Raw genomic sequence first — 113,593 nt, forward strand, 5'->3', positions numbered from 1 at the left:
GCTGCTTGCCTCCAATGAATAGGGTGGTTGCCCAGCCGGGTATCAGTTCGTGCAGCCGTTGCCGACCAGGCTGTATTCAAGAGTGTGGGTTTCACCTTGGGAGTCGCGATAGGTCAGAACGGACGCAGGGGCAGGAACTTGCCGTCCAGTGTGATCACCGCACGCGAGCCGCCTTCAGGGTCTTCGACTTTCTTGATGTCGAGCTTGAAGTTGATCGCGCTGATGATGCCGTCGCCGAACTGCTCATGAACCAGGGCCTTGAGGGTGGTGCCGTAGATCTGGATCATTTCGTAGAAGCGATAGATCGTCGGATCGGTCGGCACGCCAGCGAGGCTGCCGCGCAGGGGAATGATCTGCAGGCGGGCGACCGAGTCAGCGGTCAGGTCGAGCTTCTCGCCAATCACCTTCGCCGCGTGTTCCGGCAATGGATGCTGGCCGAGCAGGGCGGCGGTGACGTAGGCAAGGCTCAGGCCGGTGCCATCGGCCAAGTCTTGCCAGGACAGGTGCTTGCGTGCCTTGGCATCCAGCACTTCGGTGGTCAGGGCCAGGCTGATGTCGTTGTAGGCGTGGGACTGTTGCATGGCGTAGCTCCTATCGGTTTGGATCGGGTTGATGTCGCTTGGTTGAAGCCATCATCTGCCGCTTTAGCTATAGCGTCCAAGACCGATATGCAATGCAATGTATTGGTGTTGCCTATGGATTGGAGCCCACGTTGTCGAGGTGTAAATCCTGTAATTGTTGGCCTGTACTTGAAGGCCGACCTACCGATCGTACAAGCGATGTTCGCCGCTTCCGATCACCTGAGTGGCAGAAAGAGCTCGGTAATGGCTTGGTTCTCCGCAACGTCCGGAAAGAACGTAATACGCTGGCAGTAGAGGGGGAAATCTCCTGGCTCCTCACCGCTGGCCGGCAACCAGTCCCTGTACAGGTACAGCGCGGCGGTCTCGAGGTTGTCGGCGCCCCCTTCGACCCGCAGCACTGCACAACGTCCGGCGGGAATACTGCCAGCCTTGATCGTTTCTCCGTTCGGCACGACAGGTCGGCCCGTCCCCGCGCATAAATCCAGGCGATAGTCTTGCGGCGGCGTCGTGCGCGGGTCGGAGTGAAATACATTGAACGTCGGGCTGATCGAGGGGATCAGGCCGACACTTCGCCGCCATGCAATGAAGCGCCGGAGGGTCGTCCCGATCGTCGAGGGATCGCCTCGGTGTTCCATGATGGCGACGGGGGTTGCAGGAACCGTACGGATCCGTACGTCACTGGGCTGATAGGGCGTGGGCATGAGGCGGTTCCTCGCAGTGTGCAATGGCGTGAAAAGGGTGTTCCAGCGCTGCCAGTCGGGAGACTTGCGGAAATTCGAAGGCGGTTGTCCCACCCGTTGTCGAAACACGCGGGCAAAGGCGTCAGGCGCTGCGTAACCGGCGTCCATGGCGATCTGCGTAATCGTTTCATGTTCGCGAAACGCCAGTTTGTAGGAGGCGCGTTTCAGGCGAGCGAGTTGGACGTAGCGATTCAAAGGCAAGCTGAACGTCGCCATGAACTGCCGGTGAAAATGGTATTTCGAAAAAGCCGCAACGCCACTCAACGTATCCAGATCCAGGCAGTCATCAAGGTGCAGGTCGATGTAATCGAGCACCTTGCGCATGCGGGATTGGTAATGCTTTTTTGTGTCGGTCATGGTCTTTCCCAATAAAGGCCACCAGCATGAAGCCGGCGAGCACAATGCGCTCGACCGATCTTGCTATCTTGAACTTGCAGCCTGCCGGGCTTCGGTGCCGACGACCAGCCAGATGCCGATCCCGGACACCGCCATCCCCACCACCATCTGCCAGGAAAGCGGTTCGTTGAACATGGCCCAGGCCCAGAGCATCGTAATGGGCGGGCTGAGGTACAGGACACTGGCGACGCGGGTGGCGGTCGCGCGGCGCAGGCACAACCAATAGAGGCCGTAGCCGCCCATGGTCGACAGGCCCGCGGTCCACAATACGCTCAGTGCGAAGCCTGTGCTGGGCAGCGGGGCCAGGCTGCCATGGGCGCCCTCGACCAGGGCGAAGGCCAGGCCCGACACGCAACATTGCAGCCAGAGGTTGGGCAGCAGGCCCAGCGATTGTTCGGCGGGTAAGTATTTCTGCCACAGGGTCGCGACGGCGAGCGAGAACATGCCAAGCAGCGGCAGGCCATAGGCCCACAAGGGCGCATTGCCCCACGCCAGTGCGCCCTGGGTCACCAGCATGACGCCGAGCAGGCCGATCAGCAGCCCTGTCCAGACCTGCCAGGCCAGTCGTTGCCGGAGTACGCCTGCGGCCAGCAGCGCCAGGCCCATCGGCAGCAGGTCGGCGACCAGCGCGGCCAGGCCCGCCGGCACACCCAGGGCAATGCCTTGGGTGATACCGCCCAGGTAGCCTGCCATCGCCAGCAGTCCGATGCCGGCATTCTTCAACAGTGCGACGGGCGAGGTCCGGCGTAGCGACCTGGCGACGAAGGGAAACAGGACGAGCGTGACCACGACACACCGCCAGAAGACCACCAGCAGGGCCGGCGCATAATCGATGGAAAAGCGCGCACCGACGAAACCTGAGCTCCACGACACCAGCAATGCCGCTTCGAGTAACGGCAATGGAATCAGCCAGTACCAGGCGGGCCGGGGCAGGGAAGTGCAGGTCAGCGATTTATTCGGGTTCATGACCACAGGCTACGAAACCCGGCTAATCTAATAAATCAAAATGTAATGCATCAGTTGTTCACGAAGATTGAATCATGACGGCCATACTCGATATCGACTTGATACGTACTTTTCATGCGGTGGCGCGGATCGGGAAATTCAGTGCGGCGGCGGACCAACTGCACAAAAGCCCGGCGGCGGTCAGCGTGCATATCCAGCGTTTGGAAGCGGTCGCTGGCGGGCGGTTGCTCAACCGGGACAACCAATCGGTATCCCTCACCGCGTTGGGCCAGCGTTTGCTCGTGGCGACGACGGAGCTGTTGAGCACCCATGATCGGGTGCTGGCCGACCTGCACGGAACCCGTTTGGCAGGGCGTATCACCTTGGGGGTGCCGGATGAGTACGCAGACCATGTGATCCGCGACATCCTCCCGACCTTCGCCGCCGCGTGGCCCAACGTGGTGCTGGAGCTCAAGACCGCGCCAAGCTATGCGCTACGCGACCTGGTGCAGCGCGGCAAGCTCCAGGCGGCAGTTATTGCCCAGCCGAAGGGGCAGGCGAATGCAGAGGTGCAAGTGCTGGTGTCCACCACGCCGGTCTGGGTCGGGCCGGCCCACACGATAGCGGCTTCGATGGAGCCGCTGCCGCTGGCGGTGCATGCGGCGCAATGCCCTTATCGGCAAGCGATGATGGAGTCCCTCAGGCAAAGCGGGCGCAAGACCCGCATCGTCCTGGAAAGCCCCTCCAACCAGGCCGTCAAGGCCTGCGTGGAGGCCGGGTTGGCGATCAGCCTGATCGACCGTGGACGGGTGACGGCTGCCATGCGGATCCTCGAAGGCCTGCCGGTGATCGCGGAGCATGAGGTGGTGTTCATGCGAGCCCAGGCGTCACGCGGCGATGAAGCCGTGAGCCTGCTGGCCCGTGCCATGCAGCAGTATTTCCGGCTGTAGGCATGGAATCGGGGCCGCTGCGCAGCCCAGCGGGAGCAAGCTCCCTCGCCACGGTTGCATGTTCGGCTGGGCGAGGGTGTGATCATTCAAACGCCACCCTCGCCAAAATAGCCCTCAGGTAATGCACCTGTGCGCTTTTGTGGCGCAGCAGCCCCAAGAACCGGCTCAAGCCGACAATGGCGGTGTCCGCGGCGGGACCCGGCGCTTGGAGCCTATCGACTCGAACGCCGATGCCAGTTGCAACAGCCTCGAATCGTCATAGGCACGCCCGGCGAATGTCAGCCCGACGGGCATGCCGATGTCCGCCATGACGCCCATGGGCACGGTGACCGTGGGTACGCCCAGGTGGCGGATGGCGAGGTTGCCGTTGGCGACCCAGACCCCGTTGCTCCAGGCGATATCGGCAGATTCCGGATTGATATCCGCATCCGCCGGCCCGACGTCGGCGACGGTCGGGAAGATCACCGCGTCCAGGCCCAGCCGTTCCATCCAGTCTTCCAGGTCGATCCGGCGTGTCGCTTCAAGCCCCCGCAACCCGTCGGGCAGCGTCGGGATCTGGTCCCAGGGCGTAATGCCGCGTTGGGCCATCTTCACATACTCGTCCATGCCGGCGGCCAGATCGTCCTCCCGGTTGGGCAGGGTGCCCGGGTCGTGGGGGAAAATCTTCGGTCCGTCGACATCGGCCAGGCGATTCAATGTCGGATCACCGTTGGCCCGCAGGAAGTCATCGAATGCCCAGGCCGACAGGTCCCACAACTCATGGTGCAGGAACTCCTTGGAAACCAGGCCGCGGGTGAACACCGTCGGTGCGCCGGGACGGTCGCCCTCGCAGTTGGACACCAGCGGGAAATCCACCTCGACCACTTCGGCGCCACAAGCTTCCAGGGCCTTGCGGGCTTGCTCCCAAAGGTCGATCACCGAGGCGCGGGTGACGATTCGCTGCCCGGTCGGGCCGCCGATGCCAGGGGCCTCGGCCGTGCCGGCTTCAGGGTCCGCGTTGATGTACATCCGTGGCACGCCGAGCCGAATGCCGGCCAGCGCCCCCGGGTTGCTGGCAAGGCCCGGATACGAGGCGGGACGAACCGACTCGACGCTCGGAATCGGCACCCAGGGTTGCAGCCGCCACAGGTCGCCACGGGTGTCCGGGTCTTCGGCGACCACCACGTCCAGCACTTCGAGCAGGTCGGCCATGGTCCTGGCGAAGGGCACGACGACGTCCATCGTTGGCGTCAAAGGCCAATTGCCCCGCACCGAAATCACCCCACGCGACGGCGTGTAGGCGCACAGGCCGTTGTTCGACGCCGGGCCGCGTCCACTCGACCAGGTTTCTTCGGCAAGGCCGAACGCGGCGAAACTGGCGGCGGTTGCCGTGCCCGCACCGTTCGAGGAGCCGGAGGCAAAGGGCGCGGTGAGGTAGTCGCCGTTGTACGGACTTTCCGCCCGGCCATACACCCCGCGCTGCATCCCGCCATTGGCCATGGGCGGCATGTTGGTCTTGCCCAGGCAGATGGCCCCGGCGGCGCGCAGTCGTTCGATGGTGAACGCATCGCGATAGGCCACCAGGTCCTTGAACGCCGGGCTTCCGGAGGCGGCGGTGAGCCCTTTGACCAGATAACTGTCCTTGGCCGTATAGGGAATGCCGTCGAGTGGGCCGAGGGTCTGGCCACTGGCCCGACGGGCATCGGAAGCCTGCGCTTCCTTCAGCGCATCCGGGTTGCGCACCACCACCGCGTTGAGGGCCGTGGGGGTGTCGGGGCCGTCGTAGGCATCGATCCTGGCGAGGTAGGCCTGGACAAGCGCTACCGCTGTGGTCTGGCCCGATTCCAGCGCGGCGCGCAGTTGGGCAATGGAGACTTCGGTGATGTCGATCATGCAATTACCGCCGCGGTAGAAGGATGACGGGGGTGCGGGTCCATTGACGTCGGGCCTGGCACTTCAGGTCATCTAAAGGTGGATATTTATCGGGTTTTGCCTACTGTACTACGGAAAAACAAACAAAGGCAGCCCGTGTTTGATCGGACTATTTCTCAAGCGTACGCAAACTTCCCATCTTCAGACTTCGTTAAGAAACGGCCTCGATACTTCTCCCCAATAGCCCGAGGGAGAATGTTGCGCCATGCCCGATTTTGACTGGAACATCCACTTGCCGCTGGCCTTCGGTGATGCCGGCCCGCCGGTTCGGCACTTGCACCGGGCGTTGCCGGGACAAGCCCGGCGAGCTGAGTTCGAGGCGTTCATCCAGCAGCGTTTTCGCCAGGTCCACGGTGCCGATATTCGTCACTTCATGCCGGAGCTGTTCGGGCTCGACGATGTCCACGGCACGCTCTGCGCAGCGGCTGGCGTGCGCCGGGCCGCCCAGGGGCCGCTGTTCCTCGAACATTATCTGGACAGCCCCATCGAGCCTTTGATCAGCGCCGCCGCCGACCGTCCGGTGGATCGCGCCGGTATCGTCGAAGTCGGCAATCTGGCCGCCAGTGACACGGGCAGCGCCCGGCTGAGCATCATCGCGATCACTTATCTGTTGGCCATGGGCGGCCTGGAATGGGTTGCGTTCACTGGCAATATCGGCCTGGTCAACAGCTTCCATCGCCTGGGTCTCAAGCCCGTGACCCTGTGCCCGGCCGATCCGCAGCGCCTTGGCGAGGAGCGTCACCTCTGGGGGCGTTACTACGAAAGCCAGCCGTGGGTTCATGTCGGAAACATCCGCGCCGGTTTCGTTCACCTGCGTAATACCGGCCTGTTCACGCGACTGGGACTGTCGACGGATCTCGGGGAGACCAGCCATGTCGCCTGAGATGGAACGGTTCAAACGCACCCTGCGTGGGCATGCCGAGCGCAGGGGGCACGCTATTGCGCTGTGGGGCGACGGTTCGCAGCTCGACTACGCAACGCTTTATTCCGAAGTGGTGTACCGCCAGCAACGCCTGCGCGATGAACACATCAGCGTTGTTGCCCTGGCCCTGGACAACGGCATCGAAGCGATGCTCTGGGACCTTGCCGCGCTGTTCGAAGGGCTGGCCTGCGTCATCCTGCCCGGTTTTTTCAGCCAGGCTCAACGTCGCCACTGCCTGGAGCAGAGCCAGGCCGAGCGGGTGATTGCCGAGCCCGCGTTCGAAGCGGAACTGCAAGCTGCCGGATACCAGCACAGTGGCGAGTTCTGGCGACGGCACTTCGACGGGCCGAGTCGTCTGCCGGCAGGCACCGCCAAGCTGACCTTCACCTCTGGCACCACCGGCACGCCCAAAGGCGTCTGCCTGAGCGCTGACAGCCTGTTGCGGGTGGCCCGTGAACTGGAACAGGCCAGCCAACCGGTCGAGGCCCGGCATCACTTGGCGTTGCTGCCCCTGGCGATTCTGCTGGAAAACCTTGGCTGCTACGCGGCGTTGTATGCCGGCGCCATGCTGAGCCTGCCCAGCCAGAGGACGCTTGGCATCCAGGGCGCCAGTGGGGTCGACCCGACGCGGCTGCTGGGATGCCTGGCCGAGCGTCGGGCGCAGAGCCTGATCCTGGTTCCGCAACTGCTGTTGATGTTGGTCACGGCCGCCGAACAGAAGCTGTTCAACCCGCACATCGTGCGATTCGCCGCCGTCGGCGGGGCACGGGTGTCCCACGATTTGTTGCAGCGGGCCCAGCGTGTTGGCCTGCCGGTGTTTGAAGGCTATGGGCTGTCGGAATGCGCTTCGGTGGTGTGCCTCAATCGGCCACAGGCTCATCGTGCCGGCAGTGTCGGCCAGCCACTGCCCCATGTGGAGATCCGCTTGGCCGATGACGGCGAAGTTCTGATCAAGGGCTCGACGCTGCTCGGTTACCTGGGGGAGCCTGCGCACGCCAGCGAGTGGTGGCCCAGTGGCGACCTGGGGGCGTTCGACGAGGACGGTTTTCTTTACCTGCGCGGTCGCAAGAAACACCAATTCGTCACCAGTTTCGGTCGCAACGTGAACCCCGAATGGGTTGAAGCCGAACTCACCCAGGGCGGTGACGTTGCCCAGGCCTTTGTCTATGGCGAAGCCATGCCGCACAACCATGCACTGCTCTGGCCCGCCCGGGCCGACTGCACGGATCAAACGCTGGAGCTGGCCGTGGCCAAGGCCAACGACACGCTGCCCGACTACGCGCGGGTCCATCACTGGACGCGCCTGGACCAACCCTTCAGCGCTGCCAACGGCATGCTCACCGCCAATGGCCGGCCACGCCGGGAGGCCATCGTCGAGCATTACCGCGCGCAGCTCACTTCATCTGTCTTGTCCGAGGAATCCCCATCATGAGTTTTTTTGACACGTTGCAAGAAGCCACCCAGCAAGAGCGCCAGACCCTGTTCAATCTGCCGATCATTCGTGACGCCCTCGACGGCCAGGTCAGCTTGGCCAGTTACCGGGGCTTCCTGATCCAGGCGTATTACCACGTGCGCCATACGGTGCCGTTGATGATGGCGTGCGGGGCGCGCCTGCCAACGCACCTGGAATGGCTGCGCAAGGCCGTGTGCGAATACATCGACGAAGAGTACGGCCATGAGCAATGGGTGCTGGATGACATTGCCGTGTGCGGTGGCGATAAGGAAGCGGTGCGCAACGGCCAGCCTTCGTTACCCATCGAGCTGATGGTCAGTTACCTCTATGACTTGATCGCCCGAGGCAACCCGGTTGGCCTGTTCGGCATGGTCAATGTGCTGGAGGGCACCAGTATCGCCCTGGCGACCCATGCCGCCGACAGTATCCGCCAGCGCCTGGAATTGCCGCCCACGGCGTTCAGTTACCTCAGCTCCCATGGATCGCTCGACATCGAGCATATGCAGACCTATCGCGGGCTGATGAACCGCCTGGACGATCCGGCGGACCAGGCTGCGGTGATCCATGCCTCCAAGGTGGTGTACCGGTTGTACACCGACATGTTCCGGGGCCTGCCGCGTGACGGGGAGCCTGAACATGCGCCTGTGTGATGCGCGTGTCGTGCTGACGGGCGCCAGCGGTGGAATCGGCCAGGCCATCGCCGCTGCCCTGTGCGCCAGTGGCGCGCGGGTGCTGGCCGTCGCCAGGCATCGCGAAGCCTTGCAGCCGTTGCTGGAGCGTTATCCGCAGCACTTGAGCTGGGTCGAAGCCGACCTGACCTTCCTCGCCGACCGACGCAAAGTGCTGGTCGCCGCCGAGGCCCAGGGCGGCATCAACCTGCTGATCAATGCCGCGGGCGTGAACCACTTCGCCATGCTCGAACAACTCGACGACAGCGAGATCAACGCCATGCTGGCGCTGAACATCAGCGCGCCGATCTGCCTGACCAAAATACTGTTGCCGCTGCTCAAGCAGGCCGACAGCGCGATGGTGGTGAACGTCGGTTCGACCTACGGATCAATCGGCTACCCGGGCTACGCCAGTTACTGCGCCAGCAAGTTTGCCTTGCGCGGTTTTTCCGAAGCCTTGCGCCGGGAGTTGGCCGACACCCGTATCGGAGTGCTCTACGTGGCGCCCCGGGCCACCCGAACCTCGATGAACAGCCCGGCAGCCGACGCGCTCAACCAGGCCCTCAAGGCCAACGTCGACGACCCGCAAACCGTGGCGGCGGCGGTGATCCACGCGATTATCGGCGACCGGCGCGAGCTGTATCTGGGCTGGCCTGAACGCTTTTTCGTCGGCCTCAACAGCCTGCTTCCCAACTTGGTGGATCGGGGTCTGCGCAAGCAATTGCCACTGGTCCGTCGCCTCAGTCGCAAACCTGAAAACGAGCACCTCAAGCCATGAAAAAAATCCTTGCTTGCCTATTGATCGGCACCCTGAGCCAAAGCGTCTGGGCATTGGAGGCGGCCGACCAGCAACGTCTCAGCGACATCCAGCAGCGCTGGGCCCACATTCAATATGAATTGCCAGAAGGCCAACGCGCCGACGCGTTCGAAAAACTCGCGACCCAGGCCTCGGCATTCAAGCAGGAGCGCCAATCGGTGGCCGAAGCATGGATCTGGTCCGGTATCGTCAACAGCAGTTGGGCCGGTGCCAAGGGTGGGCTCGGTGCGCTGGGCAAGGTCAAGGACGCCAAGGGCGACCTGGAAAAAGCCCTGACCCTGGACCCCAAGGCCCTGCAAGGCTCGGCCTACACCAGCCTCGGCGCACTCTACGACCGGGTGCCGGGCTGGCCCCTGGGGTTCGGCGACTCGGACAAGGCCGAGCAATTGCTCCAGCAGGCGTTGCAACTCAACCCGAACGGCATCGACAGCCTGTACTTTTGGGGCGATCACCTCTACCGTCAGAAACGCTACAGCGAAGCCAAGGCAGCGCTGCAAAAAGCCTTGCAGGCAGCGCCGCGGCCGGGTCGGGAAACGGCCGATGCCGGGCGCCGCAAGGAGATCGACGCGTTGCTGGTGGATGTGAACAAGCAACTGAACTGACAGGAGCGCGTGTGCGTTTATTACTGATCGAAGATGACGTGGCCTTGGGGGAGGGCGTCCATCAGGCCTTGAGTCGCGAAGGCTATACCGTCGACTGGTTGCAGGACGGCAGCAGCGCCTTGCATTCGCTGCTCAGTGAGACTTTCGACCTGGCGGTGCTTGACCTTGGCTTGCCACGCATGGACGGCCTGCAGGTGTTGCGGCGCTTGCGTGACAGTGGTTCCAACCTGCCGGTGCTGATCCTCACCGCCCGCGATGCCACCGAGGATCGCATCGCCGGGTTGGACGCCGGGGCTGACGACTATCTGGTCAAACCCTTCGACCTGGCGGAACTCAAGGCCCGGCTACGGGCCTTGTTGCGTCGCAGCGCCGGCCGCGCCCAGGCGTTGATCGAACATGCCGGCATCAGCCTGAACCCTGGCACCCAGCAAGTCAGTTACCAGGGCAAGCCGGTGGCCCTGACGCCCAAGGAGTATCAGTTGCTCCATGAACTGCTCTCGCCGCCGGGCCGCGTCATGACGCGCGATCATTTGATGCAGTTGCTCTACGGTTGGAGCGAGGAGGCCGAGAGCAACACGCTGGAAGTGCACATCCATCACCTGCGCAAGAAGTTCTCCACCGACCTGATCCGTACCATTCGTGGTGTCGGTTACCTGGTGGAGGAGCGCCGATGAGTTCGATCCGGCGGCGTACCCTCACGTTGATCCTCGGCCTGCTGTTCCTTGGCCTGTTGATCATCACGGTATTCAACCTGCATGACAGCAACCACGAAATCGCCGAGGTCTACGATGCCCAATTGGCGCAGAATGCCCGGCTGCTGCAGGGTGTGATGCGCATGCCGATGGCGAGCAAGGAACACGCCGAGTTGTATCAGGCGTTCAATTCGGCGCTGGGGCAGGCGGTGCCCAAAGTCGACGGTCATCCCTATGAAAGCAAGATCGCTTTCCAGGTCTGGAACTCACAAGGTTCGGTGCTGGTTCATACCACCAGCGCACCGTCGTTCACCTCACCCCCGGTTGCGCCCGGTTTCAGCGAGATCGTGGACCAGAAGAACCGTAAGTGGCGGGCGTTCGTCCTGGACGACGCGCAATACGGGTTGAAGATCTGGGTGGGCGAGCGCGACGACGTGCGTGCCGACCTGGTCGACCGCATTGTTCGTCACACCGTCGTGCCCAACCTGATCGGCAGCGTGGTGCTTGCCGCCGTGATCTGGCTGGCCATCGGCTGGGGGCTCAAGCCCCTGGTCGATATGGCGGCAAAGCTGCGCGCCAGGCATCCCGGTTCCCTGGAGCCCTTGCAAATGATGCCGCTTCCTACCGAGCTTGAGCCCATGCAGGCGGCACTCAACCGTGTCTTGGCGCAGATCCAGGAGGTGATGGGCCGTGAGCGGCGTTTCATCGCCGACGCCGCCCATGAAATGCGTACGCCCTTGGCCGTACTGCGGGTGCATGCACAGAATCTGATGGAGGCGGGGAGCGAGCAAAGCCGTCGCGAGTCCCTGGAACACCTGATTGCCGGGGTCGACCGCACCACGCGCCTGGTCAACCAATTGCTCACCATGGCACGGCTTGAACCGCAGGCAGGCGTTCCGACGCCGGCGGTCATCGACCTGGCCGCCACGGTTCGGGCGAGCCTGGTGCAAATGACGCCCTGGTTGTTGAGCAAGGGGCTCGAGCCGGTGCTGGATGTCAGCGATGACATCGGTCCGGTTCGAATCGACCCGGTGGCCATCGATATCGCCTTGAACAACCTGGTGACCAACGCGGCCAATTTTTCTCCGGCCAACGGCACGATCACCGTACGCCTGGCCAGGAAGGGCGATCACTACGAGCTGTCTGTCGAAGACCAGGGGCCGGGTATCGACGAGGCCGAGCGTGAGCGGCTCTTCGAGCGGTTCTACAGCCGCGGCAATGACCAAGGGGCGGGGTTGGGGCTGACGATCGTACGCACCATCGCGGATCGTCTGGGAGGGCACATACGCCTGGAGAATCGCACCGAGGGTGGGCTGTGCGCGACCTTGGAAATAGGGCGCTTCTAAGCGATTTTCCGCTGCCATGACAGGTGGCCGATCCCGTGCGGTGCTTCAAGCAGGCGCATCGGCCATGGATTGCCGGGCGAGAAAGTCGACTATCTCGCCAACCGTGCTGCGTGCCGTGCGTGTAACGCCAATCAGGGTGGCGGACGCCGACCCCGTCCACTCGCCGTAGCCGACCAGCCACAGCCTGGGCTCTTGTATCGAGCGGGTGCCCTCGACCTCCACAGGGCCGTCGTTGTTGAGCACCCCCAGCGCATCCAGATGCTGTAGGGCGGGCCTGAATCCGGTGCACCAGATCACCACGTCCACGGCTGATTCGCGGCCGTCGGCCCAGATCACGCCGTTGCGGGTAAAGCGCTCGAAAGGCCTGACGGCCTGAAGGACGTTGCGTTCACGGGCCTCGACCACCGGCGGCACCATGACGATGTCACCCAACCCTCCCACGGGTTGATCAATGACGCGACCTTCCTGCTGGGCCTTCCAGCGCTCGGTGGCGCGCTCGAACAACACGCGCCCATCGACCTCGTCAGGAAGGAACGGTGGTTCGATGGGGGTGACCCAAGTGGTCTCGGCGATTTTCGACACCTCGGCCAGAATCTGCGCGCCTGAATTGCCACCGCCTACAACCAGGACCTTCTTGCCAGCGAACGGGGATGCCTCGACATAGTCCGCCGAATGCAATTGCTGCCCAGCGAACAAGGCTGCATCAGGGTAACGAGGGATGTAGGGGTTGCTCCAGGTGCCCGTTGCGCTGACCACGACCCGGGCGTCCCAGTGCTTCTCGGGGGTGTGTACCCGCAAACCCGTTGCTGTGCGTTCCACACGCGTGACCTGTACCGGTCGCACCACGGGAAATCGATAGCGCTGTTCGTACTGCGTGAGGTAGTCGATCACGTGGTCTCGCGACGGATAGCCATTCTGTGTGGGGGGCATCATCCAGCCGGGGATCGAACTCCATGTAGCCGGGGAAAAGAGTCGCAGCGAGTTCCAGCCATGCCGCCAGGCACCACCGGGTTCTTCCTGGGCGTCGAGGATGACGAACGAGAGAGGCGTACGCCGCAGGAAATAGGCCACCGCCAAGGCCGCTTGGCCGCCACCGATGATGATTACGTCAAATGTCTCGGGCTGTGAGCAGGGCATGGCGGCGAATCCTTCGGTTGAGGGAGCCCGTTGCAAGGCTCCAAGAGGGGCTTGCAACGTCAATGGCCGCTCCAGGAGAAAGGCCGTTGTGCGCTTCAGCAACGTTTGCAGGTCTTGATGCCCAATAACGAATAGAGCGGACAGAAGCGAAAGATACCCGTGGCCAGTGGCACCAGGCCAATCCAGCCCCAGGCGCCGATCGAGCCCGTCAGGGCCGGAATTATAAGGACAAGCCCCACGGCAATGCGTGCGCCCCGGTCAATGGTTCCAATGTTGGCTTTCATGGCAATCTCCTGATCAATGGACACGCCGGGTTTCCAGCACGGTGAACAACCACATGCCCGCCAACATGGCCAGCATGAAGACAAAGGCTTGCCAGTGTCCGGTCAGCAGGATGGCCACGGCGGGGCCAGGGCAGATGCCGGCGATGCCCCAGCCGATACCGAACACCAGGCTGCCACCGATCAGGCGTGGGTCCAGTTCTCGCTTGACCGGCAACTGCATGGGGCTGCCCAGCAGCGAATGAGTCTGTTGGCGCGCCCAGGCCAGCGGGACGATCGCGCTGCCAATCGCCCCGATCATCACCAGCGCCAGGGACGGATCCCAGGCGCCGGCCAGGTCCAGGAAACCCAATACTTTGTTCGGGTTGGCCATGCCTGCCAGGAGCAGCCCGAAGCCAAAGAGCAGGCCGGCGATGAATGCCGTCAGTTTGCGCATGTTCAAACCCCTATCACGTGACGCAGGACAAATACCGTGGCGAAACCGCTGAGCATGAAACACGCGGTGGCGACCATCGAGCGCGGTGACAGGCGTGACAGGCCGCACACGCCATGGCCACTGGTGCAGCCCGAACCGTAACGAGTGCCGACACCCACCAACAGGCCCGCGACAGTGAGGCCGAACCAGCCGTTCTGGAACTCGATCGGTGGCAAGGAGGCAAACACGCCCCATACCAGCGGCGCGACGAGCAGGCCCAGAAGAAACAGAGCCTTCTCGCCCAGCCCTTCGCTGCCACGCTGCAGCAGGCTGCCGATCAGCCCACTGATGCCGGCGATCCGGCCGTTGGCGACCACGAACAGGCTGGCCGCCAAGCCAATCAACATACCGCCGGCAAGGGATGACCAAGGCGTAAAGTTGAGCCAGTCAAGATTCATCAGCGTTCTCCGGTACACAATCGTTGATATTCCACTATGCGATTCAACCCAGGGCTTTTACCAGCAGCGCGGCCGCTACCAGCGTCGACACAAGGGCGAAGCCATCTTTGCAGATGGGTTCCGGCAACTTGGCAGCGACCAGGCGCCCGCCGAGCATGCCGACGATGGCCCCCATGGAAAAGGGTAGCGCTATTGGCCATTGCAGGTGGCCTGTCGCCGAGCTCGTCAGCACCCCTGACAGGGCAACCCAAGCGATAACGGTCAGCGACGTGGCGAGCACCGATTGCGTGGTCAGATTGCTGTACCGTTGGCGCGCCGGAACCACGACGAAACCACCGCCCACGCCGAGCAGCCCGAAAAGCACCCCGCCGACCACGCCCTAAGTCGTGAGCACCCACGCGCAAGGGCCGGTCCAGTTAGGCGCTGCCCTGGGAGACCGGTCTAGGGAGATGGCGTCCCCATGTTCTGCTGGTGCTGCATCATCTGTTCCATCATCATTTGCTGCATGCCCATGTAGTTGTCCATCATGTACTGGTGTTGCTTCATCTGCTCAGGCGTCATCCGGGAATAGTGGTTGCCCATTTGTTTCCAACCCATCATCGGGCCGTGTCCCTTCATATGGCCGCCCATCATGCCGCCCCCCATCATCCCATTCATCATCTGCATGCTTTGCTGCATCATGGCCTGGTGATCTTGCATGAGCTTCTGGCGTTGCGCCGGATCGGTGGTTTTCTGGATCAGGCTCATTTGCTCCTGCATCTTCTTCAGGTTTTCCTGGGCTTTCGCCATCTGCTGATCAAATTGTTCAATGCTCATTGATGGCGGCGTCGGATTGGCGGCGTCGGTGGCCTGCTGGGCAAAGGTAGGCGTGGGGAAAAGCACCGCGGTCAGGGCGAGGGCGGCGAGTCTGGATGCGTTCATGGTTCAGGTCCTGGCGGGGTGGGTAGGGGAGTGATCGTCACGGTTGACGATCGGACTCGCTTAAACGCAGTCGAAGCTGTTTTTCAATTTCGATGATGGCGAACAGCGCAATGCCCACCGCGATGATCAGCAGTCCATCCATGAAGGGCACCGCTTGGGTGGCGAACACGGTTTGCAGCGGCGGCGCGTAGGTGATGGCGAATTGAGCGACGGTCACCACCGCGATGGTCGCCCACACAACCTTCGTACCCCGAAGGCCCTTCCAGGTCAGTGACGTGCCGTAGAGATTGCGGATAAAGAACAGGTGGAAAATTTCCATCACGACCAAGGTGTTCACTGCCAGGGTGCGGGCCAGTTCGACGGAGTAGCCTCGGTCCAGGGCATAGGTAAAGATGCCGTAGACACCGCACAGGAACAGAATGGAAACGAGCACCATATGCCAGACCAATGCGCCGCTGATCAACGGCTCCTGTCGTGAGCGCGGTGGCCTGCGCATGGTGTTGTCTTCGGTCGGTTCGAACGCCAGCGCGATACCCAGCGTGATAGCGGTAATCAGGTTGATCCACAGGATCTGTATCGCCGTGACTGGCAATGTAAGGCCAAACAGCAGCGCGACAATCAGGGTCATTGTCTCGCCCGCGTTGGTGGGTAACGTCCAGCTCAGCACTTTCTTGATGTTGTCATAGACCGTGCGGCCTTCACGCACAGCGGCGACGATAGAGGCGAAGTTATCGTCCGCCAGTACCAGGTCCGCGGCTTCCTTGGCTGCTTCACTGCCTTTGCCGCCCATGGCGATGCCGGCATCTGCGCGCTTGAGCGCTGGCGCGTCGTTGACGCCGTCGCCGGTCATGGCCACGGTCATGCCGTTGAGTTGCAGCAACGTCACCAGCCGGAGCTTATGTTCGGGGCTGGTACGCGCGAAGATGTTCACTTGCTTGAGCGATTCCCTGAGGGTTGCATCGTTCATTGCATCCAGGTCAATGCCCGTCAGTACCTTGTCGGGGTTGTCCAGGCCGATCTGATCAGCGATGGCGCAGGCGGTGCCGGCGTGGTCCCCTGTGATCATTTTCACGACAATGCCGGCCGCCTGGCATTGCTTGATCGCCTGGATCGTTTCCGGGCGGGGCGGGTCGATCATCCCGACCAGGCCAAGCAAGGTCAGTGTCCCTTGCACATCGGCAAATTCCAGGATGGCGTGTTCGGGTGGGACGGACCTGACGGCGAGCGCCAACACGCGTTGGCCTTTGCGGGCGATGGCATTGGCCTGCGCGTGCCAATAGTCGGTATCGAGCGGGGCCGTTGCCCCCGTGCTGCTACGCTGGCATGTGCACATGGTCAAAACCTGCTCCGGCGCGCCTTTGACATAAATCGCGGCTTGTCGGTCATGGTTGTGATGCAGCGTTGCCATGAAGCGGTGTTTAGCGTCGAACGGAATGGCATCGGTGCGCGCCCAAGTGCCGCGTTCCTCTTCACCGTTGATACCGGCCTTGGCGCAAAACACCAGCAATGCACCTTCCATGGGGTCTCCTTCGACCTTCCAGGCGTCTTCGTGCTGCCTCAAGCTCGCGTCATTGCAAAGGCTGGTCGCGCGCCCGAGTTCGGCCAGCACCGGGTGGTGAGAGGTGTCGATCAACTGATCGGCAAGGTTCATGTTGCCCGAAGGCTGATAGCCGACCCCGTCGACCGTGAAGGTCAGGTCACTGGTGACGACGGATGCCACCATCATCTCGTTACGGGTGAGGGTGCCGGTCTTGTCCGTGCAGATGACCGATACCGAGCCCAGGGTTTCGATGGCCGGCAGGTGCCGAACGATGGCGTTGCGATGGGCCATTGCCCGCACGCCCACCGCCAGGGTGATGGTGAGTACGGCGGGCAACCCCTCGGGTATGGCCGCGACCGACATGCCCACCACGACCATGAATATCTCGGTGAAGACGTAATGCCCGACAAAGTGGCCATAAGCGAGTAGCAGACCGGCGATCAGCAAAATCAATAGCGTCAGCCAGCGGGCGAAGACGTCCATTTGCTGTATCAGGGGCGTCGTCAGCGGCTTCACTGCCGACAGCAGGTTGCTGATGCGCCCGATTTCAGTCGAGGTTGCGGTGGCGACGACGACCCCTGTTGCTTGGCCGCAGGTCACCAGGGTGCCACTGAAGGCCATGCAGGCACGATCAGCCAGGGCTGCTTCGATGCGCACCGGTTCGGTATTTTTTTCAGCCGGTGCGGATTCTCCGGTCAGGATGGCTTCCTGGACCTGGAGCCGATTGGCATGCAGCAGGCGCAGATCCGCCGGGACTTTGTCGCCAGCCTCCAGCAAGACGATATCGCCGGGTACCAGTTCCTCGCCTGCGATGCCCAGGCGTTCGCCGGCACGTATCACCGTTGCGCGGGGCGCCAGCATGTTGCGGATGGCATCCATGGCCTGCTCGGCCTTGCCTTCCTGGACATAGCCAATGATCGCATTGACCACCACGACGGCAAGAATGACCACCGTGTCCCACAGGTGTTGCAGCGTTGCGGTGATTGCAGCGCAACCGAGCAGTACATAAATCAGGATGTTATGAAATTGCAGCAGAAATCGCTGCCACGCTGGCCGCCGGGCTGACGCTGGCAACCGGTTGAAACCCGTACGCTCAAGCCGGGCCTGGGCTTCGGCGATGTCCAGCCCGGCTTGCTCATCGACACCCAGGTGTTTGAGTGCCTGTGCGGCGGGCAACGTGTACCAGGCCAGGCCCTGCGAGGGCGTTGTCGGGTGCGCCGCAGGTATGTTGCTCGGTCGGTTCATCAGCCGCGCTCCTGTGGGTACGGTGCGGTTGTTCTGCGGGTCATCTGCGCAACTGCACCTCAGCCAATTCGCTGCGGCGCAATCACCCACAGGCTGCAGGGCATTTTGTACAGCAGGCTTTCCACTGTGCTGCCGATCAGCTTGTCCAGGCTGCCGTAGCGCACGCGCCCCATGACGATGACGTCAATGTCATGGGATGCGGCGTAGCTCGCCAACACCTTGGCCGGGTCACCCATGATCATGCGTCGCTGGTCCGGGGCGATGCCATTGCGTTCGGCCAGTGCATCGAAGGCGGCGCCCTGGGATTCGTAGAGCTGGCGGGCCAGGGTCGAGGAGAAGAACATCGAACCGTTGCCGAAACCGTATTCGGCGGCGGTAATGGACGAAAGGTCATAGGCGTAGATGACTTCCAGCGTCGCGTCGCAGCGGGTGGCCAGCTTGTTGGCTTCGCTCAGGATACGGTCATTGAGGCCTTCGTAGTGTCCGTCCTGATGGAACGGGTCGATGGCGGCCAGGATCTTGCGCGGACGAGCGTGGGCGACCTTGTTGACGAAGTGCAATGGAACTGCGCATTCGCGCAGCAGGTGCACGTCCAGCGGTGTGAACATCAGTCGGGAAAACCATGACTCAGGGTCCACCGACTTGATCAGCGCAGCCATCGGCGCTTCCTTGAGGTGGACCAGGATTTCCTGCAAGGGGCGCTCGACCCACGTCACTTCTGTCGTGACCTCGATGCCGAGGTTGCGCAGGGGCCTGGCCTGTTCCTCCAGCCACTGCCGATGGCGCTCGATGTAGCCCAGGCGCATCTGCTCCAGTGCTTGTTCGTTTACCAGGCCCGCCGTGGCCAGGCCTTCGAGGTAGTCAAACGCGACAATATGCAGCGCCGCGCCTTCGGCCCTGGCCAGTGCGGCGGCCCGGTCGAACGCCGGGCTGTGTTCCATCAGTGGCGAGACGACCAGCATCAAGCGTGATTGCGTAGACATGACAAACCTCCCGGGCAAGGACCTGTTGGCGCCGGGCGACGTTTCGCGCGGCGTGGTGTCTGTCATCGATCATGAGCGTCATGGCGCCCGGTAACTTGATTTGCATCAAACACGCTTCAAAGCGTTGCGTTGAAGGCGGCAACGGCGCGGCAATCGCGCTATGTTTGAGCATGATCAGTCGCCCCAGGGCCCGAGCGCAGTCGGCTCGGGCCTCTGGATTGAGTGACAACCGCAGGCAGCGCCAGAGAGCCGTGACCATGACTGAAACCCTGGCTTTCGCCAATGCCGCCGCCGCGCTGGGAATCGGCCTGCTGGTGGGGCTTGAGCGCGAACGGCGCAAAGGCGAGGGCGACAGGCGCGACTTCGCCGGCCTGCGCACCTTCGCCATCACGTCCGTGCTCGGCTACCTGGCGATCCAGGCGGGCGGTCCCTTGTTGCTGGGGGGCATGACCCTTGCCCTGGGCGCATTGGTGACCGTGGCCTATTGGCGAAATCTCGACAAGGACCCGGGGATTACCAGCGAGGTGGCGTTGTTCGCGGTACTGGCACTGGGTGCGCTCTGTGCGAGCGCCCCGGGCCTGGCGACGGCGATTGGCGTAGTGATTGCCGGGCTGCTCGCCAGCCGCCAGACGTTGCACCATTTTGCCCGCAACCAATTGACGGCCACCGAGCTGCGCGATGGCCTGGTGCTGTTGATCGCCGCGCTGGTCGTGCTCCCGCTGGCACCGGATCGATTCCTCGGGCCTTATGACGCAATCAACCTGCGCAACCTGTGCACCCTCACCGTCATGCTGATGGCGGTGGGTGCGCTGGGGCATGTCGCGGTTCGAACCCTGGGGACCCGCTATGGCTATGCCCTCAGTGCGATTGCCTCGGGGTTTGCTTCTGCCACGGCGACTGTCGCGACCATGGGCGGTATCGCGGTCAAAGAGCCGATCAATCTCAAGGTGGTGAGCGCCGCGGCGGTATTATCCAACCTGGCGACGGTGGTTCAAATGAGCCTGATTCTCGCAGCCGTGGACCCCGTGCTGCTGCGTTGGATGTGGGGGCCGTTGGTGTGCGGGATGCTGATGGTATTGCTCTACGCCGGCCTGCTGATGTTTCCCCGTCCAAGGGCGCGGGCCGATGAACCCATCAAACACGGCGGTGCCTTCAGCCTCAAGCTGGCGTTGACCATGGTTCTGGCAATGACCGGTATCACCGTCCTCTCGTCGGCGATGCTCGATGCGTTTGGCCAGGCCGGGGTGACCGTCACCGCGATTTTCAGCGGGTTGCTCGACGCCCATGCCTCGACGGCCTCCATCGCGTCCCTGGCCAAGGGCGGGTTGTTGCCCTCCGACGGCGTCGCCGTACCGGTGCTGATGGCGCTGAGCAGCAACTCCCTGAGCAAATGCGTCGTCGCCTGGCTCAGTGGCGGGCGAAGGTTCGCCGGGTATGTGATTCCCGGCCAGGTGCTGGTCACACTGGCGATGTGGGCAGGGCTGTTGCTCCCGAGTTTGTCAGCCTGAATGATGGCTGTTTGATGAAGATCAAGTCCTGTCTCGGGCAGGCGTCCATTCTGGAAACCTCAATCCTTTAAGTGGCTGTCGCCACGTGCCGAGGTGTTCCATGTCCCAGACTCAACGTTTGTTGTTATTGGCGCCTGACGCCATGATCCGTACGCCGGCGTTCGACCGCGCCACCGAGTTGGCCCTGGCGCTGGACCTGCCCCTGCATATTGTGGCGTTCGACTACCTGGAGTTGCTCTCGGTGGCCGGTCTGTTCGCCCCGGAACAGGTCAAGCAAGCGCGTGAGGGTTATCTGGAAACCCATCGGCATTGGTTGTGGCAACAGGCCGAACTGGCGCGCCGGCACGGCGTCGAGGTGACCTGCGAGGTGGTGTGGAGCAAGGATGCCTTTCAAGCCTTGCAGCAATACATCAAGGAGATGCCGATGGCATTGATCATCAAGGACGCGCAGCCGGAACCGGCGATGAAACGGGTGTTTTTCACACCCCTGGACTGGCGCTTGCTGCGTGACTGCTCGGTGCCGGTGCATCTGGTCACGGATTCGCGTCACCCGCGGCCTCGGCGGGTCCTGGCGATTGTCGATGTGCTGCGCAGCGAGGAGCAGGATCTGGTGTTCAACGACCAGATCGTCGACGCCGCGGTCAAACTGGCAGAACAATGTAATGCCCAGGTCGAGTTGCTGCACGCCTTCGATTGGACGGCTGTCTACGCCTCGGACATGGGCATTGGCGCGCTGCCCCTGGCCACCGGGCTCTATGAAGCGTTGGGCCAGGCCCAGCATGAGGTGTTCGAGTCCCTGGCCGAGCGGCATGGGGTCGCACCGCAGCAGCGCCACTTCATCGAAGGAGCGCCGCTGAACAGCATTTGCACGTTCGCCGCCGATCACCAGGTCGATGTCATCGTCATGGGCACCACGGCGCATCGTGGCCTGGACAGGCGCCTGGGCACCACCGCCGAGTTACTGCTGCAACGGGCGCCCTGCAGCGTGTTGGCGATCAAGCCGCAAGCGTGACGGGATCAACGCTGTGCGAGGCCATACCAAGGCCTCGCGCAGCGTCCGGAGCTAAAGGTAGAGCCGGTGGATGACCTGCCGGGTGTCGTCGGGATCGCTGTGGGTTTCAAAACCCAGGCTATGGGCCAAATCCCGCATCGAGGCATTGCTGGCCGCATCGACGGAGTACATCTGGCGGTAGCCATTTTTACGCGCGGTGTCGATCAGGTGCTCCATCAGCAATGTCCCCAGCCCCAGGTGTTGCCAAGGGTCGGCGACCGTCACCGCGCACTCGCATTCGTGTTCCTGGGTCGCGCAATAGCGACTGACCCCGATCTCGATCAACTCGCCGTTGTCATGGACCAGGGCGATGTAGGCCATGCGCGTCTTGCAGTCGACGTCCATCAAATTATCGAGCAGCGCCGCGCCCGGCTCATTGATCTGCGCCAGAAAGCGCATGTGCCGGGACTCCGGTGACAGGCGCATGATGAAGTCGTATTCGCGCTGGCGATCCTGCTCCCTGAGCGGGCGGATCAAGACATGCCGGCCGTCCTTGAGTGCCTGGATCCAGTGTTTGCCACTGATGCTGGCATACAGGGCAGCGGCGCGTTCGTTGTGGTCTTTGACAGTGAGCATGGTGCGATCCTCCCTCGGATGTACACGTGCGTGCGATAAAAAGCTACGCATTCGATAGTGTTCTACGCCCGCCACGGCGATCGATTCTGATCTGGATCAGTGCCCGCGTATCCGTCCGTCGATTGCCCTGCCTTTGATTCAGATCAAACCGTCCGGGGCCTAGATGGGCGCACGCTGAAGATCGTGCCGGAAAAGGCCGGTGCAAGGTTCTGGATTTCGTATGGGCAATCCGATGGAGGTGTGCGATGGGGCAATACCAGCGTCTGCTATTGATCGTCGAACCCGACCTGCATCCTTCTGCGGCGATGCGCAGGGCCTGTGCCCTGGCCCGGGCCAGCGGGGCTGCGCTGCACTTGTGCGCGTTCGTCCAGCCACCGGCCCGCACCCACTTATGGGGTGAAAAAATCGATGAAGCGAGCGTGCAGCGCTATTTGCACCGCTATCGTCGCTGGATGGTAGAAGAGGCGGCGCTGCTCAAGGAGGAAGGCCTGGATGTGACGACTCACGTGGTGTGGACGCTTCATCCGTTGCTGGAAATCCTGCGCTACGTCGAGCAGTTCAAGCCTGACCTGCTGATCAAGGACGTTACCCTTGAACCCTTGCTCAAGCGCGTGTTCGCCACGCCCCTTGACTGTCATTTATTGCGTGACTGTCCGGTGCCGGTGCACCTGGTCAACCAGGCGGTGCACAGCTTGCCGCGGCGGGTCGTGGCTGCGGTGGACCCCTCGGATCCCGAGGCCAATGCCTTGAATGAGCGTATCGTCCAGACGGCCACCGCGCTGGCCCGGCAGTGCGACGCTTCGTTGCATCTGTTGTACGCCTGCGACCTGTCGCCGGCCTTCAATGGCGAAGCCTCGTTGCTGGCCGGTGCTTGGGATGACGACTTTGCCGACGCCCTGCGCGAATCGCTGCATGCGGCGCTTATCAGCCTGGCCGAGCGCTGTGGCGTACCGGCGGAGCGTCGGCACTTCGTCGTTGGCCTGCCGGTGCCGGTCATCCAGGAATTCATCGACGAATTCGAGGCCGATGTGGTGGTGATGGGTACTGTGCACCGCGCCGGTCTTGAGCGCTTGATTGGCAGCACGACAGAGCGTGCCTTGTATTCGGTGCCGGGCAGTGTGCTGGCGGTCAAGGAGTGAGTACGACGGCCCCATGGACCTGTCCGCTCATCAGGCGCTCCAGCGTTTGGTTTGACTTGGACCAATGGGTAGCAGGCAAGGCCGGCGGCACCAGGGCATCGAGCAAGCACCTGGTATGACCTTAGCGTCCCTGGTTCTGATGTAAATCAAGTCACATGCCTTCCTGCGTTCCAGAATCAAGCATGGCAATCCTGTGTTTTTGCGGAGGACGTGATGAGCGATTTTCTCAGCCCCGACCAACTGGAAGGCATTGACGCCTACTGGCGTGCGTCCAATTACCTGGCCGTGGGGCAAATCTACCTCAAGGACAACCCGTTGCTGCGCAAACCGCTGCAACGCGATCATATTAAACCGCGCCTGCTGGGCCATTGGGGCACAACGCCGGGGCTGAACCTGATTTACGTGCACCTCAATCACCTGATCAAGACCCGTGACTTGAACATGATCCTGATCACCGGCCCCGGTCATGGCGGCCCCGCCATCGTCGCCCAGAGTTACCTGGAGGGCAGCTTCACCCAGTGTTACCCCTCGGTGGAGCAGAATGAAAACGGAATGCTGCGCCTGTTCCGGCAATTTTCCTGGCCTTATGGCTTATCCAGCCATGTCTCTGCGCAGATTCCCGGCTCCATCCATGAAGGTGGGGAGTTGGGTTATTCCCTGGCCCATGCCTATGGCGCAGTGTTCGACAACCCTGACCTGATCGTGGCTTGCGTCATCGGCGACGGTGAGGCCGAAACCGGCACGTTGGCGGCGAGCTGGCACTCCAACAAATTCCTCAACCCCAGGCGTGACGGGGCCGTGCTGCCCATTCTTCATCTCAACGGTTTCAAGATCGCCAACCCCACGCTGCTTTCGCGCATCAGTGAAGACGAACTGTCGGCCCTGATGTATGGCTACGGCTACGATCCTTATTTTGTCGAAGGCGACGATCCGCAAACGGTGCACCAACAGTTGGCCAGGACCCTGGACGGCATGTTGCTCAAGATTCGCGAAATCCAGCGCATGGCCCGCGCGGATTCGTCGGGACGTACCTTGGAGCGCCAGCTTTGGCCAATGCTGGTGCTGCGCACGCCCAAGGGCTGGACCGGTCCGAAATTCGTCGATGGCCAGCAGGTCGAAGGCACCTGGCGCGCCCACCAGGTGCCGCTGAGCCACTTCGAGTTGCCCCTGCATTTGATGCAACTGGAACAATGGCTCCAGAGCTACCGTCCGCAGGAGTTGTTCGACGACAACGGTGCGTTGCTGCCGGACATTGCCGCATTGGCGCCGACGGGACATCGGCGCCTGGGCGCCAATCCCCATGCCAATGGTGGCGTGCTCCTAAAACCCCTGGAACTGCCGCGGTTCACCGATTACGCCGTGCAATTCGGCGCGCCCGGCAGCGTGCAGGCAGAGGCCACCCGGGTGTTGGGCGGTTTTGTGCGTGATGTGATGAAGCACAACCTGCGGGCAGGCAATTTCCGTCTGTTCGGCCCCGATGAAACCGCCTCCAATCGCCTTGATGCGGTGTACGAGGTCAGTGGCAAAACCTGGATGGCGGCCCTGGAGGCAAACGATACGAACTTGGCATGCGATGGCCGGGTGATGGAAATCCTCAGCGAACAAGTGTGTGAAGGCTGGCTGGAGGGGTATTTGCTGACTGGCCGGCATGGGCTGTTTTCCTGCTATGAGGCGTTCATCCATATCGTCGATTCGATGTTCAATCAGCACGCCAAATGGCTCAAGACTGCCGCCCAGATCCCGTGGCGCGCGTCGATTGCTTCGCTCAATTACCTGCTCACGTCCCATGTCTGGCGACAGGATCACAATGGCTTTTCCCACCAGGATCCGGGGTTCATCGACCTGGTGGCGAACAAGAGCGCCGACGTGGTGCGCATCTACCTGCCAGCAGACGCCAATTGCCTGCTGTCCGTTGCCGATCACTGCCTCAAGAGCCGCGATTACATCAATGTGATCGTGGCCGGCAAACAGCCGGAATGGCAGTGGCTGGACATCGATTCGGCCGTTCGGCACTGCTCGGTCGGGATCGGTCGCTGGGCCTTTGCCTGCAACAACGACGAAGACCCGGATGTGGTGATGGCTTGTGCCGGTGACGTGCCAACGTTGGAAACCCTGGCCGCTGTCACGTTGCTGCGCGAATACGTACCCGACCTGCGCGTGCGGGTAGTGAATGTCGTGGACCTGATGGCCCTGCAACCGCCGCAACAGCATGCCCACGGGTTGCCGGACGCCGAGTTCGATGGGTTGTTTACCGTGGACAAGCCAGTGATTTTCGCCTTCCACGGCTATCCGTCGCTGATCCATCGGCTGGTCTACAAGCGTCACGGCCACGATAACTTCCATGTCCGCGGTTTCATGGAGGAGGGCGCCACCACCACGCCGTTCGACATGGCGGTCATCAACCACCTGGACCGCTACCAACTGGCGCTCGATGTCATCCAGCGCGTGCCACGCTTGCAGCCGCTGGTGGACAGTGCTCGGGATCGCTATTGGGCAACCATGGAAAAGCACCAGTTGTACCTCATCGAGCATGGGCAGGACATGCCCGAAGTCTTGAATTGGCGCTGGACGCCGACGCCGCAATGACGGCCAACATGCCTCATGGCATCGACGCTGCGCCGTGGCGTTCGAGCCCGACTTTGGAGACCCATCATGAGCCAGTACCAACGCCTGTTGCTGATCCTCAACCCGGCACAGCGTCATTCGCCCGCCCTGCATCACGCCGCGGCCCTGGCGGCGGCCAGTGGAGCGCACTTGCATGTCACCGCCCTGATTCCCTCGCTGGACATTCTTTCGCTGCTTGAAGAGGGGCCTCGTGAGGAAGCGCGGCAGAACTATCTCCAGGACCATCGCCATTGGTTGGAGGATGAGGCGGACAAGTTGCGCCGCCGTGGCCTGCGGGTCACCACTGAGGTGGAATGGGCCCAGAAGATGGGCAAGCAGATCCTGAAACACGTTACGCAGATCCAGCCGGACTTGCTGATCAAGCAGGTACAACACGAGCCCATGCTCAAGCGGGCATTTTTCACCCCGCTGGACTGGCAACTGCTGCGCAACTGTCCTGTGCCGATGTATCTGGTTGGGGCCACCGGTCATGCGCTGCCGCGTACAGTGGTCGCGGCGGTGGACCCTTCCAGTGCGTTTGCCCAGAACAGTGGGCTGAACGACCGGATCATCCGCCAGGCAATGGGGCTGGCCTTGCAGTGCGACGCCGAGCTGCACCTGGTTCACGCCTATGAAGTGTCGTCAGTCTATCTGGGGGATGTGGGCGGTGGCGGCCTGGCGCTGTCGCAGCTCAGCAAGGAACTGCGCAGGAGCCTGGAAAAAACCTTTCTGGAACTGGCGAACCTGTTTGGTGTGCCGGCCGAGCGCAGGCATTTTCTACTGGGGCATCCGGTCTCGGCCCTGAGTGAGTTTGCCCTGGAGCATGAAGTGGACGTGATCGTCATGGGGCGATTCCAGCACGACGATCTGCATGGGCTACTGGGCAGCACGACCGAGCACATCCTGTACCAGGTGTCTTGCAGTGTCCTGGCGGTGTGATGGATCGGACTCGACCGCTTAGCTGTTGACAAAGATCAACGGCAACGAGGTCCAGCAATGTGATTAATAGACTGACGATCGATTGCCCAGGAGCACCGCCATGCGCATGACATTTCTCGGGGCCGCCGGTACGGTCACCGGCAGCAAGTATCTGCTGGAACACGACGATCAGCGCATCCTGATCGATTGCGGCCTGTTCCAGGGCTACAAGCAATTGCGCCTGCATAACTGGGATCCCTTCGAGCTGCCGATGCGTGACCTGGATGCGATCGTACTGACCCACGCCCACCTGGACCACAGCGGCTACCTGCCGGTGCTGGTGCGTAATGGCTATCGCGGCCCCATCTATGCTTCGCCAGCGACCTGTGAGTTGGTGAAGATCCTGCTGCGTGACAGCGCCCGCCTGCAGGAAGAAGAAGCCGAATACGCCAACCGCAAGGGGTTTTCCAAACACGCACCGGCCTTCCCGCTGTACACCCGTGAACACGCTGAACGAGCGCTGAAACTGCTGCGCCCGATTGCATTCGAACACCCAGTGGAGATCGCCCGGGGGATAACCATCTTGCTGCGTCGCGCCGGACACATCCTCGGTGCCGCGACGGTACAGGTCCAGGCCGCAGGGGTGACGCTGGTGTGTTCCGGGGACTTGGGGCGACCCGAGGATCCGGTGATGTTCGCGCCGAAGGTCATCGAGCAGGCGGATGTCCTGTTGGTGGAATCCACTTACGGCGACCGTCGGCACCCACACGAGTCGCCGGAAGATCAATTGGCTGAGGTGATCACTCGCACCGCGTTGCGCCGCGGCATCACGTTGGTGCCCTCGTTCACGGTTGGTCGTGCCCAGTTGCTGATGTACCACTTGTATCGCCTGAAACAGCGCCGGGCGATCCCCGATATCCCGATCTATCTCAACAGCCCCATGGCCATCGACGTCACCCGGTTGTACCAGCGCTTTGGTGACGAGCACCGTCTCTCCAGGGAAGAGTGCGAAGGCATGTGCCACATCGCCCATCCGGTGCGCTCGGTCAAGGATTCCATGGCCCTGGACCTGCAACGCACCCCGGCGGTGATCATCGCCGCCAGTGGCATGGCCACCGGCGGGCGAGTGCTGCACCACCTCAAGAGCCTGGCGCCCAACCCCATCAACACCTTGCTGATGCCCGGTTTCCAGGCTGGCGGTACACGCGGTGCGAGGATTGTGGCCGGCGAGCCGGCGGTGCGCATTCATGGCAAGGATGTGCCGATCAATGCCGAAGTGGTGCCCATGCAAACGCTGTCGGCCCATGCCGATGCGGACGAAATCATGCAATGGCTGGGCGGCTTCAAGACACCACCCCGGCACACCTATGTCGTGCATGGCGAGCCCAATGCGTCCGATGTCTTGCGCCATCGCATTCACGACGAATTGGGTTGGTCGGTGTCGGTGCCGGAGTACCGCGATAGCGTCGAACTCTGAGCCACCGCCTTCGCGAGCAAGCTCGCTCCCACAGGGGATTTTCTGTGCCCACGGGATTTGTACCCGCCACGGTTCAGTGTTGGAGCGGGCTTGCTCGCGAAGGCATTAGTCCAGCCCCCATCATCGTCAGCTGACCCACCGCTATCGCGAGCAAGCTCGCTCCCACAGGGGGGGCTGTGGTCGCGGGATTTGTGCCCGCCAAGGTTCAGTGTGGGAGCGAGCTTGCTCGCGATAGCGGTGGTCGCTTCAACGACGCATTCGGCCTGAAATAGGCACAGGCAAGAAAAAGCCCCTCGTCGTTGGCCGGCGAGGGGCAGGGTTCAAAGCGATCAATCGGCCTTGATGGGCACGACCTTTTCCGCTTTCAGTGCTTCCGGTTTTTTTGGCAGTGTCAGCGTCAGCACGCCTTTGCTGAACTGGGCTTCGATCTTGTCGCTGTCGACGCCTTTTGGCAGGTTGAACACCCGTTCGAAGGAGCCGTAATGGCGCTCGGACAGGTGATAACCCTTTCTTTTTTCTTCCTTGGTGTCTTTTTTCTCCCCCTTGATGATCAGGTTGCCGTTGGCCAGACGGATTTCGATGTCTTTCTGATCCATGCCGGGCAACTCGGCGGTGATTTCAAAGCTCTTTTCCTTCTCGCTGATGTCAACGGCCGGCAGGCTGCTGGTGGAAAACTCGCGACGCCAGAAAGGCTCGACATCGAACAAGCCGCGACTGAAAGGCGAAAGCCCCGTGCCCCGGTTGAAATCATCGAACAGGCGATCCACCTGCTGGCGGAGCTTTTCAAACGGATGCCTGAGCTCAGGCTTGGCGAGAGGTGGAGCGTTTTCTTCGGTTTTGACCGGCATTTTCTTCACTGAATTGGACATTTGATTTTCCTCTTTGGTGATGTCCGGACGGGTACCTGGCCAGATGAGCAGATACCGTTGCCGAACGGGTCAATGCACGCTTACGAACTTACAAAGACAGTTGGCCGGCCCAGAGCATCCAGCCGGCGAAGATCGCCGCCACCCAGATCACTATCAGCAGGCCCCAGCCAAAACCAGTGAGGGCCCGGCCTGTCCTGGCCCGTTGGGCGCTCAGGTAGATCAGCGAGCCGGGGGCATAGAGCAGGGCACTGAGCAGCATGTACCGGGGGCCGGCGGCGTAGAGCAGCCAGACGCAATAGCCCGTCGCGACCACAGCGATGGCCATGTCGCGCAGTTGCAGGCCGCGATGGCCGGCGTAGGTCTGGCCTTGCCAGGTCATTTTCAGTGCATACAGGCCACTGAACAGGTACGGCAGCAGGATCATCGAGGTGGCGAGTGAAATCAGCGCCAGGTAGCTGGCACTCGAATACAGGGTCAGCAGCAGGAACAATTGGATGCAGCCGTTGGTGATCCACAGCGCGTTGGCCGGTGCGCCATGTTGGTTTTCCGTGGCCAGCAGGCGTGGCATGACCTTTTCCTTGGCCGGGGTGAAGACCGATTCGGCTGCCAACAGCGTCCAGGCCAGCAGCGCGCCGCCCACTGACACAATCAGGCCAATACTGATCAGCACCGCGCCCCAAGGCCCGGTCACCGCTTCCAGTACACCGGCCATGGAAGGATTCTTCAGCGCGGCCAGTTCGGGCTGTCTGAGGATGCCCAACGACAATAGGGAAACGGCGATCAGCAGCAACAATGTGAGGATGAAGCCCATCACGGTAGCGCGGCCGACGTCGGCCCGTTCGGCGGCCCGGGCGGAGAATACGTTGGCGCCTTCAATACCGATGAACACCCAGACCGTCACCAACATGGTGCTCTTGACCTGGTCCAGCGTACTGCCCAGCGCCGGCGTGCCCCAGAAATCCACCATGAAGGTGTCCTTGGAGAACGCGGCAATGACCAGCCCGATGAACAACAGCAACGGCACCACCTTGGCGATCGTCGTCAGGGCGTTGGCCTTGGCGGCGGTGCGCATCCCGCGCAGGATCATCCAATGCAATGCCCACAGCACCACAGAAGCGCCGATGATCGCGGCCTTGTTATTGCCTTCGCCAAACAGGGGGAAAAAGTAGCTGAGCGCAGCGAACAGAATCACCAGGTAACTGACATTGCCGATCCAGGCGCTGATCCAATAGCCCCACGCCGAATTGAAACCGAGGAATTCGCCGCCCAGGGCACGGGCATAGGCAAACACACCGTTGTCCAGCTCCGGTTGGCGGTTGGAGAGGGTCTGGTAGACCAAGGCCAGCGAGAGCATGCCCACCCCGGTGATGAGCCAGCCGATCAGGATCGCCCCGGCACCGGCGCTGGCTGCCATGTTCTGGGGCAGGCTGAAGATGCCGCTGCCGATCATCGAACCGACGACCAGAGCGATCAGCAAACTCAGCGACAGGCGTCTGGGCTCGACCTTTCGCAAACTGCCGGCCAAAGGGTGAGGTGTGACGGTTGGGATGACCGGTTCTGTACCTTGCAGGTGCGTTGCCATGATCTAAGCCTCCATGAGACGGGAGGTTCGGTAACCTTCGTCGATGCAAAGGTTCGAACGCTGAGTCTTAATCTCGGCTTGGAGGCGTTGACGGGTATTGACGTAGATCAGATGTCATGCAGAGCAGGCATCACAGTTCCGCATGACGATGACAACCGGCGACTTTTTGCTTGAGGCCGGGCAAGTCCAGAATAGTGACATTGCGCCCATGCATGTCCACCAGTTCCTCCTGGCGCAGGTGGGCGATGCCCCGGCAGATGGTTTCCAGGCGCAGGCCCAGGTAGGAGCCGATGGCTTCGCGGCTCATGCGCAGCACGAACTCCCTGGAGGAATAACCTCGCATGTTAAGCCGCTGGGACAGGTTCAATAGAAACGCCGCCAGGCGTTCGTCGGCGTTCATGTTGCCGAGCATCAACAGCATGCCGTGGTCGCGCACGATTTCCTGGCTCAGGAGTTTGTTCAGGTTGTGCTGCAACGACGGTAAGTCGTGGGCCAGTTTTTCCAAGAGGTTGAAAGGCAGCGGGCAGACTTCGCTGTCTTCCAGGGCAATGGCATTACAGGCGTAGTGATCGGTGCTGATGGCGTCCAGGCCAAGCATTTCGCCTTGCATCTGGAAACCGGTGACCTGTTCGCGACCGTCTACCGAGAGGACGCTGGTCTTGAAGAAACCCAATCGCACCGCATACAACGAGCGCAGCGGGTCGCCGGTGCGATACAGCGCTGCGCCTTTCTTGACCTTCACTCGCTGGGCGATCAGGGTGTCGAGGCGCTCGACTTCACCGCCCGTCAGGCCAATGGGCAGGCACAGCTCAAGCACGCTGCAGTTCGAGCAGGCGGTCTTGAGGGCATGCACCCGCAGAAGTCGCGGTTCGGACTCGGCCATGGGGAAAATTCCTATAGTTGGAGCAAGCATAGAAGAACAACTCATCCACGCCTGTTTTTTGTCGCCTAAAGCGATACCGATTGTCGATTGGCGCAGTGGGGCGCGAACGATGGGTTGCAAACCTTCACTGTCGGTCTGCAGGACGACGCTGCTGCATCGTGGGCGGGCGTACAAAGGGGCAGTGACAGATCGATCAACGGCCTGGCGCTGTCAAACCAGTCGCTGGGGTCGGCGGAAAATAACGCCGCAACGGCAAGGCTCAGGGCGGATGAGGCCTTCAGGAAAGCTGAGCAGGCCGAGACAATGTCCGAGCAGGCCCAACGTACCGCCGAGGAGGCAAGCATCCGGGCCACTCGGATGACCGATAAGGCCTCTCGCAAGTAATCAGCGGATATATGGGGCATGGGCAACAGGCGGGCGCTGCGCGTGTTCGTCCACCTTCGGTTTCCTGACACGCGAGGGTCAGAACGGCCCGAGCTTGAGCGGGTACTCAATGACGAGGTACAGCCGGTCGATGTCATCGCCGCCCTGGCTGCTGTTGGCGCGATGGGTGACATGGGACAGTTGCAACGACAGGTCCTTGGCCGGGCCTGACTGCACGATGTAGTGCAGGTCCAGGTCGCGCTCCCAATGGCGTCCGCCAGCACCTTGTTGCGGACTGTAAGTGCCGGTGTCGGTATCGAACGGGTTGTAGGCACCGCCTTGGGGGGCATGGCTGCCGTCGATCCCGCGTCCAGTCACATAGCGGGCCATGAAACTCAGGCCGGGGATGCCCAAGGTGCCCAGGTCGAGGTCGTAGCGCGCTTGCCATGAGCGCTCGCCCGGGCCGTTGAAGTCGGCATATTTGATCGAGTTGGCCAGGTAGATCGAGTCGCCTCCGACGAAATCGAAGGGCGTGTCGCCGTTGATTTTCTGGTAGGCCAGGGTGAACGCCTGGGCATTGAACCGGTACTTGCCGCTCAGGCTATAGGCCGTGGTGTCGATGGCCCCGGCGTTGGCCTTACCGTAGTCGCGGGTGTGGTACAGGTTGCCGTCAAGGAACAGTTCGCCAAGGGTGGTATGCAGGTTGGCATAGTACTGGCGCCAGGTATCGCTCAGTTCGGAGGCGTAGAGCGCGCCGCCCAGGGCTTGGCCGGTGAGCAGGTCGACGCCGATGAAGTCGATGGCGCTGTGGCGCGTCGTCGCGCCATACCCGGAAAAATCACCCTTGCCGGTCGAGGCGTCCTGATTCTTGAACGCACTGAAGTGACCCGCCTGCAGGTCGAGCCCGTTGAATTCGCGGCTGGAGAGCAGCAGGCCGCTGGCGTATTCGGGTTGCAGGCGCTTGTCTGCGGTATCGAATACCGGGCTCTGCACGGTCATTTCGCCGAGCGCCAGGGTGGTGCGTGAGGCGTTGAATTTCAGCGCGCCGCCGGCACTGGAGTAATGCTCCTCGCTTCGCCCGTTCTCATCCAGCGGCAATAATCCCGTTCCGGAATGCCCCTTGCCGCCGTCCAGTTTCAACCCCAGGAACCCGTGGGCATCGATGCCTACGCCGATCGTACCGGGGGTGAAACCGGACTCGAACGAGGCGATGAAGCCCTGGGCCCACTCCTGTTTGTAGCTTTTGCCTGCCGGGGTCGGGGCGCGATAGTCGTTGTTGAGGTAGAAGTTACGGCTGAGGACTTGCAGCGTCGCCCCGTCGAGGAAGCCAGGCGTGCTGTGCGCGAGTTCCGCTGCCATCGCCGGTGCGGTGCCGCTTGTGAGCAGGGCAAGCAGCCAGAGTGGCTTCAGGGCGGCGGTTGAGTGGTGGGGTGCAGGCAACATGCTTCATTTCCATGTGAAATTGGGCGGGCGAAGGGGCGGTACTACGCGCAGCCAGTGGGAAATGTCCGGCGCACCGCAGGGTGGGCGGACAGCTTTGCGCTTGAGCAAACAGGTCTGGGCAGAGGGCTTCATTCTTGGGCGTGGGGCGCGAGTGTGCGAGTTAAACGTTGTTAATTGCGGGCGGCTGCGTCATTGGATTCACCATTCGTCAACGAGACACCCTGGCACTTCTTGACAGCCATCGAGCCTGGGTAAATACTCGCCGTGCATATTCATATATATGACTAGATAACAAGGTGAATAAGGTCGATGAAATCTCTCTCCAGTGATGCCCGCCTGCCGCTGTATCAACGTTTGCGCGACCAATTGGCTGAACAGATCGCCAATAACCGCTGGCGCCCGGGGGAGGCGATTCCGACCGAGGCCGCCCTTTCAGCGGAGTACCAGTTGTCGACCGGCACAGTGCGCAAGGCCATCGATGCGCTGGTCAGCGAGGGCGTCCTGGAGCGCCAGCAGGGGCGCGGTACTTTCATTCGCCGGCCGCAGTTTCAATCGTCGTTGTTCCGTTTCTTCCGTTTTCAAAGCGCTTCTGGTGAACGCCGGGTTCCCGAGAGCCGGATCTTGTCCGTGGAACCGGTGGCCGCGCCGTCGGCGGTGGCCCAGGCGCTGGGGTTGCCGGTGGATGCGCCGGTGATTCGCCTGGTGCGGGTGCGTCTGCTGGAAGTGGAGCCGGTGCTCGCCGAAGAAATCTGGTTGCCCCGTAGCCGCTTCCAAGCCTTGCTCGAAATCGACCTGAGTCAAAAGGGCCCGTTGCTTTACCCCATCTATGAAGAGGTTTGCGGCCAGGTTGTCGCCTATGCCGAAGAAACCCTCACCGCCGAATCGGTGAATGAGGTGCACGCAAGACTGCTGCAGGTGCCGGTCAACAGCCCGGTGGTGGTGATCGAGCGCCTGGCACGGGACTACGCTGGCAATCCCCTGGAGTGGCGACGCTCTCGCGGGCATGCCGAGCACTTCCGCTACCGCGTGGAAATTCGCTGACCCGACCCGGCTGGCGGCGAGTCGGTCGCCGCTGTCCCTACCGTTTTGTTTGTCATGACTGGCCCTGTAGCGGCGCGGTTCGCTCTCGGCTGCCTTTCGTTCCACCCATAAGGATAACAATCATGTTCAGTTGGTATCGCCAAGTCACTGCGCGGGAGCGCAAAACGTTTTGGGCCTGTTTCGGCGGATGGTCGCTCGACGCCTTGGAAGTACAGATGTTCGGCCTGGCGATACCGGCGTTGATCGCCGCGTTCGCCTTGAGCAAGGGCGATGCCGGGCTGGTCAGCGGCGTGACCCTGGTCACTTCGGCCATTGGCGGCTGGGTCGGCGGGACGCTGTCGGATCGCTACGGTCGGGTGCGCACGCTGCAATGGATGATCTTGTGGTTTTCGTTCTTCACCTTCCTGTCGGCGTTCGTCACTGGCTTCCACCAGCTGTTGATCGTCAAGGCGCTGCAGGGCTTCGGAATTGGCGGGGAATGGGCCGCCGGCGCGGTATTGATGGCCGAGACCATCAACCCCAAGTATCGCGGCAAGGTCATGGGCACGGTGCAAAGCGCCTGGGCGGTGGGTTGGGGGCTGGCGGTCGGCGTCTTCACGCTGATCTACTCCCTCGTGCCGCAAGACATGGCCTGGCGGGTGATGTTCGTCGTGGGCTTGCTGCCGTCGTTCCTGATCATCTGGGTGCGGCGCAACGTTGAAGAGCCCGACAGTTTCCAGCGCCTGAAAAAAGACAATGTCATCCCGCAAAGTTTCTTCAAATCCCTGGCCGGCATCTTTCGCCCCGAGTTGATCCGTGTGACCTTGTTTGGCGGGTTGCTGGGGTTAGGGGCGCACGGTGGTTACCACGCGGTGATGACCTGGCTGCCGACCTTCCTCAAGACCGAGCGCAACCTGTCGGTACTCAACTCCGGCGGCTACCTGGCAGTGATCATCTTCGCCTTTTGGTGCGGCTGCGTAGTCAGTGGCCTGTTGATCGATCGCATTGGCCGCCGGAAGAACATCGTGTTGTTCGCGCTGTGCTGCGTGGTCACCGTGCAGTGTTATGTGTTCCTGCCGTTGACCAACACCCAGATGCTGTTCCTGGGGTTCCCGCTCGGCTTCTTCGCGGCCGGTATTCCGGCGAGCCTCGGGGCGTTTTTCAACGAGTTGTACCCGGCGGATGTGCGCGGTGCCGGCGTGGGGTTCTGCTACAACTTCGGTCGGGTGCTCTCGGCGATGTTCCCGTTCCTGGTCGGCCACATGAGCGATTCCATGTCCTTGGGCTCGGCCATTGGCATCGACGCCGGGATCGCCTACGGCGTGGCGGTGATCGCGGCGCTGTGCCTGCCGGAAACCCGCGGCCGTAGCCTGGAAGCCACTGCGGCATCGGCGCCTGTGGTTGAGCGTGACAGCCAGAGCGCCCGGGCCTGATTTCCCTTATTGTCGATAGATGAGACCCATGGTTGATACCTGTACCAAACCGATGACCGGCATTGACTGCCACGCCCACGTGTTCAGTCGTGAGCTGGAACTGGCCGCTGTCCGGCGCTACACACCCGACTATGACGCCACGCTCGCTCAATACCTGGGCCACTTGCACGCCCATGGCTTGAGCCATGGCGTGTTGGTGCAGCCGAGCTTTCTCGGCACCGATAACCGCTACCTGCTGGCCGCCCTACGGCAAGCGCCGGAGCAGTTGCGCGGGGTCGTGGTGGTGGAGCGAGGCATCAGTCGAGCCGAGCTGGACGACATGGCCCGGCTGGGGGTGGTCGGTGTGCGCTTGAACCTGATGGGCAAAGCCTTGCCTGATTTTCGTGACGCCGCCTGGCACGGCTTGTTGGGCCACATCGCCGAACTGGACTGGCATGTCGAGTTGCACGCCAACCTGGTGGACTTGCCGGGGTTGATGGCTCAGCTGTTGCCATGGGGCATCAAGGTGGTGGTCGATCATTTCGGCCGCCCGGATGCGTGTTCGGGGCTGGATCAACCTGGCTTTGCCCAATTGATGGCGCTGGGGCAGGGCGGGCAGGTGTGGATGAAGGTGTCCGGTATCTATCGATTGGGCGCAACGGCCTCGCGCAACCTTGAATTCGCCCGCGCCTCGTTGGCGCTGCTGGAACGCAGTTTCGGCCCCGAACGCCTGGTGTGGGGCAGCGATTGGCCGCACACTCAGCATGAAGCGCATGTCGGCTTCGAGACGGTCATGGCGCAGCTGCGCGCATTGGAATGTTCGGCGTCGCTGATTCATGCGTTAATGGTCCAGGCACCCCAGGCGCTCTTCAAGTTTTGAGGCACGAGGCTGTGACGTCGAGTTTTCCTGAACTCGCCCGATGAATAGGGATCTAGACTCCATTGATGCCCCTGTGAAAGGTTTCAGCCTGGCGGTTTGAGGATGACTGATGTCGAACATTGAAGAGCTGCCCACGCAAACACCTGCGCCGAGCGAATACGAAAGCTTGATCGCGATGGGGACCGGCTCGCTCGATGCGATTCCCGGTGCGGTGTACCTCTGCGATCACCAGGGGTGGCTCGTCCGGTACAACAGCGAGGCGGCCGAGCTGTGGGGACGGGCACCAGCACTCGGAGAGAACGGCGACCGTTTTTGCGGTGCCCATCGATTGTTCCTGGCCGATGGCACGCCGCTGGCATTCGAACACTGCCCGACGGCCTCGGCGCTCAATACAGGCATTGCGCCGCGCAACCAGGAAGTGATCGTTCAACGCCCGGATGGCTCGCGGTTCGTGGCGCTGATGAACATCCGTGTCCTCAGGGATCGGTGGGGCGACATTCAAGGGGTGATCAACTGCTTCCAGGATGTGTCGGCGCACCATGCCATGGCCGAGGAGCTTCGGCGCAAGAGTGCCGACCTGGAGGACTTTTTCGAAAACAGTGCCGTGGGCCTGCATATCGTCAGTGGCGAGGGCATCATCCTGCGCGCCAACAAGGCGGAGCTGGCGCTGCTGGGTTACCCGGCAGAGGAATACATCGGGCGGCACATCACCGAGTTTCATGTCGATGAACCGGTTATCGACGATATCCTCACCAAGCTGGGCAGTGGCGACTGCCTGGAGAGTTATCCGGCGCGGCTGAGGGCGAAAGACGGCTCGATCAAGCATGTCACCATCACTTCGAACGGGCGCTTCGAGGACGGAAAGCTTTTCAACACCCGTTGCTTCACCATCGACAGGAGCTGCGTCCACGCGGCCGAGACGGCACGCCAGGACAGCGACGACCGGCTTTCAGCGACCTATGAGGCGGTGACCATCGGGATTTCCGAGGCCGATATCGACGGTCGCTTGCTCCGGGTGAACGACGCCCTGTGCAACATGTTGGGCCGGTCGCGGGAGGAACTCCTGTCGATGACATTCCTGGACTACACCCACCCGGACTGCATCGCCCAGGATGCGGGGTTGTACGCCCGCCAGGTGGCCGGTGAACTGGATAACTACGTGCTGCGCAAGCGCGCCCTGAAGCCCGATGGCGAGGTGGTCTACCTCGACATCCACAGCTCGTCGGTGAGGGACGCCAACGGTACGTTTCGTTATGGCGTGCGGGTGCTGCAGGACGTCACGCTGGCGCGGCGGATGGAAAACCAGGTCCGCGAAAGCGAACGGCACATGCGCAATCTGCTCGAGGCATTGCCTGCGGCGGTGTACACCACCGATGCCGAAGGGCGCATCACGTTCTTCAATCGCGCCGCTGTCGAACTGTCGGGGCGCACCCCGCAGTTGGGCGACATGTGGTGTGTGACCTGGAAGCTGTTCAACACGGACGGAACCGCGCTTCCCCACGATCAATGCCCGATGGCGGTGGCGCTGAAGGAAAACCGGCCGATACGCGGCGTCGAGGCCATTGCAGAGCGGCCGGATGGCAGCCATGTACCGTTCACGCCGTTTCCCACGCCTTTGCATGACGCCGATGGAAACCTGGTGGGCGCCATCAACATGCTGGTCGATATTTCCGAACGAAAACAGGCGGAGAACCGCCAGAAAACGCTGATCGATGAGCTCAATCACCGGGTCAAGAACACCCTGGCCACGGTGCAATCGCTGGCGGCCCAGACCGCGCGCAATGCCGAGGATGCGAAGGACGGCTACAGGCGTTTCGAGGCCAGGCTGTTGGCGTTGTCCCGTGCACACGATCTGTTGACCAAGCGCCATTGGGGGCAGACGCCACTCGACACCCTGGCCCATGAAGTGCTGCTGCCGGTCTTTGGGCATGAGCCTGGCCGTGTCGTGATCGAGGGCGCTTGCGTGGACATTGGCACCCGCGTGGCGCTCAACCTCACGATGACCCTCAATGAATTGGCGATCAACGCGCTCAAGTACGGGGCCATGTCGGTGGAGACGGGGACGCTTGCCGTCACCTGGCACCTGCAGACCCAAGCGGACGGAGCGTGGCTGACCCTTGACTGGCAGGAGCGTGGAGGGCCGCTGGTATCCCCGCCGGAACGGGAAGGGCTGGGGTCGCGCCTGATGAAGCGCTGCATCGAGCGCGACCTGGGTGGTACGTTTGACCTCATCTATGCCCCACAGGGCGTTTGCTGTCGTTTTTCGTTCCTGATTGGAGCGGACGGGGCATGAGCCCATTGGCTGGAACCCGGGTGCTGGTCGTCGAAGACGAAGGCGCGATTGCCCTGTTGATCGAGGAGATGCTGGAAGAGTTCGGATGCGAAGTGGTGGCCTCGGTCGCCCGGCTCGCTGCTGCGTGTGAAATCGCCGGCTCGGTGCAGGTGGACCTGGCGATCCTGGACGTCAACCTGGCTGGCGAGCGTGTGTTCCCGGTGGCCGACATTCTTCGCGAGCGCCAAATCCCCTTTCTGTTCAGCACCGGATACGGCGCCAGCGGGCTGCCGGCCGAGTACGCCGCGCGGCCGGTTCTGCACAAGCCGTTTTCGGAAAGTGAATTGCGGCAGAAGATGGCCGTTGCGCTGAAGGAGGCCCGCGAAAGCACCCCGACCTTCAGCCCTGATGCCGACTGACTCGCCGCCATCGCGAGCAAGCTCGCTCCCACAATGGCCGGCGGTGGACCGTGATTGAGTGTCCCCCACAAATCCCCTGTGGGAGCGAGCTTGCTCGCGATAGCGGTCCGGCTCCAGCACTGATACCAACGGATACGACACCCTCCCCAGCAAGCCCAGCCCTGACGTTCAAGCAGGCCTTTACGAGACGTTGCCACTGGACTGTGCTAAATCTCTTACCGGCAACCCACCTCTCCACACCCATTCAAGGAGTGAACATGAGTCTCCACGGTCATTACGATCCGCAGAACATCTTTGCGCTGATCCTTCGCGGCGATGCGCCGTGCTACAAGATTTACGAAGACGCCGATGTGCTGGCCTTCCTGGATATCTTTCCGCAATCGCGCGGCCATGTCCTGGTCATCCCCAAAGCCTCCCAGGCGCGCAATATCCTTGAAGTCGAGCCCGCTGTCCTGGGCGCGATGATGTCTGCCGTACAGCGCCTGACGCGCATCATCGTGGACGAGTTGCAGCCGGACGGGGTCCAGGTTGCGCAGTTCAATGGCGCTGTGGCCGGGCAGACGGTCTTTCACATTCACGTGCACATCATTCCTCGCTGGGAAGGTGAGGAGCCGGGTGTGCATGGCCGGGGCAAGGCCGATCCCGAGGCGCTGGAAAAACTCCAGGCTCGCCTGGTCGAGCGCATTCGCTCAATGGCCTGACGCCGGGCAAGGTCCTGCGAAGGGGCGCGGGCCGTATCAGTTCCCGTGCCCCTGGTTGCTGCGAATCAACTCATAAGCCCGGCGTACCAATGGATTGACCGTATTGGGTCGAATCCACAGGTGATAAGTCACGTCCGGAAGCCGCGGTAAACCATCGTTTTCCCCCAATACCCGCATGTCCGGGCCGAGCATTTCCATACTGCGTGGGGTGACCCCTAAGCCCGCGCGGGTCGCGGCCTTGATGCCGATCAGGTTGGAGGCCAGGTAGGCCTGGCGCCAGGGAATCTTGGCGCGCTCGAGCGCCTCGAGGGCATAGCGGCGATAGATGCTGGGCTCATCCACCAGAATCAGCGGCAACGGTTCGCCGGGGTTGTGCAGGTACTGGGCCGAGCAGATCCACCACACCGGTGAGGTGCGCAAGGCGAAGCCTTCAAGGCTCGGATCCTGGCGGGTGGAGATGATCATGTCGACCTTGCCTCGATGCAGGTCGTCCATCAGGAACGGACTGCGTCCGACATCGATTTCCAGGCGCAAGCGCGGGGCCGAGCGGGCGATGTGGCTGAGGATCGGGGGCAGGATGGTGTCGGCGATGTCGTGGGGCGAACCGATGCGCAGCACGCCGCTGAGGCTGCTCTCACGCAGGGAGCTGAGGACGTCGTCATTGAGCGATAGCATCTGTCGCGCATGCCGCAGCAATTGCTGGCCGGCTTCCGTGAGCTGTTTTTGCCGTCCGCGTTTTTCGAACAGGCTTACCCCGACCTGCTGTTCCAGGCGTTGCATGTGCTGGGTCACTGAAGATTGTGTGCGAGACAACTGGGCGCCGGCTTCGGCGAAGCTGTGGTGATCGACCACGGCGATGAAGGTGCGCAGTAACTCGAGATCGAGGGTCGACATGGCGGTTGCTTCACATCAAGGGTGCAAACCTAAACATTACAGATTTTTATGGGTTGAGGGGAGTCTTGCGACGGGGGCTTGACTGCAAGCCAGTAAAACAGCGGTTATAAGTTTTTCGCCTGGAAACCAAACCCTGAGAGTTATAACGATATTAGATATTTGAATTTCCTTTGCCTCAAGGCGCTCCCTAGGATGCCCACTCATCAGGTCGGGGGACGCCGGCCATCCATGAGGGGAAATCCATGTTGCTCGAGCGCTCACCTGTAAAACGATTGCTGCCTGTCATGCTGGGCGCCTTGATTTCATTGTCAGCCGTCAACATCGCCCAGGCCGATGCCACTCTGGACAAGATCGAACAGCGCCACGAACTGGCGGTGGGTGTGCTGCTGTCCGGTGGCCCGTTCGGCAGCATCGACCCCGCCACCCAGAAACCGCGCGGCTTGAACGTCGAGCTCGCTCAGGAATTGGGCCGGCAACTGGGCGCCGAGGTGCAACTGGTGCCGGTATTGCCCGCCAACCGCGTGCAGTTCCTGCAGCAGGGCAAAGTCGATGTGCTGATCGCCAACATGGAATGGACCGCCGAGCGCGGTGAAATCCTCGGGTTCGTACCCACGCCGTTCTACCGCGTCGGTGGCACCGCGGCGGTGCTCAAGGACAGCACGATCAGCCGCTGGGAAGACCTGAAGAATCAACCGGTGTGCACCTCCCAGGGCAGCAGCTACATCAAGCCGCTCACCGAGTTGGGCGTCCAGATCAAGGCTTTCAAGAGCTCCTCGGAATCACTCCTGGCACTGCGTGGCAACAACTGCGTCGCGGCGGTGCACGACGCCACGCTGATCAATCCACTGATTGCCGAAAACGCCGAATGGCAGGGTTACCGCGCCCTGAGCCCGGAGCTGAACCCGGCGCCCTCGGTGATCTGGACGCGCAAGGGTGAAAGCGATACCCAGGCCAAACTCGACCCGATCATCAAGCAATTGCACCGCAGCGGCTGGCTGATCGAGGCCCAGACCCGTAACCGAATCACCCCGGCGTCACCCGCCTTGGTGGAATTGCAGAAACAGTTCCAGGCCAACGGCGCCTGAGGATCGTCGCGCCTGTTTTCGCCTTTCAACCAACCGACGTTCAAGGTCATTGCCCATGATTTCATTTTTCGCTCCACGAACCCTGGTCAGCCTGTGCCTGGCGTGGTCCGTCGGCTGCGCGGCCAGCCTGGCCCAGGCCGATGCCACGCTGGACCGGATCGAGCAACGGCATGCCATCAGCGTCGGGGTGATGCTCAGTGGTGCGCCGTTCGGCACCATCGATCCCAAGACAGGCGAGCACCTGGGCTACAACGTCGAGTTGGCCCAGGGCATCGGCAAGGCGCTGGGGGTGGAGACCCAGACCGTGTCGGTGCTGGCGCCAAACCGTGTGCAATTCCTGCAACAGGGCAAAGTCGACATCCTGATCGCCAACATGCAGTTCACCGAAGAGCGTGGCGAGATTCTCGACTACGTGCCGACGCCCTATGAAGAGGTCGGTGGGGCGGCGCTGATTCGCAAGGGTTCCGGCATCCGCCAGTGGGCCGACCTCAAAGGCAAACCGGTATGCGTGTCCCAGGGCAGCAACTTCATCAAGCCCCTGCAGGAAACCTACGGCGCACAGATCAAGGCTTTTCGCAGCCAGTCCGAGTCGCTGCTGTCGTTGCGCGGCAATGGCTGCGTGGCAGCGGTCCATGTGAGCCCGACCCTGCATGCGCTGTTGAGCGAAGCCGAATGGGCCGGTTATGAAATCCCGCTGCCGGGGGATCTGATCCCATCGAATTCGGTGATCTGGCTGCGCAAGGGCGAGCACGACACCCAGGCCAAACTCGATGCCATCGTGCGCGACTGGCACCGCAGCGGCTGGCTGATCGAGCTGGGCGAGCGCACCGGTATGGCGCCGTCCCAGGCCTTGCGTGATCTGCATGCCAAGTACAGTCAGGCGGCCCCCCTGGCCGCGCAACCATGAGCCAGTCGTTGTTTTTGACGTTGCAGGCACTGGTCGGCGCCAAGCATGTGCAGGGCAGCGAAGACGCCGCGCCGTACCTGACCGACAAGCAGGGCCGTTACGTCGGCCAGGTGATTGCCGCAGTACACCCGGCCAGTACCGAAGAGGTCGCGGCGGTGGTCCGGGCTTGCGCCGCGACTGACACACCGGTGGTGGTGCAGGGTGGCAACACCGGACTGATGGGTGGCGCCACCCCGGACGCCAGCGGCCGTGCCGTGTTGCTGTTGCTCGACCGAATGAATCGGGTACGCGCCGTGGACACCGACAACGACACCCTGACCGTCGAGGCGGGCTGCATCCTGCAAACTGTCCAGGACGTTGCACGCGAAGCCGGTCGCTTGTTCCCCTTGAGCCTCGGTGCCGAAGGCAGTTGCACCCTCGGCGGCAACCTGGGCACCAATGCCGGCGGCACCGCGGTGCTGCGCTACGGCAATACCCGTGAATTGACCCTGGGCCTGGAAGTCGTGACCGCCCAGGGTGAAGTCTGGGATGGCCTGCGCGGCTTGCGCAAGGACAATACCGGCTACGATTTGCGGGACCTGTTTATCGGCAGCGAAGGCACGCTCGGCATTATCACCGCCGCGACCCTGAAGCTGTTTCCGCTGCCCAAGGCCCAGGCCACCGCGCTTCTGGCGTTCGACTCCCTGGAGCAGGCCGTGGCCTTGTTGTCCCATGCCCGCGCCGGCTTTGGTGCCAGCCTGACGGCCTTCGAGTTGCTCAGTGCCGAGTGCCTTGCGCTATTGCGCGAGCAGTTTCCCGACGGTCCGCGTCCCTTCGCCAGTGCTCGCCAGCCTTGGTTCGCGCTGTTGGAACTGTCCGATAACCACAGTGAATCCCATGCACGGGAAGTTTTCGAGCAGGTACTGGGTGAAGCCTTCGAGCAGCAGCTGCTGGCCGATGCGCTGATCGCCGAAAACCTCGTCCAGAGCCAGGCGTTCTGGCAGCTGCGGGAAAACATGAGTGATGCGCAAAAGCGTGCCGGTCGCAACATGAAGCATGATATCTCGGTGCCGATTTCCCAGGTCGTGGCGTTCGTTGCCCATACCGACGCGCTGTTGCAGGAGCAGTTTCCCGGCGTGCGGCATTACACCTTCGGTCACTTGGGGGACGGCAACCTGCATTACAACGTCGCCCATCCGCTTGACTCCACGGTCGGCGCGCACATGGCCCATTACGCCGCCCTCAGCCGACTGGTCCACGACAGCGCCCACGCCCATGGCGGCTCGATCAGTGCCGAACACGGGATCGGCCAGCGCAAGGTGAACGAGCTGGGGCGTTACAAAAGTACCGTGGAACTGGACCTGATGCACCGGATCAAGCAGGCCCTGGATCCGCGCAATCTGCTCAATCCGGGCAAGGTCCTGGAGCAAATCCAGCCATGACACTTTACCTGTCCAAGCGCGTGCAGCGTGTCTCGCTGTCCGCCAATGCCGCCGCCAAGTCCCGGGCCACGGCCCTGCGTGACGCCGGTCGCGACATTCTCGACCTGACCACCGGTGAGCCGGATTTCGATACGCCGGCGCACATCAAGCAGGCCGCCTATGCCGCCATTGCCGCCGGCGCCACCAAGTACACGCCGACGCCGGGTGTGAAGGCCTTGCGAGTGGCGGTGCAACGCAAGCTGCGCACGGAAAACCAGCTGGACTATCCGCTGGCATCCATTGTGATTGCCAACGGAGCGAAACAGATCATCTTCAATGCCTTCGCCGCGACCCTCGATGACGGCGACGAGGTGCTGGTACCGACGCCATACTGGCCGTCCTTTCCGGACAGCGTGCGCTTCAACGGCGGTGAGCCGGTGTTCATCGAATGTGGGCTGGACCAAGGCTGCAAGCTCACGCCTCGACAACTGGAGCAACACATCGGCGAGCGTACGCGCTGGCTGATCCTCAATAGCCCCGGCAACCCCAGTGGCGCGGTGTACAGCGAGGCAGAACTGCAAGGTTTGGCCCTGGTGCTGCGCCGGCATGCCCACGTGTTGATTCTGCTGGATGAGCTCTACGAACATATTCGTTTCGACGGGCGCTCGTCCCAGAACCTGCTCAACGTCGCGCCGGATTTGCAATCGCGCTGCCTGCTGGTGGGCGGGGTGTCGAAAACCTATGCCATGACCGGTTGGCGCATCGGTTTCGGTGCCGGGCCGCAAGCGCTGACCGATGCCATGACCGTGGTGCAATCGCAATCGACCTCCGGGGCGTCCTCGGTCGGCCAGGCAGCGGCCTTGGCGGCGTTCGAGGGCGGGCTGGATTTCTTGCCGGAACAGGTCGCGGCCTATCGTCAGCGCCGTGATGTGCTGGTGAGCACCTTGCGCAATGTCGAGGGCCTTGAAGTCCTCGAGCCTCACGGTGGTTTTTTCGTCTTTGTGTGCTGCGCCGGGTTGTTGGGGCGCTATCGCCCGGACGGTCAGCGGCTGGAGCACGATGCCGATGTCGTTGCGTACCTGCTGGACGAGGGCGTGGCTGGCGTTGCAGGCAGTGCCTATGGCTTGTCGCCGTGGTTTCGCCTGTCCATCGCCACGGCGACCGAAACCGTCACCGAAGCGGGTCGCCGTATTGCCCACGCCTGCGGTCAATTGAGGGGCGAACCATGACCCATTGGCTGGAGCAATTCGTCCACTGGAGTGCCGGGCTCGGCCTCAACTACAACTTTCTGCTCGATGCCTATCAGCGTGGCACGCTGGAGCAGGGCGCGTTGACCACGGTGTTGCTGTGCCTGCTGACCATCGTCGGCAGCCTGTTGGCGGGCGTCGGCCTGGCGGCGCTGTTGACCTCGGGCAAGGCCTGGCTTGCAAAGCCTGCGCGGGTGTTTGTCGAAGTCACGCGCAACACGCCGACCCTGGTGCAGCTGTATTGCGCCTTCCTGGTGCTGAACATGCTGCTGACCGAGGCCGTCGGTACGGCCAACCCGCTGACCCCCTTCGCCTGGGTGGTGATCGTGATCTCGCTGCACAAGGGCGCGTTCCATGCCGAGGCGCTGCGGGCCGGCATCGAGGCCGTGCCCACGGTGACCCTGGAGGCGGCCAGTTCGCTGGCCTTCAACAGCCGTCAATTGTTATGGAACGTGCAACTGCCCCTTGCCCTGCGTTTTGCCTTGCCGTCGCTGATCAACAACCTGATCGACCTGGTGAAAATGACCGCCGTGGCCTCGGCCATTGCCGTGGGCGACATCACCTATGCGGCCATCATGATCTGGACCCAGAGCGATAACGTGCTGGAGCTGATGATCCTGATCCTGGGCTTTTTCGGCCTGCTGAGTTTCACCGTCAACTGCGTGGGGCGCTATCTCGAAGCGCGCCTGAGGATGCCCGGCTATGGCCATTGATTCGTCCGTCATCGCGCCACGGGCCTGGCCGCGGCGACATTTCGGCAAAGTGCTGCTGGGGCTGGCGACGTTGTCCTGGCTGGTGTATGTCGCCCCGCACAGTCCGGTGTTCAAGGCCTTGTTGCAATGGTCGCCGGCCCTGGCCGCAGGGTTCGGCCAGAACATTCTCATCAGCCTGCTGGCCATTGGGCTGGGTTCTGCGGCGGGGCTGTTGGTCGGCGCCATGGTCCTGTCGCCCCTGCGCTTGCTGCGCTGGCCGGCGCGGATCTGGGTGCAGGTCTTCCGCAACGCGCCCTGGCTGGTGCTGATCTACTTCACTACGTATGTGTTCCCGTTCGAGGTTCGTATCGGCAGTACCTATGTCGCGTTCCCCGACTGGGTCAAGGTCACCCTCGGCCTGGCTTTGCCGGCCAGCGCCAATGTCGCGGAAATCTTCCGTGGCGCCATCGCCTCGATTCCCAGCACCCAATGGGAGGCGGCGCGTTCCCTGGCGTTCACCCGTGGGCAGATTTTCCGCTCGATCATCCTGCCGCAGTGCTTCAAGCGCATGTTGCCGCCGTGGATGAACCTCTACGCGGTGATCACCATGGGCACCGCACTGGCTTCCCTGGTGGGCGTGCACGACGTGATCGACACCGCGCAGATCGCCAGCAACACCGTGAACCTGACCGGCTTCACCGTGGTGATCTACCTGAGTCTGCTGGTGCTGTTCTTTGCTTATTGCTACCCGATTTCCCGCCTTACCCAATACCTGGAGCGACGTTATGCCTTCTACTGAAACCGTCGCCGAACCCCTGGTCAGCCTGCGCGACCTGCACTTGTCGTTCGGCAGCAACCCGGTGCTCAAGGGCATTGACCTGGACGTGCGCCGTGGCGAAGCCGTGTCGATCATCGGCCCTTCCGGCTCGGGCAAGTCGACGATCCTGCGTTGCATCACCGGCCTGTTGCAACCCCAGCGGGGCAGCATCCGTGTCGGTGCCACCGAGGTCCACACCCTGGCCCAGGAAGCCCAACGCATCGAGTTGCGCAAGCGCGTGGGGTTTGTGTTCCAGCAGTACAACCTGTTCCCGCATCTGTCGGTGCTGGAGAACTTGGTGATTGCGCCGCGCAAGGTCCTGGGCCGCAATCGGGCCGACGCCGAGAAAGATGCCCGCGCCTTGCTCGCCAAGGTGCGCATGGAGCACAAGGCCGATGCCTATCCGGGACAACTCTCGGGCGGCCAGCAACAACGGGTGGCGATTGCCCGCGCCCTGGCGATGCGGCCGGAGCTGATCCTGTTCGATGAAGTGACCTCGGCCCTGGACCCGGAAACGGTCGGCGAGGTGTTGACGGTGATTCGCGAGCTGACCGAAGAGGGCATGACCTGTGTGCTGGTGACCCACGAAATGCGTTTCGCCGAGGAGATCAGCGATGTCGTCTATTTCACCGAGAACGGCGTGATTGTCGAGCACGGTAGCGCCGCGCGGATTTTCCAGCACCCCACCAGCGAGCGCACCCGGGAGTTTCTGCGCCATGCCTTGGGTGACCCGGGGCGGCGGCCACCCGTAGCCGATGATCCTTACCTGTTGACCAACCTGAGTCGCTATAGCCTGTCCGTCTAAAGGAGCCTGCCATGACCACCCCTGACCGTGCCGATATCATCGAGAACTTCCTCAAGGAAGTGCGCGTCATTCACCAGCGTGGCGTCGACCGAGCCGCGCTCAAGCAGATTGTCGTGCTGCTGGAAGCCCTGGCCGAGCGCCGCGATCTGTTCAACTTCGAGGCCTTTCCGGCACCGGAGCCGGGGCAGGGCAGCACCGCGTTTCGCTATCGCCTCAATGACGACGGCGACACCCCGACGCTGTACCTGAACTCGCTGCTACCGGGCAAAAGCACCATCCCCCACAACCACGAGACCTGGGCCATCATCAGCGCCATTGAAGGCCAGGAAATCAACTACGTCTATCAACGCGATGACGAGGGTCGCGAACCGGGATACACCACCTTGCGCCTGGAAAAGGAGGTGATCGTGCAGCCCGGTACATCCATCGCGTTCCTGGGGGAAGACCTGCATGGCATTCGGGTCGCAGGCGAGCAACCGACCCTGCATTTCCATCTCTATGGCTTGCCGCTGGAGTCACTCAACGGCCGTTACGGCGTCGAAGCCGACGGGCGCATCCTCAATTACAACGCCTCGCAAATGGCCCCGTCGATCAAGGCCTATGCCCACTGACGCCAACCTTGCGTTCCAGTCACTCCATTTTTCCAGCGGGACTCCCATGAGCCAGACCCTAACTCCCCAGCAACTGCAGCGGTGGTTGTTCGACGGGCAGGAAATCGCCCTGTTTGATGTGCGTGAGCACGGCCAATATGGCGAAGCCCATCTGTTTTTCGGGGTGAACCTGCCCTATAGCCGTTTGGAGTTGGAAGTGCGGCGGCTGGCGCCGAACCTCCAGGTGCGGTTGGTGCTCCATGATCAGGATGGCGGGGATCTGGCGGCCCGTGCGGCGCAACGCCTGCAAGCGTTGGGCTATGTCAATGTGCACATCCTGGAGGGCGGCGCCGATGGCTGGCAGGCCGCCGGCTATCAGCTGTTTGCTGGTGTGCACGTGCCGTCCAAGGCCTTTGGCGAGCAGGTGGAGGCGGTCCGTCACACGCCTCACGTCAGCGCCCGCCAACTGGCGCAGTGGCAGGCTCGGGGTGAGCCGCTGGTGATCCTCGACGGCCGACCGCTGGAGGAGTATCGCAAGATGACCATTCCCGGTTCGATCTGTTGCCCCAACGGCGAACTGGGCTACCGCGTGCACGACCTGGTGCCGGACGAGCAGACCCCTATCGTGGTCAATTGCGCCGGCCGGACCCGCAGCATCATTGGCGCCCAGACGTTGATCGACCTGGGTTTGAAAAACCCGATCTATGCCCTGGAAAACGGTACGCAAGGCTGGCACCTGGAAGATCTTCAACTGGAACACGGCAGCGAGCGTCGTTATGCCGATGAGGTGTCGAGTAGCACGTTGCCGGGGCAGCGCTTGGCGGCGACACAGCTGGCCGAGCGGGCCGGAGCGCCTGTCGTTGGGGTCGCCCAGGTCGAGCAGTGGGCCGCGGACGCCGGGCGCAGTCTGTTCCTCTGCGACGTGCGCACCGCCGAGGAGTTTGCCGCTGGCACGTTGTCGGGTGCGCAACACACGCCGGGCGGGCAGTTGATTCAATCCACCGATTTGTACGTGGGCGTGCGCCAGGCGCGGGTGGTGCTGTTCGACAACGACGGCGTACGCGCACCGATCATTGCCAGTTGGTTGCGGCAGCTGGGGCACGAGGCCTTTGTGTTGTCCGGTGGGTTGAGCAGTGGCCTGGCATTACCGGCTCGAGCCGGCGTCGCGCCGGAAAAGCTGCCGCTGATCAGAGTGCAGGCCTTGGCCGACGCCCTGAAGGATGACGCAGTGGCCTTGATCGACCTGCGTTCGAGCCGGGCGTATCGCAAAGGTCATATCGCCGGGGCGCGTTGGTCGATCCGGCCGTTATTGGCCCGTGCGCTGGCGGGTGAGCAGCGGCCGCTGGTGCTGGTGGCCGATGACGCCCGACTCGCCGCCCTGGCGGCACTGGAACTGCCTCAAGTTGAGGTCCGTTTGCTGGACGGCGGTCCGGATGCCTGGCGCTCGGCGGGCCTGGCGCTGCAAGAAGGCGCCGATACATTGCCGGATGCACAGTGCATCGATTTCCTGTTTTTCACCCACGACCGTCACGCTGGCAACAAGGACGCGGCGCGCCAATACCTGGCGTGGGAAATCGGTCTGCTGGCGCAAATGAGCGAGGAGGAGATCGCCAGCCTCAAGCCATTGCTGGGACAGCCTCAAAGCACTGTCGCTGAGCGGCTGCGGACCCGTCTGGTCCATGGCGCGCGCACCGCAAAGGGCGTCGGTGCCAGGCCCGTCAACGTACCGGTCAGCCGCCTGAGCACGGTGCTGTTCGACAACCTGGCCCAGATGCGTGACGCCCGTGCCCGGCGCGACAGCGAGCGCGTGCTGAGTTATGGCGCCCGGGGCAATCCGACGGCCTTCGCCCTGGAAGACCTCGTGACTGAATTGGAGGGTGGCTACCGCACTCGGCTGTTTGGCACCGGGTTGGCTGCCGTGGCGCAAACCTTCCTGGCCTACCTGCGGCCTGGCGATCATGTGCTGATCACCGATGCGGTGTATGCCCCGGTACGGCGTGTGGCCCGGGACTTCCTCGAGGCCTTCGGCATAGAAGTCGACTACTTCGCCCCCGACGGCAGCGACCTGCCCGGACGGTTGCAGGCCAACACCAAAATGGTCTACACCGAAGTGCCCGGTTCATTGCTGTACGAGCTCTGCGACTTGCCGGCCATCGCCGCACTCTGCAAGCCGCGCGGCATCTTGCTGGCGGTGGACAATACTTGGGGTTCGGGCGTGTTGTACCGGCCACTGGCATTAGGCGCCGACATCTCGATCATGGCCCTGACCAAATACCTGAGCGGCCACAGCGACGTGGTCATGGGCAGCGTGTGCACGCGCCAGGAGGCTTGGCCGGCACTGGCGGCCATGAGCGACAGCTTCGGCAACACCGTCAGCCCCGACGACGCCTACCTGGTCCTGCGTGGCGCGCGCACCCTCGTGCCACGCCTGGACACCCATGAGCGCCAGGCCCTGGAAATCGCCCATTGGCTGCAGGCGCAACCGCAGGTGAAGCGGGTCTTCCATCCCGCGCTGCCCGAGCATCCCGGCCACGGGTTGTGGCAGCGGGATTTCAAGGGCAGCAATGGGTTGCTGTCCTTTGAACTTCGCGAACACGACGACGCTTACCTGGAGCGATTCATCGACGCATTGCAGGTGTTCGGGTTGGGCGCGTCCTGGGGGGGATTCGAGAGCCTGGTGACCGTTGCCGATACCCAGGATCGGCAACGTGCCGAGGATCGGGCATTGAACCCGGTGGTGCGCTTGCATGTGGGGTTGGAGGATGTCGAGGTGTTGATCGAGGACTTGCGGCAGGGGTTTGCTCAGGCTGCTGCCAGTGCATCGATGACTTGAAGCATCCAACATCGATTGCGAACTGACCCACCGCTTTCGCGAGCAAGCTCGCTCCCACAAGGGGCCTGCATAGGTTTCAAATACTGTGCAGCACCACAAATCCACTGTGGGAGCGAGCTTGCTCGCGATGAGGCCAGCCCATTCACCATCAATGTCGCCTGACATTCCGCTTTCGCGAGCCCATCCAACATCAATGTCGCCTGACATTCCGCTATCGCGAGCAAGCTCGCTCCCACAAGGGTCCTGCATAGGTTTGAAGTACCGTGCAGCACCACAAATCCACTGTGGGAGCGAGCTTGCTCGCGATGGTGGCAGTGCATCCAACCTCAATGCGCACTGATCCACCGCTTTGGCGAGCAAGGTTGTGCACCCCACCACAAAACCTATCGACACTGGGCTACCAAATCCCTTGCCAACCGCTACCATTGGGCGCAGACCTCCCGACGCCCTGGACATTCACTTTCATGAAATTGCGCCTGCTGACCGCTGCCTTGTTTTTCACCTGCACCCTGACTCACGCCGCTGAATCGAAATCCGTTCCGAAAGCCCTGGAAACACAGATCGGGCACTTGGTAGCGCTCATCAAGGACAGCTATGCCACCGGCTACCCGGAAGCGACGCTGGTGCAGACGCTGGACACGGGTGAGGACAGCCAAGTCACCCTCGCGGTCTTCACCATCGAGGGTTTCGGTATGGGCAACAACTACAGCCAATACCTGGCGGCCTTTACGCCCGAAGAGAACGAGGAAGGCGTGCCGCACTACAGCCTGTTGGACGTGATGCGCATCGGTGGCGACAGCTGGCGTGCCATCGACAAACTGGATGCCAAGCTGGTCAGCGACCCGACGGGTGAGCAGACGCTGATCGACATTCCTGTGATGGAGAATACCGATGACGATGCACCGAACTTCCCGAGCAGGGCTGCTGTGATTCACCTATCGCTGGAGGGGGCACAGTCACTGCGATTGGTTGAGAAAAGGTAAGTCGCGTTGCCCCCCCGGGCCATCCACGCTCATACCTGATCCATCGCCTCGCCCACCCACCGGTCCTCACCCAGGAACCCGCCACTCTGATGGTGCCACAGCCGCGCATAGATGCCGTTCTTGGCGAGCAATTCGCTGTGGGTGCCCTGTTCGATGATGCGTCCATCGTCCATGACAATCAGTCGATCCATCGCCGCAATCGTGGACAGCCGATGGGCGATGGCGATGACGGTTTTACCCTGCATCATTTCATCGAGGCTTTCCTGGATGGCCACTTCGACTTCCGAATCCAGCGCGCTGGTCGCCTCGTCAAGGAGCAGGATCGGGGCGTTCTTGAGCATCACTCGGGCAATCGCGACGCGCTGGCGCTGGCCGCCCGACAGCTTGATGCCGCGCTCGCCGACCAAGGTGTCGTAGCCGGTGTGGCCCTGGCGGTCGCTCAGTTGGCTGATGAACTCATCGGCCTGGGCATTGGCCGCGGCACGGCGGATTTGTGCGTCGCTCGCATCGGGGCGGCCATAGGCGATGTTGTCGCGAATGGAGCGGTGCAGCAGGGACGTATCCTGGGTGACCATGCCGATGGCGCTGCGCAGGCTGTCCTGCGTCACCTGCGCGATATCTTGCCCGTCAATTCGGATCTGTCCGCTGTCGACATCATAGAAGCGCAGCAGCAAGTTGATGAGCGTGGATTTGCCCGCGCCGGAGCGGCCCACCAGGCCGATTTTCTCGCCCGGGCGAATGTTCAGGCTCAAGCCATTGAGCACCTGGCGTTCGCCGTTGTAGTTGAAGCTCACATTGTCGAAGGTGACCGCTCCGCCGGAGGTCACCAGCACCCCCGCGTCCGGCGCATCCTGCACCTTGGGGCCTCGGGTAAGGGTGGCCATGCCATCCTGCACGGTGCCGATGCTCTCGAACAGCGAGGTCATTTGCCACATGATCCAGTGCGACATGCCGTTGATACGCAACGCCATGGCGGTGATCGCCGCCACGGCACCGGCGCCGACGTCGCCCTGGTGCCATAGCCAGAGGGCATAACCGCCCGCTGCCATGATCAACCCCACCACCAACGCCTGGTTGACGATCTCGAATTGGCTGACCAGACGCATCTGGCGAAAGCCGGTCTGTTTGAAATCCTCCATGGCCGCGCGCGCGAAGTGGGCTTCACGATTGGAGTGGGAGAACAGCTTCACGGTCGTGATGTTGGTGTAGGCGTCCGAGATACGTCCGGTCATCGAAGAGCGCGCATTGGCCTGTTCCTGTCCGACTTTCCCCAGGCGGGGCACGAAGTAGAGCATGGCCAGCCCGAACAGCACGATCCAGGCCACGAAAGGCAGCATCAGTTTCAGGGCGAAGCCACCGGCCAATGCGATGATCGCGATGAAATACACGCCGATTCCGGGGGCGATCTCGATCAGGGTGAACAGCACGTCACGCACGGCCAGCGCAGTCTGCATCACCTTGGTGGTGACCCGGCCAGAGAACTCGTCGGAAAAAAACGACAGGCTTTGCCGCAGCATCAGGCGGTGGAAGTCCCAGCGCAGCCGCAACGGCAGATTGATCGCCAATACCTGGTGCTGCACCATGGTACGCAACGCTACCAGCCCGATGCTGGCCAGCATGACGAGGCCCATGCCCCACAGCACGCGACTTTCCTGCGCCGCCGCCTCACCGCCGGCCTGCCAGGTCGAGAGCAGGTCCACGACCTGGCCGAGGAAGGAAAACAGCCAGGCTTCATAGATCGACACACCGGCGCTGAGCAGCGCAAACGCGAGGATGTAACCGCGGACCCCCCGTGTGCAGGCCCAGAGAAACCGAGCCAGGCCTTCGGGCGGTGGCGGTACCTCGTCGGGCGGGAAAGGGTCGAGCCTTTGTTCAAATACGCGAAGCATGGGGGTCTCCGAAACGATCGATTAGGGATTCTGCCACTTAGAGGCTGCTTTGAGGGTTATGTGGCACCACGACCACCGGTGGTGCTGGCACTTTCAAGTAGTCTCTTTGGCGACGGCAAAGTTCGAAGCATTTGGGGGGCATCACTGCGCGCTCAACTCCCACAACACATCCAGTACATGTTGCGTAGGCCGCTCGATGTCCAGACTGCGGTGGGCGATACCCAGTTGACGCCACAACAAGGGCTTTAATGGCCGCATGACGATCCGGGTATCGGGCAATGGCGTGGAGGCCTCATGGGGCAACAATGTCGCACCATATCCCGCCGCCACCAGGCTTTTGATCGCATCGTTGTAGTTCAGTTGAATGCGCGGCACAGGCTGTCGGCCGTCACTGGCGAACCACTCCGACGTCAAGCGCGAAAGGCGAGTGGTGGTGTCATTCAAAATCAACGGCTGAGCGGACAGCCAACCGGGTGTCACGGTATCCGGGCATTCCCAGCGAGCCGGCAAGAAGGCCATGACCGGGTCCCGTCGCCACGGCTCGATCCGCAAGCCCTTCACCGGCGACTGCGGCAGCGCGACCAGACCGATCTCCAAGGAGCCCTCGGCAAGCTTCTTCAAGGTTTCCTGGGAGGTGAGCACCGCGACCTGCACATCGATCGCGGGGTGGCGTTGGCTCAACGTGTCCAAAGCGTTCGGCAGCAACTGTGCGATGGCCCCGGTGGAGGCGCCAAGCCGCACACGTCCGGCCAAGCCCTGTACCTGACGCTCCACGTCCTCTAGCGCCTGTTCCGCATCCGCCAACAGGCGCCGCGCGCGCTCCACCAGGGTGTTCCCTATTGCCGAAGGCTGAACGCGCCCACGTGTGCGCGACAAGAGCTTGCCACCCACCCGCGACTCCAGGTCGGCGATATGCAGGCTGACAGTGGGCGGCGCAAGGTGCAGCACACGCGCGGCTTCGGCAAACGATCCCAGGTCGGCAATCGCCACCAACGTACGCAGCCGGTCCAGACTGATTTCCCGCATAGTGAGTCCTTGTTCAGAAAAACTGAATTCCAGCGTTAATAAATTCAACTTTTCCTATCTTAGCGCCTCGCTGAACATTGGAACTCCTGATTTTCAATGTTCGAGAGCATGCCATGGCAAGTCCCCTTGTATTCATCGATGGCGACCAAGGCACCACCGGGTTGCAAATCCATCAACGTCTGCGCGACCGGAGCGATCTGCGGCTGCTCACCCTCAGCGCCGAATATCGCAAGGATCCGCAACGCCGCGCTGAAATCATCAACGACTGCGACATCGCAATTCTTTGCTTGCCCGACCCGGCTGCGCGCGATGCGGTAGCGAGCATCAAAAACCCAGCTGTCCGCGTGATCGATGCAAGTTCGGCGCACCGTACCCATCCAGACTGGGTCTACGGTTTCGCGCAGATGAACCCGCAGCAGGCCAGACGAATCGCCACGGCGCGGCGGGTCAGCAACCCCGGTTGCTATCCCACGGGAGCGATAGGGCTGCTACGTCCACTGCTGGAGGCTGGGCTACTGCCCACGGACTACCCGATGAATATTTATGCCGTGTCGGGCTATTCCGGAAAAGGGCGTGCCGGCGTACAAGAATATGAGGGGGAAGGCGCATCGCCGGCGCCGGCGTTTCAGGTCTATGGGCTGGGGCTGGCACACAAGCATATTCCGGAGATTCAGCAGCAAAGCGGGCTGACGGAACGGCCGATGTTTGTGCCGGCCTATGGCGCTTTTCGGCAGGGAATCGCGCTGACCATACCTGTGCAAACCCGCTTGTTGGCGCCTGGCGTGAGCGCGGTGCAGTTGCATGCGTGTCTGACCCGGCACTACGCCGATGCGCGCCATGTACACGTGATGTCGATGCAGGAAGCTAAGGAGTTGACGTTCCTCGATCCCCAAGCGCTGAACGGCACAGATGATTTGCGCTTGTCGGTGTTCGAGAACGATGAGACCGGGCAGGTTTTGCTGGCTGCGGTGTTTGACAACCTTGGGAAGGGCGCCGCTGGCGCGGCAGTGCAGAATCTGGACTTGATGCTTGCAGGCGCCTGACCGCGTCAATCAGCGTGATGCCCGGACTTCAATGGGTAGCGGGAATATTCTGTTTTGGCTGCCTTTCGTTCTATTCTCGACCGTTGCAAGCAGCGATCGCGCAAGGAGCCCCCAATGCCCACCGCCCACGTTTTCATCGCCACCAGCCTGGATGGCTTCATCGCCCGGTCCGGCGGTGACATCGACTGGCTTCTACAGCGCGACGACCCATCCGAGGACCATGGCTATTCAGGCTTCATCGCCGATAAGGACGTGATCGTGATGGGGCGCGGCAGCTATGAGAAGGTGCGGACCTTCGACACCTGGTTCTACGATCGGCCCGTGGTGGTGCTGTCCGAACAGTTGACCGATTCACCAGTGCCCGAGGCGTTGAAGGGCAAGCTGCGTTTTTCCAACCTGGCCCCCAGGGACTTGATGGAGGAGCTGGCGAGCCAAGGCGTTCAGCGCGTCTATGTGGATGGCGGGCGGATGGTGCAGTCGTTTCTGCGCGAGGGGTTGGTCACCGATATGGTGATCACCACCGTTCCCGTGTTGATTGGCTCGGGGCGGCCATTGTTTGGCGGGCTTGAGCGGGATGTGGAGTTGAAACTCGTATCCAGCCGCAGCTTTCCTTCGGGGCTGGTGCAATCCACCTACCGACTGACCCCATGACCCACCGGTTCAGCGCACGCGATCACGGCTTTGCGCGGCCAGGTCCAGGGCCTTTTGCATGTCCAGCCGCGCCGAGCGGCCGACGTCTTTGTCATTGAGTTGGTAGCGACGCTCCGACGGCAGGATGGGCGCGGTGAGGTCTTCGGCGTCCATCTGTTCGAAGTCGTGGTTGTCGCCGATGGTCATGGCGCTGCGGCGTAGCAGCATGCGCAACTGCTCGGGTTGCAGTTGCGGGTTGATGGACAGCATCGCCGCCAGCAGGCCCGCGACCATGGGCGTGGCGTAGGACGTGCCGCAATGCACCGCGCTGTCCTGGCCGGCGTTGGTTGTCGAGGCGTGGGCGCAAGCGGCGGCGGTGATGTCGACGCGCATGTCGATGTTCGAGGAGCTGCGCTTGACCGCATAGGCCGGGTCGTCGACGGCGACGCCGGTGCGTTCGCTGCGCTGGTGTCCACCGACCACCAGCAATTGCTCGGTAATGAAGGAGGAGGGCAGGCGGTACTCATCACTGCCCGAGAACGAGGAGCCATTGCCTGCGGAGTTCACCACGATCACGTCGGGATGTGCCTTGCGCAGCCAGAGGAAAAACTCTTCCAGCAGTTCTTCGTAGCCGCCCATGGCCAGGCCCGAGCGCAGCAGCGAGTCGACGTCATCGCCTTTGATGTCTTTGGCGCCGACGCGGTGGATGCCCCAACTCCAATTGAGCACGCGCACGCCATCTTCCACGAGGTTGACCGAGGCGGCGATGTTGGCGGTGATCCCGGCATCGGAATTACGTTCGACGATGACCTCGAAGCCACCGCTGGCCTTGTCCAGGCCTCGGAGCAAACCGGTGTTGCCGCTGTCGTCCCAGCGTGCGGCGAGGATGCCGGCGACGGTTGTGCCGTGGTTGTCTGGCTTGTCCGCATCACGGGCGTAGACGCAGGTGCGCGGTGGTGAGCAAGCACCGAGGTAGTCCGCGAAATCCGTCGTGTCGAAATCCACATCGCGCTCGATCAGGCCGATGCGCACCGGTTGCGGCTGGATGGGCGGCTGTCGCCCGGGGATGCGTCGTTGGTAATAATTCACCGCGTCGAGAAAACGATTCGCGGCCCATTCGTCAGAGTCCAGGGCCGGTTTCTTCGGCTCTTCAGGCTGGGCAGGGGCCTGCTCGCTTTCTTCGGCCGAGGACTCCTCGGTGACCACGGCATCCACGCTGGTCTCGCTGCCCAGACGCAGGACCAAGGCGTCACGCTGCACCAGATCCTTGGCCGGCAGGCGAAGTTGGTACAGGTTCAGCGGCGCGATGCTACCGACCACTTTCGCTCCGTATTTCTGGGCCAGACGCTCGGCTTCCTGACGACCATCACGGTCTTCCTCGATCAGCACGCTGACCAGGTCGATGTAGGTGGTCAGGCCGTCCATGTTCTTCGCCACTTCGTCCGGCCCGGCGGCCAGCACATGACTGTTGCGCAAGGTCAGCCAGGCGGCATTGCTGGTGCGGGGGCCGTCTTCCAGCCAGAGCGGGCCACTCTGGTAATCGGCGCTGTCCAGGCGCAAGCGCAGGGTTTCCCCTTCACGCTGGACCGTGTCTGCGGGTAGCGTCTTTGCGCCCAACTTGAGTTGTGGCGTTGCGTCACCCAACCCGCGCGCTGTCAGGCACCAGTCCTGGTGCTGGCTTTCGAGCAGGTCGCCACAGCGTTGCAGGCTTTCCAGGCGAAGGGGTTCCGGCGCAGCGGTTGCCGTGCCGGCAGCCAGGGTGAACAAGGTCGCGAGGGCAGTGGGTCGTAGAAGCATGGGCCAGGTTTCTTTGTCGAGGGTCCTGTTGCTCCGACTGTCATGCTGTTCGCTTCGTTCAGCGGGAGAACGATGCTCGGCGAATACATCTTCTTCAGAAACTCTCGAGGCGCACTTCAAGACCTGCCTGTCGCGCGAGTTCGATCATGGCTTCGACCTGGTCTGCCTCGGCGATGAACCCGATGTATTCGTCGCCACCGGAGTCCAGGTGCAGGTAGCGTTTATCGAACGCCGCCAGCCATTGGTCGAAATTGGCCAGCGTCTGCGACATCGACAGCGTGCCCTCATGGCGGTAGGGGTAAGTTTCTTTCACCCCGCTGGCGCTGACCAGATAGGGCGCCAGATATTCGAAACCATCGAAGCCTTTCCAGTCGACGCCTAGCAAGGCCAAGTGTTCGAGCTTCTGGCCCTTGTCTGCATCCAGCAGGCCTTCCACCAGGGTCGTGGCCGGCTCCTGGCCCGAGCCGTAAATGCGCAGCACACGCCTGACCAGCCTGGCGCGTTCGCCTTCTGGCATGCGGACCAACAGGGCTTGGGCAAACGCCTTGAGCCCGGAGCGATAGGGATGTAGCTCGCGCATGATCGCCGCGTCGCTGACAGTCGTTTCCTCTGGTGGCGGCAGGGTAAAGCGGCCGCCGAACAAGCGATCAAGAATGCCCATTTCCTTTCCTCGGATTGTCCATTTTTCCAACCAGCCGCTACACGTTCCCCACATGAACGCGATACCTGATATCCCGATCAAAGTGGTCTTCCGGGTTCTCATAAGCTTCTAGTGTTTCCAAGAATCCTGTCCGCTCAAGACTCGTCAAATCCTCAAGGGTCCAATCGAAGGGGAAGTCGCTGGAAAAGCTCTCGCCTTGATATTCAACCCATTGAAAAACCGGGAAGGGCAGGTAACCGAGCCACTCTGATCGATAGGTGATCTCGTCGGATTCGCTACTCCTCACCACGGCGCGGATCTTGTTCTTGATGGCTGCTTGGCGTTCATCCATGGTGTTTCGATCCCGGTTGTTGATTGACCACTGGCGTCAGGCACTGTCGAATTCTGCTCTCAAGTTATGAGCTGTGGCAGGTTTGTGCATCCAGCTAGAGAGTGAGATAGGGCGTCACCGCGCTTTCAAGCATGCCCACCAACTCAGGATCCATGTAGCGAAAGTCGTCGGGAATATCCAGGGAGTGGATTCGTTTGTATTGAAGCAGGCGAGCGTACTCGGCTTGCAGGCGATTCAGGTGTTTGCGTTCCATGACAAAAATGATATCGGCCCAGCGAATATCCGCCGGGCCGATGGGCTTGCGTGCGTTCGGGCTGGTGCCCGCCGAGCGGACATTGAAGCCTGGACGGCGGTGCCAGATCGCTTCTGCCGTGGGGCTGCGCAACTGGTTACGACTGCAGACGAACAGGAGGTTTGTCATGCTTGATCCAACAGTTGGCGAGTCGTGCGGATGGGATAGCTCATGCCAAGTTGACGTGCCCTGGCGAGCTTGTCAGCACGGGTGTACATCAGCTTCCAGTTTTTTTCCGGCTTGAGTTCCAGCCGACGAGTCGATTTGTCATTGCCGTGTTTACGGGCCTGGGTGCGTCTCCAGGCGCGGGTTCTTTCCATGTTCATTTCCTCGTGAGTACCGGGTTCAGCAGCCGCGGTAATACGAGTGGTGAATAGGATAAGCATGAATCGGGGGCGTGGCTAGATTGTTGTTCCTGATATCGGTGGCGCTCGCTTATGGCCGATTGCCTTGCGTCGAGCAACGATGCAGTTCGGCTGCTGGCATCGACGGCATGCTTCGTATCTTGTGTAGAATCCGGTTTCCAGATTTCAAAGGATTGAGGCTCGTGATCACTGATCGCGTTCCGTTTCTGATTGAGTCGATTAGCCGGCGCTTGAATCAATGACCAAAGACCTGAGCGATGCCGATCTTCATGCCGTGATGCTGCAAGCCATCGAAGAAGGCTTGAACATTGACGTGCAGACCATTTGTGAGCGTCTGCAGGTCGATATTTGCAGCCTCTTGAATCAGGTCGCGATTGCGGTGGCCGAGCGCTTCACTTCAAATACTCAGGACTTTGAATTTTGCGATGAGGTCATGAATGCGTTGTTCGTCACTATCGTGGACGTATCCATACATGCGCCAACGCCAGAGCCGGCATTCTCGATATACAGAGCATTTGATGCCGGGGAGTACAAGCACAGCGGTGATTCGACGGACGTGTGCCCTTGGGAGAAATACACTCGGCCAGAGATAGAGCGGATTCTGCACAGTATAGGGAAAGGTCTGCCGACGCTTGCCAGTTAGGCATTGACACCATGCCAGATTAAATGAGTGGGACGAGTAGAAATGGACAGAAACCCGAAACCGGAAATCGAGTACGCCGCCTACAACGAATTTCTCAGTCTCTGGGGGCAGGGGAGGTTTGACCAGCAACGATTCGGCCAAGCTTTCTACAATTATTTTCGACTGCAAAAACTAGGCGACCAGTCCTATCTGTCCGGGCTTTACGAGGCTGATGGAAAGAAGGCGCAGGCTGTGATTTTGAGGCTATTTGAGATCAAGTAAACCCTGGTGTCTCGACGAGCAAATACCCATGACCGATCAGCTTTGCGCTGTATTTATTCCTGCACTTGTGTTGCTGCTCAACGATGCTGAAACAAGAAAAGGTTCGCCACTTTCGGAGGCGGAGGTGCTTGCCATACGTGATGGGGCTACTTGTATAGCCGTTCCTTTTGACGTTGCATTGCAGATGGAGCGTGACCGAGGCCTGCGAGATGTAATTGCGGAGGACTGCTGGAGTGAATGGCAACGTGTACGGCACGTGATGAATGCGCCAAGTCTCTGAGTACATCCGTTAAAGGCCCGGCGAAATCCACCTAGTACTGGCCTACATGATTTTTCCAAGGCAGGTAATCCACCCGGACCACACGTTTGGCAGTGCCGTCAGCTTTCACTTGAAAGCCAGGCATCTTCCCCACGTTCAACTGGAGGCATTGCCGGGTGAGTGTCTGCTGTAGCTCGGGGTTGGGCTGGAAGGATTCAGGGCGCAGGCTGTTTTTTTGAAGTTCTACATCACACCGAAGAACCTCGCCCTTCGCGTTCGCCGTGAAGTCGAAGCGTGCGCTGCCAAAAGCGTTCAAGGACTGTCTTCCAACGATGTTGTCCCAAAAGAAACGGCTTGCAACCGCTGCCTGTTGGCGTACACGTTCGTGATCAGGAATTGACGGCGTCTCTCCGGAGGCGATCAACGGTATGTTGATTTCGAGGCTGCCATCGTTTGGACTCTGGAGGCTTTCCGGGACGGGCTCCCAGACACTGCTCCAGCAAACATCCGCCATGAGGTTCACCAAACCGGAGGGCGCGCCGGCCTCAGCGGGTTTAGCCTCGCAGCGCACCACATCGCCCTGGCGATCCAGCTTCATCGTCAACTTGACACTTCCTCGCAACCCTTCGGGATTCGCGTTGAACGCATCACGAGCCAAAGTGGCACGCAGAACCCTGACGTAACGCCTTTGCTCCAGACGTTTGATTTCTTCCGAGGTGAGGAATGTCGGGACAGACTTCCCGCCGCTGTCGATCCAGGCGTCTATTTTCTGTTCATAGGTCGCCTTGTGGCAGCCAGGAAGAACGGCCAAGGCTGTCACCCCTATCAAGGTGGAGATTATCCGACGGGATCTCGATGATCTGGATGTAAGGGGGCTCACTCATGCGTTCCTTGCGGTTCAAGGGGCGTATCTTGCCTTGAATGAGCGGCACTTCAAAGATGGGGTGTGACGTGGATCAGCTTTCCGGGGAAGTGACGGGCACGTCACTGGCTTCAGCCGCCAGTTTCAGTCGGTCGGCTTTGCTGATGTATTGATTCTTGCTTTTGGGTGCCAGCTTGGCACTGGCTTTTTTGGCGTTAGCCTTCAATAACTGGTTTATTTTCTTGCGGCGATTCATGTCGTTCTGCTCAGCGTGTCAATGTTCGGATGGTATCAGCTTTCCGTTTTCTCAGGATTTTTCCTGATTTTGGCAATGGGCTTCACACGGCGCTCGACAATGATCGAGTCATTTGGGATCTCCAATCGGATCGCCGTTTCCTCGCTGTGCATTTCAATGAGCGTCGAATTGCCAACGCCTCGGAAAATCACCGTCGCATTTTCAAACCTTTTGTAATTTTCCAGCGGGGAATCCTTGGGGGCTGGCAACAGGTTGGCGTAAGGCGGCTTCACCAGAATCGTTGCCCTTTCTATACGTATTTGCGCGAAGCTCATGGCCGCTTGCAGCAAGTCGGAAGTCACGCCACCCATGAGAAGGGGCGTCAGGAGCATGACCCCCGCGATCATTGCCCTGGTTCTTTTCAAGGGTTTCATTTCGGCGGGGGGATTCTGCTCAGGATGTTCGGAATCGACGATTGCCGGTGCCGATGGCTGCGCTGCTTTTATTTTGTTGTTCTGTTCCAGATAGGCTGAATAAACGATGTACTGAAAAATCGGCAGGAGGATGAGTTGAATGTGTTCCAAGGGGCTTTTATGGGTCAGGAAATAAATGGTCAGCGCGCCGCATATTCCAAAAAATACTGAGAAGAAGGTTATTTTGGGGCGTTTGAATTCCAATATGGTTTTTTTATTGGAGAATTTTCCATGTAGCCGGACGAAGCCCCTAAGCACGGGGATGAAGATCGGGGAAAGTAATATCCCGGTCGCTGTAACCGACGCAGAAAAGTAAATGCAGACCAGGCCAAAGCAAAACGCCGTGACCAAGAATAACAAACTGTCTCCAACGGATACGCCTTGCGGGTAATGACCGTTGCTCAATAGATAACTGACGATGCACGTACCGCCAATCAGTAATCCGATTTTTGCTGACAGGGAGAGTAGTTTTGTAGCGATCTCAATCTGTTTTTCGAGTCCAGTGGTTGCTTCCCGCATCATCAAATCCTCCTTGATACTACGCATCCGATGGTCGTACCTGACTCATCTCTCTATGGGGAGCATAGCGATGATTTGTAGTCTTGTGATGAGACCGCGGTGGTCGCTTACAGATAAATCGACTGGGTCAGGTATTACTTCAGGTTGCTCTGGAAGAAGCTCGTCAATTTATCGAAAGGAATGAGGTTGACCCTGTCGTAAAGATCGACATGCCCGGCGCCGGGGATAATGACAAGTTCCTTTGGCTGACCGGCGAGTTCATACGCATGCTCGCTGAACTCCCTGGAGTGTGCATCGGCTCCGGCAATGAACAACATCGGATGAGGCGAAATGGTCTCGATGTCATTGAGCGGGTAGAAATTCATGAACTTGACGTTGCTGGTCAGCGTCGGGTGGGTGGTCAGGTCTCTGGACGAGCCGGAGGGCGTGAACTCACCGCGCGGGGTGCGGTAGAAGTCATAGAACTCACGTTGGATAGGGTGAGTATTATCGTCCAACTGGTGCACCGTACCGCTGGTGTAAAGCGTTTCACCGCCCGCGAACTCCACATTACGCTGCTGTGTGGCTTGGGCGATGATCGCCCGGCGTTGTTCGAGCGTTTGGGAGTGCTTCAATCCGTTGCGATTGACGCCACCCATGTCATACATACTCACCGTTGCGATGGCTTTCATGCGCGGGTCGATCTTGGCTGCGCTGATCACGAAGCTGCCACTGCCACAGATGCCGATGGCGCCAATGCGCTCCTTGTCGACGAAAGGCTGGGCGCTGAGAAAGTCCACCGCGGCGCTGAAGTCCTCGGCATAGATATCCGGCGAGACTGCATTGCGCGGTCGCCCCTCGCTTTCGCCCCAGAATGACAAGTCCAGGGAGAGGGTCACGAAGCCTCTTTCCGCCATTTTCGTGGCATAGAGATTGGCGCTCTGCTCCTTGACCGCGCCCATCGGGTGGCCTACGACAATCGCCGGATTTCTGCTCTTGCCATTGAGTTTTTTCGGGATGAACAGGTTGCCTGCCACGTTCATTTGATATTGGTTCTTGAAGTTGACCTTCTGTACGGTCACGTCGTCGCTGGTATAAAAGTTATCTGCGCCGTTGGACATATCGGCTCCTGTTGCTGAGAGTGAACTGACAAGAAGGGTGAGTAAAACGATGATCTTTTTCATTGGGAATCCTGTCGGTGCGGAGTAATCAATGTTGGGAAAACGTCACTTGCACATCCCGCCGGCCCAGCGCTTGAGCCAGTTTCGCGGTCTCGTCCACTTGTCCCAGGCGTGTGTAGGCGTAGGTCGAGTTGAAGTTCGTATAAAAGATGACCAGGGTGTCTGTGCCGTACAGCATCAGGTCGCCATTGCGGATCGTTCCCGGCTTGTTTGCTTCGGCAGGCAGCGCTTGGGGGAGGGGGGCGAATTTCTCGTTACGGTTGAGATCGCTCATCTCCAACGTCAGCGGCAACAACGTGACAAACGCGCGGGCGGCAGCGTTGTCGGCCAAGGCGATGGCGAAGCGGTGTTCGCCGACGGTCATCCACATAGCCGTGTTCTCCCCTTTTGAAGATGCCGACGCGGCACCATTGAGCATTGCGTAGCTGCCAAGCACGAGCATTACGGTCAGCAAACCAAGCCGGGCCCATCTCATCGCAACGGTGCATGTATTTCTGTTCATGGGGTTCATGGTGACCTGGGAGCAGTTATGCGACTAGCTAATGAGTACTTAACAGGGCTATAAGCAGAGCTAATCAATCTGCTTGAAGTGCTGCTGCCATGGTCAAAAGAAATCTCAACGATCTGCTGTCTTTCGTCACCGTGGCGCGCGAAGGCAGCTTCACGCGAGCTGCCGGGGTGCTGGGTGTCACACAATCCGCGCTGAGCCAGGCGATCAGTGGTCTGGAAGCACGCTTGCAGATCCGGTTGCTGACGCGGACCACCCGCAGCGTTTCGCCGACCATTGCCGGTGAACGGCTGTTGCAGGCCATCGGTAATCGCTTCGATGAGATAGAAGCCGAGCTGGATATGCTCACGGACATGCGCGACAAGCCCGCAGGCACTGTACGCATCACCTGCGGTGACCATGTCCTGCGCACGACCTTGCTGCCCAAACTGATCGGGTTGCTACACGACTACCCGGATATCAATGTCGAGTTCGACGTCAGCTACGGATTTCGAGACATCGTGGCGGATCGTTTCGATGCGGGCGTGCGCCTGGGCGATACCATCGACAAGGACATGATTGCGGTCCCGATCGGCCCGCCGTTGCGGATGGCGGCCGTGGCTGCGCCAGCGTATTTCGCCACTCGCGCGGTTCCCGGGCAGCCGCGCGACCTGATGAACCATCGTTGCATCAACCAGCGTATGCCGACGTCGGGTGGGCTCTATGTCTGGGATTTCGAACGGCGAGGCAAGCAGGTCAACGTGCGAGTAGACGGCCAGCTCATTTTCAACACGTCGACCCATATCGTGCAGGCGGCGGTGGCCGGGCTGGGCATTGCCTACCTGCCTGAGGAGGAGTTTGAACCCCATCTTCAAGAGGGGCGGCTGGTGCGCGTGCTGGAAGATTGGTGCCCGCCGTTTTCAGGCTACTATTTGTACTATCCCAGCCGGCGGCAACCTTCGCCTGCATTCACGCTGGTTGCCAATGCATTGCGCCAAACCCATTAAGGGGAAGTGACGGTTCGAATAAGCGGATACGGCGTATGTCTATACTTGCTCAGGCACGCTGATTCATGGGGACGGCTTTCAAGGAGTCGCTTTCAGAACACGTTTCGTCGTCCATGTGCAATCGCCAACCCCCGGGAGTGGCAAGCTGTGAAGATGCCCCGGACCAGGTGCGCCAAAGACACCTGGCCGGAGAGCGAGAATGGCGATCGGATGTGCCACGCTACCGTGACGTGGGCCGGACGCCGCAGCCAAGACTCCGGACGGCTGCCGCTATGCGGCGGTGTCGTTCGAGATGCCGAGGTACGTTTATGCCTGATGAGACGCTTCACCTGCCTTTGATCCATAGCGTGCTTGCGCGCGAAAAGGACACCCCCGGTGCCTTGCTGCCTATCCTCCATGCCATCCAGGCAGGCTGCGGGTATGTCCCCGACAGCGCCGTCCCGGAGATCGCCCACGCCCTGAACCTCAGCCTGGCTGAAGTGCGCGGGGTCATCAGTTTCTACCACGATTTTCGTACCACGCCGCCGGCGCGCCATACGCTTCGCCTGTGCCGGGCCGAGTCCTGCAAGAGCATGGGCGCTGAAGCCTTGGCTGCGCAGTTGCGCGAGCAATTGGCGCTGGACGATCACGGCACCAGCGCCGACGGCAGTATCAGCCTGCGGCCGGTCTATTGCCTGGGTGCCTGCGTCTGCTCGCCGGCCCTGGAGCTGGACGGGGAGCTGCATGCCCGGATCACGCCCGAGCGTCTGCGTCAGTTGGTGAATGATTGCATGGAGGAGGGCGCATGCTGACGCTCTGTATCCCCCGTGATTCGGTAGCCCGTGCCGTGGGTGCGGACAAGGTGGCCGATGCGTTGGCTCGTGAGGCTGAACGTCGCCAGTTGCCGCTGACGGTGTTGCGCACCAGTTCCCGTGGCCTCTACTGGCTGGAACCGTTGGTGGAGCTGGAAAGCGCCGGCGTCCGGCTGGGCTTCGGCCCTGTCACGCCGGCCGATGTGCCGGGCCTGCTGGATGCCTTGGCAGGCGATCCTGGTAGCCATCCGCTGGCCCTGGGGCCGGTGGAGGAGATTCCCTATCTCAAGAGCCAGCAGCGCCTGCTGTTCGCGCGCGCCGGCATCACGCAACCGCTGTCTTTGGACGACTACCGTGCCCGGGGCGGCTTCCTGGGCCTGGCCCGGTCCATCCAGATGGACGGCGCGGATGTCGTCGCCAGCGTGCTGGACTCCGGCCTGCGTGGCCGGGGTGGCGCGGCGTTTCCGGCGGGCATCAAGTGGCGCACTGTGCGTGATGCCCAGGGGCCGCAGAAGTACGTGGTCTGCAACGCCGACGAAGGCGACTCCGGCACGTTCGCCGACCGTATGCTGATGGAAGGCGACCCCTTCCTGCTGATCGAAGGCATGATCATCGCCGGCATCGCCGTAGGCGCGACGATGGGCTATATCTACGTGCGCTCGGAGTACCCGGACGCCGTCAGTACCCTGAACGACGCGCTGCACATCGCCCGTGAGGCCGGTTACCTGGGCGCGAACGTCGACGGCAGTGGCCGCACGTTCGAGCTGGAAGTGCGGGTCGGTGCCGGCGCTTATATCTGCGGCGAGGAAACGGCGTTGCTGGAATCCCTCGAGGGCAAGCGCGGCACGGTGCGCGCCAAGCCGCCGCTGCCGGCACTGCAAGGCCTGTTCGGGTTGCCGACACTGGTGCATAACGTGCTGACCTTGACCTCGGTGCCGATCATCCTGGAGAAGGGCGCACAGTTCTATCGCGACTTCGGCATGGGCCGCTCCCTGGGCACGATGCCGTTCCAACTGGCCGGCAATGTCCGTCGCGGCGGCTTGGTGGAGCGCGCCTTCGGCCTGAGCCTGCGAGAGTTGGTGGAAGGTTACGGCGGCGGTACCGCCAGCGGACGCCCGCTGAAGGCCGCGCAAGTGGGCGGGCCGTTGGGTGCCTGGGTGCCGCCTTCGCAGTTCGATACGCCGCTGGACTACGAAGCGTTCGCCGCCATGGGCGCGATGCTCGGCCACGGTGGTGTGGTGGTCGCCGACGACAGCCTGGACATGGCCCAGATGGCCCGGTTCGCCTTGCAGTTCTGCGCCGAGGAATCCTGCGGCAAGTGCACGCCATGCCGGATCGGCTCCACCCGTGGGGTGGAAGTGGTGGATCGCTTGATCGCCAGCACTGAAGCCGGTGCCCGTCAGGAACAAGCCCTGTTGCTGCAGGACCTGTGCGACACCCTGCAATACGGTTCGCTCTGTGCCCTCGGTGGGATGACGTCCTACCCTGTCGCCAGCGCCCTCAAGCATTTCCCCGCCGACTTCGGTCTGGCGACCACGGAGGCCGACCAATGATTACCATCTTCGATCCCAGCACCGACATCGACCTGGGCACCCCGGCGCGAGAAAGCGACGTGCAGGTCAGCCTGACCATCGACGGGCGCGAAATCAGCGTCGCCTCCGGCACTTCGGTCATGCGTGCCGCGGCCTTGCTCGGCACCACCATTCCCAAGCTCTGCGCCACCGACAGCCTTGAAGCTTTCGGCTCCTGCCGCATGTGCCTGGTGGAAATCGACGGCATGCGCGGCTATCCCGCGTCCTGCACCACGCCGGTGACCGAGGGCATGGTGGTGCGCACGCAAACCTCCAAGCTCGCGACGCTGCGACGCAACGTGATGGAGCTGTACATTTCCGACCACCCGCTGGACTGCCTGACCTGCTCGGCCAATGGCAACTGCGAATTGCAGACCGTGGCGGGGCAGGTGGGCCTGCGCGAAGTGCGCTATGGCTACGAAGGTGCCAACCACCTGGACGAGGCCAAGGACGTTTCCAACCCGTATTTCGACTACGACCCGAGCAAGTGCATCGTCTGCAGCCGCTGCGTGCGTGCCTGCGAGGAAATCCAGGGCACCTTCGCCCTGACCATCAGCGGGCGCGGCTTCGATTCCCGAGTGGAAGCGGCCGGGGGTGACAACTTCCTCGATTCCGAATGCGTGTCTTGCGGCGCCTGTGTACAGGCGTGCCCGACGGCGACCTTGATCGACAAGAGCGTCGTGGAAATCGGCCAGCCGGAGCGCAGCGTCATCACCACATGCGCCTACTGCGGCGTGGGTTGCTCGTTCCGCGCCGAGATGAAAGGCGAACAACTGGTGCGCATGGTCCCGGACAAGAACGGCCAGGCCAACCATGGCCATTCCTGCGTCAAGGGCCGCTTCGCCTGGGGCTACGCCACGCACCCGGATCGCATCACCAAGCCGATGATCCGCAAGCACATCAACGACCCGTGGCAGGAAGTCAGCTGGGACGAGGCGGTCACCTACGCCGCCAGCGAACTGCGCCGGATCCAGCTCAAGTACGGGCGCGACTCCATCGGCGGGATCACGTCCAGCCGCTGCACCAACGAAGAAACCTACCTGGTGCAGAAACTGGTGCGCACCGCGTTCGGCAACAACAACGTCGACACCTGTGCCCGTGTCTGCCATTCGCCTACCGGTTACGGCCTCAAGCAGACCCTGGGCGAATCCGCCGGGACCCAGAATTTCGACTCGGTGATGAAGGCCGACGTGATCCTGGTGATGGGCGCCAACCCCACCGACGCGCACCCGGTGTTCGGCTCCCAGCTCAAGCGCCGCCTGCGCCAGGGCGCGCGACTGATTGTCATCGACCCACGGCGCATCGATCTGGTGGATTCGCCCCATGCCCGCGCCGAGCTGCACTTGCAACTGCGTCCCGGCACCAACGTGGCGATGCTCAATGCGCTGGCCCATGTCATTGCCACCGAAGGCTTGATTGACCAACCCTTTGTCGAAGCCCGCTGCGAGGCGACGGACTTCGCCCGCTGGCGCGACTTCGTCAGCCTGCCGGAAAACTCCCCCGAGGTCCTGGGCCCGGTTTGCGGCGTACCTGCCGAGCAGATTCGCGCCGCGGCACGGCTCTACGCCACCGGCGGTAACGCGGCCATCTACTACGGCCTCGGCGTCACCGAACACAGTCAAGGCAGCACCTCGGTCATGGGCATCGCCAACCTGGCCATGGCGACCGGCAACATCGGGCGCGAAGGTGTCGGGGTGAACCCGCTGCGTGGGCAGAACAATGTCCAGGGTTCCTGCGACATGGGCTCGTTCCCCCACGAGTTGCCAGGCTATCGGCACATCTCCAACGAAGCGGTCCGCGCCGAGTTCGAGCAGGCCTGGAACGTTACCCTGCAACCCGACCCTGGCCTGCGTATCCCGAACATGTTCGAAGCGGCCCTGGACGGCACCTTCAAGGCGCTTTATTGCCAAGGTGAAGACATCGCCCAGAGCGACCCCAACACCCAGCATGTGACGGCCGCGCTGTCCGCGCTGGAGTGCGTGATCGTCCAGGACATCTTCCTCAACGAGACGGCCAAGTTCGCCCACGTGTTCCTGCCGGGCAGCTCGTTCCTGGAGAAGGACGGCACCTTTACCAACGCCGAACGCCGCATCTCCCGCGTTCGCAAGGTGATGGACCCATTGGCCGGCAAGGCCGATTGGGAAGCCACCATCGCCCTGGCCGATGCCCTGGGCTACAAGATGCACTACAACCACCCTTCGGAAATCATGGATGAAATCGCCCGCCTGACGCCGACCTTCACCCGCGTCAGCTACGCCGAACTGGAGCGCCACGGCAGCCTGCAATGGCCTTGCAACGATGCCGCGCCGGACGGCACGCCGACCATGCACATCGAGCAGTTCGTGCGTGGCAAGGGCCGCTTCATGCTCACCGGCTACGTGCCCACCGAAGAGAAGGTCAACAACCGCTACCCGCTGCTGCTGACCACCGGCCGCATCCTCAGCCAGTACAACGTCGGTGCCCAGACCCGGCGCACCGAAAATGTCGCCTGGCACGAGGAGGACCGTCTGGAAATCCATCCGACCGATGCCGAGAACCGCGGGATCGTCGATGAAGACTGGGTCGGTATCGGCAGCCGTGCCGGGCAGACGGTACTGCGCGCCAGGGTGACCGAGCGGGTAGCGCCGGGAGTGGTCTACACCACGTTCCACTTCCCGGAATCGGGCGCCAATGTGATCACCACCGACAACTCCGACTGGGCCACCAACTGCCCGGAATACAAGGTGACAGCGGTGGAGATCGTGCGGGTCAGCCAGCCTTCGGAATGGCAGAAACGTTACCAGGCCTTCAGTGATGAACAAGGCCGCCTGCTGAGGGAACGTCGCCATGCCGAAAAAGCCGAGGTGCGTCGATGAGCTCTGACAGCTTGATCAAGATGGCCAGCCAGATCGGTCAGTATTTCTCCAGTGAGCCAGACCATGCGGTGGCGGTGCGTGGTGTGTACCAGCACATCAAGAGCTTCTGGACGCCAACCATGTGTCGCGACTTGATGGCCTGGCAAACGAAGCATCCCGACGCCGTCCTGCACCCGTTGGTGTTGGCGGCATTGATGGAGTTTGAAAAAGCGGCCTAGGAAGGGACGTTCTGTAGCGCCTGGACACAGCCCCGGCCGGTGCCTTTCGTCGTTGACGAGGGCGTCGGTCGGGGCTGTGTAGCTTTCAGTTATTGGTTATTGACGGTGATGTAGGGGTCCCACGTGTTGGTCGGGCCAATCTGGTTCAGGTTACGGTCCAGCAGAACGAAATAGATTTGGTACCAGAGCTTGCCTGGGCTCAGCGCAGTGGACTGCCAGAAGGTATAGGTCACATCGGTTTTGGCGATACCGCCGGGGGCGCCGTTGTCCAGATAAGGCACGGGGATGCCGGGGATGTTGAACGGTGTCGGCTTCGAAATGGTGCCCTTGTAATCACCGCCCTGGTGAGGGTCGCCGATCTCGACGTCCTTGATCAATGCGATGCGGTCGAAGTTGCGCGACAGCGTGGTGGCGCGCCAGCGAATGATGTCACCGGGTTTTACGTCGAACCACAATTCGTTACCGCCTTCGCCTTCGCCGCTGGTGATGTTGGCATGGCTGTCGATGGCACTGCGGGTTACCAGCATGGCAATCGCGCCGCCTACGTCGTTGGGGTGGGCGAGCAGGTAATCGGCGTCAACGTTGACCAGCACATCAATGGTTTGGGTCGTTCCAGACATTTTGTTGCTCCTTGAGGGGAATGACATTGACGACCGCGCCTGCAAAGGCGTCCGGGCCACCCGGTCCCTGGGTGCGGTCTCGAGAGGAACGATAGGTGATAGCGTTGTAGTGTCAAATTTCGAATGCTTGACGCTGGCCAAGCAGAGCGAAGCGCAACACAACCAAGGCTTTGATTTACTTTTGGCGTGGACGATCACCCACTGGATTCTGGGTGGTTTGCGGGTAGCGTCAGTGGCCAAAGGCGTACGAATTTTGTCGGCGATTGCTCCCGATCTCGCCGGAGGACAGGACGCTGGCAAGGGGATGGACGCCCTTGCCAGCGAAGCAGGAAAAATCAGCTCCGGGCTTGATCGGCCGCCCAGTGCTTCATTTCTTCGGCGATGAAGTGGTTCACCAGGTCGCTGTACATTTTTTCGATGGCATCCGGGCTCAGGCCCTCGGCCTCGGCCCATTCCCGTCGTGTCGCCAGCATCGCCTTGAAACGCTCCGGCGCACGCACCGACGTGGCCGAGGTCTTGAACTTCGAGGCCGCGAGTACGTATTGAAAACGCTTGCCCAGCAATTTGATGACCGCCTGATCGAGGGCATCGATTTCACCACGGATGTCCTCCATGCTGACGCACTCCGAGGGTTGCAGCCGATTGCAGACTTCCATGTAGATCGCTCCATTGTTTGAGCAGGCGCGGCCCAGCCTGGGCCGATGTGCTGATGTGGGTTGAAAATGCCAAGCCAGGCCATCAGGTTTGGCAAGCGGGGGGGCGTTTGCTTGTGACAGCGAGGTGGCTGTGCTGCCGCCATCGCGAGCAAGCTCGCTCCCACAGGTGGCTGGATAGGCCGCAGAATCAAGGCGCACCACCGATCAAACTGTGGGAGCGAGCTTGCTCGCGATGGCACATGATCAGGCAACCAAAATTTCAAAACCGCAGGCCTAGTCGCCCGTGTCTTCCGGTTCCAGCGCTCGCAGCCAGCGGTTCTCCGAACGGCTCAGGTGTTGGCGCATCGAGGTTTGGGCGCCGAGTACATCCTTGTGGGCTACGGCGCGCAGGATCGCTTCATGTTCGACGACCGCGGCTTCCCACGTCAGGGCATTCTCCGAGTGTTTGCTCAGGTGAGCCGAAATCGGGTTGTGTCGTTCATCGAACAGGGCGGTGATGATCCGCACCAGGGCGGAGTTGCCGCTCATCTTGGCCAGGCGCTGATGGAATTTACGGTCATCCTCCAGCGGAGGCAGGCCGTTGGCGATGCTCGCGCGCATGGCATCGATGCAGTCCTGCAGATAGCGGTAGTCGCTTTTCTTGCCATGCAGGCACGCCAGGATCACCGACTCACCCTCGATCAACGCACGCGCCTGCATCAGTTCCGAAGGGCTCTCGCCCAAGGTCATGCTCGGGTTTTTTCCGTCCTTGGACCGGGCTCGCACATACACGCCGGAGCCCATCTTGATCTCGATGTCGCCGTCTATTTCCAAGGCGATCAGCGCCTCGCGAAGCGACGGCCTGGAAACCCCCAACAGTTGGGTCAAGTCGCGCTCGGGGGGAAGCCTGGAGCCTGCCTTGAAATCCCCCTGGGCGATGTAGTTGCGCAGTTGATCGGCGATTTTCTGGTAGGGCTTGCGTTCGGCGGCGTTGATCGGTGAGACCATGGGTGGACGTCCATCGGAGAGTCCGCAAAGGCTACCATAGGCGCTCCCACAGGGAGAGGGGGGCAATGACTTCGCCATTCACATCACCGCACCGATCTGCCAGGGTAGGAATTCGTTGTCGCCCAAGCCGTTTTCCTCGCTGCAGGTACGGTGCCCGGACGCGGTCGCCAGCATCAGTCGGAACAACCGCTCACCGGCCTGGGCCACTGACTCCACGCCATCGACAATGCCGCCCGCGTTGAAGTCCATGTCCAGCTCCATGCGTTGGAACAGCCGGGTGTTGGTGGCGATTTTCAACGAGGGCGTGGGCTTGCACCCGTAGGTCGAGCCACGGCCCGTGGTGAAGCAGATCAGGTTGGCGCCACCCGCCACCTGGCCGGTCGCCGACACCGGGTCGTAACCGGGGGTGTCCATGAATACCAGGCCCTGGGCATCGACCGCTTCCGCGTATTGGTACACGCCCATCAGCCCGGTCGCACCGGCTTTCGCCACGGCGCCCAAGGATTTTTCCAGGATGGTGGTGATGCCCCCGGCCTTGTTGCCCGGCGAAGGGTTGTTGTTCATGTCACCGTCGTTGTGGCGGACGTAGGTTTCCCACCAATGGATGCGCGCCATCAATTTTGCCGCGATGTCGGCAGACGCGGCGCGGGCCGTCAGCAAGTGTTCGGCCCCATAGATTTCCGGGGTTTCCGAAAGGATCGCCGTGCCGCCCTGTTGCACCAGCAGGTCCACGGCCGCGCCGAGTGCCGGATTGGCCGTGATGCCGGAGTAGCCATCCGAGCCGCCGCATTGCAAACCGACGCATAAGTGGCTGGCGGCAACGGTCGTCCGCTGGCATTGGTTGATGAGGGGCAGCATCGCTTCGATGTGGGCGATGCCCCGTCGCACGGCTTCGCGAGTGCCGCCTTCGTCCTGGATGACCAGGCTGGCCTTGAGCGCCGCGGGGCGATCCCCCAGCTCATTCATCAACGGGGTGAGTTGATTGACCTCGCAACCCAGGCCGATCAACAGCACACCAGCGAAATTGGCGTGATCGGCATAGCCCCTCAGGGTTCGCTTGAGAATGTCGATCCCTTCGCCCTGGGCACCCATGCCACAGCCGCTGCCATGGGTGATCGCAACGACGCCATCGACGTTGGGGAAGTATTTCAAGCGCTCGGCGGAAAAGGCGTTGGCGATCTGCTTGCAGACGGTTGCCGAGCAGTTGACGCTGGAAATGACCCCGATGTAATTGCGTGTGCCGACGCGTCCATCCTCGCGGACGTAACCTTCGAAGGTCGCGGGGTTCTCGCTCAACGACGTAGGGACATAGACGTTCCGTACGCTGTGTTCGGCCGTGTTGGCGGGCATGTCCAGGTTGTGCACGTGGACGTGATCGCCAGGCTCGATGGCCTGGGTGGCCTGGCCGATGGTCTGCCCGTACTTGAGCACCCGCTGGCCGGCCGACACCGGGCGCAGGGCGATCTTGTGGCCGGACGGAATCGCCTGCCGGGCGACCAGGCGGATGCCGTCGGCATTCACCGACTGACCTTCGGCGATATCGCCTCGGGCCACCGCGACATCATCGCCAGGTGTCAACACAAGCAAAGAAGAAGGCGGGTTCATGGGACGTCCTCCGATTCCTAGCACTCGATGATTGCCTTGACGACACCTTGCTTGGGGTCGAGCAAGGTGGCGAACGAGTGGGGCACGTCGCCCAGCGTCAGTCGGTGGGTGTTCAGGGCCGCATCCGGAATCAAACCGTCGCGCAAGCATTGCTCGACGTACCGGAAGTCTTCCTGGGTGGCGTTGCGGCTGCCCATCAGCGTGGCTTCTCGCTTATGGAACTCAGGGTCGGAGAAGGTGATGGAGTCCCGAACCACCGAGATCATCACATAGGTGCCGCCGTGGGCGATGAACTCGAACCCGCGCTCCATGGCCCGGGCATTGCCGGTGGCGTCGAAGACCACGTCGAAAAAATCGCCCTCGGTCAGCTCGGCCAGGGCTTGCTTGTCGCCTTCGCCGATGTACACGGCGGCGTGGATATTCAGGTGTTGCTTGCAGAACGACAGGCGATCCTCGCGGGTATCCAGGACGGTGACTTTCGCACCGCGCAGGCTGGCGAAGATCGTCGCCGCCATGCCGATCGGGCCGGTGCCGACCACCAGGGCGTGTTTCTGCGCCTGGATGTTCGAGCGACGCACGGCGTGAGCGCCGATCGAGAGGAATTCGATCATCGCGGCCTGGTCCAGGGAAACCCCCACGGCCTTGTGCACGAATGCATGGGGAACGCTCAGGTATTGAGTGAAAGCACCGTCGCAGTGAACCCCCAGCACCTGGATAGCGGTGCAGCAGTTGGTCTTGCCCTGGCGGCAGGCGATGCAAGTCCCGCAGGACAGGTACGGCATCACATAGACGACATCGCCGACAGCCAGGTCGCTGGCCTCGTCGGTGCCCTCCACGACCCCAGAGAACTCGTGGCCCATGACCCGCGGATACTCGAGGTACGGTTGATTGCCGGTGAAGATGTGCAGGTCGGTGCCGCAGACCCCGACACGCTTGACCCGAATCAGGATCTCTCCCGGTTTCCTGAGGGGGTGTTCACGTTCGATGGCGGTGAGCGAGCCGGGTTCGTTACAGATGACTGTCAGCATGGCGATGCTCCTTGGCTGGCGTGCAGGCGGTGGTTGCCTGCAGGCGGGAGGAGGGTTGTGAGCGCGCGGCTGCCGGGACCGGGGCTCTCTTTTTTGTTGTAGGCGAGTGGTGATCTGCACCCATGACCTTGGGGCCGAAACTACAGGCTGGAAAAAATATTGGCAAGACCAATTAATAAAAATATAGATTGGACTGACCAATATGGTCTGGGCGTCGCCCGGCGCTGCATCATCGGCTGAACCCAGGTCCATTCCGGCAGGTCACTCGTTTGTCAGGAACGAAAAACAGGATGGATCCTTGATGCGACCTATTGAGCTCACCAGCCTTTCCTTTGCCACGCTGTGCGTGGCCTGTTCGAGCCAACCACCTGCCACATGGAGCTACGTCGACGCCCAGGGACGGGTCAATCTTCCTCCCGACCAGGCCTACCCCGAGCTCTTTGAAGCGGTGCAGCGTGGGCAGGTGTTCACCGACCAGAAGCATTTTGTGGACGCGTTGCCCAACCGTGATCCGGCGCAGATCCGCGCCGATTACCTGGCCCAACGTGGTCGCGACGGCTTCGATATCAAGGCCTTCGTGAAAGCCAACTTCATCGAATCTGGCCAAGCCGAAAGCCCGGCGCCCAAGCCCGGCGCTCCGATCCGGGAACACATCGACAGCCTCTGGCCGATCCTGAGCCGATCCTACAGCCAGGTGCCGGCCTACAGTAGTTTGTTGCCCTTGCCGCAGCCCTATGTGGTACCTGGCGGACGCTTTCGCGAGATGTATTACTGGGATTCGTATTTCACCATGCTGGGTCTCGAGCAAAGCGGCGATAAGGCCCGGGTCCGCCAGATGACCGATAATTTTGCCTACATGATCGACACCTACGGCCACATTCCCAACGGCAATCGCACCTACTACCTGAGCCGGTCGCAGCCGCCATTCTTCGCCTACATGGTGGTGTTGCAGGCGCGCATCGAAGGTGACCAGGCCTATGGGCGATACCTGCCACAGTTGCAGAAGGAGTATGCCTATTGGATGGCGGGCGCCCAGGCACTCAAGCCCGGTGCTGCGGATCGGCACGTGGTCAAACTTGCCGACGGCAGCGTGCTCAACCGCTATTGGGATGCCAGCCCGACGCCTCGACAGGAATCCTGGTTGCAAGATGTCCGCACCGCCGAACAGGCGCCGGACCGGCCCAAGAAGGAAGTCTGGCGTGACCTGCGCGCCGGCGCCGAAAGTGGCTGGGACTTCAGTTCGCGTTGGTTGGACGACGGCCAGAACCTGGCGAGTATTCGCACCACGGCCATTGTGCCCGTGGACCTCAATAGCCTGATCTATCATCTGGAACAGACCATCGCCAAAGCCTGCGAGACGGTGCAGAACGCCCCGTGCGTCCAGGCTTACGGCCGGCGCGCCGAATTGCGCCAGCGGGCCATCGAGCAGCACTTGTGGAATGCCGACAAAGGTTTCTACGTGGACTACGACTGGCAACGCCAGCAACAACGCCAGCAGCTCACGGCCGCGACGCTTTTCCCGCTGTACACCGGCCTGGCCAGCGCCGAACATGCCCATCGCACCGCCGATGCGGTCCGTGATGGCCTGTTACGTGCCGCAGGTATCGCCACCACTCAGGTCAGCAATGGCCAGCAGTGGGACGAGCCCAATGGCTGGGCACCGTTGCAATGGGTCGCGGTGGAAGGGCTGGACCGCTACGGGCACACCGCGTTGGCGCAACAGGTAGGCAGTCGCTTCTTGCAGCAGGTCGAGAACCTCTACCGCAAGGAAAACAAGTTGGTGGAGAAATACGACCTGTCCGGGCGGGGCGACGGCGGGGGAGGTGGCGAATATGAATTGCAGGACGGCTTCGGCTGGACGAATGGGGTGACGCTCAAGCTGCTGGGTAAAGAGGGTGAAGCTTCCCCAAGCCTTGGCGAGTGAATGCCAATGAACCCATGTGGGAGCGAGCTTGCTCGCGATGACGGCGTGCCAGCCATCTTCAATGCTGCTGAACCGCCGCTATCGCGAGCAAGCTCGCTCCCACAAGGGGTGTGTGGTGGGCGTCAAACTTCACCGTCATCCTGGAAAAAAGTGGGCTCGCTATTCATGCACCGTCACCCGATTGCGCCCGGTCTTCTTCGAGGTATACAGCGCCTGGTCGGCCCTGGCGATCAGCTCGGCGTGGTCGTTCGAGGGCTGGCTCAGGTCGGCCACTCCCAGGCTGACGGTGAAGCGGATAGTCTGGTCGTTGAACTGCACTTCCAGCGCTTCGATAGCCTTGCGCAGGCGCTCGGCGAAAATCTGTGCGCCGGCCTTGTCGGTGTCCGAGAGCACCACGCCGAACTCTTCACCGCCATAACGCCCGGCCACGTCGGACTCGCGCACATGCTCGTGCAGCAGCCTGGCGACGTGCTCGATGACCTTGTCGCCAGCCTGGTGACCGTAGGTGTCGTTGACCCGCTTGAAATGATCGATGTCGAGCATGACCAGGCTCAACGCATGGCCATAGCGCTGGTGCCGAGCGTAGGCGGCTTTCAGATTGCCCTCCCAGTAACCGCGGTTGTACAGGCCGGTCAACTGATCGGTACTGGAAAGTCGCTGCAGCTGTGCGTTGGCGGCCTGGAGCTGATGCCGGTTGGTGGCGACGTCGGTGACGTCATAGATCACCAGGCAGATATGTTTGATGGTGTTGTCGGGCGAGCGCAGCGGCAACAGCGTGGTGTTCTGGTACATGAACGCTTCCTGGCCGGTGATCGGCTGGTAGCTCTTGAAGCGCATCAAGTACGGGCGCTGCTCCCAGACCGTGAACGCTGGCGTGCCCAGGGTCGCGACACTTTCCACCTTGCGGCTGAACCATTGGCGATCGATTTCAGGGAACAGGCTGAAAAAATGCTGGTTGTGCGCGTCCTTGGGCTGCACCCCGGAGCGGTTCTCCATGAAGGTGTTCCAGACTTGCACGCGGTACTCGCGGTCGAGCACCACCACCCCGACGTCGATGCTCTGAACGATGGCCAGCAACCAGTGGAATTCGTTCAGATCGATGGATTCGCTCATGGCTCAGTTCATCAGGTAGGCGAGTTTGTGGGTCAACCGTTCGACGGAGTCCTCCGTGAACAACAGCAACAGGTCGAAACGAATATCGTGCCCTTCCAGGCTGTAGCTGATTTCCACCGCCAGGGTCTTTTTCCAGTGTTTGCTGTTGTCCCGGATCAGTTCCTCGATGGCCGCGTGCTGGCCGAGAATCTGCGGGTGGCCTTGGGAAAACACCACGTCGATCTGTTCGGCAATGCTGCTCAGGCATGCGCCGATCAAGACGCTGGAAAGGTCCAGCAACATCTCCAGGTCCGAATAGTCGGCGCTCTGGCGCTGCATCAATTGCGCGATGTCGGCGATTTCCGAGTCATGGAAGATCAACAGGGCTTCGCCAGCGATGCCGCTGCCGATAAATCCCTGGCAGATCGCGGTGAGTTGCTGGGAGCTGCCGACGTCGGTCAAGGCCATGTGCAACTCCCCGACCTCGAGGAGGTTCACGTTCGGCACCGGCAATTGCACGAAGACCCCCAGCACCTTGGCGATCAGGGCCGCTGCCCGGCCGATGGCCACGTTGACCGTCTCGCGGAACACATCGTGGAAACTGATGGCCGTGTTCGTGACCGAACGATTCTGCAACGGCACCTGGCCGGGGTGGGCCAGTAGCCCCAGCCGCGCCAGCGTCTGGCGCAGATCGTTTTCATCGAACGGTTTTTTCAGGAACGCCAGCGCGCCCAGCTCATGCACGCGGCGCACCGCCTCATCCTGGACATCACCGGAAATCACGATGACCTGTGCCTTCAATCCTTCGTCGCGCAAGGCGCTCAACACCTGGTAGCCATCCATTTCCGGCATGGTCAGGTCGAGCAACACCACATGCCCCAGGCCCTGGCGTATGGCGTCCATGGCCTGGCGGCCATTGCTCGCCTCGGTGACCGAAACCGGCCAGTCTGTCGGCAGTGCACGCAACACCTGTTTGCGCGCCATGTTGGAGTCGTCACACACCACCAGGGGAATCAACGACACAGGAATGACCATGGGTGACCAGTGGCAGGGGAGGAGGGGCTACTGACATCATTCATAGGCTTGCAAAGACCCTTTGATTAACGAACCGGGTTTATCAAGCTTAGCGTCCTGCACGAAAACTGCGGGGCTCGGTTGCATTAGAAGCTGGACCAATAAGTCAGGGGCGTCAACTGTACTTCGTCATTCACACCCCACGCAAAGCCGCGGTCGGCGTGCGATTGGCCGTGGCGGGCGCGGTTTGTGGTCTATAGTTTTCAGCAGGTCCGGAATCTTTCCGTGCCGGCGATCAGGGACTGCGGACGCCTCGCGCCGTAGCTGCATCGGATACCCGCAGGCCGTCAGCAGTGAACAAGGCAGGGAGCACACCATGGCGATCCAACGGGCGAGTGTAATGACGTCGGCCCCGGATATCGTCCATCGTGAAAACGCCCTGGCCGATGGGACGAGCCATTGGTTTCGGCGCGGCTTCGACCAGGCCAGGGAAGCCTACATCCTGTTTCCGCTGCTGGCCGTTCTGCTGTTGGTGGTCATCTGGGCGGGCACCCTGTACCTGATCAAGGTCGAACAGGCCCGCGCGCAGCAGGGGATCGCCGAGGCGAGCCTGGAAGTCGGCGCCACCTACGAAGCGCAGATCCTGCGGGCTGTGCGTGAAATCGATCAGACCCTCAAGCTCGTCAAGTACACCTACGAGTCCGAGCGGGAGCCCAACCCGCTGCCCAAGCTCAAGGCACGCGCCTTGTTGCCTTCTCCCTACTTGTTCGATGTCAGTGTGGTCGATGCCAGCGGCCGGGTCGTCGCCAGTACCCAGCCTAGCGAAGCCGGAAGCCGAATGGCCAAGGATGAGCTGCAAACGCTGGGCCCGGACACGGCGCTGTCGATCAGCCGCCCGTGGAAAAGCCCGGTGACGGGGGAGTGGAAGTTGCGTTTCAGCCGACGGCTCGATGGCGGGGATGGCGCGTTCGCCGGGATCGCCATGGTCGAGGTCGATGCAGCCTATTTCGTCAGCAGCTATGACGCCTCGAAACTCGGCAATCACGGCTTGCTCGGCCTGTTGGGTATTGACGGTGTCTTTCGGGCACGGCGCAGTGGGGAGGACGTGTCGGCCGGCGACTCGATCGATTACGCAACCGTGGTACCGGACGCTGAAAACACCGAAGCCGTACGCGCGATCAATGCAGGGGATGGTGTGTGGCGCTACACCAGTGCCCGCCAGCTCTACGACTTTCCACTGGCGGTGATCGTCGGGTTGTCCGAGGAAGAACAACTGGCCGCCGTGCACCAGCAAGCGCGTACCTATCTGTGGCGCGCCACGGGCGGCAGCCTGATGCTGGTGTTACTGGCGGGGCTGCTCGCCAGGATGAGCTGGCAACTGGTGCAAAGCCGCTTGCGCGCCGGCGAAGCGAAAATTGCCTACGCGGAAAGTGTCGAGTACCTGGCCTATCACGACGGCCTTACGGCCTTGCCCAATCGCAGTCTGTTCAGCAAGCTGTTGAGCCAGAGCATCCGCGAGGCCAGCCGTTATGATCGGCAACTGGCAGTGCTGTTTCTTGACCTCGACCGCTTCAAGCAAGTCAACGATACGCTGGGGCACGATGCCGGCGATCAACTGCTCAAGGAGGTCGCGCTGCGCCTCGAGGCGTGTCTGCGCGGCAGCGATACGGTGGCTCGATTGGGCGGCGACGAATTCGTGATCTTGCTGCCGGAGCTGTCGCAGGACAACGACGTGGCGACTGCCGCCCAAAAAATCCTGACCGCCATTGCCCGGCCCTTCAACCTCGAGGGCCAGGAGTTCCGTGTGACCGCCAGCGTTGGTATCAGTGTGTACCCACAGGATGGCCTGGACGAGCAGACACTCAAGAAAAACGCCGATATCGCGATGTACCAGGCCAAGCAATGTGGCAAGAACAACTTCCAGTTTTACTCCGCGAAGCTGAACGCCGACTCACTGGAACGGCTGACGCTGGAACTGAGCTTGCGCCACGCGCTGGAGCGCCAGGAGTTCCAACTGCACTACCAGGCCAAGCGGGACATTCCCAGTGGCCAGATCACCGGTATGGAAGCGCTCCTGCGTTGGAATCACCCCGACCTGGGGATCGTGGCGCCCATGCAATTCATCCCGGTCGCGGAAGAGACCGGTTTGATCGTGCCGATCGGCAAGTGGGTGCTCAAGACTGCCTGCCGGCAAAACGTCGCCTGGCAACGACAAGGGCTGCCGCACTTGGGGGTCGCCGTGAACCTCACGGCACGGCAGTTTGCCGATGAGAACCTGCTGACGGATTTGGCCGAGATACTGGCCGAAACCGGTATGGACGCGCGCCTGTTGGAACTGGAGATCGCCGAGAGCCTGCTCATGCAGGACGTCAAGAGGGCGTTGAATGTGTTGACCGGGCTCAAGCGCCTGCAGGTCCGTATCGCTATCGATGATTTCGGGATCGGTTATTCGTCGCTCTCCGCGCTCGAGCAGTTTCCGCTGGATGTCATCAAGATCGACCGCTCGTGTATCTGCGATACCAGCAGTGTGTCGGAAGACAAAGCCCTGACCGAGGCTATCATCGCGATGGGGCGGACCCTCAGCCTGACCGTGGTGGCCCAAGGCGTGGAAACCAAGGAGCAGGCCGATTTCCTGCGGGATAACGCCTGCGATGAGTTCCAGGGTTTCTACTTCAACAAACCGGTGCCCGCCGATCAGTTCAAGCTGTTGCTGCAAGCCCAGGCGGCTGGCACGGGGCCCGGTGCGTAGAGGCCCGTACTCATTGCGACTCGAGCGGCAGTGCCCTGACGCTACCGTCTAGTTCCCGTGCCTCGATATAGCCGATGGTGTCGGGGTTCTCTGCGATACGTTTCTTGACCTCCGCCCCGCTCGAAACCGCCTGCGGTGGCTGGCCCCTGCCGGTGAAGATGATCTTCGACCAATGCGCCTTGAGCTGGGCTGCGGACTTGCCGGTGAACGTTGTGTAGAACTCATCGCGGGTCGGTGAATCTTCTGTCTGGTCAATGGGAATCGCCTGTCCACCGCCGGGAAAACGACTGGCCTTGCCCAGGAAAATATCCGCCACCTGATTGCGCGCGAGCGTCTTCACCGGGCTGGACGCGGCGACGACCACCACCACGTCGGCCTTGGCCGCAACGCTGGCGGCGCACAGGGCGAGCCCCGCCATGGCGAATCCGATGAGTCTCACAACCCACATGGCCTGCTCCATCAGAAGACAAAATCAACAGCCAGGCTGATGACGTTGAGCGAACCCCCCGACGTGAAGTCCGGTTGGGGGTTGATCAACGGACCGACCGAGTTGCCCTTGAAACGTGTGTGATCGAATTGCACTTTGGCGTCCATGTGCTTGGTGAAGTCCCAGCGCATACCCAGGGAAAGGGTCTGCTGGCCTTCGTTCGAGCCCAGGATGCTGTTGAGCGCACCGTTGAGTTCGGCGGCCGTGCCCGCCAGGGCTGGCGGCAAGGCCGATAGCGTCAGGCCCGGGCTGGAGACTTCTGTTTCGGTCCTGGAGCGCGCGTAGGTGACATAGGGGGTGAACGCTGCGATGCGGTACCCGCCGCTGATGTACCAGGCGCTGGTCCTGCCCAGGCCGGAACGGCTGTCGAGACGTCCCCATTCACTCATGACGAACCAGTCGCCCGGATCGTAGCTGGCACCCACGCCGATAAAGTCGACGGGGGTGTCATCGGAATCGTAGCGATCGGCGATGGCGATGCCTTCCGGACCGAACTCCCTGAACGTATCGAAGAGTGAATTGAATGGCTCCAGGGTCAGGTCGGCCTTCATGTAGGTGATGCGTGTGGTGAGGACGCCGAGTTCGGTGGTGTTGGTGACCCCCCAGAGATTTCTCGTCAGCGCCTTGCCGGTCCCGTCGGAATCGCGGCTGTCGGTCTGGCCGTAGTGGGCCTGCACCGTGTTGGTGATTTCATCGACTCGAAACCGGTAGCTGCCATCGATGCCGTCGCTGCTGGAGATGGGCATCAGGCCGTAGACCTCCATGGGCGCCCGCACCCAGGGCAGGGTGTAGCCCACTTTGCGGGTGTCGGACACCAGGAACGTCGGCAACACGGTGCGGCCAATGCGTGCGCTGAAATCCGGCGTGAACTGGTACTTGATGTTGGCCCACTCGACGAAGGGCCGGTAACTGTTGTCGTAGCGCTGCTCGGAAATGACCTGCACCACGGCCGACAGCTGCGGGGTGAAGGTGGCGGTCAGTTGGGCGCCTATCAGGCTGTCGACGTCGGCGCTCCAGTTGCGCGAATGCCCCGCGCCATTGGGCTTGAAGATACTGGACGTGAAGTCGGCTTTTTTCTCGCTGGAATGGACGATCCCCACCGTGCCGAAACTGCTCAGCGAGAACATGTCGGCTGCGTCGGCACTGGCACCGCCGGCATACAGCGTCACGACTACCAAGGCCAAGGTATTGGGCTTTTTCACCATGGGCTCAAGGTAACCTCGTTGCGTGGATCGCCATTCGTCTGTTCCTTGTAACGTTGGCTGAAGCTGCGCGTTGTCACGCACCGAAGCGTAGCCTAGATCGCCAATTTGAGCGTAAAGGTCGCTCCCGTTCCCGGGCCATCGCTATGGGCCTCCAGCGAGCCGCCCATCTCCATGGCCGCCAGGACGCAGCTGTGCAGGCCAAAACCATGGCCATCCTTGCGTGTGGTAAAGCCATGGGCAAAGATCCGTGTCAGGTTCTCGGGCGCTATGCCTTCGCCGTTGTCGATGACCTTGATCACCAGGGTATCTTCTTGGGGGATCTCGCTCTGAAGGATGATTTGAGGGGTCAGCTCCGGCCGGTCATCCATCGCCCTGCTGGCGTTTTTTATCAGGTTGATCAGGATCAGCAGCACCCGGTGCTTGTCCAGTTGCAGCAAGGGTGTTTCGGCCAGGTTTCGCACCACGGTGATCCGATGCGCCGCGATGATGCCGGCGTTCATGCGCAAGGCATCCTCGATCAGGTCCTTGATCTGCACGGTTTCGGCCAGGCTGGAGGTGCCTGCGTAAGATTGCTGGGCGGCGACGATTTCCTTGATGTGATCAACGCTTTTGCTCAGTTGGCCGAGTTCTTCGGTCATGCTCTGTTGCTCCACCGCAAGCGCGTCCACCAGTTGGTTCAGGTAGCCGGGCAGCAGCTTGCCTTTCTCGTCGTGGGAGATGAAGTCGCCAAGGTCATCGGCGTGCTCGTTCATCATTTGCACCGCCTTACCGAGCCCCGAGGCCTTGCTGGTGCGCAGCTTGCGGGTGACCAGGTCGGCGGAAATATTCACGCTGTTAAGTACATTGCCCACGTTGTGCAGGACGTTGGTGGCGATTTCGGCCATGCCGGCCTGGCGAGCGGCGGCGGCCAGTTGAGCCTGGGCTTCGGCGGCGCGCAAACGACTCTGCGCCAGTTGCCAGCTCATCCGGGCGAGCACGCCCACCAGCAGCACCAGCACCAGGCTGCCGCCTGCCGCGCGCCAGAGGTAGGTACGCGCCTGCTGGTTCACCGCGGCCAGTTGTTCTTCCTCGGACAACCCGACAATCACCGCCAGCGGAAAGTCGTAGAGCTGGCGGGCACTGGTGTAGCGCCGCACCCCGTCCCAACCATTGACCGAGAGCACTGCCTCGGTGTTTTCCGCGTCCGGCACCACCGCCGGGTAATCGACCGTATCGCCGGCCAGTACCGTTTCTCCGGTGCGCCGCACGCGGAAGAGGCCGTCAGTGCCCAGCAACCCGAGGGCACCCTGTTCGCCGAGTTTCGAGGCGTCGTAGCTACTGACGAAATAGGCGGCGTCGACCTCGACCCTGGCGATCCCGGAAAGCGTGCCATCCGCGGCGTCGAGTCGCCGGCTGAAGCGCAAGCGCCATTCTCCAGTGATTGGGCTTTTCCACGGATGACTGATGGACAATGAGTCGCTGTGCCGCAGTGTTTGCTGCTCATTCGGGTCAGCGATATTTTCCCGGCCGTTGACCTGCGTACTCGCCACGAGCCTGCCGTCCGGGTTGACCACGCTGACGTCGAACACCAAGGCCGGCGGTAACAAGGCCCGCTCCTGGAGCCGACGCAGGGGATTAGGCTCGCCCTCGGTCTCATAGGTGTATTTGACCAGCTTGAGTGTTTGATCGATTTCATGGATGGCGCGCAACATTTGCGCTTCGTAGGTGGCGCCCATTTCCAGGCTGGCCGTCGCGGCGCTCTGCTGCGCGCGAAGATGTTCGACCTTGATCAGGTAGAGGGTGGCGCTCCAGATGGCCAGCAACAGCAGAACAGCCAGCAGCGGAAACAGGATGTAGGCTTCCTTGGCTTGATCGAAGGCGCGCCGAAGCACGCCGGCCTCGCTATCGTCATTGGCCTCGGCACGATGGGCAGTGCCAGGGGCCAACCTCAGTGTCTCAGGCCGCTGGATCGGCATGGTGTGCTCCCTGCATTGTTCGACCGACGGCTGGTGGGCGTCGACGCGGTACGGCTCGAGGGGCGTAGCTCCTGATGGCCCGAGCGAAAGATCCTGGGATCTGTCAGAACTATAGACCACAAATTCTGTATGCCGATGTGCGAAGGTGGGCCCGATTGGCTGGGATTCTGAGGATTTTGTGGTGAGGGGATGTTGTGGGAGCAAGGCTCCCTTCACCACAGGTTTGCAGGCACTGCAAAACGAGTTCGACTGGATCGGTGATGTGCGTGGGCGTGGCCTGATGCTCGGCATGGAAATCGTCGACCCGCAGGGCACCCCCGATGTACAGGGTCATCCGCCGTTGATCATCGGGCAGGGGCCAGCGTCCGGCTTGGACGCTGGCCTCGATCCAACGGGCACTCAGTAGTCCCAATAGGCCGCTACCCAACGAAAGGCGTCACCGTCGACCGCCACCCGGCCAACGGAGGGGAACGGCAGGTGAGTGGCGACCAGCAACTCACCGGACGCCGCCGCTTCTTGCATCAGGCGGACCCGAACGCGGACCGACTCTTCAGGGTCATGTTCAAAGCCGTTGTGCCAGTCGGGGTGGTCGAAGGCGACCGGGAACAAGGCATCGCCGGCGAAGGTCAAGCGCTCCTCGCCGCAGGTCACGTGGACCACGCTGTGCCCTGGCGTATGGCCGCCGGTGCGCTTGACCAGCACGCCCGGGGCGACTTCGTAGGCTTCCTCGAAGGTGCGCAGCTTGTCGTGGTACTCGTGCATGAATTGCTCGGCGGTGGCGCGCAGTACGTCCGGTACCGGCGAGGGCATGGAGGTGAGGGAGAAATCCGGCGCCGCCCAGAACGCTACCTCGGTCGCGGCCACGTGGATCCGCAGGTCTGGACGCAACCGGCGCTTCACCTCATCGACCAGCAGCCCGCCAATGTGGTCCATGTGCATGTGGGTAATCACCACGTCGGTCACCGACGCCAGATCGATACCGGCGGCGGCAAGACGCTTGGGAAACTGCCCGGCCCGCGGGAAACCGGGGAACTGGCCGCCGAGCCCGGCATCGACCAGGATGGTCTGCTCGCCGCTACGTACCACCAGCACGTTCAGCGCCCAATCGAAGGCGTCCGGGCCCAGGAACATGTCCTTGAACCAGGCCGCGCGGGCGGCTGGGTCGGCATTGGTGGACATCGTTGCGGTCGGCAGGGGCAACACCCCATCACTGACCACCAGTACGTCGATCTCGCCAATCTTCAGCGCATAACGCGAAGGGACCAACTCCTCGTACGAGGTTGCGTGCAAGCTCATGTTTGAATCCGGATGCATTCCATCCTTTGCTGCAGGGGCGTTCAAATGCGTGGTCATGGTCGTTCTCCGAAGGCTTGGCTCAAGGGCTTTGGCGAAAGCCGCTTCTCTCGGCATGAGAAAGTGGCTGTCGCTGGAGAATGAGTCTGCATCGCGCCGGACCGCGTTCGATACCATACGTGGGTATGTTGTGCAGGCGCTTTAGCGTGATTGACCCCAGCAAAAGGTATGGCCATTCAGTGAGCCGGGAAGACGGCGGCACAGGCGCCATTGATGCGACTGACCCACCGCTTTCGCGAGCAAGCTCGCTCCCACAGGGGATCTGGGTGTTCATGAGCTTTGCATGCAACGCAGGGCCAATTGTGGGAGCGAGCTTGCTCGCGATGGCGGCGGCACAGTCAACATCGATTCAAGCTGACCCACCGCTTTCGCGAGCAGGCTCGCTCCCACAGGGGATGTGGGGGTTCATGAGCTTTGCATGCAACGCAGGGCCAATTGTGGGAGCGAGCTTGCTCGCGATGGCGGCGGCACAGTCAACATCGATTCAAGCTGACCCACCGCTTTCGCGAGCAGGCTCGCTCCCACAGGGGATGTGGGGGTTCATGAGCTTTGCATGCAACGCAGGGCCACTTGTGGGAGCGAGCTTGCTCGCGATGGCAGCGGCACAGTCAACATCGATTCAAGCTGACTCACCGCTTTCGCGAGCAGGCTCGCTCCCACAGGGGATCTGGGTGTTCATGGGCTTTGCATGCAACGGAGGGCCATTGTGGGAGCGAGCTTGCTCGCGATGGCGGCGACGCAGTCAACATCGATTCAAGCTGACCCACCGCTTTCGCGAGCAAGCTCGCTCCCACAGGGGATGTGGGGGTTCATGAGTTTTGCATGCAACGCAGGGCCAGTTGTGGGAGCGAGCTTGCTCGCGATGGCGGCGACGCAGTCAACATCGATTCAAACTGACCCATCGCTTTCGCGAGCAGGCTCGCTCCCACAGGGGATCTGGGTGTTCATGAGCTTTGCATGCAACGCAGGGCCATTGTGGGAGCGAGCTTGCTCGCGATGGCGGCGGCACAGTCACCATCGATTCAAGCTGACCCACCGCTTTCGCGAGCAAGCTCGCTCCCACAGGGGATCTGGGTGTTCATGAGCTTTGCATGCAACGCAGGGCCAATTGTGGGAGCGAGCTTGCTCGCGATGGCGGCGGCACAGTCAACATCGATTCAAGCTGACCCACCGCTTTCGCGAGCAGGCTCCCACAGGAAAGTCAGGGGGCATGTTTAAGCGGGGTCATTCCAGCGCTTGAACCACCAGTGCAGCCGGGAGATTGGTTTGCCCTCGGCGTCCAGTGGGCGGCCGTCCTGGGCGTAGGCTTGGGCCGGTTCCAGCAGTTGGCCGTTGAGGTAGCGGGCTTCGACCGCCGGGTTGCCGTTGGGGTGCAGGCGGCGGTAGCGGCCGTCGCGCACACCGTCGCGATAGACCTCGGCTTCGGCCAGTTGCCCGTCGGGGAAGTAGTTGTTGGCCTCTCCGTGCAGCAACCCGCGACGGTACGTGGCCTGGCGTTGCAAGCCGCCTTCGGCCGCGTAAAAACTCGCCACGCCCTGCAATTTTCCCTTTACGAACGGCAGGACCGCCGAGACCTTGCCATTGGGGTGATACAGGGTGCTGGTGCCCTGCAGTTCACCTTGGCTGTAGTTGAGTTTTGCTTGCGGGCGCTGGGCTTCTTCGATGTGCAGCGGGCCGTCGAGCCGGCCATCGACCAGTTGCCCGTCCAGCCGGCTGTCGCCGCGTTCCAGGTCCAGTCTTTTCGTGGTCATTGCCGTGCTCCCGTCAGTTGACCTTCACCAGGCCACCCTTGATGGTCAGCATGCCGCCGCCGTCCACCGTCTGTTCGGCGGCCGCCTTGTTCACCAGGCTGATGCCGGCGTCGTTGGTCAGGGTGGTGCCAGCCTTGTTTTCCAATGACGTCCCGGCCTGGTTGCTCAGGGCCGTGCCGGCTTTCTGGCTGATGGACGTGCTGGCCTGGGCCGCCAGGTCCGCGCCGCTCTTGATGGCGAAGCTGCCGCCGCTTTGCAGGGTCAGGGTGCCGCTGACCTTGATGGTCAGGTTGCCGTCCACCGTCAGGCTGTAATTGCCGGTGACCTTGTGCTCGTAGTTGCCGCCGGTGCTGTGGGTCTGGTCCGAGCCCACGGTGACGGTGCGGGTGTCCTTCACATCGAGGCTGTCGCTGCCGGTCTGGATGGTCACGCTGCGCTTGCCTTTCTCCAGGGTGACGGTTTCGTCGCCTTCCTTGACCGTGCGGGTGCGGGCGTTCTGCACCGTGAGGGTTTCGTCATGGCCGACGGTGGCGGTGGTGTCGTTGAGCACGTTGATGTTGAAATCCTTTTGCGCCTGGAGGAACACCTCTTCGGCGTCCTTCTTGTCTTCGAAACGCAACTCGTTGAATCCGCCGCCGCCCTTGGACGAGTTGGTCTTGATTCCGGATTGGGTCTGGTTCGCCGGCAGCGCGTAGGGCAGGGCGTTGTCGCCGTTATAGACGCAACCGGTGACCAAGGGACGATCCGGGTCGCCGTCGATGAAGGTCACGATGACTTCCTGGCCGATTCGCGGTACGAACTGCATGCCAAAGCCTTTGCCGCTCCAGGGCAGGACCACGCGCACCCAGCAGGAGGAAGTCTCGTCGTTCTTGCCGGTACGGTCCCAGGGGAACTGCAACTTGATCCGGCCGTATTCATCGGTCCAGATCTCTTCGCCGGCCTTGCCCACCACCACGGCCGTCTGGGTGTGCATGCGCGGTTTTGAAGTGGTGCGGGCCGGTCGATAAGCGGTGGCCTTGGGGATCGCTTCGAAGCGATTGCGGTAGCTTTCATGGCTGGCTTCGTGGCTGACCGAGGTCACCACCCAGTCGATATTCAGCGTCGTGTCTTCATGGCCGGCGAGGGTGAACCAATACCCCGGCACCAACCAGCGGCAGTCGCTCTCGCCGACAAAACGTTTCTCCTGGCTGCGCAGGCCGTCCACCCGCTGTTTGGTCAGTGCATCGCCCTGGGCCTTGGCGTTGTAGCCGCCCGGATGTTCGTACATCGAACTCGGCCCGGCTACGGCTTCGGCCTGGCTGAAGAGCGATGTGGTCGGCGTGGTGAATTCATAGTCGGTGGCTTGGTAAACCCCGGCCACCGCCTGCAGGCACACCTGCCCTGAGCGGATGCCGTGCAGTTCTCGCTCACCCATTTTCTGCCCGAGATAATTCACCGTCGGCCCATTGGGGATCGGCGCGAAGGCGTCGTTGCTGTCGGCCAGGACCAGCGTGTGCTTGCCTTCCTCGTGGGTGAAGAACCAGAAGATCCCGTCCTCTTCCAGCAGGCGCGAGACGAAGGCCAAATCGGTTTCGCCGTATTGCACGCAATACTCACGTGGGGTGTAGCTGCCGCTGAGCTTGAGCTGGAAGTCGGTGAAACCGTGGGCCTTGAAAATCGTGGTGACGATGTCCGACGTGGCAAGGTTCTGGAACACGCGGTTGTTGCTGGCAAGGCTCAGCCACCAGAGCCAGGGGCGCAGTACCAGTTGATAGCGCTCGGCGGTGGCGTCGGCGGGCAATTGACGGATTTCAGCGACGAGGGCGTCCAGCGGGCGGAGCATGGCGTCATTGTGCAAGGTGGCAGTGACATGGGTGGCGATAGCGGGGGCCAGGGTAAGACTAGTGCCGTCGTTGAGCCCATTGAGCACATACTGGCCGAGGTGGTTCAGGGATTCGTCGCCGCAAATGGATTCTGGATACAGCGCCGCCAGGGAAGAGGCTGTGAGGGACAGGCTGGTATTGGTATCAATGGTACGCGGCATCGGTTGATCTCAGGCGGGTTGGCGTCAGTACCACACGTAAGGGGAGTTGGCAGTATTGACCCAGATGCTGATCCCCAGATACTGATTGGTGCGCCCGCCATGGGGGGGGCCTGTGGTGATCGTTGCCAGCGGGTTCCAGGAGTTACCGTCGGCCCAGTGAAGCCCTGCCCATGAACTGAATTCGGGTACGGCGACGTCCATGTCGTAGGCCGGGTCCATGACGTAATACTGACCGGCATCACGGCGGGCCAATAAATAATGCATGCCACCCGGGACCGCGACCAACATGATCAAACGGGCATTGTTGTCGAAGTCTCGTTCGCGTACCCCTCTGGGCCAGCGGGTAACCCAGTTGGTCGGACTCCACAACTCCATGGAGTACTTTGCCCATTCGGGTGCGAACACTGCGGGTGATCCCAATATAAGAATAGCCGTACGATAAGGTGATTCGATCACGCTTGCGCGAAAGCCGGCGTTTTTGAAATAACGGGCAATCTTGGCTGGAGCGCTGACGTCCAATTGATTGAAGTCGCGGCTGACAGACGCAAAAATTGCCATTTCCTCGGGCGTACCCGGGGCGCCGGCTTGATTGAACTCCGCCTCTGCAACAGCTGATGCAGCCGCACCGCATGACAGATCTTCACTTTGCAGTAGCGAGTATCGGGGCATGATAAGTGTTCCTGAGTCGATCGCTTGGAGAGATCAGATACGCGGCTCTTTACACTGACCGTACCAGTAAAAGAACCGAGGTCTTATGTTCGATGTATTCGGTTGTCATGAGTGTTCGATTTCTTCTCGTTCGCGCGCAAAGTGACGAAGAGATTGACGCTGGTCGCGAGGAATGCTGCAGATTATTTTCGCACCTTTCCAGTACATGAAATCCTTGGCTGGGGATTTGGCAAACACATCCGGAGTGTTTGCCAGATTTGCTTGCCAGATATCGACGGCAGTACCGAGCCCCGCCTCTATTTCTCCGAGAGTGCTGCCGATGCATACAAAATAATGGTCAAATTTCTTATTGCCCATGACGGCAATTTCGTAGGTGTCGAAATACTCATCATTGGTCAATGTAAAAAGCGCAGCTCCAGCACAACTGAAACAGCGTCCTTTTTTTGACTTGAATACCATACGCCCCAATTCTATCCAGTAAGCTGGGGCTTCCAGGGCATTGGTTTTGATACCGAGTTGCATCTTGATGACTGCTGCGGCCGATCCTTTTTGCATGGTGGTGGTGGAGTCATCGGCAGTATGTTCATAGCGACCATGTGTGCCGGTGGGGATGTCGGTGATTTTTATCGCTTTCCACGTATCCTGATATCTCATCAATTGCACGACGATATTGGACTTTTTGGGGGCGGATGAAGAAGCTACCGCCAAGGATGATCCAGCGATGGTGATTGGTGTTTGCTGCCTCCTGACAGGGCGACGTTGGAGAGGGGCGCTTGATGGCTGAACGACCGGTTTCAGGTTTGCCGGTTCGACATCGCTGGCACCCACTTGTGCGTCCAATAGTGCATAAAGTGCGGAGCTTGTTTTTAACGCATCGAAAGCAACCATATAGGAGAAAGGCACCTGAGTTTTTCCCAAAAACCAGTCCACTGCCGCTTTGAGTTGGTCATCGTATTGATCCTCCCCCATTATTCGGCGAAGAATCATGGCAGCAGCTTTACTGGCGTCGCTCTTATTCCAGTGAAGCCAGATACCGTCCCAAGCTCTCAAGGCGTTCTCGATGGCTATTCTATATTTCATTCCAACACCCACTCCGCGAGTTTCCCTGTCACCTGTGTCATCAACACATTCTCGACATCCCGTGCCCCCGCCGCGCTGCATTTGGCCAACACAGCCTTGACGATTCCCGCATCGAACTCGAACTGCTTGCCCGTCGCCGCCTTGTAGCGCCCGCGCAATTTCTCCAGCTTCGCCAACACAATCCCTTCCAGCGTCGCCTCATCCAGCGGCCGGTACGCCACCACCGTCATGCGCGCCAGAAACGCCGGACGGAACGCTTGCAGCAGCACCTTGTGCAAGGCTTCGTTGAAGGCGTCGGTGCCCAGTTGCGCCACCGGCGTGTCCAGCAGCAGTTCGGCGCCGACATTGCTGGTGGCGAGCATCACGGTGTTCTTGAAGTCCACCACCAGGCCGGTGCCGTCTTCCATCAGGCCTTTGTCGAAGACGTTGTAGAAGGCTTCGAGCACGTCCGGGTGGGCCTTTTCGATTTCATCCAGCAACACCACGGAATAGGGTTTGCGCCGCACCGCTTCGGTGAGCACGCCGCCGCTGCCGTAGCCGACGTAGCCGGGCGGGGCGCCTTTGAGTTGGCTGACGGTGTGGGCTTCCTGGTACTCCGAGAGGTTGATGCTGATCAGGTTGCGTTCACCGCCGTACAAGGCATCGGCCAAGGCGTAGGCGGTTTCGGTCTTGCCCACGCCGGTGGGGCCCACCAGCAGGAACACGCCGACCGGTTTCTGTGGGTCGGTAAGGCCGGCGCGGTAGGCTTGCAGGCGTTGGGCGATGGTGTTCAACGCCGTGCCCTGGCCCATGACCCGCTGGCCCATGCGCTGGCCGAGGGTGCGCACGGCGTGGGCTTCGTCGGCGAGCATCTTGCCGACCGGGATGCCGGTCCAGCCAGCGATCACCGCGGCGACGGTCTTGCTGTCCACCTGTTCGGGCACCAGCGGATCGTCCTGGCGAATGGCATCGAGGCCGGCTTCCAGGCGCAGCAGTTCGGCGGCCAGGTGGTCGATGCGGTTATCGACCTCGGTGTCGGCTTTTTCACTGTCGGCCCGTTCGCTCAGGGCCAGCAGTTCGCGCCGGGTGTCGAGCAGTTCGCGTACGGCTTCGCGCTCTTCGCCCCAGCGGGTTTCCAGCTCACGGATGGCCTGCACATTGCTGGTCGATTCGCCCTCCAGCAGGGTGATGCGCTCGCGGTGATCCAGGCCGGTGGCCTGTTCGCGGCGCAGGCGTTCGACTTCATCCTTGAGGCTGTTCTGCCGGTGGCGCAGGCTTTCCAGCGGCGGCGGCACGTCGTGTTGGCCGAGGGCGACCCGGGCGCAGGCGGTGTCGAGCACGCTGATGGCTTTGTCCGGCAACTGCCGCCCGGAGATGTAGCGGTGGGACAGTTTCACCGCCTCGTGGATGGCGGCGTCCAACACTTGCACGCCGTGGTGCTGTTCCAGTTTGCTCGCCACGCCGCGGAGCATTTCCACGGCGGTGAGTTCGTCCGGTTCTTCGACCTGCACCAATTGGAAGCGGCGGGCCAGGGCCGGGTCTTTCTCGAAGTATTTTTTGTATTCCAGCCAGGTGGTGGCGGCCAGGGTGCGCAATTCGCCCCGGGCCAGGGCCGGCTTGAGCAGATTGGCCGCATCGCTGCCGCCTTCCGCACCGCCGGCGCCGATCAGCGTGTGGGCTTCGTCAATGAACAGGATGATCGGTTTTTCGGCGCTGCGTACCGCATCGATCACGCCCTTGAGGCGTTGTTCGAATTCGCCCTTGACCCCGGCGCCGGCCTGTAACAGACCCAGGTCGAGGACGCGCAGGGTGACTTCCTGCAGCGATGGCGGCACATCCCCGGCGGCGATCCGCAGGGCCAGGCCTTCCACCACAGCGGTCTTGCCGACACCCGGCGCGCCCACCAGGATCGGGTTGTTCTGCCGGCGCCTGAGCAGGATGTCGATGCACTGACGGATTTCGCCGTCGCGGCCGACGATGGGGTCGATGCGACCGTTCCGGGCGTCGGCGGTCAGGTCCTGGGTGTACTGGTCCAGCACCGGGTCCTGTTTCTGTGGCGCCTCGCCGGGCTTGGCCGGGCGCACGCCAGCGACATGCTCACGGGAGCTTTCGGTCCATTCCAATAGATGGGCGCGCAGGGCGTCGCGGGGAATGCGCAGCAACGACGAGGCGCTGTTGAGCAGCAGGCTGCGGCGCTCATCACGGTCCAGCAGTGCCAGCAGCAACAGCCCGGAGCGGATGCTGTCCAGGCCCAGCACACTGGCCTGGACCACGGCGTCTTCCAGCAGGCCGATGGTTTGCGCCGACAGGGCGGGGGTGCGGGTGCTGCCGGATTTGAACAGGTCCAGGGCCTTGTTGGTTTCCGCCGCCACCGCGTCACGTTCCAGGCCGAAACGCGGCAGCAGGCAGGCGAAGTCACCGCCCTCGATATCGAGCAACTCCAACAGCAGGTGTTCGATTTCCACGTAGTGGTGGCTGCGCTGCATGCAGCGTTGCGCGGCCCGTTCCAGGGCGCGGCGGTTGTCCGGGTTGAGGCGTCCGATCAGGCTGGCCAGTTCCATTTCAGGCGATCTCCGGCTGGCGAAGGCGGGTTTCTATCCGTTGCACGGCCAGGCTTGGCTGGCGTTGCAGGCCAGCGTTCCAGTTCAACCGTGGCGCTGCCTGGCGACTCAGTTGCAGCGGGCCGGCACCGCGGACCAGCAGCACCAGGGTGCAGTCCAGGTCAGGGCCGAAATACAGGGCGTAAAGGCTGGCGAGCAGCGGATGGGTTTCGCCGGTGGGCAGCAATCCGCTGGCCTGGGCCGTGCTCAGCGGGCCGAGGGTCAGGCGCACGCCGGCATGTTCGTCCCAGACCCGGGTGCCGGCCACCGCGTTGCGGCCCAGGCGCAGGTTGCGCCCGCCCGGTTGCAGGCGGCTGCGACTGGCCGGCGGGATTTCACGCCAGCCGCCTTCGTAGGCACTCAGTTCCACGGGTAAGCCGAACTGCTCGCGAACAATCGCCGCGAACCCGTCCAGGGAGCGCCGGCCATCGGCGTACAGCGCGGTGCAGGCCAGGACCGCCGAGTCGGGGGCGGCCTGACGCTCCTGCAAGGCCTTGGGCAGCAGGCCGGTCAACGCTCGCAGTTGCGCGTGTACGGCGGACGCGCCTGGGGCGGTGAAACCGAGGGCGATGCGATGTTTGCGCATCACCTTGTAAAGCAGGCTGAGCAGGCGATGCTGGAACAGGTCGAGGAATTCCGCCGGGGCGTGATCCTTCGCCCGCGCTCGCTGTTGCAGCCATTCCTGGTAGGCGTAAGGCAGCGGGCCGTCCGGGCCACCGAGGCCGAAGATCGGTGTGGTCAAAGTGGGCGGCAAGCCGACTTCGTGGTCCAGGCTCTCGACTTCACTGGCGGCGAACAGCGGCGTCAATGGCCCGCGCAGGCGCAAGGCTTCGGCGTGCGGCGCGGTGCCGCTGCCCAGGGGCTCGGCCTGGGGGTGTTCGCGTTCGAGTAATAACAGCGCCTGGAGCCATTCGAAGCGTTGCGGATCGCGTCGCAGTCGTTCGCTCAGGTTCAGAGCACCAGGGGTTTGCCGGCTTGGGGTTGCCATGTCTTCACCTCCTTGTCGGACTGGACCAGCACCGTGCGTACGAAGCGGTTGGCGGTGGCGTAAAGGGAAAAGAACTGCGCCAGCACGCCGGAGAAGAGCACGGCGCTGCTGCCGACAAAGTGTTGCGGATCCAGGTGCAGGCGCACCTCCAGGCCGTTGCGCCAGCCGCGCCAGGCGTCTTCGCCGACATGGGCGATGACGCGCTCGCAGCCCAGTCCGGCGACCCCTTCGATCTGTCGGTGGGCGCTGGCTTCGTCCCGCAGGTTGTGCAATTCGAGAATCTCACGCAGTGCGTCCAGTGCCTGGGGGCCTTCGACCAGTGACAGATGGTTGAGGGTCAATTGCGACACCAGCCGCCAGCGCGATTCACCGTCCAGGCGCGGCAGGCTTTGCGGGCTGGGTGGGTTGCGCAGGCGCGCCCAGGCCACCGGTCCCGGGCGCTCGAAACCCAGCGGCGTACCGGCCGGCAGGCTTTGGGCCAGGTGGCGATTGGTGCACAGCAGTTCGGCGGTGAGGCTGTAGTCGCGGGTGTCGGCCAGCGGGTCGAACCGGGTGTCCACCAGGCTGACCATCAAGTCGGTGCCCAGCCGGTTCGGGCTCATGCCGCTGACCCGGCGCGCATGCCAGTAGCAGGTTTGGTCGCTGCCATGCTGGCTGCCGTAGTAGGCCGGCACTTTGCGCACGCCCTGGCCGGAGATGGCGCGCATGCCCCGGATGCTGTGGATCTCGACGCTGTTTTCCCGGTGACTGTCGGCCACCAACCGGTACTCGCTACGGGTGCCATCCGGGCGCAGCGGCTCGGACGTGCGGGGGAACAGGTTGATCACCGGCGTACAGCCGAGGGCGATGTCGCTGGCCTGGAGCGGCAGGCGACTGCCGGGTGCCCGGTCGAACACGATGTACAGATACAAGGCCTGGCTGTCGCTGGTGGCGCCGGCCAGGGGCAGGTCGAAGAAACCGAATTTATCCGGGAAGGCAAAGTACTCGGCCAGCAGGCGCATGCCAGGGTGCACGCCGTCCTCGTCCGGCAACAAGACCTGGTCGCTGGCGAAGCCGACGATCTGCGGCAAGCCGGCCAACGGCTCCGGCACGCTGCCCGGCGCGCCGGCCAGGACCTTGATGGCGTGGGCACCCAGCAAATCGTACAGCCCGGCGTTGATCATCGGTGACGCCGCCAGGTGCACCCGCAGCGAGTCGATTCCCAGCGTCGACCACTGGCTTTCCCCCAGGCATCGCAATTCCAGGCGCAAGGCCGAACGGGCCTGGACCACCCCGGTCAGCGCCTGGGTTTCATCGCTGCCCAGCAGCAGCGCTTCGCTGACGTGGACTGGCCACAGATGCACGGCGGCCGTGGTGCGAAAATGAATGCTCTGGCCTGTGTCGGTGGTGACGAACAGCGGTGTGTCGCGGGGCAGCGGGTAGCCCTCGTTCAAGTTGCCTTTGCTCGGGTCGGGCTCGAACTGCACGATGGCACACGACGGCAAGGGCCGCATGGCCAACGGGTAAAGTTGTTCGAGCAGGGCATCGCTGAATTCGGCGTAGTCGTCGTCCAGCCGCCGTTGCAAGCGCGCGGCCAGCAGCGCGAACCCTTCCAGCAGGCGCTCGACATGGGGGTCGGGGCATTCGCCGGGGGACAGCTCCAGGCGCCGGGCGACCTTGGGATAACGCTCGGCGAACAGGCTCCCGGCGTGACGCAACCAGGTCAGCTCCCGTTGGTAATAGTCCAGCAGTTGTGGGTCAATCGAGTCGCTCATGGCGTACCTCCAGGCCGTCGCCGGCGGGCTCGATGACAAAGGCCACGGGCCAGGCGTGCAGGTCGCCGCGCAGCTCGCCCGACAGCCGTATGCACAGTTGCTGCGGATGGCCCGGCACTGGGCAGACCTGGACCTCGCCCAGACGCAGGCGAGGTTCGAAGTGGGTGATGGCCTGGCGGATTTCCCGGGTCAGTTGGCGCCGGTCATCGCTGCGCTGCTGTTGCAGCGCGGTCCAGTCGGCGATGCCGTAGTCGAGGATGCTCGGTGGATCGGTCAGCGCCCGCGGACCGCGTCGGGTATTGAACAGGCGCGACAGTTCGGCATGCACCGAGTCTTGCAACGCCTGTCGGTCGAACGCCCGCCCGGTGTCGTCCGCCGGGCTGGCCAGGCGTTCGAACAGGGGTGGGCGCAGCCCGAAGCCAGCCATGGGCGCGGCTGCCTTACTTGGTCATTTTGTTGGCGGCCAGGTCCCAGGTCGTGCCCGCCGTGCCTTCCTTGGTACCGTCGTCTTTCTGTGCGGTGAGCTCCCATTTGATCTTGGTGAAGTTCAGCGACAGGGTTTCCACCGGTTTGCCGCCGGTGCCGCCACTGACACTGACGTTGGATAGCACGACGTTGGTCAGGGTGTAGATGATGAAGGGCATGAGTTTACCGCTGCCTTCGGCGGCGTTGCGGCCGATGGTGATGACGGCTTGCGGGATTGGCTTGCCGGCGCAGCAATACTCATTGAGAGTGGGGGTGGAGCTGTCGACGAACTTGGTCAGGGTGAATTCGCCGATGTGGGGCCGGCCGGAGGTGCGCTCCGAGTTGCTGACGTCGTTGGTGACCTGCATTGCCACGTTATGGCTGTAGGACATGACCTCGATCTTGTCCGTGAACCCCTCCAGCAGGCTGTCGCCCTTGATGTCGCCGCCGAGGTCGAGAATGATTGCATCCATTGTGTGGAACTCCTGAAGTCGAGTGGGGTGTTACCCGATACCGATCCGTTAAAGACGAACGCTGAACCTGTGGCGAGGGAGCTTGCTCCCGCTGGGCTGCGCAGCAGTCCTAAAAAACAGGGCCGTTTCGCGCCCCAGCGGGAGCAAGCTCCCTAGCCACATAGCCACATAGCCACATAGCCACATAGCCACATAGCCACAAGCCACGCAGCGGTCAGGCAGCTACCGGCGGCGGCAGGGTCGCCACCAGGCGGATCGAGGCGGTCAACTCCTCCAGTTGGAAGTGCGGCCGCAGGAACACCGTGGCCTTGTAGGCGCCGGGCTTGCCGGCCACCTCCGTCACATCCACCCGGGCTTCGCGCAATGGGTACTGCGCCTTGATCTCTTGTGGCGCGTTGTCATTGATCAGCACGTAGTCGGCAATCCAGTTGTTGAGGTAGGTCTGTACGTTGTCGCGGGTCATGAAACTGCCGACCTTGTCGCGCATGATCACCTTCAGGTAATGGGCAAAACGCGAAGCCGCGAGTACATACGGCAACATCGCCGAGATCCGCGCGTTGGCATTGGCCTCGTTGGTGTTGTAGACCTTGGCCTTGTTGGTGGTCTGGCCGCCGAAGAACACTGCCACGTCGCTGTTTTTCTTGTGGCACAGGGAGATGAAGCCCAGGTCGTTGAGTTCTTTTTCACGGCGGTCGGTGATCGCCACTTCGGTCGGGCATTTGAGCGACAGGTCCCCGGAGCTGGTGCGGAAGGTATGGGCCGGCAGGCCTTCGACCGCGCCACCGCCTTCGGCCCCGCGAATCGCCGCGCACCAGCCATATTTGGCGAAGGCTTCGGTGATGCGTTGCGCCAGCGTCCAGGCGGCATTGCCCCACAGGTACTTGCTGTGGTCGGTGCCATTGACGTCTTCGACGTAGTTGATGCCTTCCACCGGCAGCGTGTCCGGGCCGTAGGGCAGGCGCAGCAGGAAGTGCGGCAACACCAGGGACACGTAGCGCGAGTCTTCGCTTTCCCGGAAGGCGCGCCATTTGATCAGTTCCTGGCTCTCGAAAATCTTCGACAGGTCCCGGGGGATCGCCAGTTCGGTGAAGCTGGTCATGTCGAACAACCGCGGGCTGGCGGCGGCGATGAACGGGGCGTGCGCAGCGGCGGCGACGTTCGAGAGTTTTTCCAGCAGGCCGATGTCCTGGGGATGCCGGCCAAAGGTGTAGTCACCTACCAGCAGGCTGAACGGATGCCCGCCAAAGGTCCCGTATTCTTCTTCGTAGATTTTCTTGAACAGCGCGCTCTGGTCGAATTCGACGGCTTTTTCCAGGTCGTTCTGCAGTTCTTTCTGAGTGACGTTGAGCAGGCGCAATTTCAGCCGGGTGCTGGTTTCGGTGTTTTGCACCAGCAAGTGCAGGCCGCGCCAGGAGGCTTCGAGTTTCTGCAGGTCGGGGTGGTGCAGCACTTCGTTGAGCTGGGCGCTGATCAACTCGTCGATCTGGCTGATGCGATCGTTGATCATCGCCACTGTGTCCTTGTCGATGGCCATGCCTTCGTCGAGGACCTGGGTGGCGAATTCGGCCAGCATGTCGCGGGCGTAGTCTTGCTGGCTGTCGTCGTGGGCCATGCGGCCTTCGGCGATGATCTTGTCCAGCAGGGACAGGGTCTGGGTCGTGCTCTCGCTGGTTTGAGCGCTGGATGAAGCAGGCATGGCGTTATCTCCCTTGAATGATGCGCGCGATCAGGCCTGTGGTTCGGCCGGGGCAGGGTCATCGTTGGCGGCGACGGTCGGCAGCTCCTGCGTCGCGTCCTGGGGCCGCGCCGACTTGATCTCCTGCAGGCCCTCGGTGTTGGCGATCACGTCACGCAGCAATTTGTCCAGGTCATCGTTGCCGTCGAGCTTGGTCAACAGATCCCGCAGGCGTTGGCGCGCCTCGAACAACCGACGCAACGGCGTGACCTGCTCCACGACCTTGACCGGGTCGAAGTCGTCGATGTGCCGGAAGTTGAGCTCGATGTTGAGCTTGCTGTCGTCGCCGCTGAGGGTGTTGTTCACCTGCAGCGTGGCGCGGGGGGAGATGGAGGCGAGCACCTCGTTGAAATTGTCCCGGTCGATTTCCGTGAAGCGCCGCTCATTGAGCTTGGGCAGCGGGTCCAACGGCTTGCCCGAGAGGTCGGCCAGAATGCCGACCACCAGTGGCAATTCTTTTTTCTCGATGGCGTTGCCGATTTCCACGTCATAGGTGATCTGGACGCGGGGAGGACGGACTCTGTCGAGCTTGTGCTGGGTACTTTCTGCCATGGCGGCCGACTCCGATGCATGTGTGGGAGCAATGCATCGGGAGTCCCGCTCATCGCATTCCCTTGCTGATCCGCAGGTTGCAAATGGGCGGCAGAAAACCTGTCATTCCCTTGACGAACCTGGTCCATTCAACCGCGTGGGTCGAACTACCCAAGACGCTAGAACAGGTCTATAAAAAAGCAAGCAAAAACAATTTTTGACCGCTGAGAAAAGGAAGATTCATTTTGCGTGGGTTTTTTTATGGATTTTTTTTGAGCCTGGCACTCACCGGTTGCTCGCTTTTTGCCCCCAGTGTCGACCTGGACACCCTGACCCTGGACGTCGCGCCCCGGGCCAATGACGACACGCCGATCGCGGTGGATTTCATCGCGGTGAACGACCCGGACCTGCTCAAGCAACTGTCGGGCATCACCGCCAGCCAATGGTTCGCCGAGCGCGAACAGTTCCAGCGCGACTATCGTCAACTCATGTCGGTGTGGGGGCTGGAGCTGGTCCCGGGGCAATTCATCGACCGCCAACCCTTCCCATTGGAGGGCCGGCGCGCCGCTGGACTTTTGGTCTTCGCCAGCTATAACACTCCCGGAGCCCACCGGCTTCGGCTGGACGATCAGCGCAAGGCCTGGCTGAAGTTCGACAGTCGCGAGATGACCCTCGTCAACGATGGCCAGCGTGATGACCGTCAGCCTTGAGTAAACCGCGGGCCGCCATGGGCGGCGACATTGGGATGTCGAAGGGAGTCGTATGAGTCTGTTACCTGACGCGGTGTGCTGGCATGAGGGCATGCAATTGCTGCCCCAGCATTTTCAATTGCAGGGGCTGCGTGCCGAGGCCTTGGCTGCGCATTTCGCCGGGGCCTGCAACCCTTGGTTCTGGGGCGTCAGCCAGTTGGAGGTCGACCCGTCGGCCCTCAGCGCCGGCCAGGTACGGCTGCTGCAATTGCAAGGGACCTTGCCGGACGGCTTGCCGGTCAACCTGCAGGCTGGCGTCGGGCCGACGCTGGAACTGGACATCACCGAGGCCATCGACAAGACCGCCGACGCCACCGTGACCGTGTACCTGGCCGTCAGCCCACTGTGGCGCGCCGGGCAACTGCTGCCGCTCAAGGGCCGTTTGCAGTCGGTGGTTGGCGAGGCGTTGCCGGACCTCACCAGCGGTGAGTTTCCCGAATCGATCACTGTCTGGCGACCCAACCCGAGGTTGTGCACGCAACTGAGCAAGGCCGATTCGATCTGCCTGCCGTTGCTGCGCATCCGCAAGGAGGGCGGTGGCTTCTGGCGCGTGCCCTACACGCCACCAACGCCGGTCCTGTTGCCGGAATCGGTCCTCGGCCGGCGGGTCGCCGGGGTGTGTGCCCGGGCCCGGGAAAAGTGCATGTTCCTCGCCGGTCGCTTGCGTCAGGCCCAGGCGGCCGGCAACCAGGACGATGCCATGGAGATTCGCCGGCAATTGACCGCCTTGTGGGCGCGCTTGCCGGAAGTCGAAGGGGCGCTGAACACCCGCGTGGCGACGCCCCAGGCACTCTACGGTTTGCTGCTGGGGCTGGCCGGGAGCTGGTCGGCCCTCGATCCGCTGGCGGGCGTCCCGGCCTTCGCACCGTTGGATTTTCTCGAGTTGCAGCATGGCTACGAGCCGTTGCTGGATTGGCTGGAAACCACCCTGGAACTGGTCCGTGCCGGCTATCGCAGCCTGGCCTTCGAGCGCAACGAGCAGGTCTTCTCGATCCAGTTGCCGGACGACCAGCCGGATCAACGCCTGGTGATCGGCCTGCGCATGCCCAACGGTGCCAGCGAGCAGGCCGCGGCCGACTGGTTGCGCGGGGCGATCATCGCGTCGGCGCGCCACGTTCCGCTGCTGAGCCGGCAACGCATGAGCGGTTTGCCCCACCAGGCCATGAGCCGCAACGAACAGGTGGCCTACAGCGTCGGCGACGACACCCGTTTGTTCGTGGTGGCCGCCAGCGGGCAATGGTTCGACGGGCAATTGCCGCTGCACATCGTGGCACCGGCATCGGCCCAGGCCAGCAGCCCGTGGCAGGTGGTGTTGTTCGTGGCGCAAGCCAGTGAAAGTGCCTGATCGCAAAAGGGGAATCGTATGCCTGATGGAAGTGGCGGAGCGGTTCGGAGTCTGCATGAGGCGCCGCTGAGCAGCGCTTTTCGCCAGGCCTGGCTGAAGTGGTCCCAGGAGTGGCAAGACTTGCCCAAGGACAGCGACCCCGCGGTTTTGGTCAACCGGGTGGTGGAGTTTTCCGGGCGCAGTGCCCAACGCCTGTGGCGGGTGGCCTTCGCCACCGTCGGCGATGCGGCCACCGAGCAGGTCAAGGCGCTGGTCTATGCCTTCGTCGCGCTGGTGGACGAAACCCTGTTGTTCAGCCCTTGGCCCGGCCAACTGGCCTGGCAGCAGCACCCCCTCGAATCACGCATGTATGCCAGTCGCCAGGCCGGCGAGCGCTTGCCGGCGGCGATCAAGAAATTGCTGGACGAGCAGATGCCTGGTACCCGGGACCTGGCGAACGTCTACCTGCAGTGCCTGATCCTGGGGTTCCAGGGGCGATTGCGGGGCGAGCCCGGCCAGGTCCAGCAGGCCAAGTGGCGTGCGGCGCTGTTCACCTTCGCCTGGCAACACGACCCCGATTACCTCGACGTCAGCCAGCGCCTGGCGTTGGCTGCGACCGCGCCGCCAGTGCGCATGCCGGTGCAGCAGTCGTTGCCGGACGGCTTGCGCCTGGGGCTGGCGATCCTGGCGATGGTGTTGTTGCTGACCGGCTTGGGGCAGGTGTTTTGGCGTGACATCCGTTTGGAGCTCGAGCCGGTGTTGCAACTGAACGAGTCGGCGGTGGTTCAGGAGCAGGATTCATGAGCACCCTGAGCATCGTTGCCCTGGTGTTGATCGCCATCGTCGTGGTGCTGTTGATCGCCGCCCTGATCTGGTGGCTGCGGACCCAGGGCGGGGCGGCGATCCGCAGTTTCTATGGGGCGGTGCGCCACATGGAACAGGAGCAGGGCACCCGGGATCGCTATCAGATGCCCTGGTTGATGATGCTCGGCAATGAAACCGACGGTGCCCAACTGTGCGCCCAGTGGCGCTTGCAACCGACCGACAAGGCGGCCTGGTTCGGGCGCTGGTTTTCCGATGTCGAAGGCGCGGTGCTGGTGGTGCCCCAGGCGTTGTTCCTGCCCGACGAAGGCATGAACCGGCAACGGGGCAACTGGTGGCGCCTGCTCGGGCTGATGTTGCGCTTGCGCAGCAAACGGCCATTGGATGCGGTGATCTGGACCGTGCCGTTCAGCACCCTCGATGACATCGAGCACACCACCGAGCTGAGCCTCAAGGTCCGGCGCTGCTTCATCGATCTTTTGCAACGCTTCGGCCTCAGCCTGCCGGTGTATGTGGTGATGACCGGGATGGAAGAGCTGCCCGGGTTCCAGGAACTGGTCAGCGCGCTGCCCGCCGAGGCGCGGGAGTCGATGCTGGGCTGGTCGTCGCCGTATTTGCCGGATGCGGCGTGGCAGTCGCAGTGGAGTGATCAGGCCCTGGACCAGGTCAACGCCGCGCTGTCGCAGTCGATCATCGAGATCGGTGCGCTGTCGGGACAATTGGGCACCGATCTCTATGGCTTGCCGGAGCGTTTCGAAGGCTTGCGGCGGGCCTTGCAGATCCTGCTGGAGCCGGTGTTCCAGGGCAACGCCCAAGGCGAAGCGCCGCGCTTTCGTGGGGTGTATTTCACCGCCAGTCAGGCGCCGGCCGTCAGCGGCGACGGGTTGACCGCCGCCGACAGCGCCCAGCGGCAAACTGTGTTCGCCCGGCAATTGTGGTCGCGGCGGCTGGTGGCCGAGCGTGGCCTGGCCCAGCCAGTGCCACGGCTGTTGCGCTTGCGCCAGCGTGGGCATCGGTTGGCCGCGGCGGTGGCGTTGGTGGTGGGCCTGGTCTGGCTGGGGGGCATGGTCTGGGTCTGGCACGATTCGGTGGAGCAAGCCGAGGGGCTGTCGCGGTTGATCCTCAGCGCCCATAAGAACCACCTCGTAGTCGACCCCGACGAACCGCAACTGGAGCCGACCCGGCACAACGTGCAGAACTACTGGAACGTGTTGGAAAAAGCCCCGAGCTGGCGCTTCGTTTCGGTGGTCTTTCCCACCTCGTGGTTCTCTTCCGTGGACACGCAACTGGAGAATGGGTTACGCCTGACCGCCCGGCATCATTGGATCTTGCCATTGCGGGATCTGTTGAACGCAGACCTGGAGCAACTCAAGTCCATCCGCAACACCGAGCGCCGGGGCAACGTCGAGAGTGAAGACCCGGCGCAATGGCAGAGCTACGTGAAGGCCAAGGCACTGGTGGACCTGGCGGTACGCCTGGAGCAGCACAACCAGATGTTCAGCCAGGTGGTGAACGACCCCAAGGCGCCGCTGGACGAACTGGTGCAACTGAGCAATACCGCGTTGTCCCTGGGACTCAACACCGGCACCTTGAGCCGCGCACATTTCTACAACCGGGTGCTGTTCGATGCCCAGAACAGTGATTTGAAAGGGTTGGACCTGAACGCCGCGCGCCCGGTGATCTCCGATAACTTCACCGGGCTGATGCAGCGCTGGCTGGACCATTACTTCCTGGCGGACAACTTCGTGCGCCAGGCCGGTTACCTCAAGCTGCACCTGCAACGGCTGGAGGCCGGCAGTGGCAATTCCTTGAGCGAGCTCGAAGACCTGATGGCGCTGATCGACGATTTGCAGACGCTGGTCAGCCTGACCAATTCGGCCTGGGGCCGAGGCAAGGGCCAGGACCTGGTACCCGGCTACAGCCAGATGCTGGACAAGGTCAGTCACAGCGCTTTGCTGGGGCCGGATATCGAGCAGGACCTGGAGAGCCAGGCGGCAAAGTTGCAGCAGAGTTTTCGTGACCAGTGGATCGTCCAGACCGGCTCCCGGGACAATCTGCTGGTGCAACAGGGCAGCGGCCTGCTGGTTTTGCAGGACCATGTCACCGCGCTGGACGGTGCGGTGCAGGCACTGTTCAAGCGCGATTTCGTGGCGTTGGCCATGCAGAAGGATCCGTCGGACAGCAACCCCGATGCGATGGGCCAGGGCGATGGCAGTGATGATTTCAGTGTCGCCCTGAACTACTTCGCCAGTTACAAGAGCTATGCCAGCGAAGAACTGCCGCGCATTCCGCCGGATTACCGTGACGCGCTGATGCAGGCCGCCGAAGGCGCTGCCGCACGGGCCATGTGGTTGAGCCTGGATGAAAGCGACGCGTCGTTGCCCGGCATGGGTTTCAATGTACAAACGACCCAGGCCGTGGCGCTGCAAAAAGCCTTCATGGATGTGCACCGCGGCGACCTGGCGATCCGTTTCCAGCGTCTGCTCAATCGCCGGGCATTGGCGCAGATCAAGAGTGGCCTGGACGAAATCGATGCCCAGCCGCTGTTCAGCCAGCGGGCCGATGTCCAGCGCTGGGACGGTTCGAAGAACTTCGGCTTGCAGCTGTACGGTGCCAGCGATCCACAAGACTTGAAGCTGAGCCTGAGCCAGCAGTTCGGCGTGATGCTGCAGGTCGCCGAACAGCGAATGCCCGCCCTGGAATGGCTGATCGTCCAGCAGGACAACCTGTCGGCCCTGGAGCACGACCAGGTGGCGCGCTTCATGGCCCTCAACGATGAATTGCTCAAGTACAAGAACCAGAATCCGGCCAGCTCGGCGGCCCAATTGGAGCAATTGGTGAGCCGGGACTTCATCACCATGGACACCACGTCCTGTGCGCAGATCTTGCAGACCTCCAGCCTGCCCAGCGGGCGCGGTGACCTGGCCCAGCGTACGGTCGCGTTGCAGCAGGGCGCCCTGCAACGGTGCCTGTACCTGCAACAGAACCAGGCGGCGAGCGCCTGGAATGACGTGGCCAACTATTTCAATCAATACCTGGCCGGGCGTTTTCCGTTCGCCCAGGATGTGCGCGCCAGCGATGCCGACCCGGCGCGGGTCCAGCACCTGCTGGAGCTGATCGACACACGCCTGCCCCTGGCCCAGGCCGGACTGGTGTTGAGCCAGACGCCGGAGCGCCTGGCGGCCGAGGATTTTCTCAACCGTTTGAAACAGGCCGGCACCTGGCTCGGGCCGCTGTTCGTGCGCGACAAGAGTGGCATTCTGGGGGTGGAGATGGACGTGCGCTGGCGGACCGATCGTGATGAAGAGCGCGGCGCTGACCAGGTGATCGCCTGGAGCCTGGACGCCGGCAACCAACAGATCAGCTACCCCGGCGGCGGCCAGCAGAACCTGCGGTGGATGGTCGGCCAGCCCGTGCGCCTGACCTTGCGCTGGGCCCGCAACGGCTACCAGCGTCCGGCCAACGATCCATTGCAACCGAACCTGGTGGTGCGCGACCTGGAGGCTGGCTGGGAGTACCAGGGGCCGTGGTCATTGCTGCGCCTGATGCGCGCGCTGGGATCGGCCCAGCGTCAGCCGAATGTCGACTACACCGATTTTCCCCTGGCCCTGCAACTGCCGGTCACTGCCCAGACCCAGGCCCGCACGGCGGAGCAGACACTGATGTTCGTGCGCCTGTCGTTGATGAGCCAGGGTTCCAAGCTGCCGTTGTCGATCCCGCCGCTGCCGACGCGGGCACCCCGTTCACCTTTCATGGCGACCTCATCGAGCCCCGCCATCGCCACCCGTGAGGAGGGCCTGTGAGCGTGCCGATATCGCCTTTGCCCGAGTTGGTCACTCAGTTGCTCGAGCCGATCAGTGCCGAGTCACCCTGTGGTCTCGACCTGCGCTACGAGCCGGAATACGACCAACTGCGCGAATTGCGCCGGGAGGACGACACCAGCTTGCCCACCGGTGTGTGGCAGTCTTCGATCAAGCGCGCCCTGTGGCCGGACCTGGAACGGCTCGCGACCACGCTGCTGCTTGAGCGCAGCAAGGACTTGATGATCAGTGCCTGGCTGGGAGAGGCCTGGTTGCATCGGGCCGGGCTGGAGGGGTTGCCGGGCAGCCTGGCGCTGGTGGCGGGGTTGTGTGAACGCTATCCGGAGCAGTTGCATCCCCAGGCCGATGAAGGCGACCAGTCGTGGCGAGTGATCCCCTTGGAGTGGCTGGCCCGGCGCTACAGCGAAGTGTTGCTGACGCGGGTGCCATTGCTCGATGGCCGGGACCCGGCGTTTGCCAGTTTCTGCCTGGACGACTGGCAACGCTTGCAACGTCAGCAAGTGTTGGTCAACGACAGCAAGAACGCCAAGGCGTCGGCGGAAGCGGCGCGCAACGAGCAAAAGAAACTCAGCGAACTGATTCGCAGCACCCCCTTGTCATTCTGGTTGCATCGCCAGGGCAGCCTGATGCTGAGCCTGCAGCACCTGCAACGGCTCGAAGCCTGGAGCGACGCTTACCTGGGCAACCTGGCCCCGGGCTACAAATCCCTGCACGACGTGATTCAGGCGTTGCTGACACTGGTAGAGGAGTTCATCGCGATGCACCCACAACAACCCACCGTCGTGCCGGTGCAAACGTCCCCGGCGACGACGTCGACGCCCCAGCCCCAGGCGGCTGCCCAGGTCTTCCAGGAACCGGCCAATCGTGAGGAGGCCTACCGACAGCTACTGGTGATCGCCGGTTACCTGGCCCGTACCGAGCCCCACAGCCCAGTGCCCTACCTGATCCGGCGTGGTGTGGAGTGGGGCAACAAGCCGCTGAGCGAACTACTGGGCGAACTGATCAGTGCCGATGCCGAATCCCGGCGGTTATGGACCTTGCTGGGGGTGCTTTAACGCTGCGTGTCGGGTAGCGGCACCGGCGTCAACACCGGTTTGCCGGCAAAGAACGCGTTCAGGTTCTGGCCGACCAACTCCACCGTGCCACGCGTCGCTTCCGGCGACAGGCCGGCCACATGGGGCGTCAGTACCACGTTGGGCAGGTTTTTCAGCGCGTCCGGTACTTCGGGTTCGTGATCGAACACGTCCAGGGCCGCGCCGGCGATCCGCCGCTGTTCCAGGGCGCTGATCAGGTCGGCGGTGGCGACCACACTGGCTCGGGCGATGTTCACCAGGAAGCCATGGGGGCCCAGGGCGTCGAGGGCCTGTTTGTTGATCAACTGCCGGGTATCCAGGCCGCCGGGCGTGGCGACGATCAGGAAGTCCGAGACCCGGGCCAGTTCCGTGGGCGTGGCGCAGAAGGTGTAGGGCACGTCGTTGCGCAGCCGGCGATTGTGGTAGCTGACGCTCATGTCGAAGCCGAGGGCGGCGCGCTTTGCAATGGCCATGCCCACCGCGCCCAGGCCCAGCACACCCAGGCGCTTGCCGGCCAGGGAAGGGCGCATGACCTTGGCCCACTCGCCACGGCGCACACTCGCATCGGCCCGGGGGATGTCGCGCACCAGCGCCAGCAGCAGTGCCATGGCATGGTCGGCCACCGACGACGCGTTGACCCCGGCGCCGTTGGTTACCACGATGCCCCGCTGGCGCGCGGCCTGCAGGTCCACCTGCTCGTAACCGGCACCGATCACGCAGATGATTTGCAGATTGGGCAGGGCGCCGATTTCTTCCGCCGTCAAACCCAGGGGGCCGCGGGTCAGTACCGCACTGAAGCGTTCACCGTGTTCGAAAATCGCTGTCTTGCGTTCGGCCGGCGTGGGCGCCAATTCCAGGTGGTAACCCTGCCGTTCGAGAATCGGCAGGTATTCATTGACGGTTTCAACCAGTACCAGAACGGTTGCGGTCATGCTGGGCTCCTGTGGGCGCTGGATCGATTGTGGCTATTCAACCTGATTGTAGGAGCCGGGGGCAGGGGGGCTTGGCTTTTTATGTGCATTTCGGTTGCCGTGGTGCCTTTGTGTGGGCGCCTGACAGACGGCCTGTCTCGCTGCTCGTACTCCGATCCAATGGTGGGAGCGAGCTTTGTGGGAGCAAGGCTTGCCCGCGATAGCAGCGCCTCGGTAGCAACTTGCACCCCGAGTCGCCTGCATCGCGAGCAAGCTCGCTCCCACAGGGGATGCAGGGAAATACAGGGACAATTCCACTGCGGCGATCTGATCCGCATAACCGCTCCTCAGCTAAGTCTTTGCTTCTGCTCGTGAATCCCGGACAATCGCGCCCCTGTTTCGGCCAGGGCGCTGCCTGTCGGGGTTTTCCGACTCGTCCCGGCCGAGTGCATGTGACCGGAAAGCGGAGATCCGACCGGATGAATGATCAGGCCAATAGCGTCGAAGAGCGCTTTGAAACGACAGTCCCAGCCACCCTCAGCCAATGGAGTCGCCAGGACACCACCTGGATGCTGGGTCTGTTTGGCACCGCCATCGGTGCCGGCACTCTGTTCTTACCCATCAATGCGGGCCTGGGTGGCTTTTGGCCGCTGTTGATCCTGGCGTTGCTGGCGTTCCCCATGACGTTCTATGCCCATCGGGGCCTGACCCGTTTCGTGTTGTCCGGTCGCGATGGCGCGGACATCACCGAGGTGGTGGAAGAGCATTTCGGCCTCAAGGCCGGTGCGCTGATCACGCTTTTGTACTTCTTTGCCATTTTCCCGATCCTGCTGATCTACAGCGTGGCGCTGACCAACACGGTGGGCAGCTTCCTGGAACATCAGTTGCACATCCAGCCGCCCCCTCGGGCCGTGCTGTCCCTGGTGCTGATCCTCGGCCTGCTGGCGGTGGTCCGTTGCGGCGAGCAGGCGATCGTCAAGGCCATGAGCCTGATGGTCTACCCGTTCATCGTGGCGCTGCTGTTTCTGGCGGTGTTCCTGATTCCCCACTGGAGCGGCGGTATCCTGAGCACGGCGTCGACGCCGCCGGAACCTTCGGCGTTGTTGCATACCTTGTGGCTGGCGATCCCGGTGATGGTGTTCTCGTTCAACCACTCGCCGATCATCTCGGCGTTTGCGGTGGATCAGAAGCGTCGCTACGGCGCCAACGCCGAGGAGCGCAGTTCGCAGATCCTGTCGCGCGCCCATGTGCTGATGGTGGTGATGGTGCTGTTCTTCGTGTTCAGTTGCGTGCTGACCCTGACCCCGGCGCAATTGGCCGAGGCCAAGGCGCAGAACCTGTCGATCCTGTCGTACCTGGCTAACCATTTCAGCAATCCGACCATCGCCTTTGCCGCGCCGTTGATCGCGTTTGTCGCCATTTCCAAATCGTTCCTGGGGCACTACATCGGCGCCAGCGAAGGCCTCAAGGGCCTGATCGTCAAGAGCGGCCGCCGTCCGGCACCCAAGACCCTGGACCGCCTCACCGCAGCGTTCATGCTGGTGGTGTGCTGGATCGTCGCCACCCTCAACCCGAGCATCCTGGGCATGATCGAAACCCTGGGCGGCCCGGTCATCGCAGCCATCCTGTTCCTGATGCCGATGTACGCCATCCGCAAAGTCCCGGCCATGGCCCGCTATCGCGGCCAGGCCTCCAACGTCTTCGTTGTGTTGGTGGGGTTGGTGGCGATTACGGCGTTGGTCTACTCCCTGATGGCCTGACTGGACCACAATGGTTGTGGTGGCGTGCACAAGTCTGTAAGTCGACACCATTACCCGTGGCGAGGGAGCTTGCTCCCGCTGGGGTGCGAAGCGCCCCTGAGTCCTGACGACTCGGTGTGTCAGGCAAATGGTTGGGTCTGCTGCGCAGCCCAGCGGGAGCAAGCTCCCTCGCCACAAGGACCAGGCTGGATACAGCATCGCAGTACACCACCGAATCCCCTGTGGGAGCGAGCTTGCTCGCGATAGCGGTGGTTCGGCTGGCATCGAAATGACAGGCATAAAAAAACGCCGCCCCTCGCAAGAAGGGCGGCGTTTTCAGTCGGGCGTTTTAAGCTTTACGCTTGAACGACCGGGATGTTGGCGTTTGCAGCCGCTTCACGGAACTCGGCGATCTGGTCGAAGCTCAGGTAGCGGTATACGTCCGCTGCCATGCTATCGATCTTGCCGGCGTATTCCATGTACTCCTCGACGGTCGGCAGGCGACCCAGGATCGAAGCCACGGACGCCAGTTCGGCCGAAGCCAGGTAGACGTTCGCGCCGTCACCCAGACGGTTCGGGAAGTTACGGGTCGAGGTCGACACCACGGTGGAGTTCGGCTCGACGCGCGCCTGGTTACCCATGCACAGCGAGCAGCCTGGCATTTCCATCCGTGCGCCGGCCTT

104 protein-coding genes and 1 pseudogene (1 of these 105 only partly in view) are annotated in these 113,593 nt (G+C 62.1%); 50 read left to right on the top strand and 55 right to left on the bottom strand.

The genetic code is table 11. The features are described from left to right. Positions 1-42: 42 nt before the first annotated feature. From J4E63_RS31350 to J4E63_RS19830, 4 genes are all read right to left on the bottom strand, one after another. A complete protein-coding gene (locus J4E63_RS31350) occupies positions 43-117 on the bottom strand; it encodes a DUF2790 domain-containing protein (RefSeq protein ID WP_207283237.1) in 75 nt (24 codons plus the stop codon). Further along, positions 114-581 (bottom strand): cyanase, encoded by a 468-nt coding sequence (cynS, locus tag J4E63_RS19820; RefSeq protein WP_092197838.1) that lies wholly within the window; start codon positions 579-581, stop codon positions 114-116. Before cynS ends, J4E63_RS31350 begins: the two co-directional genes overlap by 4 nt. A gap of 215 nt (positions 582-796) precedes the next feature. Continuing rightward, positions 797-1,678 (bottom strand): GyrI-like domain-containing protein, encoded by an 882-nt coding sequence (locus J4E63_RS19825; RefSeq protein WP_207283077.1) that lies wholly within the window; start codon positions 1,676-1,678, stop codon positions 797-799. Between the two features lie 63 nt (positions 1,679-1,741). Then, a complete protein-coding gene (locus tag J4E63_RS19830) occupies positions 1,742-2,683 on the bottom strand; it encodes a DMT family transporter (RefSeq protein ID WP_207283078.1) in 942 nt (313 codons plus the stop codon). Positions 2,684-2,757: 74 nt separating this feature from the next. Between J4E63_RS19830 and J4E63_RS19835 the strand changes: the two genes are divergently transcribed. Continuing rightward, positions 2,758-3,612: a LysR family transcriptional regulator gene (locus J4E63_RS19835; RefSeq protein WP_207283079.1), complete on the top strand. Its 855-nt coding sequence runs from the start codon at positions 2,758-2,760 to the stop codon at positions 3,610-3,612. 165 nt (positions 3,613-3,777) lie between these two features. Here the strand turns inward: J4E63_RS19835 and J4E63_RS19840 are convergent, their stop codons facing one another. Beyond that, the gene (locus J4E63_RS19840; protein WP_207283080.1) at positions 3,778-5,484 is read right to left on the bottom strand and encodes an amidase; all 1,707 of its coding nucleotides are present in this window, start codon (positions 5,482-5,484) and stop codon (positions 3,778-3,780) included. A 244-nt stretch (positions 5,485-5,728) separates the two neighbouring features. Between J4E63_RS19840 and J4E63_RS19845 the strand changes: the two genes are divergently transcribed. The 7 genes from J4E63_RS19845 to J4E63_RS19875 are packed head-to-tail and all read left to right on the top strand — an operon-like array spanning position 5,729 to position 12,023. Continuing rightward, entirely contained in the window at positions 5,729-6,406 is a 678-nt protein-coding gene (locus tag J4E63_RS19845; RefSeq protein ID WP_207283081.1) for a thermostable hemolysin, read from the top strand. Next, complete coding sequence (locus tag J4E63_RS19850; protein ID WP_207283082.1) at positions 6,396-7,877, top strand: AMP-binding protein; 1,482 nt, start codon at positions 6,396-6,398, stop codon at positions 7,875-7,877. Before J4E63_RS19845 ends, J4E63_RS19850 begins: the two co-directional genes overlap by 11 nt. After that, entirely contained in the window at positions 7,874-8,548 is a 675-nt protein-coding gene (locus J4E63_RS19855; RefSeq protein ID WP_060741852.1) for a TenA family transcriptional regulator, read from the top strand. The genes J4E63_RS19850 and J4E63_RS19855 overlap by 4 nt, the downstream gene beginning before the upstream one ends. Next, positions 8,535-9,344 carry an SDR family oxidoreductase gene (locus J4E63_RS19860; protein WP_060741853.1) on the top strand — a complete coding sequence of 270 codons (810 nt, stop codon included), beginning with the start codon at positions 8,535-8,537 and terminating at the stop codon, positions 9,342-9,344. Before J4E63_RS19855 ends, J4E63_RS19860 begins: the two co-directional genes overlap by 14 nt. After that, positions 9,341-9,985 carry a tetratricopeptide repeat protein gene (locus tag J4E63_RS19865; RefSeq protein ID WP_060741854.1) on the top strand — a complete coding sequence of 215 codons (645 nt, stop codon included), beginning with the start codon at positions 9,341-9,343 and terminating at the stop codon, positions 9,983-9,985. Before J4E63_RS19860 ends, J4E63_RS19865 begins: the two co-directional genes overlap by 4 nt. Before the next feature lie 11 nt (positions 9,986-9,996). Then, complete coding sequence (locus tag J4E63_RS19870; protein WP_207283083.1) at positions 9,997-10,659, top strand: response regulator; 663 nt, start codon at positions 9,997-9,999, stop codon at positions 10,657-10,659. Then, complete coding sequence (locus J4E63_RS19875; RefSeq protein WP_060741856.1) at positions 10,656-12,023, top strand: ATP-binding protein; 1,368 nt, start codon at positions 10,656-10,658, stop codon at positions 12,021-12,023. The genes J4E63_RS19870 and J4E63_RS19875 overlap by 4 nt, the downstream gene beginning before the upstream one ends. Before the next feature lie 45 nt (positions 12,024-12,068). Here J4E63_RS19875 and J4E63_RS19880 read toward each other — a convergent pair whose 3' ends face one another. The 8 genes from J4E63_RS19880 to J4E63_RS19915 all read right to left on the bottom strand — a co-directional run bounded on the left by J4E63_RS19880 (position 12,069) and on the right by J4E63_RS19915 (position 19,003). After that, positions 12,069-13,160 (bottom strand): ArsO family NAD(P)H-dependent flavin-containing monooxygenase, encoded by a 1,092-nt coding sequence (locus tag J4E63_RS19880; protein ID WP_207283084.1) that lies wholly within the window; start codon positions 13,158-13,160, stop codon positions 12,069-12,071. 95 nt (positions 13,161-13,255) lie between these two features. Beyond that, the gene (locus J4E63_RS19885) at positions 13,256-13,444 is read right to left on the bottom strand and encodes a DUF2892 domain-containing protein (RefSeq protein WP_060741858.1); all 189 of its coding nucleotides are present in this window, start codon (positions 13,442-13,444) and stop codon (positions 13,256-13,258) included. Positions 13,445-13,457: 13 nt separating this feature from the next. Then, on the bottom strand, positions 13,458-13,877 hold the full coding sequence (locus tag J4E63_RS19890; protein WP_060741859.1) for a DUF6691 family protein: 420 nt from the start codon (positions 13,875-13,877) through the stop codon (positions 13,458-13,460). Positions 13,878-13,879: 2 nt separating this feature from the next. Next, positions 13,880-14,314, bottom strand: a complete 435-nt coding sequence (locus tag J4E63_RS19895) for a YeeE/YedE family protein (protein WP_060741860.1) — start codon at positions 14,312-14,314, stop codon at positions 13,880-13,882. A gap of 43 nt (positions 14,315-14,357) precedes the next feature. Continuing rightward, entirely contained in the window at positions 14,358-14,690 is a 333-nt protein-coding gene (locus J4E63_RS19900; RefSeq protein ID WP_305891268.1) for a TSUP family transporter, read from the bottom strand. Positions 14,691-14,755: 65 nt separating this feature from the next. Beyond that, positions 14,756-15,235 (bottom strand): hypothetical protein, encoded by a 480-nt coding sequence (locus J4E63_RS19905; RefSeq protein WP_060741861.1) that lies wholly within the window; start codon positions 15,233-15,235, stop codon positions 14,756-14,758. A 37-nt stretch (positions 15,236-15,272) separates the two neighbouring features. Continuing rightward, positions 15,273-18,020, bottom strand: a complete 2,748-nt coding sequence (locus tag J4E63_RS19910) for a cation-transporting P-type ATPase (RefSeq protein ID WP_060741862.1) — start codon at positions 18,018-18,020, stop codon at positions 15,273-15,275. A gap of 59 nt (positions 18,021-18,079) precedes the next feature. After that, positions 18,080-19,003: a universal stress protein gene (locus J4E63_RS19915; RefSeq protein ID WP_060741863.1), complete on the bottom strand. Its 924-nt coding sequence runs from the start codon at positions 19,001-19,003 to the stop codon at positions 18,080-18,082. 257 nt (positions 19,004-19,260) lie between these two features. Here J4E63_RS19915 and J4E63_RS19920 point away from each other — a divergent pair, with 257 nt between their 5' ends. Both J4E63_RS19920 and J4E63_RS19925 read left to right on the top strand, forming a co-directional pair. Then, on the top strand, positions 19,261-20,511 hold the full coding sequence (locus J4E63_RS19920; protein WP_060741864.1) for a DUF4010 domain-containing protein: 1,251 nt from the start codon (positions 19,261-19,263) through the stop codon (positions 20,509-20,511). A 100-nt stretch (positions 20,512-20,611) separates the two neighbouring features. Continuing rightward, positions 20,612-21,523: a universal stress protein gene (locus tag J4E63_RS19925; RefSeq protein ID WP_207283085.1), complete on the top strand. Its 912-nt coding sequence runs from the start codon at positions 20,612-20,614 to the stop codon at positions 21,521-21,523. Positions 21,524-21,574: 51 nt separating this feature from the next. Here J4E63_RS19925 and J4E63_RS19930 read toward each other — a convergent pair whose 3' ends face one another. Continuing rightward, positions 21,575-22,138, bottom strand: a complete 564-nt coding sequence (locus J4E63_RS19930) for a GNAT family N-acetyltransferase (protein WP_060741866.1) — start codon at positions 22,136-22,138, stop codon at positions 21,575-21,577. A gap of 245 nt (positions 22,139-22,383) precedes the next feature. Between J4E63_RS19930 and J4E63_RS19935 the strand changes: the two genes are divergently transcribed. From J4E63_RS19935 to J4E63_RS19950, 4 genes are all read left to right on the top strand, one after another. Beyond that, complete coding sequence (locus J4E63_RS19935; RefSeq protein ID WP_207283086.1) at positions 22,384-23,277, top strand: universal stress protein; 894 nt, start codon at positions 22,384-22,386, stop codon at positions 23,275-23,277. A gap of 213 nt (positions 23,278-23,490) precedes the next feature. Further along, the gene (locus tag J4E63_RS19940) at positions 23,491-25,863 is read left to right on the top strand and encodes a phosphoketolase (RefSeq protein ID WP_060741868.1); all 2,373 of its coding nucleotides are present in this window, start codon (positions 23,491-23,493) and stop codon (positions 25,861-25,863) included. A gap of 66 nt (positions 25,864-25,929) precedes the next feature. Beyond that, positions 25,930-26,820, top strand: a complete 891-nt coding sequence (locus J4E63_RS19945; RefSeq protein ID WP_103308034.1) for a universal stress protein — start codon at positions 25,930-25,932, stop codon at positions 26,818-26,820. Between the two features lie 100 nt (positions 26,821-26,920). Then, on the top strand, positions 26,921-28,276 hold the full coding sequence (locus J4E63_RS19950; protein WP_207268094.1) for an MBL fold metallo-hydrolase RNA specificity domain-containing protein: 1,356 nt from the start codon (positions 26,921-26,923) through the stop codon (positions 28,274-28,276). A 329-nt stretch (positions 28,277-28,605) separates the two neighbouring features. On the opposite strand, the gene J4E63_RS19955 is transcribed toward J4E63_RS19950, so the two are convergent. The 3 genes from J4E63_RS19955 to fnr all read right to left on the bottom strand — a co-directional run bounded on the left by J4E63_RS19955 (position 28,606) and on the right by fnr (position 31,610). After that, positions 28,606-29,145: an Hsp20/alpha crystallin family protein gene (locus tag J4E63_RS19955; protein WP_060741871.1), complete on the bottom strand. Its 540-nt coding sequence runs from the start codon at positions 29,143-29,145 to the stop codon at positions 28,606-28,608. An 88-nt stretch (positions 29,146-29,233) separates the two neighbouring features. Further along, positions 29,234-30,727 (bottom strand): arginine-ornithine antiporter, encoded by a 1,494-nt coding sequence (gene arcD / locus J4E63_RS19960; protein WP_060741872.1) that lies wholly within the window; start codon positions 30,725-30,727, stop codon positions 29,234-29,236. A gap of 130 nt (positions 30,728-30,857) precedes the next feature. Beyond that, positions 30,858-31,610 carry a fumarate/nitrate reduction transcriptional regulator Fnr gene (gene fnr / locus J4E63_RS19965; protein ID WP_060741873.1) on the bottom strand — a complete coding sequence of 251 codons (753 nt, stop codon included), beginning with the start codon at positions 31,608-31,610 and terminating at the stop codon, positions 30,858-30,860. A gap of 192 nt (positions 31,611-31,802) precedes the next feature. On the opposite strand from fnr, the gene J4E63_RS30940 reads away from it, so the two are divergent. Further along, complete coding sequence (locus J4E63_RS30940; protein ID WP_237140832.1) at positions 31,803-31,994, top strand: Lpp/OprI family alanine-zipper lipoprotein; 192 nt, start codon at positions 31,803-31,805, stop codon at positions 31,992-31,994. Between the two features lie 78 nt (positions 31,995-32,072). Here J4E63_RS30940 and J4E63_RS19975 read toward each other — a convergent pair whose 3' ends face one another. Then, complete coding sequence (locus tag J4E63_RS19975) at positions 32,073-33,416, bottom strand: OprD family porin (protein WP_207283087.1); 1,344 nt, start codon at positions 33,414-33,416, stop codon at positions 32,073-32,075. Between the two features lie 309 nt (positions 33,417-33,725). On the opposite strand from J4E63_RS19975, the gene J4E63_RS19980 reads away from it, so the two are divergent. From J4E63_RS19980 to J4E63_RS20005, 6 genes are all read left to right on the top strand, one after another. Continuing rightward, entirely contained in the window at positions 33,726-34,457 is a 732-nt protein-coding gene (locus tag J4E63_RS19980; protein ID WP_103308037.1) for a GntR family transcriptional regulator, read from the top strand. A gap of 122 nt (positions 34,458-34,579) precedes the next feature. Beyond that, positions 34,580-35,869: an MFS transporter gene (locus tag J4E63_RS19985; RefSeq protein WP_207283088.1), complete on the top strand. Its 1,290-nt coding sequence runs from the start codon at positions 34,580-34,582 to the stop codon at positions 35,867-35,869. 28 nt (positions 35,870-35,897) lie between these two features. Next, the gene (locus tag J4E63_RS19990; protein ID WP_207283089.1) at positions 35,898-36,728 is read left to right on the top strand and encodes an amidohydrolase; all 831 of its coding nucleotides are present in this window, start codon (positions 35,898-35,900) and stop codon (positions 36,726-36,728) included. A 109-nt stretch (positions 36,729-36,837) separates the two neighbouring features. Beyond that, complete coding sequence (locus tag J4E63_RS19995; RefSeq protein ID WP_207283090.1) at positions 36,838-39,021, top strand: PAS domain S-box protein; 2,184 nt, start codon at positions 36,838-36,840, stop codon at positions 39,019-39,021. Further along, on the top strand, positions 39,018-39,419 hold the full coding sequence (locus J4E63_RS20000) for a response regulator (RefSeq protein WP_207283091.1): 402 nt from the start codon (positions 39,018-39,020) through the stop codon (positions 39,417-39,419). Before J4E63_RS19995 ends, J4E63_RS20000 begins: the two co-directional genes overlap by 4 nt. A gap of 257 nt (positions 39,420-39,676) precedes the next feature. Then, positions 39,677-40,120 (top strand): HIT family protein, encoded by a 444-nt coding sequence (locus J4E63_RS20005; protein WP_207283092.1) that lies wholly within the window; start codon positions 39,677-39,679, stop codon positions 40,118-40,120. Positions 40,121-40,156: 36 nt separating this feature from the next. On the opposite strand, the gene J4E63_RS20010 is transcribed toward J4E63_RS20005, so the two are convergent. Next, the gene (locus tag J4E63_RS20010; protein ID WP_060741881.1) at positions 40,157-41,014 is read right to left on the bottom strand and encodes a LysR substrate-binding domain-containing protein; all 858 of its coding nucleotides are present in this window, start codon (positions 41,012-41,014) and stop codon (positions 40,157-40,159) included. Positions 41,015-41,256: 242 nt separating this feature from the next. Here J4E63_RS20010 and J4E63_RS20015 point away from each other — a divergent pair, with 242 nt between their 5' ends. From J4E63_RS20015 to J4E63_RS20060, 10 genes are all read left to right on the top strand, one after another. Further along, positions 41,257-42,099: a transporter substrate-binding domain-containing protein gene (locus tag J4E63_RS20015; protein ID WP_207283093.1), complete on the top strand. Its 843-nt coding sequence runs from the start codon at positions 41,257-41,259 to the stop codon at positions 42,097-42,099. A gap of 55 nt (positions 42,100-42,154) precedes the next feature. Continuing rightward, entirely contained in the window at positions 42,155-43,006 is an 852-nt protein-coding gene (locus tag J4E63_RS20020) for a transporter substrate-binding domain-containing protein (RefSeq protein ID WP_192262434.1), read from the top strand. Beyond that, complete coding sequence (locus J4E63_RS20025) at positions 43,003-44,427, top strand: FAD-binding oxidoreductase (protein ID WP_207283094.1); 1,425 nt, start codon at positions 43,003-43,005, stop codon at positions 44,425-44,427. Before J4E63_RS20020 ends, J4E63_RS20025 begins: the two co-directional genes overlap by 4 nt. Continuing rightward, positions 44,424-45,635: an aminotransferase class I/II-fold pyridoxal phosphate-dependent enzyme gene (locus J4E63_RS20030; RefSeq protein WP_207283095.1), complete on the top strand. Its 1,212-nt coding sequence runs from the start codon at positions 44,424-44,426 to the stop codon at positions 45,633-45,635. The genes J4E63_RS20025 and J4E63_RS20030 overlap by 4 nt, the downstream gene beginning before the upstream one ends. Then, a complete protein-coding gene (locus J4E63_RS20035) occupies positions 45,632-46,366 on the top strand; it encodes an amino acid ABC transporter permease (RefSeq protein ID WP_207283096.1) in 735 nt (244 codons plus the stop codon). The genes J4E63_RS20030 and J4E63_RS20035 overlap by 4 nt, the downstream gene beginning before the upstream one ends. Then, entirely contained in the window at positions 46,356-47,144 is a 789-nt protein-coding gene (locus tag J4E63_RS20040; protein WP_207283097.1) for an amino acid ABC transporter permease, read from the top strand. The genes J4E63_RS20035 and J4E63_RS20040 overlap by 11 nt, the downstream gene beginning before the upstream one ends. Beyond that, positions 47,131-47,967, top strand: coding sequence for an amino acid ABC transporter ATP-binding protein (locus J4E63_RS20045; protein WP_207283098.1), 837 nt, complete (start codon positions 47,131-47,133; stop codon positions 47,965-47,967). The genes J4E63_RS20040 and J4E63_RS20045 overlap by 14 nt, the downstream gene beginning before the upstream one ends. Positions 47,968-47,978: 11 nt before the next feature. Continuing rightward, positions 47,979-48,578 (top strand): cysteine dioxygenase, encoded by a 600-nt coding sequence (locus tag J4E63_RS20050; RefSeq protein WP_207283099.1) that lies wholly within the window; start codon positions 47,979-47,981, stop codon positions 48,576-48,578. A 46-nt stretch (positions 48,579-48,624) separates the two neighbouring features. Then, positions 48,625-51,390: a cystathionine beta-lyase gene (gene metC, locus J4E63_RS20055; protein WP_207283100.1), complete on the top strand. Its 2,766-nt coding sequence runs from the start codon at positions 48,625-48,627 to the stop codon at positions 51,388-51,390. Positions 51,391-51,854: 464 nt separating this feature from the next. Beyond that, positions 51,855-52,373, top strand: coding sequence for a hypothetical protein (locus tag J4E63_RS20060; RefSeq protein ID WP_207283101.1), 519 nt, complete (start codon positions 51,855-51,857; stop codon positions 52,371-52,373). Positions 52,374-52,402: 29 nt separating this feature from the next. On the opposite strand, the gene J4E63_RS20065 is transcribed toward J4E63_RS20060, so the two are convergent. Next, positions 52,403-54,262 carry an ABC transporter ATP-binding protein gene (locus J4E63_RS20065; protein ID WP_207283102.1) on the bottom strand — a complete coding sequence of 620 codons (1,860 nt, stop codon included), beginning with the start codon at positions 54,260-54,262 and terminating at the stop codon, positions 52,403-52,405. Positions 54,263-54,403: 141 nt separating this feature from the next. Further along, positions 54,404-55,288 carry a LysR family transcriptional regulator gene (locus J4E63_RS20070; protein WP_060741897.1) on the bottom strand — a complete coding sequence of 295 codons (885 nt, stop codon included), beginning with the start codon at positions 55,286-55,288 and terminating at the stop codon, positions 54,404-54,406. A gap of 113 nt (positions 55,289-55,401) precedes the next feature. On the opposite strand from J4E63_RS20070, the gene argC reads away from it, so the two are divergent. Both argC and J4E63_RS20080 read left to right on the top strand, forming a co-directional pair. Further along, positions 55,402-56,331 carry an N-acetyl-gamma-glutamyl-phosphate reductase gene (gene argC / locus J4E63_RS20075; protein WP_207283103.1) on the top strand — a complete coding sequence of 310 codons (930 nt, stop codon included), beginning with the start codon at positions 55,402-55,404 and terminating at the stop codon, positions 56,329-56,331. Between the two features lie 114 nt (positions 56,332-56,445). After that, the gene (locus J4E63_RS20080; RefSeq protein WP_207283104.1) at positions 56,446-56,982 is read left to right on the top strand and encodes a dihydrofolate reductase family protein; all 537 of its coding nucleotides are present in this window, start codon (positions 56,446-56,448) and stop codon (positions 56,980-56,982) included. A 9-nt stretch (positions 56,983-56,991) separates the two neighbouring features. Here the strand turns inward: J4E63_RS20080 and J4E63_RS20085 are convergent, their stop codons facing one another. The 5 genes from J4E63_RS20085 to J4E63_RS20105 form a co-directional block, all read right to left on the bottom strand. Beyond that, on the bottom strand, positions 56,992-58,758 hold the full coding sequence (locus J4E63_RS20085; RefSeq protein WP_207283105.1) for a S8/S53 family peptidase: 1,767 nt from the start codon (positions 58,756-58,758) through the stop codon (positions 56,992-56,994). A gap of 94 nt (positions 58,759-58,852) precedes the next feature. Further along, positions 58,853-59,419 (bottom strand): hypothetical protein, encoded by a 567-nt coding sequence (locus tag J4E63_RS20090; protein WP_207283106.1) that lies wholly within the window; start codon positions 59,417-59,419, stop codon positions 58,853-58,855. A gap of 37 nt (positions 59,420-59,456) precedes the next feature. Next, complete coding sequence (locus tag J4E63_RS20095) at positions 59,457-59,750, bottom strand: hypothetical protein (RefSeq protein WP_207283107.1); 294 nt, start codon at positions 59,748-59,750, stop codon at positions 59,457-59,459. 94 nt (positions 59,751-59,844) lie between these two features. Continuing rightward, positions 59,845-60,171 carry a low molecular weight protein tyrosine phosphatase family protein gene (locus tag J4E63_RS20100; RefSeq protein WP_207283108.1) on the bottom strand — a complete coding sequence of 109 codons (327 nt, stop codon included), beginning with the start codon at positions 60,169-60,171 and terminating at the stop codon, positions 59,845-59,847. After that, positions 60,168-60,362, bottom strand: a complete 195-nt coding sequence (locus J4E63_RS20105; protein ID WP_207283109.1) for a hypothetical protein — start codon at positions 60,360-60,362, stop codon at positions 60,168-60,170. The genes J4E63_RS20100 and J4E63_RS20105 overlap by 4 nt, the downstream gene beginning before the upstream one ends. A gap of 283 nt (positions 60,363-60,645) precedes the next feature. On the opposite strand from J4E63_RS20105, the gene J4E63_RS20110 reads away from it, so the two are divergent. The 3 genes from J4E63_RS20110 to J4E63_RS20120 are packed head-to-tail and all read left to right on the top strand — an operon-like array spanning position 60,646 to position 61,591. Next, a complete protein-coding gene (locus J4E63_RS20110; protein WP_207283110.1) occupies positions 60,646-61,050 on the top strand; it encodes a hypothetical protein in 405 nt (134 codons plus the stop codon). 42 nt (positions 61,051-61,092) lie between these two features. Next, positions 61,093-61,311 (top strand): hypothetical protein, encoded by a 219-nt coding sequence (locus J4E63_RS20115; protein ID WP_207283111.1) that lies wholly within the window; start codon positions 61,093-61,095, stop codon positions 61,309-61,311. Positions 61,312-61,339: 28 nt separating this feature from the next. Next, positions 61,340-61,591: a hypothetical protein gene (locus J4E63_RS20120; protein WP_207283112.1), complete on the top strand. Its 252-nt coding sequence runs from the start codon at positions 61,340-61,342 to the stop codon at positions 61,589-61,591. 31 nt (positions 61,592-61,622) lie between these two features. Here J4E63_RS20120 and J4E63_RS20125 read toward each other — a convergent pair whose 3' ends face one another. From J4E63_RS20125 to J4E63_RS20145, 5 genes are all read right to left on the bottom strand, one after another. Then, a complete protein-coding gene (locus tag J4E63_RS20125; RefSeq protein WP_207283113.1) occupies positions 61,623-62,381 on the bottom strand; it encodes a hypothetical protein in 759 nt (252 codons plus the stop codon). A gap of 145 nt (positions 62,382-62,526) precedes the next feature. Continuing rightward, positions 62,527-62,688, bottom strand: a complete 162-nt coding sequence (locus tag J4E63_RS20130) for a DUF2986 domain-containing protein (protein ID WP_207283114.1) — start codon at positions 62,686-62,688, stop codon at positions 62,527-62,529. A 35-nt stretch (positions 62,689-62,723) separates the two neighbouring features. Continuing rightward, positions 62,724-63,662: a hypothetical protein gene (locus J4E63_RS20135; RefSeq protein ID WP_207283115.1), complete on the bottom strand. Its 939-nt coding sequence runs from the start codon at positions 63,660-63,662 to the stop codon at positions 62,724-62,726. A 131-nt stretch (positions 63,663-63,793) separates the two neighbouring features. Further along, the gene (locus J4E63_RS20140) at positions 63,794-64,822 is read right to left on the bottom strand and encodes an alpha/beta hydrolase (RefSeq protein ID WP_207283116.1); all 1,029 of its coding nucleotides are present in this window, start codon (positions 64,820-64,822) and stop codon (positions 63,794-63,796) included. Between the two features lie 25 nt (positions 64,823-64,847). After that, the gene (locus tag J4E63_RS20145) at positions 64,848-65,294 is read right to left on the bottom strand and encodes a cyclophilin-like fold protein (protein WP_207283238.1); all 447 of its coding nucleotides are present in this window, start codon (positions 65,292-65,294) and stop codon (positions 64,848-64,850) included. Between the two features lie 125 nt (positions 65,295-65,419). On the opposite strand from J4E63_RS20145, the gene J4E63_RS20150 reads away from it, so the two are divergent. The 5 genes from J4E63_RS20150 (at position 65,420) to J4E63_RS20170 (ending at position 71,748) form a co-directional block, all read left to right on the top strand. Continuing rightward, on the top strand, positions 65,420-66,313 hold the full coding sequence (locus tag J4E63_RS20150) for a LysR family transcriptional regulator (RefSeq protein ID WP_207283117.1): 894 nt from the start codon (positions 65,420-65,422) through the stop codon (positions 66,311-66,313). Positions 66,314-66,621: 308 nt separating this feature from the next. Then, positions 66,622-67,104 carry a formate dehydrogenase subunit gamma gene (locus J4E63_RS20155; RefSeq protein WP_060741915.1) on the top strand — a complete coding sequence of 161 codons (483 nt, stop codon included), beginning with the start codon at positions 66,622-66,624 and terminating at the stop codon, positions 67,102-67,104. Continuing rightward, positions 67,098-68,657 (top strand): NADH-quinone oxidoreductase subunit NuoF, encoded by a 1,560-nt coding sequence (locus J4E63_RS20160; protein ID WP_207283118.1) that lies wholly within the window; start codon positions 67,098-67,100, stop codon positions 68,655-68,657. Before J4E63_RS20155 ends, J4E63_RS20160 begins: the two co-directional genes overlap by 7 nt. After that, entirely contained in the window at positions 68,654-71,530 is a 2,877-nt protein-coding gene (gene fdhF / locus J4E63_RS20165; RefSeq protein ID WP_207283119.1) for a formate dehydrogenase subunit alpha, read from the top strand. The genes J4E63_RS20160 and fdhF overlap by 4 nt, the downstream gene beginning before the upstream one ends. Further along, positions 71,527-71,748: a formate dehydrogenase subunit delta gene (locus J4E63_RS20170; protein WP_207283120.1), complete on the top strand. Its 222-nt coding sequence runs from the start codon at positions 71,527-71,529 to the stop codon at positions 71,746-71,748. The genes fdhF and J4E63_RS20170 overlap by 4 nt, the downstream gene beginning before the upstream one ends. Positions 71,749-71,837: 89 nt before the next feature. Here J4E63_RS20170 and J4E63_RS20175 read toward each other — a convergent pair whose 3' ends face one another. The 5 genes from J4E63_RS20175 to J4E63_RS20195 form a co-directional block, all read right to left on the bottom strand. Beyond that, positions 71,838-72,368, bottom strand: coding sequence for an AidA/PixA family protein (locus J4E63_RS20175; RefSeq protein WP_092165273.1), 531 nt, complete (start codon positions 72,366-72,368; stop codon positions 71,838-71,840). Between the two features lie 335 nt (positions 72,369-72,703). Next, entirely contained in the window at positions 72,704-73,024 is a 321-nt protein-coding gene (locus J4E63_RS20180) for an isochorismate lyase (protein ID WP_060741920.1), read from the bottom strand. Between the two features lie 273 nt (positions 73,025-73,297). Next, complete coding sequence (locus J4E63_RS20185) at positions 73,298-74,011, bottom strand: FadR/GntR family transcriptional regulator (protein ID WP_207283121.1); 714 nt, start codon at positions 74,009-74,011, stop codon at positions 73,298-73,300. Positions 74,012-74,089: 78 nt separating this feature from the next. Further along, positions 74,090-75,616 (bottom strand): UxaA family hydrolase, encoded by a 1,527-nt coding sequence (locus J4E63_RS20190; protein ID WP_207283122.1) that lies wholly within the window; start codon positions 75,614-75,616, stop codon positions 74,090-74,092. A 17-nt stretch (positions 75,617-75,633) separates the two neighbouring features. Further along, complete coding sequence (locus J4E63_RS20195; protein WP_207283123.1) at positions 75,634-76,644, bottom strand: zinc-binding alcohol dehydrogenase family protein; 1,011 nt, start codon at positions 76,642-76,644, stop codon at positions 75,634-75,636. A gap of 301 nt (positions 76,645-76,945) precedes the next feature. On the opposite strand from J4E63_RS20195, the gene treA reads away from it, so the two are divergent. Continuing rightward, positions 76,946-78,568, top strand: coding sequence for an alpha,alpha-trehalase TreA (gene treA / locus J4E63_RS20200; protein ID WP_207283124.1), 1,623 nt, complete (start codon positions 76,946-76,948; stop codon positions 78,566-78,568). 159 nt (positions 78,569-78,727) lie between these two features. Here treA and J4E63_RS20205 read toward each other — a convergent pair whose 3' ends face one another. Continuing rightward, positions 78,728-79,681 carry a sensor domain-containing diguanylate cyclase gene (locus tag J4E63_RS20205; RefSeq protein WP_060741924.1) on the bottom strand — a complete coding sequence of 318 codons (954 nt, stop codon included), beginning with the start codon at positions 79,679-79,681 and terminating at the stop codon, positions 78,728-78,730. A gap of 3 nt (positions 79,682-79,684) precedes the next feature. Beyond that, the gene (locus J4E63_RS20210; RefSeq protein WP_207283125.1) at positions 79,685-80,695 is read right to left on the bottom strand and encodes a response regulator; all 1,011 of its coding nucleotides are present in this window, start codon (positions 80,693-80,695) and stop codon (positions 79,685-79,687) included. A gap of 355 nt (positions 80,696-81,050) precedes the next feature. On the opposite strand from J4E63_RS20210, the gene J4E63_RS20215 reads away from it, so the two are divergent. Then, the gene (locus J4E63_RS20215) at positions 81,051-83,423 is read left to right on the top strand and encodes an EAL domain-containing protein (RefSeq protein ID WP_207283126.1); all 2,373 of its coding nucleotides are present in this window, start codon (positions 81,051-81,053) and stop codon (positions 83,421-83,423) included. A 10-nt stretch (positions 83,424-83,433) separates the two neighbouring features. On the opposite strand, the gene J4E63_RS20220 is transcribed toward J4E63_RS20215, so the two are convergent. The 3 genes from J4E63_RS20220 to J4E63_RS20230 form a co-directional block, all read right to left on the bottom strand. After that, positions 83,434-83,871 carry a phosphate ABC transporter substrate-binding protein gene (locus J4E63_RS20220; protein WP_207283127.1) on the bottom strand — a complete coding sequence of 146 codons (438 nt, stop codon included), beginning with the start codon at positions 83,869-83,871 and terminating at the stop codon, positions 83,434-83,436. Between the two features lie 11 nt (positions 83,872-83,882). Further along, positions 83,883-85,115, bottom strand: a complete 1,233-nt coding sequence (locus tag J4E63_RS20225) for a porin (protein ID WP_207283128.1) — start codon at positions 85,113-85,115, stop codon at positions 83,883-83,885. 92 nt (positions 85,116-85,207) lie between these two features. Next, positions 85,208-87,070 carry an ATP-binding protein gene (locus J4E63_RS20230; protein WP_207283129.1) on the bottom strand — a complete coding sequence of 621 codons (1,863 nt, stop codon included), beginning with the start codon at positions 87,068-87,070 and terminating at the stop codon, positions 85,208-85,210. A gap of 256 nt (positions 87,071-87,326) precedes the next feature. Here J4E63_RS20230 and J4E63_RS31355 point away from each other — a divergent pair. Beyond that, positions 87,327-87,410, top strand: a pseudogene (locus J4E63_RS31355) (hypothetical protein); the annotation flags it as partial. 59 nt (positions 87,411-87,469) lie between these two features. Here J4E63_RS31355 and J4E63_RS20240 read toward each other — a convergent pair. The 12 genes from J4E63_RS20240 to tssB all read right to left on the bottom strand — a co-directional run bounded on the left by J4E63_RS20240 (position 87,470) and on the right by tssB (position 102,492). Next, a complete protein-coding gene (locus J4E63_RS20240; RefSeq protein ID WP_192261439.1) occupies positions 87,470-88,423 on the bottom strand; it encodes an MBL fold metallo-hydrolase in 954 nt (317 codons plus the stop codon). Positions 88,424-89,637: 1,214 nt separating this feature from the next. Next, positions 89,638-90,174, bottom strand: coding sequence for a toxin-antitoxin system YwqK family antitoxin (locus J4E63_RS20245; RefSeq protein WP_060741939.1), 537 nt, complete (start codon positions 90,172-90,174; stop codon positions 89,638-89,640). A 13-nt stretch (positions 90,175-90,187) separates the two neighbouring features. Beyond that, positions 90,188-92,197 carry a type VI secretion system tip protein VgrG gene (gene tssI, locus J4E63_RS20250; protein WP_207283130.1) on the bottom strand — a complete coding sequence of 670 codons (2,010 nt, stop codon included), beginning with the start codon at positions 92,195-92,197 and terminating at the stop codon, positions 90,188-90,190. Between the two features lie 24 nt (positions 92,198-92,221). Next, on the bottom strand, positions 92,222-92,866 hold the full coding sequence (locus tag J4E63_RS20255) for a hypothetical protein (protein ID WP_207283131.1): 645 nt from the start codon (positions 92,864-92,866) through the stop codon (positions 92,222-92,224). 105 nt (positions 92,867-92,971) lie between these two features. Beyond that, positions 92,972-93,946 carry a hypothetical protein gene (locus tag J4E63_RS20260; RefSeq protein WP_207283132.1) on the bottom strand — a complete coding sequence of 325 codons (975 nt, stop codon included), beginning with the start codon at positions 93,944-93,946 and terminating at the stop codon, positions 92,972-92,974. Next, positions 93,943-96,486, bottom strand: a complete 2,544-nt coding sequence (gene tssH / locus J4E63_RS20265) for a type VI secretion system ATPase TssH (RefSeq protein ID WP_207283133.1) — start codon at positions 96,484-96,486, stop codon at positions 93,943-93,945. The genes J4E63_RS20260 and tssH overlap by 4 nt, the downstream gene beginning before the upstream one ends. A gap of 1 nt (position 96,487) precedes the next feature. After that, positions 96,488-97,513 carry a type VI secretion system baseplate subunit TssG gene (gene tssG, locus J4E63_RS20270; RefSeq protein ID WP_207283134.1) on the bottom strand — a complete coding sequence of 342 codons (1,026 nt, stop codon included), beginning with the start codon at positions 97,511-97,513 and terminating at the stop codon, positions 96,488-96,490. Next, the gene (gene tssF / locus J4E63_RS20275; RefSeq protein WP_207283135.1) at positions 97,477-99,267 is read right to left on the bottom strand and encodes a type VI secretion system baseplate subunit TssF; all 1,791 of its coding nucleotides are present in this window, start codon (positions 99,265-99,267) and stop codon (positions 97,477-97,479) included. The genes tssG and tssF overlap by 37 nt, the downstream gene beginning before the upstream one ends. Further along, positions 99,251-99,694, bottom strand: a complete 444-nt coding sequence (gene tssE / locus J4E63_RS20280) for a type VI secretion system baseplate subunit TssE (RefSeq protein WP_060741945.1) — start codon at positions 99,692-99,694, stop codon at positions 99,251-99,253. Before tssE ends, tssF begins: the two co-directional genes overlap by 17 nt. A 13-nt stretch (positions 99,695-99,707) precedes the next feature. Further along, complete coding sequence (locus J4E63_RS20285) at positions 99,708-100,205, bottom strand: Hcp family type VI secretion system effector (RefSeq protein ID WP_046063980.1); 498 nt, start codon at positions 100,203-100,205, stop codon at positions 99,708-99,710. A gap of 214 nt (positions 100,206-100,419) precedes the next feature. Continuing rightward, positions 100,420-101,901 carry a type VI secretion system contractile sheath large subunit gene (gene tssC / locus J4E63_RS20290; RefSeq protein ID WP_060741946.1) on the bottom strand — a complete coding sequence of 494 codons (1,482 nt, stop codon included), beginning with the start codon at positions 101,899-101,901 and terminating at the stop codon, positions 100,420-100,422. Between the two features lie 30 nt (positions 101,902-101,931). Then, positions 101,932-102,492, bottom strand: a complete 561-nt coding sequence (gene tssB / locus J4E63_RS20295) for a type VI secretion system contractile sheath small subunit (RefSeq protein ID WP_060741947.1) — start codon at positions 102,490-102,492, stop codon at positions 101,932-101,934. Positions 102,493-102,716: 224 nt separating this feature from the next. On the opposite strand from tssB, the gene J4E63_RS20300 reads away from it, so the two are divergent. From J4E63_RS20300 to tssA, 5 genes are read left to right on the top strand one after another with little or no spacing between them, the layout of a single operon-like run. Then, a complete protein-coding gene (locus tag J4E63_RS20300; RefSeq protein WP_207283136.1) occupies positions 102,717-103,181 on the top strand; it encodes a type VI secretion protein in 465 nt (154 codons plus the stop codon). A 52-nt stretch (positions 103,182-103,233) separates the two neighbouring features. Beyond that, positions 103,234-104,565 (top strand): type VI secretion system baseplate subunit TssK, encoded by a 1,332-nt coding sequence (tssK, locus tag J4E63_RS20305; RefSeq protein ID WP_192261431.1) that lies wholly within the window; start codon positions 103,234-103,236, stop codon positions 104,563-104,565. Positions 104,566-104,583: 18 nt separating this feature from the next. Then, a complete protein-coding gene (locus J4E63_RS20310) occupies positions 104,584-105,348 on the top strand; it encodes a DotU family type IV/VI secretion system protein (protein ID WP_207283137.1) in 765 nt (254 codons plus the stop codon). Further along, positions 105,345-109,169 (top strand): type VI secretion protein IcmF/TssM N-terminal domain-containing protein, encoded by a 3,825-nt coding sequence (locus J4E63_RS20315; protein WP_207283138.1) that lies wholly within the window; start codon positions 105,345-105,347, stop codon positions 109,167-109,169. Before J4E63_RS20310 ends, J4E63_RS20315 begins: the two co-directional genes overlap by 4 nt. Next, complete coding sequence (tssA, locus tag J4E63_RS20320; protein ID WP_207283139.1) at positions 109,166-110,242, top strand: type VI secretion system protein TssA; 1,077 nt, start codon at positions 109,166-109,168, stop codon at positions 110,240-110,242. Before J4E63_RS20315 ends, tssA begins: the two co-directional genes overlap by 4 nt. Here tssA and J4E63_RS20325 read toward each other — a convergent pair. Continuing rightward, a complete protein-coding gene (locus J4E63_RS20325; protein WP_207283140.1) occupies positions 110,239-111,192 on the bottom strand; it encodes a 2-hydroxyacid dehydrogenase in 954 nt (317 codons plus the stop codon). The two genes, tssA and J4E63_RS20325, sit on opposite strands and share 4 nt — an antisense overlap. Before the next feature lie 458 nt (positions 111,193-111,650). On the opposite strand from J4E63_RS20325, the gene J4E63_RS20330 reads away from it, so the two are divergent. Then, positions 111,651-112,931 (top strand): serine/threonine transporter, encoded by a 1,281-nt coding sequence (locus J4E63_RS20330; RefSeq protein WP_060741954.1) that lies wholly within the window; start codon positions 111,651-111,653, stop codon positions 112,929-112,931. Positions 112,932-113,266: 335 nt separating this feature from the next. Here the strand turns inward: J4E63_RS20330 and acnB are convergent, their stop codons facing one another. Then, positions 113,267-113,593, bottom strand: partial view of a bifunctional aconitate hydratase 2/2-methylisocitrate dehydratase gene (acnB, locus tag J4E63_RS20335; protein ID WP_192261451.1) — the end only. 2,283 nt of this gene lie beyond the right edge of the window; only the last 327 of its 2,610 coding nucleotides appear in the window; the start codon falls outside the window, past its right edge; the stop codon is at positions 113,267-113,269.

It is taken from the genome of Pseudomonas sp. FW300-N2F2, from assembly GCF_017351655.1.
In the GTDB taxonomy this organism is placed as follows: domain Bacteria; phylum Pseudomonadota; class Gammaproteobacteria; order Pseudomonadales; family Pseudomonadaceae; genus Aquipseudomonas; species Aquipseudomonas fluorescens_AA.

Excerpts from the sequence above, each read along its gene's own strand:
- cynS (WP_092197838.1), bottom strand. The coding sequence starts at position 581 with ATGCAACAGTCCCACGCCTACAACGACATCAGCCTGGCCCTGACCACC.
- J4E63_RS19825 (WP_207283077.1), bottom strand. The coding sequence starts at position 1,678 with ATGACCGACACAAAAAAGCATTACCAATCCCGCATGCGCAAGGTGCTC.
- J4E63_RS19830 (WP_207283078.1), bottom strand. The coding sequence starts at position 2,683 with ATGAACCCGAATAAATCGCTGACCTGCACTTCCCTGCCCCGGCCCGCC.
- J4E63_RS19835 (WP_207283079.1), top strand. The coding sequence starts at position 2,758 with ATGACGGCCATACTCGATATCGACTTGATACGTACTTTTCATGCGGTG.
- J4E63_RS19840 (WP_207283080.1), bottom strand. The coding sequence starts at position 5,484 with ATGATCGACATCACCGAAGTCTCCATTGCCCAACTGCGCGCCGCGCTG.
- J4E63_RS19845 (WP_207283081.1), top strand. The coding sequence starts at position 5,729 with ATGCCCGATTTTGACTGGAACATCCACTTGCCGCTGGCCTTCGGTGAT.
- J4E63_RS19850 (WP_207283082.1), top strand. The coding sequence starts at position 6,396 with ATGTCGCCTGAGATGGAACGGTTCAAACGCACCCTGCGTGGGCATGCC.
- J4E63_RS19855 (WP_060741852.1), top strand. The coding sequence starts at position 7,874 with ATGAGTTTTTTTGACACGTTGCAAGAAGCCACCCAGCAAGAGCGCCAG.
- J4E63_RS19860 (WP_060741853.1), top strand. The coding sequence starts at position 8,535 with ATGCGCCTGTGTGATGCGCGTGTCGTGCTGACGGGCGCCAGCGGTGGA.
- J4E63_RS19865 (WP_060741854.1), top strand. The coding sequence starts at position 9,341 with ATGAAAAAAATCCTTGCTTGCCTATTGATCGGCACCCTGAGCCAAAGC.
- J4E63_RS19875 (WP_060741856.1), top strand. The coding sequence starts at position 10,656 with ATGAGTTCGATCCGGCGGCGTACCCTCACGTTGATCCTCGGCCTGCTG.
- J4E63_RS19880 (WP_207283084.1), bottom strand. The coding sequence starts at position 13,160 with ATGCCCTGCTCACAGCCCGAGACATTTGACGTAATCATCATCGGTGGC.
- J4E63_RS19885 (WP_060741858.1), bottom strand. The coding sequence starts at position 13,444 with ATGAAAGCCAACATTGGAACCATTGACCGGGGCGCACGCATTGCCGTG.
- J4E63_RS19890 (WP_060741859.1), bottom strand. The coding sequence starts at position 13,877 with ATGCGCAAACTGACGGCATTCATCGCCGGCCTGCTCTTTGGCTTCGGG.
- J4E63_RS19895 (WP_060741860.1), bottom strand. The coding sequence starts at position 14,314 with ATGAATCTTGACTGGCTCAACTTTACGCCTTGGTCATCCCTTGCCGGC.
- J4E63_RS19905 (WP_060741861.1), bottom strand. The coding sequence starts at position 15,235 with ATGAACGCATCCAGACTCGCCGCCCTCGCCCTGACCGCGGTGCTTTTC.
- J4E63_RS19910 (WP_060741862.1), bottom strand. The coding sequence starts at position 18,020 with ATGAACCGACCGAGCAACATACCTGCGGCGCACCCGACAACGCCCTCG.
- J4E63_RS19915 (WP_060741863.1), bottom strand. The coding sequence starts at position 19,003 with ATGTCTACGCAATCACGCTTGATGCTGGTCGTCTCGCCACTGATGGAA.
- J4E63_RS19920 (WP_060741864.1), top strand. The coding sequence starts at position 19,261 with ATGACTGAAACCCTGGCTTTCGCCAATGCCGCCGCCGCGCTGGGAATC.
- J4E63_RS19925 (WP_207283085.1), top strand. The coding sequence starts at position 20,612 with ATGTCCCAGACTCAACGTTTGTTGTTATTGGCGCCTGACGCCATGATC.
- J4E63_RS19930 (WP_060741866.1), bottom strand. The coding sequence starts at position 22,138 with ATGCTCACTGTCAAAGACCACAACGAACGCGCCGCTGCCCTGTATGCC.
- J4E63_RS19935 (WP_207283086.1), top strand. The coding sequence starts at position 22,384 with ATGGGGCAATACCAGCGTCTGCTATTGATCGTCGAACCCGACCTGCAT.
- J4E63_RS19940 (WP_060741868.1), top strand. The coding sequence starts at position 23,491 with ATGAGCGATTTTCTCAGCCCCGACCAACTGGAAGGCATTGACGCCTAC.
- J4E63_RS19945 (WP_103308034.1), top strand. The coding sequence starts at position 25,930 with ATGAGCCAGTACCAACGCCTGTTGCTGATCCTCAACCCGGCACAGCGT.
- J4E63_RS19950 (WP_207268094.1), top strand. The coding sequence starts at position 26,921 with ATGCGCATGACATTTCTCGGGGCCGCCGGTACGGTCACCGGCAGCAAG.
- J4E63_RS19955 (WP_060741871.1), bottom strand. The coding sequence starts at position 29,145 with ATGTCCAATTCAGTGAAGAAAATGCCGGTCAAAACCGAAGAAAACGCT.
- arcD (WP_060741872.1), bottom strand. The coding sequence starts at position 30,727 with ATGGCAACGCACCTGCAAGGTACAGAACCGGTCATCCCAACCGTCACA.
- fnr (WP_060741873.1), bottom strand. The coding sequence starts at position 31,610 with ATGGCCGAGTCCGAACCGCGACTTCTGCGGGTGCATGCCCTCAAGACC.
- J4E63_RS19975 (WP_207283087.1), bottom strand. The coding sequence starts at position 33,416 with ATGTTGCCTGCACCCCACCACTCAACCGCCGCCCTGAAGCCACTCTGG.
- J4E63_RS19980 (WP_103308037.1), top strand. The coding sequence starts at position 33,726 with ATGAAATCTCTCTCCAGTGATGCCCGCCTGCCGCTGTATCAACGTTTG.
- J4E63_RS19985 (WP_207283088.1), top strand. The coding sequence starts at position 34,580 with ATGTTCAGTTGGTATCGCCAAGTCACTGCGCGGGAGCGCAAAACGTTT.
- J4E63_RS19990 (WP_207283089.1), top strand. The coding sequence starts at position 35,898 with ATGGTTGATACCTGTACCAAACCGATGACCGGCATTGACTGCCACGCC.
- J4E63_RS19995 (WP_207283090.1), top strand. The coding sequence starts at position 36,838 with ATGTCGAACATTGAAGAGCTGCCCACGCAAACACCTGCGCCGAGCGAA.
- J4E63_RS20000 (WP_207283091.1), top strand. The coding sequence starts at position 39,018 with ATGAGCCCATTGGCTGGAACCCGGGTGCTGGTCGTCGAAGACGAAGGC.
- J4E63_RS20005 (WP_207283092.1), top strand. The coding sequence starts at position 39,677 with ATGAGTCTCCACGGTCATTACGATCCGCAGAACATCTTTGCGCTGATC.
- J4E63_RS20010 (WP_060741881.1), bottom strand. The coding sequence starts at position 41,014 with ATGTCGACCCTCGATCTCGAGTTACTGCGCACCTTCATCGCCGTGGTC.
- J4E63_RS20015 (WP_207283093.1), top strand. The coding sequence starts at position 41,257 with ATGTTGCTCGAGCGCTCACCTGTAAAACGATTGCTGCCTGTCATGCTG.
- J4E63_RS20020 (WP_192262434.1), top strand. The coding sequence starts at position 42,155 with ATGATTTCATTTTTCGCTCCACGAACCCTGGTCAGCCTGTGCCTGGCG.
- J4E63_RS20025 (WP_207283094.1), top strand. The coding sequence starts at position 43,003 with ATGAGCCAGTCGTTGTTTTTGACGTTGCAGGCACTGGTCGGCGCCAAG.
- J4E63_RS20030 (WP_207283095.1), top strand. The coding sequence starts at position 44,424 with ATGACACTTTACCTGTCCAAGCGCGTGCAGCGTGTCTCGCTGTCCGCC.
- J4E63_RS20035 (WP_207283096.1), top strand. The coding sequence starts at position 45,632 with ATGACCCATTGGCTGGAGCAATTCGTCCACTGGAGTGCCGGGCTCGGC.
- J4E63_RS20040 (WP_207283097.1), top strand. The coding sequence starts at position 46,356 with ATGGCCATTGATTCGTCCGTCATCGCGCCACGGGCCTGGCCGCGGCGA.
- J4E63_RS20045 (WP_207283098.1), top strand. The coding sequence starts at position 47,131 with ATGCCTTCTACTGAAACCGTCGCCGAACCCCTGGTCAGCCTGCGCGAC.
- J4E63_RS20050 (WP_207283099.1), top strand. The coding sequence starts at position 47,979 with ATGACCACCCCTGACCGTGCCGATATCATCGAGAACTTCCTCAAGGAA.
- metC (WP_207283100.1), top strand. The coding sequence starts at position 48,625 with ATGAGCCAGACCCTAACTCCCCAGCAACTGCAGCGGTGGTTGTTCGAC.
- J4E63_RS20060 (WP_207283101.1), top strand. The coding sequence starts at position 51,855 with ATGAAATTGCGCCTGCTGACCGCTGCCTTGTTTTTCACCTGCACCCTG.
- J4E63_RS20065 (WP_207283102.1), bottom strand. The coding sequence starts at position 54,262 with ATGCTTCGCGTATTTGAACAAAGGCTCGACCCTTTCCCGCCCGACGAG.
- J4E63_RS20070 (WP_060741897.1), bottom strand. The coding sequence starts at position 55,288 with ATGCGGGAAATCAGTCTGGACCGGCTGCGTACGTTGGTGGCGATTGCC.
- argC (WP_207283103.1), top strand. The coding sequence starts at position 55,402 with ATGGCAAGTCCCCTTGTATTCATCGATGGCGACCAAGGCACCACCGGG.
- J4E63_RS20080 (WP_207283104.1), top strand. The coding sequence starts at position 56,446 with ATGCCCACCGCCCACGTTTTCATCGCCACCAGCCTGGATGGCTTCATC.
- J4E63_RS20085 (WP_207283105.1), bottom strand. The coding sequence starts at position 58,758 with ATGCTTCTACGACCCACTGCCCTCGCGACCTTGTTCACCCTGGCTGCC.
- J4E63_RS20090 (WP_207283106.1), bottom strand. The coding sequence starts at position 59,419 with ATGGGCATTCTTGATCGCTTGTTCGGCGGCCGCTTTACCCTGCCGCCA.
- J4E63_RS20095 (WP_207283107.1), bottom strand. The coding sequence starts at position 59,750 with ATGGATGAACGCCAAGCAGCCATCAAGAACAAGATCCGCGCCGTGGTG.
- J4E63_RS20100 (WP_207283108.1), bottom strand. The coding sequence starts at position 60,171 with ATGACAAACCTCCTGTTCGTCTGCAGTCGTAACCAGTTGCGCAGCCCC.
- J4E63_RS20105 (WP_207283109.1), bottom strand. The coding sequence starts at position 60,362 with ATGGAAAGAACCCGCGCCTGGAGACGCACCCAGGCCCGTAAACACGGC.
- J4E63_RS20110 (WP_207283110.1), top strand. The coding sequence starts at position 60,646 with ATGACCAAAGACCTGAGCGATGCCGATCTTCATGCCGTGATGCTGCAA.
- J4E63_RS20115 (WP_207283111.1), top strand. The coding sequence starts at position 61,093 with ATGGACAGAAACCCGAAACCGGAAATCGAGTACGCCGCCTACAACGAA.
- J4E63_RS20120 (WP_207283112.1), top strand. The coding sequence starts at position 61,340 with ATGACCGATCAGCTTTGCGCTGTATTTATTCCTGCACTTGTGTTGCTG.
- J4E63_RS20130 (WP_207283114.1), bottom strand. The coding sequence starts at position 62,688 with ATGAATCGCCGCAAGAAAATAAACCAGTTATTGAAGGCTAACGCCAAA.
- J4E63_RS20135 (WP_207283115.1), bottom strand. The coding sequence starts at position 63,662 with ATGATGCGGGAAGCAACCACTGGACTCGAAAAACAGATTGAGATCGCT.
- J4E63_RS20140 (WP_207283116.1), bottom strand. The coding sequence starts at position 64,822 with ATGAAAAAGATCATCGTTTTACTCACCCTTCTTGTCAGTTCACTCTCA.
- J4E63_RS20145 (WP_207283238.1), bottom strand. The coding sequence starts at position 65,294 with ATGAGATGGGCCCGGCTTGGTTTGCTGACCGTAATGCTCGTGCTTGGC.
- J4E63_RS20150 (WP_207283117.1), top strand. The coding sequence starts at position 65,420 with ATGGTCAAAAGAAATCTCAACGATCTGCTGTCTTTCGTCACCGTGGCG.
- J4E63_RS20155 (WP_060741915.1), top strand. The coding sequence starts at position 66,622 with ATGCCTGATGAGACGCTTCACCTGCCTTTGATCCATAGCGTGCTTGCG.
- J4E63_RS20160 (WP_207283118.1), top strand. The coding sequence starts at position 67,098 with ATGCTGACGCTCTGTATCCCCCGTGATTCGGTAGCCCGTGCCGTGGGT.
- fdhF (WP_207283119.1), top strand. The coding sequence starts at position 68,654 with ATGATTACCATCTTCGATCCCAGCACCGACATCGACCTGGGCACCCCG.
- J4E63_RS20170 (WP_207283120.1), top strand. The coding sequence starts at position 71,527 with ATGAGCTCTGACAGCTTGATCAAGATGGCCAGCCAGATCGGTCAGTAT.
- J4E63_RS20175 (WP_092165273.1), bottom strand. The coding sequence starts at position 72,368 with ATGTCTGGAACGACCCAAACCATTGATGTGCTGGTCAACGTTGACGCC.
- J4E63_RS20180 (WP_060741920.1), bottom strand. The coding sequence starts at position 73,024 with ATGGAAGTCTGCAATCGGCTGCAACCCTCGGAGTGCGTCAGCATGGAG.
- J4E63_RS20185 (WP_207283121.1), bottom strand. The coding sequence starts at position 74,011 with ATGGTCTCACCGATCAACGCCGCCGAACGCAAGCCCTACCAGAAAATC.
- J4E63_RS20190 (WP_207283122.1), bottom strand. The coding sequence starts at position 75,616 with ATGAACCCGCCTTCTTCTTTGCTTGTGTTGACACCTGGCGATGATGTC.
- J4E63_RS20195 (WP_207283123.1), bottom strand. The coding sequence starts at position 76,644 with ATGCTGACAGTCATCTGTAACGAACCCGGCTCGCTCACCGCCATCGAA.
- treA (WP_207283124.1), top strand. The coding sequence starts at position 76,946 with ATGCGACCTATTGAGCTCACCAGCCTTTCCTTTGCCACGCTGTGCGTG.
- J4E63_RS20205 (WP_060741924.1), bottom strand. The coding sequence starts at position 79,681 with ATGAGCGAATCCATCGATCTGAACGAATTCCACTGGTTGCTGGCCATC.
- J4E63_RS20210 (WP_207283125.1), bottom strand. The coding sequence starts at position 80,695 with ATGGTCATTCCTGTGTCGTTGATTCCCCTGGTGGTGTGTGACGACTCC.
- J4E63_RS20215 (WP_207283126.1), top strand. The coding sequence starts at position 81,051 with ATGGCGATCCAACGGGCGAGTGTAATGACGTCGGCCCCGGATATCGTC.
- J4E63_RS20220 (WP_207283127.1), bottom strand. The coding sequence starts at position 83,871 with ATGTGGGTTGTGAGACTCATCGGATTCGCCATGGCGGGGCTCGCCCTG.
- J4E63_RS20225 (WP_207283128.1), bottom strand. The coding sequence starts at position 85,115 with ATGGTGAAAAAGCCCAATACCTTGGCCTTGGTAGTCGTGACGCTGTAT.
- J4E63_RS20230 (WP_207283129.1), bottom strand. The coding sequence starts at position 87,070 with ATGCCGATCCAGCGGCCTGAGACACTGAGGTTGGCCCCTGGCACTGCC.
- J4E63_RS20240 (WP_192261439.1), bottom strand. The coding sequence starts at position 88,423 with ATGACCACGCATTTGAACGCCCCTGCAGCAAAGGATGGAATGCATCCG.
- J4E63_RS20245 (WP_060741939.1), bottom strand. The coding sequence starts at position 90,174 with ATGACCACGAAAAGACTGGACCTGGAACGCGGCGACAGCCGGCTGGAC.
- tssI (WP_207283130.1), bottom strand. The coding sequence starts at position 92,197 with ATGCCGCGTACCATTGATACCAATACCAGCCTGTCCCTCACAGCCTCT.
- J4E63_RS20255 (WP_207283131.1), bottom strand. The coding sequence starts at position 92,866 with ATGCCCCGATACTCGCTACTGCAAAGTGAAGATCTGTCATGCGGTGCG.
- J4E63_RS20260 (WP_207283132.1), bottom strand. The coding sequence starts at position 93,946 with ATGAAATATAGAATAGCCATCGAGAACGCCTTGAGAGCTTGGGACGGT.
- tssH (WP_207283133.1), bottom strand. The coding sequence starts at position 96,486 with ATGGAACTGGCCAGCCTGATCGGACGCCTCAACCCGGACAACCGCCGC.
- tssG (WP_207283134.1), bottom strand. The coding sequence starts at position 97,513 with ATGGCAACCCCAAGCCGGCAAACCCCTGGTGCTCTGAACCTGAGCGAA.
- tssF (WP_207283135.1), bottom strand. The coding sequence starts at position 99,267 with ATGAGCGACTCGATTGACCCACAACTGCTGGACTATTACCAACGGGAG.
- tssE (WP_060741945.1), bottom strand. The coding sequence starts at position 99,694 with ATGGCTGGCTTCGGGCTGCGCCCACCCCTGTTCGAACGCCTGGCCAGC.
- J4E63_RS20285 (WP_046063980.1), bottom strand. The coding sequence starts at position 100,205 with ATGGATGCAATCATTCTCGACCTCGGCGGCGACATCAAGGGCGACAGC.
- tssC (WP_060741946.1), bottom strand. The coding sequence starts at position 101,901 with ATGCCTGCTTCATCCAGCGCTCAAACCAGCGAGAGCACGACCCAGACC.
- tssB (WP_060741947.1), bottom strand. The coding sequence starts at position 102,492 with ATGGCAGAAAGTACCCAGCACAAGCTCGACAGAGTCCGTCCTCCCCGC.
- tssK (WP_192261431.1), top strand. The coding sequence starts at position 103,234 with ATGAGTCTGTTACCTGACGCGGTGTGCTGGCATGAGGGCATGCAATTG.
- J4E63_RS20310 (WP_207283137.1), top strand. The coding sequence starts at position 104,584 with ATGCCTGATGGAAGTGGCGGAGCGGTTCGGAGTCTGCATGAGGCGCCG.
- J4E63_RS20315 (WP_207283138.1), top strand. The coding sequence starts at position 105,345 with ATGAGCACCCTGAGCATCGTTGCCCTGGTGTTGATCGCCATCGTCGTG.
- J4E63_RS20325 (WP_207283140.1), bottom strand. The coding sequence starts at position 111,192 with ATGACCGCAACCGTTCTGGTACTGGTTGAAACCGTCAATGAATACCTG.
- J4E63_RS20330 (WP_060741954.1), top strand. The coding sequence starts at position 111,651 with ATGAATGATCAGGCCAATAGCGTCGAAGAGCGCTTTGAAACGACAGTC.